The organism is Bradyrhizobium sp. USDA 336 (assembly GCF_044908355.1).
Lineage (GTDB): Bacteria > Pseudomonadota > Alphaproteobacteria > Rhizobiales > Xanthobacteraceae > Bradyrhizobium > Bradyrhizobium yuanmingense.
In genome coordinates this window covers 6,513,829-6,627,432 of the sequence record NZ_JBIYDC010000002.1, presented here as the reverse complement: position 1 = coordinate 6,627,432, position 113,604 = coordinate 6,513,829, and the positions used below count along the sequence as shown (strand labels likewise).

The 113,604-nt window shown below is 64.7% G+C and carries 104 protein-coding genes, 1 tRNA gene and 1 pseudogene (2 of these 106 cut by a window edge); 55 read left to right on the top strand and 51 right to left on the bottom strand.

What is annotated here, in order from left to right; translation table 11 throughout:
* The 4 genes from ABIA45_RS32055 to ABIA45_RS32040 form a co-directional block, all read left to right on the top strand.
* Positions 1-710, top strand: partial view of a serine hydrolase gene (locus tag ABIA45_RS32055; protein WP_404654775.1) — the final stretch only. 796 nt of this gene lie to the left of the window's left edge; only the last 710 of its 1,506 coding nucleotides appear in the window; the start codon falls outside the window, past its left edge; the stop codon is at positions 708-710.
* 190 nt (positions 711-900) lie between these two features.
* Positions 901-2,586: a long-chain fatty acid--CoA ligase gene (locus ABIA45_RS32050; RefSeq protein WP_157283050.1), complete on the top strand. Its 1,686-nt coding sequence runs from the start codon at positions 901-903 to the stop codon at positions 2,584-2,586.
* 15 nt (positions 2,587-2,601) lie between these two features.
* On the top strand, positions 2,602-3,156 hold the full coding sequence (locus tag ABIA45_RS32045) for a DUF924 family protein (RefSeq protein WP_404654774.1): 555 nt from the start codon (positions 2,602-2,604) through the stop codon (positions 3,154-3,156).
* A gap of 108 nt (positions 3,157-3,264) precedes the next feature.
* Entirely contained in the window at positions 3,265-3,750 is a 486-nt protein-coding gene (locus ABIA45_RS32040) for a peroxiredoxin (RefSeq protein ID WP_028180275.1), read from the top strand.
* Positions 3,751-3,903: 153 nt separating this feature from the next.
* On the opposite strand, the gene rnhA is transcribed toward ABIA45_RS32040, so the two are convergent.
* From rnhA to ispH, 3 genes are read right to left on the bottom strand one after another with little or no spacing between them, the layout of a single operon-like run.
* A complete protein-coding gene (rnhA, locus tag ABIA45_RS32035) occupies positions 3,904-4,368 on the bottom strand; it encodes a ribonuclease HI (RefSeq protein ID WP_275497773.1) in 465 nt (154 codons plus the stop codon).
* On the bottom strand, positions 4,365-5,348 hold the full coding sequence (locus ABIA45_RS32030) for a homoserine kinase (protein ID WP_275497772.1): 984 nt from the start codon (positions 5,346-5,348) through the stop codon (positions 4,365-4,367). Before ABIA45_RS32030 ends, rnhA begins: the two co-directional genes overlap by 4 nt.
* A gap of 6 nt (positions 5,349-5,354) precedes the next feature.
* Positions 5,355-6,323 (bottom strand): 4-hydroxy-3-methylbut-2-enyl diphosphate reductase, encoded by a 969-nt coding sequence (gene ispH, locus ABIA45_RS32025; protein WP_157283056.1) that lies wholly within the window; start codon positions 6,321-6,323, stop codon positions 5,355-5,357.
* A gap of 263 nt (positions 6,324-6,586) precedes the next feature.
* Between ispH and ABIA45_RS32020 the strand changes: the two genes are divergently transcribed.
* Positions 6,587-7,282, top strand: a complete 696-nt coding sequence (locus ABIA45_RS32020) for a DUF1013 domain-containing protein (RefSeq protein ID WP_035997500.1) — start codon at positions 6,587-6,589, stop codon at positions 7,280-7,282.
* 149 nt (positions 7,283-7,431) lie between these two features.
* On the opposite strand, the gene ABIA45_RS32015 is transcribed toward ABIA45_RS32020, so the two are convergent.
* The 4 genes from ABIA45_RS32015 to ABIA45_RS32000 form a co-directional block, all read right to left on the bottom strand.
* Entirely contained in the window at positions 7,432-7,701 is a 270-nt protein-coding gene (locus tag ABIA45_RS32015; protein ID WP_225126530.1) for a hypothetical protein, read from the bottom strand.
* Between the two features lie 157 nt (positions 7,702-7,858).
* A complete protein-coding gene (locus ABIA45_RS32010) occupies positions 7,859-9,769 on the bottom strand; it encodes a propionyl-CoA synthetase (protein ID WP_404654773.1) in 1,911 nt (636 codons plus the stop codon).
* Between the two features lie 370 nt (positions 9,770-10,139).
* On the bottom strand, positions 10,140-11,531 hold the full coding sequence (locus tag ABIA45_RS32005) for a tetratricopeptide repeat protein (protein ID WP_271545850.1): 1,392 nt from the start codon (positions 11,529-11,531) through the stop codon (positions 10,140-10,142).
* Between the two features lie 306 nt (positions 11,532-11,837).
* Positions 11,838-12,596 carry a tetratricopeptide repeat protein gene (locus ABIA45_RS32000; protein WP_404654772.1) on the bottom strand — a complete coding sequence of 253 codons (759 nt, stop codon included), beginning with the start codon at positions 12,594-12,596 and terminating at the stop codon, positions 11,838-11,840.
* Positions 12,597-12,681: 85 nt separating this feature from the next.
* Here ABIA45_RS32000 and ABIA45_RS31995 point away from each other — a divergent pair, with 85 nt between their 5' ends.
* Together ABIA45_RS31995 and ABIA45_RS31990 are read left to right on the top strand one after the other, a co-directional pair.
* Positions 12,682-14,259 carry a sodium:proton antiporter gene (locus tag ABIA45_RS31995; RefSeq protein WP_085968676.1) on the top strand — a complete coding sequence of 526 codons (1,578 nt, stop codon included), beginning with the start codon at positions 12,682-12,684 and terminating at the stop codon, positions 14,257-14,259.
* A 220-nt stretch (positions 14,260-14,479) separates the two neighbouring features.
* On the top strand, positions 14,480-15,250 hold the full coding sequence (locus tag ABIA45_RS31990; RefSeq protein ID WP_404654771.1) for a hypothetical protein: 771 nt from the start codon (positions 14,480-14,482) through the stop codon (positions 15,248-15,250).
* Between the two features lie 5 nt (positions 15,251-15,255).
* Here ABIA45_RS31990 and ABIA45_RS31985 read toward each other — a convergent pair whose 3' ends face one another.
* On the bottom strand, positions 15,256-16,749 hold the full coding sequence (locus tag ABIA45_RS31985) for an FAD-linked oxidase C-terminal domain-containing protein (protein ID WP_157283068.1): 1,494 nt from the start codon (positions 16,747-16,749) through the stop codon (positions 15,256-15,258).
* Between the two features lie 228 nt (positions 16,750-16,977).
* Between ABIA45_RS31985 and cycA the strand changes: the two genes are divergently transcribed.
* On the top strand, positions 16,978-17,373 hold the full coding sequence (cycA, locus tag ABIA45_RS31980) for a cytochrome c-550 CycA (RefSeq protein ID WP_157283070.1): 396 nt from the start codon (positions 16,978-16,980) through the stop codon (positions 17,371-17,373).
* Between the two features lie 116 nt (positions 17,374-17,489).
* On the opposite strand, the gene ABIA45_RS31975 is transcribed toward cycA, so the two are convergent.
* Positions 17,490-18,446 (bottom strand): alpha/beta fold hydrolase, encoded by a 957-nt coding sequence (locus ABIA45_RS31975; RefSeq protein ID WP_404654770.1) that lies wholly within the window; start codon positions 18,444-18,446, stop codon positions 17,490-17,492.
* A 328-nt stretch (positions 18,447-18,774) separates the two neighbouring features.
* Between ABIA45_RS31975 and ABIA45_RS31970 the strand changes: the two genes are divergently transcribed.
* Positions 18,775-18,957 carry a hypothetical protein gene (locus tag ABIA45_RS31970; protein WP_028180446.1) on the top strand — a complete coding sequence of 61 codons (183 nt, stop codon included), beginning with the start codon at positions 18,775-18,777 and terminating at the stop codon, positions 18,955-18,957.
* A gap of 7 nt (positions 18,958-18,964) precedes the next feature.
* On the opposite strand, the gene ABIA45_RS31965 is transcribed toward ABIA45_RS31970, so the two are convergent.
* From ABIA45_RS31965 to ykgO, 3 genes are all read right to left on the bottom strand, one after another.
* The gene (locus tag ABIA45_RS31965; RefSeq protein ID WP_157283074.1) at positions 18,965-19,225 is read right to left on the bottom strand and encodes a hypothetical protein; all 261 of its coding nucleotides are present in this window, start codon (positions 19,223-19,225) and stop codon (positions 18,965-18,967) included.
* A 124-nt stretch (positions 19,226-19,349) separates the two neighbouring features.
* On the bottom strand, positions 19,350-19,985 hold the full coding sequence (locus tag ABIA45_RS31960) for a tetratricopeptide repeat protein (RefSeq protein ID WP_157283076.1): 636 nt from the start codon (positions 19,983-19,985) through the stop codon (positions 19,350-19,352).
* 120 nt (positions 19,986-20,105) lie between these two features.
* On the bottom strand, positions 20,106-20,231 hold the full coding sequence (gene ykgO / locus ABIA45_RS31955; protein ID WP_006611362.1) for a type B 50S ribosomal protein L36: 126 nt from the start codon (positions 20,229-20,231) through the stop codon (positions 20,106-20,108).
* Positions 20,232-20,543: 312 nt separating this feature from the next.
* Between ykgO and ABIA45_RS31950 the strand changes: the two genes are divergently transcribed.
* On the top strand, positions 20,544-21,428 hold the full coding sequence (locus ABIA45_RS31950) for an amidohydrolase family protein (RefSeq protein WP_036021159.1): 885 nt from the start codon (positions 20,544-20,546) through the stop codon (positions 21,426-21,428).
* Between the two features lie 133 nt (positions 21,429-21,561).
* Here ABIA45_RS31950 and ABIA45_RS31945 read toward each other — a convergent pair whose 3' ends face one another.
* Complete coding sequence (locus ABIA45_RS31945) at positions 21,562-22,296, bottom strand: SDR family NAD(P)-dependent oxidoreductase (protein ID WP_275510733.1); 735 nt, start codon at positions 22,294-22,296, stop codon at positions 21,562-21,564.
* Positions 22,297-22,456: 160 nt separating this feature from the next.
* Between ABIA45_RS31945 and ABIA45_RS31940 the strand changes: the two genes are divergently transcribed.
* From ABIA45_RS31940 to ABIA45_RS31925, 4 genes are all read left to right on the top strand, one after another.
* Positions 22,457-22,828 carry a helix-turn-helix domain-containing protein gene (locus ABIA45_RS31940; protein WP_275498095.1) on the top strand — a complete coding sequence of 124 codons (372 nt, stop codon included), beginning with the start codon at positions 22,457-22,459 and terminating at the stop codon, positions 22,826-22,828.
* Positions 22,829-23,516: 688 nt separating this feature from the next.
* On the top strand, positions 23,517-23,831 hold the full coding sequence (locus ABIA45_RS31935) for a hypothetical protein (protein WP_275497763.1): 315 nt from the start codon (positions 23,517-23,519) through the stop codon (positions 23,829-23,831).
* A 125-nt stretch (positions 23,832-23,956) separates the two neighbouring features.
* Positions 23,957-24,688 (top strand): haloacid dehalogenase type II, encoded by a 732-nt coding sequence (locus ABIA45_RS31930; protein ID WP_404654769.1) that lies wholly within the window; start codon positions 23,957-23,959, stop codon positions 24,686-24,688.
* Between the two features lie 41 nt (positions 24,689-24,729).
* Positions 24,730-25,197, top strand: coding sequence for a YbaK/EbsC family protein (locus ABIA45_RS31925; protein WP_404654768.1), 468 nt, complete (start codon positions 24,730-24,732; stop codon positions 25,195-25,197).
* Between the two features lie 6 nt (positions 25,198-25,203).
* Here the strand turns inward: ABIA45_RS31925 and ABIA45_RS31920 are convergent, their stop codons facing one another.
* Complete coding sequence (locus ABIA45_RS31920; protein WP_157283186.1) at positions 25,204-25,542, bottom strand: hypothetical protein; 339 nt, start codon at positions 25,540-25,542, stop codon at positions 25,204-25,206.
* Positions 25,543-25,792: 250 nt separating this feature from the next.
* Between ABIA45_RS31920 and ABIA45_RS31915 the strand changes: the two genes are divergently transcribed.
* Entirely contained in the window at positions 25,793-28,408 is a 2,616-nt protein-coding gene (locus tag ABIA45_RS31915) for an autotransporter domain-containing protein (protein WP_404654767.1), read from the top strand.
* A gap of 8 nt (positions 28,409-28,416) precedes the next feature.
* Here the strand turns inward: ABIA45_RS31915 and ABIA45_RS31910 are convergent, their stop codons facing one another.
* On the bottom strand, positions 28,417-29,403 hold the full coding sequence (locus ABIA45_RS31910; protein WP_404654766.1) for a tripartite tricarboxylate transporter substrate binding protein: 987 nt from the start codon (positions 29,401-29,403) through the stop codon (positions 28,417-28,419).
* Positions 29,404-29,545: 142 nt separating this feature from the next.
* Here ABIA45_RS31910 and ABIA45_RS31905 point away from each other — a divergent pair, with 142 nt between their 5' ends.
* The gene (locus ABIA45_RS31905; protein WP_404545699.1) at positions 29,546-29,803 is read left to right on the top strand and encodes a hypothetical protein; all 258 of its coding nucleotides are present in this window, start codon (positions 29,546-29,548) and stop codon (positions 29,801-29,803) included.
* A 112-nt stretch (positions 29,804-29,915) separates the two neighbouring features.
* On the opposite strand, the gene ABIA45_RS31900 is transcribed toward ABIA45_RS31905, so the two are convergent.
* Both ABIA45_RS31900 and ABIA45_RS31895 read right to left on the bottom strand, forming a co-directional pair.
* A complete protein-coding gene (locus tag ABIA45_RS31900; RefSeq protein ID WP_404654765.1) occupies positions 29,916-30,437 on the bottom strand; it encodes an REP-associated tyrosine transposase in 522 nt (173 codons plus the stop codon).
* 137 nt (positions 30,438-30,574) lie between these two features.
* Positions 30,575-31,510, bottom strand: coding sequence for a LysR family transcriptional regulator (locus ABIA45_RS31895; protein WP_404654764.1), 936 nt, complete (start codon positions 31,508-31,510; stop codon positions 30,575-30,577).
* A gap of 116 nt (positions 31,511-31,626) precedes the next feature.
* Here ABIA45_RS31895 and ABIA45_RS31890 point away from each other — a divergent pair, with 116 nt between their 5' ends.
* Positions 31,627-32,325 carry a pirin family protein gene (locus ABIA45_RS31890; protein WP_404654763.1) on the top strand — a complete coding sequence of 233 codons (699 nt, stop codon included), beginning with the start codon at positions 31,627-31,629 and terminating at the stop codon, positions 32,323-32,325.
* Positions 32,326-32,464: 139 nt separating this feature from the next.
* Positions 32,465-33,064, top strand: coding sequence for an NAD(P)H:quinone oxidoreductase (gene wrbA, locus ABIA45_RS31885; protein WP_404654762.1), 600 nt, complete (start codon positions 32,465-32,467; stop codon positions 33,062-33,064).
* Positions 33,065-33,129: 65 nt separating this feature from the next.
* Here the strand turns inward: wrbA and ABIA45_RS31880 are convergent, their stop codons facing one another.
* Together ABIA45_RS31880 and ABIA45_RS31875 are read right to left on the bottom strand one after the other, a co-directional pair.
* On the bottom strand, positions 33,130-34,014 hold the full coding sequence (locus ABIA45_RS31880; protein WP_404654761.1) for a protein-L-isoaspartate O-methyltransferase: 885 nt from the start codon (positions 34,012-34,014) through the stop codon (positions 33,130-33,132).
* Between the two features lie 103 nt (positions 34,015-34,117).
* Complete coding sequence (locus ABIA45_RS31875) at positions 34,118-34,594, bottom strand: Lrp/AsnC family transcriptional regulator (RefSeq protein ID WP_404654760.1); 477 nt, start codon at positions 34,592-34,594, stop codon at positions 34,118-34,120.
* Positions 34,595-34,716: 122 nt separating this feature from the next.
* On the opposite strand from ABIA45_RS31875, the gene ABIA45_RS31870 reads away from it, so the two are divergent.
* Complete coding sequence (locus ABIA45_RS31870; RefSeq protein ID WP_404654759.1) at positions 34,717-35,256, top strand: RBBP9/YdeN family alpha/beta hydrolase; 540 nt, start codon at positions 34,717-34,719, stop codon at positions 35,254-35,256.
* A gap of 21 nt (positions 35,257-35,277) precedes the next feature.
* Here ABIA45_RS31870 and ABIA45_RS31865 read toward each other — a convergent pair whose 3' ends face one another.
* From ABIA45_RS31865 to ABIA45_RS31855, 3 genes are read right to left on the bottom strand one after another with little or no spacing between them, the layout of a single operon-like run.
* Positions 35,278-36,423 carry a GNAT family N-acetyltransferase gene (locus tag ABIA45_RS31865; protein WP_404654758.1) on the bottom strand — a complete coding sequence of 382 codons (1,146 nt, stop codon included), beginning with the start codon at positions 36,421-36,423 and terminating at the stop codon, positions 35,278-35,280.
* Complete coding sequence (locus ABIA45_RS31860; protein ID WP_404654757.1) at positions 36,420-37,772, bottom strand: O-antigen ligase family protein; 1,353 nt, start codon at positions 37,770-37,772, stop codon at positions 36,420-36,422. The genes ABIA45_RS31865 and ABIA45_RS31860 overlap by 4 nt, the downstream gene beginning before the upstream one ends.
* A gap of 3 nt (positions 37,773-37,775) precedes the next feature.
* Positions 37,776-38,879, bottom strand: coding sequence for a glycosyltransferase (locus tag ABIA45_RS31855; protein WP_404654756.1), 1,104 nt, complete (start codon positions 38,877-38,879; stop codon positions 37,776-37,778).
* 249 nt (positions 38,880-39,128) lie between these two features.
* Between ABIA45_RS31855 and ABIA45_RS31850 the strand changes: the two genes are divergently transcribed.
* Positions 39,129-40,115, top strand: a complete 987-nt coding sequence (locus ABIA45_RS31850; RefSeq protein WP_404654755.1) for a glycosyltransferase — start codon at positions 39,129-39,131, stop codon at positions 40,113-40,115.
* A 221-nt stretch (positions 40,116-40,336) separates the two neighbouring features.
* Here the strand turns inward: ABIA45_RS31850 and ABIA45_RS31845 are convergent, their stop codons facing one another.
* Positions 40,337-41,365 (bottom strand): glycosyltransferase family 2 protein, encoded by a 1,029-nt coding sequence (locus ABIA45_RS31845; RefSeq protein WP_404654754.1) that lies wholly within the window; start codon positions 41,363-41,365, stop codon positions 40,337-40,339.
* Between the two features lie 322 nt (positions 41,366-41,687).
* Here ABIA45_RS31845 and ABIA45_RS31840 point away from each other — a divergent pair, with 322 nt between their 5' ends.
* The 5 genes from ABIA45_RS31840 (at position 41,688) to ABIA45_RS31820 (ending at position 47,516) form a co-directional block, all read left to right on the top strand.
* Positions 41,688-42,488, top strand: a complete 801-nt coding sequence (locus ABIA45_RS31840; RefSeq protein WP_157283098.1) for a bifunctional 2-polyprenyl-6-hydroxyphenol methylase/3-demethylubiquinol 3-O-methyltransferase UbiG — start codon at positions 41,688-41,690, stop codon at positions 42,486-42,488.
* A gap of 282 nt (positions 42,489-42,770) precedes the next feature.
* Positions 42,771-45,146 carry a Wzz/FepE/Etk N-terminal domain-containing protein gene (locus ABIA45_RS31835; RefSeq protein ID WP_404654753.1) on the top strand — a complete coding sequence of 792 codons (2,376 nt, stop codon included), beginning with the start codon at positions 42,771-42,773 and terminating at the stop codon, positions 45,144-45,146.
* Positions 45,139-45,942 carry a WecB/TagA/CpsF family glycosyltransferase gene (locus ABIA45_RS31830; protein ID WP_271545900.1) on the top strand — a complete coding sequence of 268 codons (804 nt, stop codon included), beginning with the start codon at positions 45,139-45,141 and terminating at the stop codon, positions 45,940-45,942. Before ABIA45_RS31835 ends, ABIA45_RS31830 begins: the two co-directional genes overlap by 8 nt.
* Before the next feature lie 19 nt (positions 45,943-45,961).
* Positions 45,962-46,954, top strand: a complete 993-nt coding sequence (galE, locus tag ABIA45_RS31825) for a UDP-glucose 4-epimerase GalE (protein WP_035997363.1) — start codon at positions 45,962-45,964, stop codon at positions 46,952-46,954.
* A gap of 220 nt (positions 46,955-47,174) precedes the next feature.
* Complete coding sequence (locus ABIA45_RS31820; protein WP_404654752.1) at positions 47,175-47,516, top strand: hypothetical protein; 342 nt, start codon at positions 47,175-47,177, stop codon at positions 47,514-47,516.
* On the opposite strand, the gene ABIA45_RS31815 is transcribed toward ABIA45_RS31820, so the two are convergent.
* Both ABIA45_RS31815 and ABIA45_RS31810 read right to left on the bottom strand, forming a co-directional pair.
* Complete coding sequence (locus ABIA45_RS31815) at positions 47,490-51,605, bottom strand: GAF domain-containing protein (RefSeq protein WP_404654751.1); 4,116 nt, start codon at positions 51,603-51,605, stop codon at positions 47,490-47,492. The genes ABIA45_RS31820 and ABIA45_RS31815 overlap by 27 nt on opposite strands.
* Before the next feature lie 245 nt (positions 51,606-51,850).
* Positions 51,851-52,306, bottom strand: coding sequence for an Lrp/AsnC family transcriptional regulator (locus ABIA45_RS31810; protein WP_109145613.1), 456 nt, complete (start codon positions 52,304-52,306; stop codon positions 51,851-51,853).
* Positions 52,307-52,458: 152 nt separating this feature from the next.
* On the opposite strand from ABIA45_RS31810, the gene ABIA45_RS31805 reads away from it, so the two are divergent.
* Both ABIA45_RS31805 and iaaH read left to right on the top strand, forming a co-directional pair.
* Positions 52,459-55,908: an indolepyruvate ferredoxin oxidoreductase family protein gene (locus tag ABIA45_RS31805; RefSeq protein WP_404654750.1), complete on the top strand. Its 3,450-nt coding sequence runs from the start codon at positions 52,459-52,461 to the stop codon at positions 55,906-55,908.
* 75 nt (positions 55,909-55,983) lie between these two features.
* On the top strand, positions 55,984-57,405 hold the full coding sequence (gene iaaH / locus ABIA45_RS31800; protein WP_404654749.1) for an indoleacetamide hydrolase: 1,422 nt from the start codon (positions 55,984-55,986) through the stop codon (positions 57,403-57,405).
* 81 nt (positions 57,406-57,486) lie between these two features.
* On the opposite strand, the gene ABIA45_RS31795 is transcribed toward iaaH, so the two are convergent.
* Positions 57,487-58,506: a DUF3616 domain-containing protein gene (locus tag ABIA45_RS31795; RefSeq protein ID WP_404545665.1), complete on the bottom strand. Its 1,020-nt coding sequence runs from the start codon at positions 58,504-58,506 to the stop codon at positions 57,487-57,489.
* Between the two features lie 320 nt (positions 58,507-58,826).
* Positions 58,827-59,738, bottom strand: coding sequence for a LysR family transcriptional regulator (locus tag ABIA45_RS31790; protein ID WP_275497738.1), 912 nt, complete (start codon positions 59,736-59,738; stop codon positions 58,827-58,829).
* A 190-nt stretch (positions 59,739-59,928) separates the two neighbouring features.
* Between ABIA45_RS31790 and ABIA45_RS31785 the strand changes: the two genes are divergently transcribed.
* The 3 genes from ABIA45_RS31785 to ABIA45_RS31775 are packed head-to-tail and all read left to right on the top strand — an operon-like array spanning position 59,929 to position 63,216.
* Positions 59,929-61,113 (top strand): HlyD family secretion protein, encoded by a 1,185-nt coding sequence (locus ABIA45_RS31785; RefSeq protein WP_404654748.1) that lies wholly within the window; start codon positions 59,929-59,931, stop codon positions 61,111-61,113.
* A 4-nt stretch (positions 61,114-61,117) separates the two neighbouring features.
* Positions 61,118-62,728 (top strand): MDR family MFS transporter, encoded by a 1,611-nt coding sequence (locus ABIA45_RS31780; protein WP_404654747.1) that lies wholly within the window; start codon positions 61,118-61,120, stop codon positions 62,726-62,728.
* 26 nt (positions 62,729-62,754) lie between these two features.
* Entirely contained in the window at positions 62,755-63,216 is a 462-nt protein-coding gene (locus tag ABIA45_RS31775) for a carboxymuconolactone decarboxylase family protein (protein ID WP_404654746.1), read from the top strand.
* Between the two features lie 136 nt (positions 63,217-63,352).
* Here the strand turns inward: ABIA45_RS31775 and ABIA45_RS31770 are convergent, their stop codons facing one another.
* The 6 genes from ABIA45_RS31770 to ABIA45_RS31745 all read right to left on the bottom strand — a co-directional run bounded on the left by ABIA45_RS31770 (position 63,353) and on the right by ABIA45_RS31745 (position 69,111).
* Positions 63,353-64,213, bottom strand: a complete 861-nt coding sequence (locus ABIA45_RS31770) for a D-amino-acid transaminase (protein ID WP_157283109.1) — start codon at positions 64,211-64,213, stop codon at positions 63,353-63,355.
* A gap of 185 nt (positions 64,214-64,398) precedes the next feature.
* On the bottom strand, positions 64,399-65,130 hold the full coding sequence (locus tag ABIA45_RS31765; RefSeq protein WP_128266202.1) for an amino acid ABC transporter ATP-binding protein: 732 nt from the start codon (positions 65,128-65,130) through the stop codon (positions 64,399-64,401).
* A gap of 12 nt (positions 65,131-65,142) precedes the next feature.
* On the bottom strand, positions 65,143-65,835 hold the full coding sequence (locus ABIA45_RS31760) for an amino acid ABC transporter permease (protein ID WP_271545918.1): 693 nt from the start codon (positions 65,833-65,835) through the stop codon (positions 65,143-65,145).
* A gap of 3 nt (positions 65,836-65,838) precedes the next feature.
* Positions 65,839-66,570 carry an amino acid ABC transporter permease gene (locus ABIA45_RS31755; protein WP_126259516.1) on the bottom strand — a complete coding sequence of 244 codons (732 nt, stop codon included), beginning with the start codon at positions 66,568-66,570 and terminating at the stop codon, positions 65,839-65,841.
* Positions 66,571-66,715: 145 nt separating this feature from the next.
* Positions 66,716-67,627, bottom strand: a complete 912-nt coding sequence (locus ABIA45_RS31750; RefSeq protein ID WP_271545923.1) for an amino acid ABC transporter substrate-binding protein — start codon at positions 67,625-67,627, stop codon at positions 66,716-66,718.
* Between the two features lie 86 nt (positions 67,628-67,713).
* Positions 67,714-69,111 carry a M20 family metallopeptidase gene (locus tag ABIA45_RS31745; RefSeq protein WP_404654745.1) on the bottom strand — a complete coding sequence of 466 codons (1,398 nt, stop codon included), beginning with the start codon at positions 69,109-69,111 and terminating at the stop codon, positions 67,714-67,716.
* Between the two features lie 296 nt (positions 69,112-69,407).
* Between ABIA45_RS31745 and ABIA45_RS31740 the strand changes: the two genes are divergently transcribed.
* A complete protein-coding gene (locus ABIA45_RS31740) occupies positions 69,408-70,787 on the top strand; it encodes an LLM class flavin-dependent oxidoreductase (protein WP_404545654.1) in 1,380 nt (459 codons plus the stop codon).
* Positions 70,788-70,948: 161 nt separating this feature from the next.
* Here the strand turns inward: ABIA45_RS31740 and ABIA45_RS31735 are convergent, their stop codons facing one another.
* From ABIA45_RS31735 to ABIA45_RS31720, 4 genes are all read right to left on the bottom strand, one after another.
* Entirely contained in the window at positions 70,949-72,610 is a 1,662-nt protein-coding gene (locus ABIA45_RS31735; RefSeq protein ID WP_404654744.1) for a thiamine pyrophosphate-binding protein, read from the bottom strand.
* Positions 72,611-72,864: 254 nt separating this feature from the next.
* On the bottom strand, positions 72,865-73,368 hold the full coding sequence (locus tag ABIA45_RS31730) for a GFA family protein (RefSeq protein WP_404654743.1): 504 nt from the start codon (positions 73,366-73,368) through the stop codon (positions 72,865-72,867).
* Between the two features lie 239 nt (positions 73,369-73,607).
* Positions 73,608-74,735, bottom strand: a complete 1,128-nt coding sequence (locus ABIA45_RS31725) for an alkene reductase (RefSeq protein WP_404654742.1) — start codon at positions 74,733-74,735, stop codon at positions 73,608-73,610.
* A 235-nt stretch (positions 74,736-74,970) separates the two neighbouring features.
* Entirely contained in the window at positions 74,971-76,467 is a 1,497-nt protein-coding gene (locus tag ABIA45_RS31720) for an aldehyde dehydrogenase family protein (protein WP_275515073.1), read from the bottom strand.
* Between the two features lie 181 nt (positions 76,468-76,648).
* On the opposite strand from ABIA45_RS31720, the gene ABIA45_RS31715 reads away from it, so the two are divergent.
* From ABIA45_RS31715 to ABIA45_RS31690, 6 genes are all read left to right on the top strand, one after another.
* Positions 76,649-77,494 (top strand): SDR family NAD(P)-dependent oxidoreductase, encoded by an 846-nt coding sequence (locus ABIA45_RS31715; protein ID WP_404545642.1) that lies wholly within the window; start codon positions 76,649-76,651, stop codon positions 77,492-77,494.
* 127 nt (positions 77,495-77,621) lie between these two features.
* Positions 77,622-78,431 (top strand): crotonase/enoyl-CoA hydratase family protein, encoded by an 810-nt coding sequence (locus tag ABIA45_RS31710; RefSeq protein WP_404545640.1) that lies wholly within the window; start codon positions 77,622-77,624, stop codon positions 78,429-78,431.
* A gap of 10 nt (positions 78,432-78,441) precedes the next feature.
* A complete protein-coding gene (locus tag ABIA45_RS31705; RefSeq protein WP_404654741.1) occupies positions 78,442-80,325 on the top strand; it encodes a feruloyl-CoA synthase in 1,884 nt (627 codons plus the stop codon).
* Positions 80,326-80,555: 230 nt separating this feature from the next.
* The gene (locus tag ABIA45_RS31700) at positions 80,556-81,317 is read left to right on the top strand and encodes an SDR family NAD(P)-dependent oxidoreductase (protein WP_271545940.1); all 762 of its coding nucleotides are present in this window, start codon (positions 80,556-80,558) and stop codon (positions 81,315-81,317) included.
* Positions 81,318-81,327: 10 nt separating this feature from the next.
* Positions 81,328-81,747: a thioesterase family protein gene (locus ABIA45_RS31695; RefSeq protein WP_271545942.1), complete on the top strand. Its 420-nt coding sequence runs from the start codon at positions 81,328-81,330 to the stop codon at positions 81,745-81,747.
* 90 nt (positions 81,748-81,837) lie between these two features.
* Entirely contained in the window at positions 81,838-82,989 is a 1,152-nt protein-coding gene (locus ABIA45_RS31690) for an ABC transporter substrate-binding protein (protein ID WP_404654740.1), read from the top strand.
* A gap of 264 nt (positions 82,990-83,253) precedes the next feature.
* On the opposite strand, the gene ABIA45_RS31685 is transcribed toward ABIA45_RS31690, so the two are convergent.
* Together ABIA45_RS31685 and ABIA45_RS31680 are read right to left on the bottom strand one after the other, a co-directional pair.
* Positions 83,254-83,982, bottom strand: a complete 729-nt coding sequence (locus tag ABIA45_RS31685) for a glutathione S-transferase family protein (RefSeq protein ID WP_271545944.1) — start codon at positions 83,980-83,982, stop codon at positions 83,254-83,256.
* 38 nt (positions 83,983-84,020) lie between these two features.
* Complete coding sequence (locus ABIA45_RS31680) at positions 84,021-84,296, bottom strand: hypothetical protein (RefSeq protein ID WP_157283123.1); 276 nt, start codon at positions 84,294-84,296, stop codon at positions 84,021-84,023.
* Positions 84,297-84,409: 113 nt separating this feature from the next.
* On the opposite strand from ABIA45_RS31680, the gene ABIA45_RS31675 reads away from it, so the two are divergent.
* Positions 84,410-85,108: a YafY family protein gene (locus tag ABIA45_RS31675; protein ID WP_025033709.1), complete on the top strand. Its 699-nt coding sequence runs from the start codon at positions 84,410-84,412 to the stop codon at positions 85,106-85,108.
* Between the two features lie 5 nt (positions 85,109-85,113).
* Positions 85,114-85,428 carry a YkgJ family cysteine cluster protein gene (locus ABIA45_RS31670; protein WP_198399697.1) on the top strand — a complete coding sequence of 105 codons (315 nt, stop codon included), beginning with the start codon at positions 85,114-85,116 and terminating at the stop codon, positions 85,426-85,428.
* Here the strand turns inward: ABIA45_RS31670 and ABIA45_RS31665 are convergent.
* The gene (locus ABIA45_RS31665; protein ID WP_035997226.1) at positions 85,425-85,823 is read right to left on the bottom strand and encodes a hypothetical protein; all 399 of its coding nucleotides are present in this window, start codon (positions 85,821-85,823) and stop codon (positions 85,425-85,427) included. The genes ABIA45_RS31670 and ABIA45_RS31665 overlap by 4 nt on opposite strands.
* A 308-nt stretch (positions 85,824-86,131) precedes the next feature.
* Complete coding sequence (locus ABIA45_RS31660) at positions 86,132-86,479, bottom strand: DUF3307 domain-containing protein (RefSeq protein ID WP_050991738.1); 348 nt, start codon at positions 86,477-86,479, stop codon at positions 86,132-86,134.
* Between the two features lie 404 nt (positions 86,480-86,883).
* Here ABIA45_RS31660 and ABIA45_RS31655 point away from each other — a divergent pair, with 404 nt between their 5' ends.
* From ABIA45_RS31655 to ABIA45_RS31645, 3 genes are all read left to right on the top strand, one after another.
* Positions 86,884-88,329, top strand: coding sequence for a TAXI family TRAP transporter solute-binding subunit (locus tag ABIA45_RS31655; RefSeq protein ID WP_157283126.1), 1,446 nt, complete (start codon positions 86,884-86,886; stop codon positions 88,327-88,329).
* A gap of 256 nt (positions 88,330-88,585) precedes the next feature.
* Positions 88,586-88,804 (top strand): hypothetical protein, encoded by a 219-nt coding sequence (locus tag ABIA45_RS31650; RefSeq protein WP_404654739.1) that lies wholly within the window; start codon positions 88,586-88,588, stop codon positions 88,802-88,804.
* Between the two features lie 123 nt (positions 88,805-88,927).
* Positions 88,928-89,713 carry an enoyl-CoA hydratase/isomerase family protein gene (locus tag ABIA45_RS31645; RefSeq protein ID WP_404654738.1) on the top strand — a complete coding sequence of 262 codons (786 nt, stop codon included), beginning with the start codon at positions 88,928-88,930 and terminating at the stop codon, positions 89,711-89,713.
* Between the two features lie 7 nt (positions 89,714-89,720).
* On the opposite strand, the gene ABIA45_RS31640 is transcribed toward ABIA45_RS31645, so the two are convergent.
* Positions 89,721-90,365: a glutathione S-transferase family protein gene (locus tag ABIA45_RS31640; protein WP_271545955.1), complete on the bottom strand. Its 645-nt coding sequence runs from the start codon at positions 90,363-90,365 to the stop codon at positions 89,721-89,723.
* A gap of 86 nt (positions 90,366-90,451) precedes the next feature.
* Between ABIA45_RS31640 and ABIA45_RS31635 the strand changes: the two genes are divergently transcribed.
* Complete coding sequence (locus ABIA45_RS31635; RefSeq protein WP_404654737.1) at positions 90,452-91,432, top strand: helix-turn-helix transcriptional regulator; 981 nt, start codon at positions 90,452-90,454, stop codon at positions 91,430-91,432.
* A 137-nt stretch (positions 91,433-91,569) separates the two neighbouring features.
* On the top strand, positions 91,570-91,818 hold the full coding sequence (locus tag ABIA45_RS31630; protein ID WP_028138614.1) for a hypothetical protein: 249 nt from the start codon (positions 91,570-91,572) through the stop codon (positions 91,816-91,818).
* A gap of 56 nt (positions 91,819-91,874) precedes the next feature.
* On the opposite strand, the gene ABIA45_RS31625 is transcribed toward ABIA45_RS31630, so the two are convergent.
* The 3 genes from ABIA45_RS31625 to ABIA45_RS31615 form a co-directional block, all read right to left on the bottom strand.
* Entirely contained in the window at positions 91,875-92,816 is a 942-nt protein-coding gene (locus ABIA45_RS31625; protein WP_404654736.1) for a fatty acid desaturase, read from the bottom strand.
* Between the two features lie 15 nt (positions 92,817-92,831).
* Positions 92,832-93,848, bottom strand: a complete 1,017-nt coding sequence (locus ABIA45_RS31620; RefSeq protein WP_275497718.1) for an alpha/beta fold hydrolase — start codon at positions 93,846-93,848, stop codon at positions 92,832-92,834.
* Between the two features lie 140 nt (positions 93,849-93,988).
* The gene (locus ABIA45_RS31615; protein WP_404654735.1) at positions 93,989-94,792 is read right to left on the bottom strand and encodes an MBL fold metallo-hydrolase; all 804 of its coding nucleotides are present in this window, start codon (positions 94,790-94,792) and stop codon (positions 93,989-93,991) included.
* 186 nt (positions 94,793-94,978) lie between these two features.
* Between ABIA45_RS31615 and ABIA45_RS31610 the strand changes: the two genes are divergently transcribed.
* Together ABIA45_RS31610 and ABIA45_RS31605 are read left to right on the top strand one after the other, a co-directional pair.
* On the top strand, positions 94,979-96,178 hold the full coding sequence (locus tag ABIA45_RS31610; protein ID WP_404654734.1) for an MFS transporter: 1,200 nt from the start codon (positions 94,979-94,981) through the stop codon (positions 96,176-96,178).
* Positions 96,179-96,381: 203 nt separating this feature from the next.
* A complete protein-coding gene (locus ABIA45_RS31605; RefSeq protein ID WP_404654733.1) occupies positions 96,382-97,332 on the top strand; it encodes an AraC family transcriptional regulator in 951 nt (316 codons plus the stop codon).
* Positions 97,333-97,367: 35 nt separating this feature from the next.
* Here the strand turns inward: ABIA45_RS31605 and ABIA45_RS31600 are convergent.
* The 3 genes and pseudogenes from ABIA45_RS31600 to ABIA45_RS31590 form a co-directional block, all read right to left on the bottom strand.
* A pseudogene (locus ABIA45_RS31600) lies at positions 97,368-98,982 on the bottom strand (acyl-CoA synthetase).
* A 371-nt stretch (positions 98,983-99,353) separates the two neighbouring features.
* Positions 99,354-100,580 carry an ABC transporter substrate-binding protein gene (locus tag ABIA45_RS31595; protein ID WP_404654732.1) on the bottom strand — a complete coding sequence of 409 codons (1,227 nt, stop codon included), beginning with the start codon at positions 100,578-100,580 and terminating at the stop codon, positions 99,354-99,356.
* Positions 100,581-100,635: 55 nt separating this feature from the next.
* Complete coding sequence (locus tag ABIA45_RS31590; RefSeq protein ID WP_157283137.1) at positions 100,636-101,340, bottom strand: DJ-1/PfpI family protein; 705 nt, start codon at positions 101,338-101,340, stop codon at positions 100,636-100,638.
* Between the two features lie 25 nt (positions 101,341-101,365).
* Between ABIA45_RS31590 and ABIA45_RS31585 the strand changes: the two genes are divergently transcribed.
* Positions 101,366-102,424 (top strand): GlxA family transcriptional regulator, encoded by a 1,059-nt coding sequence (locus ABIA45_RS31585; protein ID WP_271545969.1) that lies wholly within the window; start codon positions 101,366-101,368, stop codon positions 102,422-102,424.
* Between the two features lie 100 nt (positions 102,425-102,524).
* On the opposite strand, the gene ABIA45_RS31580 is transcribed toward ABIA45_RS31585, so the two are convergent.
* Entirely contained in the window at positions 102,525-103,301 is a 777-nt protein-coding gene (locus ABIA45_RS31580; RefSeq protein WP_271545971.1) for a cyclase family protein, read from the bottom strand.
* 59 nt (positions 103,302-103,360) lie between these two features.
* Entirely contained in the window at positions 103,361-104,350 is a 990-nt protein-coding gene (locus ABIA45_RS31575; protein WP_271546514.1) for a fumarylacetoacetate hydrolase family protein, read from the bottom strand.
* A gap of 129 nt (positions 104,351-104,479) precedes the next feature.
* On the opposite strand from ABIA45_RS31575, the gene ABIA45_RS31570 reads away from it, so the two are divergent.
* From ABIA45_RS31570 to ABIA45_RS31540, 7 genes are all read left to right on the top strand, one after another.
* Positions 104,480-105,388: an ABC transporter substrate-binding protein gene (locus ABIA45_RS31570; RefSeq protein WP_333919954.1), complete on the top strand. Its 909-nt coding sequence runs from the start codon at positions 104,480-104,482 to the stop codon at positions 105,386-105,388.
* Positions 105,389-105,400: 12 nt separating this feature from the next.
* Positions 105,401-106,105 (top strand): GntR family transcriptional regulator, encoded by a 705-nt coding sequence (locus ABIA45_RS31565; protein WP_271545975.1) that lies wholly within the window; start codon positions 105,401-105,403, stop codon positions 106,103-106,105.
* Entirely contained in the window at positions 106,102-106,908 is an 807-nt protein-coding gene (locus ABIA45_RS31560; protein WP_404545614.1) for an ABC transporter ATP-binding protein, read from the top strand. The genes ABIA45_RS31565 and ABIA45_RS31560 overlap by 4 nt, the downstream gene beginning before the upstream one ends.
* Positions 106,905-107,669, top strand: a complete 765-nt coding sequence (locus tag ABIA45_RS31555; protein ID WP_404545612.1) for an ABC transporter permease — start codon at positions 106,905-106,907, stop codon at positions 107,667-107,669. The genes ABIA45_RS31560 and ABIA45_RS31555 overlap by 4 nt, the downstream gene beginning before the upstream one ends.
* Positions 107,666-108,433: an ABC transporter permease gene (locus tag ABIA45_RS31550; RefSeq protein ID WP_404654731.1), complete on the top strand. Its 768-nt coding sequence runs from the start codon at positions 107,666-107,668 to the stop codon at positions 108,431-108,433. Before ABIA45_RS31555 ends, ABIA45_RS31550 begins: the two co-directional genes overlap by 4 nt.
* Before the next feature lie 543 nt (positions 108,434-108,976).
* On the top strand, positions 108,977-110,806 hold the full coding sequence (locus ABIA45_RS31545; protein WP_404654730.1) for a peroxidase family protein: 1,830 nt from the start codon (positions 108,977-108,979) through the stop codon (positions 110,804-110,806).
* Positions 110,807-110,916: 110 nt separating this feature from the next.
* Positions 110,917-111,402 (top strand): biphenyl 2,3-dioxygenase, encoded by a 486-nt coding sequence (locus tag ABIA45_RS31540; RefSeq protein ID WP_193760727.1) that lies wholly within the window; start codon positions 110,917-110,919, stop codon positions 111,400-111,402.
* A gap of 248 nt (positions 111,403-111,650) precedes the next feature.
* Here the strand turns inward: ABIA45_RS31540 and ABIA45_RS31535 are convergent.
* Positions 111,651-111,727, bottom strand: a tRNA-Met gene (locus ABIA45_RS31535).
* A gap of 423 nt (positions 111,728-112,150) precedes the next feature.
* On the opposite strand from ABIA45_RS31535, the gene ABIA45_RS31530 reads away from it, so the two are divergent.
* Positions 112,151-113,604 carry the 5' portion of a GMC family oxidoreductase gene (locus ABIA45_RS31530; RefSeq protein WP_404654729.1) on the top strand. 139 nt of this gene lie beyond the right edge of the window, so only the first 1,454 of its 1,593 coding nucleotides appear in the window; its start codon is at positions 112,151-112,153; its stop codon lies off the right edge, out of view.

The window sequence follows — 113,604 nt, the reverse complement described above, 5'->3', positions numbered from 1 at the left end:
AGCGTGGCTTCGCTCCGGACAACCTCACCTGGCTGCGCCCCTCGCTCGGCACGGTCGACAATCTCGTGCCGGTCGATGCCACGCCGCCGAACCTGCGCGACGAGATGTGCGGACCCAACCGCAAGCGGCCGGCCAGCGACGACGACGATGCGCTGATTGCGGCCAGTGGCGGCGCGACCGGATCGGGCTCCGCCACCGGCGGCGCGGCCCAGTTCACCTTCTTCACGGCAGGCCTGCAGCCGCCGCTGATGAAAGCTTCCGAGCTGATGGCCTCGGCTGCGGCGCCGACCGAGCCCGTGCTGGTCTATACCGGCCCGACCCGCACCGGCACCGCCCTGATTGCTGCTGTGGCAGCCGATGCCGACCAGCAGGCCGCGTCCAAGCCGCGCGCCAAGAAGCCGCGCGTCGCCAAGAAGCCAGACGCCGCCGACAAGCCGGCCGATAAGCCCAAGGACACCAAGACCGCGGCGGCCAAGCCGGATGCCAAGCCGACTGACGGCAAGGCGGCCAAGCCGGCCACGCCCCAACCGGCCGCAACCAAGCCGGCTGGCGCCAAGCATGCCGCGACCAAGCCGGATGCGGTGGCGAAGCCCGCCGAGAAGCCTTCGGCCGGCGGCGATCAGGCGGCGAAGCCCGCCAAGCCCAAGGCAGCGACGACCCCCGCCGCGACGAAGCCTCCCGCCGCGGCCAAGCCGGCCAACAACAGTTAACGCCGCTCGGCACGAAACCGCAGCCCCGCTTCGCACCTGCGGCAGCACCGTTTTGCGACGATTCCAGTAGCGACGCTGCGACCTTTGCCCTAAGCCACGACGGCTTGCCACCCGTTCCGGCAAGCTGGATACTGGCGACAACGAGGCAAGCCCGAGAACAACGGGCCCTGGTCAATGAGGGGAGTCTTCCATGGAGCGCATCTGGCTCAAGCAATATCCGCCCGGCGTGCCTGCCGATATCGAGCCGACGCAATACGCATCGCTGGTCGACCTGCTGGAGGAGAGCTTCACCAAGTTCGCCGACCGCAAGGCATTCATCTGCATGGACAAGTCGATCAGCTATCGCGACCTCGACCAGATGTCGGTCGCGCTTGCCGCTTACTTGCAGGGCCGCGGGCTGCAGCGCGGCGCGCGTATCGCCATCATGATGCCGAACGTGCTGCAATACCCGGTCGCGACAGCCGCCGTGCTGCGCGCCGGTTTCGCGGTGGTCAACGTCAACCCGCTCTATACGCCGCGCGAGCTCGAGCACCAGTTGAAGGATTCGGGCGCCGAAGCCATCATCGTGCTGGAGAACTTCGCTCATACGGTCGAGCAGGTGATCGCGAGGACGCAGGTGAAGCACGTCATCGTCGCCAGCATGGGCGACCTGCTCGGCTTCAAGGGCGTGATCGTCAACCTCGTCGTCCGCCGGGTCAAGAAGATGGTACCGGCCTGGTCGCTGCCAGGCTCGGTCTCCTTCAACGACGCACTATCCGCCGGCCGTGGCATGACGTTCAACAAGCCGAAGCTGTCGCCGGGCGACGTCGCCTTCCTGCAATATACCGGCGGCACCACCGGCGTCTCCAAGGGCGCCACCCTGCTCCACCGCAACATCGTCGCCAACGTCTTGCAGAACGATGCGTGGCTGCAGCCGGCGCTCGCCGCGCCGCCACATGTCGAGCAGCTGATGATCGTCTGCGCGCTGCCGCTCTATCACATCTTCGCGCTGACGGCCTGTTATCTGCTCGCAGTGCGCGCCGGCGGCTGCAACCTGCTGATCCCGAACCCGCGCGACATTCCCGGCTTCATTAAGGAGCTGGCGAAATACCAGGTCAACACCTTCCCGGCGGTGAATACGCTCTACAACGCCTTGATGAACCATCCCGACTTCAAGAAGCTCGACTTCTCCAAGCTGAAGATCTCGAACGGCGGCGGCATGGCGGTGCAGCGCCCCGTTGCCGAGCAATGGAAGAACATCACGGGCTGCAGCATCGCCGAGGGCTACGGTCTGTCGGAGACCTCGCCTGTCCTGACCTGCAATCCGCCGACGGCGACCGAGTTCGCCGGCTCGATCGGCATCCCCGTGCCGTCGACTTACATCTCGATCCGGGACGACGAGGGCAACGAGGTCCCGCTCGGACAGGCGGGCGAGATCTGCGCCAAGGGTCCGCAGGTGATGTCGGGCTACTGGAACAGGCCGGAGGAGACCGCCAAGGTGATGACCGCGGACGGCTATTTCCGCACCGGCGACATCGGCGTGATGGACGAGAGGGGCTATATCAAGATCGTCGACCGCAAGAAGGACATGATCCTGGTCTCCGGCTTCAACGTCTATCCGAACGAGGTCGAGGAAGTCATCGCGAGCCATCCGGGCGTGCTCGAATGCGCCGTGATCGGCATCCCCGATTCCAAGTCGGGCGAAGCGGTGAAGGCCTTCGTGGTGAAGAAGGACCCGAACCTCACGGCGGATGCCGTGATCAAGTTCTGTCACGACCAGCTCACCGGCTACAAGGTGCCCAAGCACGTCGAATTCCGCAACGACCTGCCGAAGACCAATGTCGGCAAGATCCTGCGTCGGCAGCTGCGCGACGAGAAGAAGGCGGAGGCGGCGTAAGGCGCGCCTCCGTTCATGGCTGGCGCCCGCGACATCACGCCATCAGGCGTTCTCGCCTTCTGGCGAGAGGCCGGGCGCGAACGCTGGTACGAGCGCAGCGATGCTTTCGATGCGGAGATACGACGCCGCTTTCCCTCGCTGTGGCAGAGGGCGGCCGCTGGCGAGCTGGCGTCATGGGAGGCGAGCGACGACGGCGCGCTCGCACTCGTCATCTTGCTCGACCAGTTTCCCCGCAACATGTTTCGCGGCACACCGCAGGCCTTTGCCAGCGACGCACAGGCGCGCGACGTCGCCCGCCGCGCCATCGCGCGCGGCGTCGATCGCAGGGTCGATCCCCTCCTGCTCGAATTCCTCTATTTGCCCTTCATGCATTCCGAGCACCTGGCCGACCAGTTGCACTGCGTCGCGCTGTTTCAAAACACCGACAATGCCGAAAGCCTGAAATACGCGCGCGACCACGCCGATATCATCGCGCGGTTCGGCCGCTTTCCCCACCGCAACCGTCTCCTCGGCCGCGACACCACCGAGGAGGAGCAGGCCTTCCTCGACGGCGGCGGTTTTGCCGGCTGATGACATCACGGTGAACGGCCGCCATCCTCGCCGCTTCCGCCGCCGGCAATATTGTGCAGGCCCGCCGCCCGGTCTAAAAAGCGGGACCGATTTTCAGGGAGACTGACGATGGCGATCCAGATTGGCGACAAGCTGCCCGAGGCGAAATTCCGCGTGATGACGGCGGAAGGCCCGCAGGTGAAGACCACCGATGACATCTTCAAGGGCAAGAAGGTGGCGCTGTTCGCGGTGCCCGGCGCCTATACCGGCACCTGCCACAAGATGCATCTGCCGAGCATCTTTCTCAACGCCTATGCCATGAAGGACAAGGGTGTCGACACCATCGCCATCGTCTCCGTCAACGACGCCTTCGTCATGAACGCCTGGAAGCGCGACACCGACCAGCGCGACGAGGCCGTCTTCCTCGCCGACGGCAACGCCGACTTCACCAAGGCGATCGGCATGGAGCTGGACGCCTCCGCCAACGGCCTCGGCATCCGCTCCAAGCGCTATTCGATGCTGATCGAGGACGGCGTGGTCAAGAAGCTGAACCTCGAGGCGATGCCCGGCAAGGTCGAGGTCTCCGGCGGCGATACGCTGCTTGGGCAGCTGTAAGCTCTTCGCGACAACAGACGCTGTCATGCCCCGGCTTGACCGGGGCATCCAGTACGCCGCGGCCTCTCGGCTCAATCACAACCGCCTCTGGAATACTGGATCACCCGCCTTCGCGGGTGATGACAGTTCGGGGCGGAGCGACGACGCCGTCCCCTACTCCCTCACCCGCTGCTGCAACCGCGCCATGACGATCCCATCGCGCGCCAGTTGGTCGGCGCGCTCGTTCTCGGGGTGGCCGGCGTGGCCCTTGACCCAGTGCCAGCGGACCTCGTGCTGCTTCAGCGCGGCGTCGAGGCGCTGCCATAGCTCGACATTCTTCACCGGCTTCTTGTCGGCGGTGCGCCAGCCGTTGCGCTTCCAGCCGAAGATCCAGCCGGTGATGCCTTGCCGGACATACTGGCTGTCGGTGTAGAGATCGACCGTGCACGGTCTCTTCAGCGCTTCGAGCGCCGAAATCGCCGCCATCAATTCCATCTGGTTGTTGGTGGTGTGCGGCTGGCCGCCGTTCAGCTCCTTCTCCTTGTCGCCGAACTTCAGGATCGCGCCCCAGCCGCCCGGCCCGGGATTTCCCGAGCAGGCGCCGTCGGTGTAGATCGTCACCTTGGGAAGCTCGCTCACGCCACCAGTCCCGACGGCATAAGCCCGTAGTCACGCACGCTCGTCACGCTTTGGTGGAAGCGCAGCTTACGGAAATACTCCAAGGGATCCTTCGGCTTGACCAGCGCGCCTGCGGGCACGTTGAGCCAGTCGACCAGCCGCGTCAGCAGGAAGCGGATCGCAGCCCCGCGGGCCAGCAGCGGCAGCGCGGCTTCTTCGGCTTCGCTCAGCTTGCGCACCCGGCCATAGGCGTTGAGGAAGGCACGCGCCTTGGTGACGTTGAAGGAATGATCCGGCTCGAAGCACCAGGCGTTGAGGCAGATCGCGACGTCATAGGCCAGCATGTCGTTGCAGGCGAAGGTGAAGTCGATGATCCCCGAGAGCTTGTCGCCGAGGAAAAAGACGTTGTCGTTGAAAAGGTCGGCGTGGATCACGCCTTCGGGCAGGTTGCTCGGCCAGACCCCGCTGGAGAGATAGTCGAGCTCGGCGGCGAGGAAGGCGCGCAGCCCCGGCTGCACCTCGTCCGCACGATCCGAAGCCGCATCGAACAGCGGCCGCCAGCCGGCGACCGAGAGTGCATTGGCGCGCCGAACCGCAAAATTGGCGCCGGCCAGATGCATCCGGGCCAGCCCCTCGCCGACGCCGGCGCAATGGGTCGCGTTCGGCTTGCGCGGCCAGATGCCTTCGAGAAAGGTGATGATCGCGGCGGGCCGGCCTGCGAGCTCGCGCAACGCCTCGCCGTCGCGTCCCCTCACGGGCAGCGGACAATCGACGCCGTGCTCGGCGAGGTGCGTCATCAGTCCGAGAAAGAACGGCAGATCGTTCTTCGCCACGCGCTTTTCGTACAGCGTGAGGATGAACGAGCCTTTGCTCGTGTGCAGCAGGAAGTTGGAATTTTCGACTCCCTCGGCGATGCCCTTGTAGGAGAGCAATTCGCCGAGATCGTATTGCTTCAGGAAATCCGCAAGCTCGTCGGCGGCGACGTCGGTGTAGACCGCCATCAAGGTCTACTCGGCGGCAGCTTCGGGGCGCACCTGACGCGGCAACGGGAAGAACTCGTTCTCTTCCGCGGCCGAGACCGTCTCCACGTGCAGCGTATAGCGCTCGGCGAAGGCGTCCATGATCTCCTCGACGATCACCTCCGGCGCGGACGCGCCCGCGGTGATGCCGAGGCTCTTGATGTTGCCGAACCTGCCCCAGTCGATGTCGGTGGCGCGCTGCGCCAGCACCGCGATCTTGCAGCCCTCGCGCTCGGCAACCTCGCGCAGACGCTGCGAGTTCGACGAATTGGGAGCACCGACCACGATGAGCGCGTCCACCACCGGCGCCACCTTCTTCACCGCGAGCTGGCGGTTGGTGGTGGCGTAGCAGATGTCTTCCTTGTGCGGCCCGTTGATGTTGGGGAAGCGTTCCTTGAGCAGCGCGACGATCTCCGCGGTGTCGTCGATCGACAGTGTGGTCTGCGTCACGAAGGCGAGGTTGTTGGGGTCCTTCGGCGTGATGGTCTTGGCATCCTCGGCGGTCTCGATCAGGGTCACTGCGCCGGGCGGCAGCTGGCCGAGCGTGCCGACTACCTCGGGATGGTGGGAATGGCCGATCAGGAAGATCTCGCGGCCGCGCTTGAAATGGATCGCGGCCTCGCGATGCACCTTGGTCACCAGCGGGCAAGTCGCATCCAGCGAGAACAAATTGCGGGACTGGGCGTCGGCCGGAACCGACTTCGGCACGCCGTGGGCCGAGAACACCACCGGGGCGGTGGTATTCTCCGGGATTTCTGCGAGCTCCTCGACGAAGATGGCGCCCTTCTTCTTCAACCCATCGACGACGTACTTGTTGTGCACAATCTCATGGCGAACATAGACGGGGGCGCCGTACTTATCGAGCGCCCGTTCGACGGTGTCGATCGCCCGGACCACCCCGGCACAGAAGCCGCGGGGAGAACAAAGCACGATCTTGAGGTCTGGTTTGGCTGACATTGAGCGATCTCGGGACCGAATCACCCGTTCGCGTTCTGCCGGGGCGGTCGATGGATGGGAATTTGGCTTAAAACTGTCGGCTTGAACCTTACAGCGGTTCAAAGGGAATTGGGCCCCCTTTCGGGCGGTGTCAAGGCACTATCTATAGCAGAACCATTGCATGGCTACCCCCTCCGGGCTTATATAGCGCGAATTCCCTGTCATCGCTGATGACCACCGGTTTCGCCTCCAGAGGGGTGGGCGAAGCACAAAGGAGATTTGCCATGAGCAACGCACCTCTGATGCCCAAGGCGACCGCCGTTTGGCTGCTCGACAACACCGCGCTGACCTTCGACCAGGTCGCCGATTTCACCAAGATGCATCCCCTCGAGGTGCGTGCCATCGCCGACGGCGACGCGGCCCAGGGCATCAAGGGCATGGATCCCCTCTCCAATGGCCAGCTGACCCGCGAGGAGATCGAGAAGGGCGAGAAGAACCCGGACTACCGGCTCCGCCTCCAGGAGAGCAAGGTGGTGCTGCCGCCCCAACCCAAGCGCAAGGGCCCGCGTTATACCCCGGTCTCGCGCCGCCACGAGCGCCCCAGCGCCATCCTCTGGCTGCTGCGCAACCATGCGGAGCTCAAGGACGCCCAGATCATGCGCCTGGTCGGCACCACCAAGAGCACGATCGCGAGCGTGCGCGACCGTACCCACTGGAACACCTCGGCGCTGACCCCGATCGACCCGGTCACGCTCGGCCTGTGCTCGCAGATCGAGCTCGATTTCGAGGTGCAGCGCGCGGCGAAGGAGAAGCCGATCGACGCAGCCTATGGCGGCGCCACCCTGCTGCCGGCCTCCGAGACCACCCGCAAGGACGAGTACGAGCCCGCCGAGAAGTCCAGCGACGACCTCAACGTCGACGCCGTGTTCGCCAAGCTGAAGACGCTCGGCGGCAAGAAGCACGAGGACGAGGAGGAGTAAGGCTCCGCACTTCGTTCGCGATTATGCATCAGGCAAGACGCGGCAGGAAAAACTGCCGCGTTTTTTGCTCGATTGTCGCGAGAGAACTTCAGCCATCCCGTCACTGCAAGCGCAGCGCGCAATGACGTAGAAGGCGGGGAGCGCTATCCTTACGGCCGCACGGGGTTGTTCAGCATGTACTCGCCGAGATCGCGCTGGCGGCGGTCGGCGCGCGCGGTGGCGGCATTGCGCTGGACGTCGCGGTCCTTGCGGCAGGCCACGTATTCCGGCGAGCCCTGCGCATATCCCCGGCTCTGGCAGACCGCATCGTCGTCGTCGCCGCCCGCCGCCACCGGATTCTGGTAGCGCGCCGAGCACGCGGAAAGAGCGACGGCGAGAGCTAAGGCGGTCAGCAGGCGTGGCGCGGCGGCAAGTGGCATACGAGGTTCCCTATCGGCCGGCCCTGTTTAGCGCGGAATGCGGAGATTGTAAGTCCCTGGACGCCGTTCCACGCTCGCTGTCGTTCCCCGCACAGGCAGCGATGACAGTGGAGAGCGGTGAAGCAACGCCCTTCCCGCCCCGGGATGACGCTTCGCCTCACATCCGTCCCTTCAGCGCCTCTCCGATCTCCTCGAGTGCCTTGGGATCCTCGATCGTCGCCGGCATTGTCCAGGATTCGCCGTCGGCGATCTTCTTGATGGTGCCGCGCAGGATCTTTCCGGAGCGCGTCTTGGGCAGGCGGCCGACGGTGATGGCGAGCTTGAACGCGGCGACCGGGCCGAGCTTGTCGCGCACCAGCGCGATGATCTCCTTCTCGATCTCGGCCGGCGGGCGCTTCACGCCTGCCTTCAGCACCAGGAAGCCGCAGGGCACCTCGCCCTTGATCGCATCCTTGACGCCGAGCACGGCGCATTCGGCGACATCGGGATGCGAGGCCAGGATTTCCTCCATGCCGCCGGTGGAGAGGCGATGGCCGGCGACGTTGATGATGTCGTCGGTGCGGCCCATCACGAAGACATAGCCGTCCTCGTCCTTGTAGCCGGCGTCGGAGGTTTTGTAATAGCCGGGGAATTCGCTCAGGTACGCCTCCTTGAAGCGCGCGTCCTGGTTCCACAGCGTGGGCAGGCAGCCCGGCGGCATCGGCAGCTTGATGACGATCGAGCCCATGGTGTTGGGGCCGACCGGCTTTGTCGCTTCGTCGACGACATCGACTTGATAGCCCGGCATCGGCACCGTCGGCGAGCCGTGCTTCACCGGCAACATGCCGAGGCCGACCGGGTTGCCGGCGATGCACCAGCCGGTCTCGGTCTGCCACCAATGGTCGATCACCGGGACCTTCAGCTGCTGCTCCGCCCATTCCACGGTCGGCGGATCGGCACGCTCGCCGGCGAGGAACAGCGTGCGGAATTTGGAGAGGTCGTACTGCCGGATGAATTTCCCTTCCGGGTCTTCCTTGCGGATGGCGCGAAAGGCCGTCGGCGCGGTGAAGAAGGCCACCGCCTTGTGCTCGGAAATCACGCGCCAGAACGCGCCGGCGTCGGGCGTGCCGACCGGCTTGCCCTCGTACATGATCGTGGTCGCGCCGTGCAGCAGCGGGCCGTAGACGATGTAGCTGTGGCCGACCACCCAGCCGATGTCGGAACCGCACCACCAGACCTCGCCCGGCTTGACGCCGTAGAGGTTGAACATCGACCATTTCACCGCGACGAGATGCCCGCCGTTGTCGCGCACGACGCCCTTCGGCACGCCTGTTGTGCCCGAGGTATAGAGGATGTAGAGCGGGTCTGTCGCGGCGACAGGCACGCAAGCCGCGCGCTTGCCGTCGTTCAGCGCCTTGCGCCGCAGGCTGGCCCAGTCGTAATCGCGGCTCGGCGTCATCTCGCAGGTGAGCTGCGGACGCTGCAGCACGATGCAGGCTTTCGGCTTGCTGCTGGCAAGCTTGATCGCCTCGTCGAGCAGCGGCTTGTACTGCACGATGCGGCCGGGCTCGATGCCGCAGCTGGCGGACAGGATCAGCTTGGGCTGCGCATCGTCGATGCGGGTGGCAAGCTCTTTCGCGGCAAAGCCGCCGAACACCACCGAGTGCACCGCACCGAGCCGCGCGCAGGCGAGCATCGCGACCACCGCCTCCGGCACCATCGGCATATAGAGGATGACACGATCGCCTTTGGCGACACCGAAATCCTGCATGATTGCGGCGAGCGCCTGGACCTCGTTCAGCAGTTCGGCATAGGTGAGCTTGGTGACCGAGCCCGTCAGCGGCGAATCATGGATCAGTGCGACCTGGTCGGCGCGGCCGCGTTCGACGTGGCGGTCAAGGGCGTTGTAGCAGGTGTTGACGACGCCGCCGGCAAACCAGCGGCCGTAGGTTCCTTGCGAGGGATCGAAGATCTTCGTTGCAGGTTCGATCCAGTCGATCTCTTTGGCCGCCTCGGCCCAGAACCCTTCCGGATCCGCCAGCGAACGCGCGTGGACCTCGTGATAACGGCTTTTGCCCTGGATATTCATTCCCGCGCTCCCGTTCCCTTTATTCGCCCGGCTCCGACCCTTGTGGCAGGACAGGCGCCCCGCCATGACCAGGATCAATTGCCGGCCTTGTTTGGAGCTATTTTCCCGGGAACGGGCCGCGGTTCAAGTTGAAAAGGATGGGTTTTTTTGGCGGAGAGGTGTGAAGCTTGCGCGGCATCGGCAGTCGGCTCCCTCTCCCGCTTGCGGGGGGAGGTTGGGGTTGGGGGTGTCTCCGCGTTGGGATCGTGCAAGATTCATGAGGTCCCCAAGAGGAGAGAGCCCTCACCCGCCGCGCTCTCCGAGCGCGTCGACCTCTCCCGCAGGCGGGAGAGGTTACGAGCCAGCCGCAAGGCTTCAGCTCCTTCGCCTTTCAGCTCTCCATCGCGTTCAGCCGCTGCAAGCGGTCCTGCATGATCTTCTTCAGATCGTATCCGGGGCGGCGGAAGCTCGCATTGCGCGTCGTGAGGAACTCGCGCTGGGTCTTGCGCAGGTCGCTAGCGGAACGTCCTTTGGAAGCCCTCAGCACACGTTCATAGGTCTCGGCGATCTGACGGTCGAGCACGCCGAGCTGCGGATCGGCGCAGATCACTTTCTCGACCTCGCGCTTGGCGGTGGCGCAATTGAACGAAGGACCGCTATCGTCGGCCGAGCGCGCATGCATTGGGCCCGGCGACGCCGCGCCGAACCTGGCGATCTCGGCAATCATGCTGCGGCGGCCGTTCGCTGCATTCTCGTTGCCAGGATCCAGCTTCAGCGCCGTCTCATAATCGGCCAGCGCCTTCTTGCGCTCGCCCATCTTCTTGTGGAGCACCGCGCGGTTATTGTAGGTCTTCGCGAAATTCGGATCGAGCTTGAGCGCAGCCTCGTAGTCGCTCAGCGCCGCCCCGAGCTCGCCCTTGAACTGGTAGGAATCGCCGCGGTTGGTCAGGAAGTTGGCGCGCTGCTCCCGCCGGATCGCCTGGTCGTAATCGGCAATCGCCTTGTCGTACTCGCCCATCGCAGCATAGGTCAGGCCGCGGTTGTCGTAATATTCCGGCACCTTCGGGTCGAGCCTGATCGCCTCGCCGTCGTCGGCGACCGCCTTGTCGAGCTGGCCGAGCTTCTTGTAGGCCGCGCCGCGATTGGTGTAGGTACGCGCGCGGTTGGGATCGAGCCGCAGCGCCTCGTCGAAATTTCTGATCGCCTTCTCGTTGTCGCCGCCGAGATAATAGGCCACACCGCGGTCGGACCAGGCTTGCGCATCGTCTGGCTTCAGCTTGATCGCCTGGTCGTAATCGGCGAGCGCGCGGTCGAGGCGGCGCTGATTGGTGTAGACGACGCCGCGCAGCTCGTAAGCTTCGGCATCCTGCGGGTCGAGCTCGATCGCCTTGGTCAGATCCGCCGCGGCGCGATTGAGGTCGCCGCCGGCCTCGCGCAGGAGGTCGCCACGCACGCGCCAGGCCTTCGCGTTCTTGCCGTCGAGCGCGATGGCGCGGTCGAGATCCCGCAGCGCCTGCGACTGGCCTCCAAGGGTCTGCGCATTGGCTTCGGCGCGGACGACGAGGGCCGCGCTGCGTTCGGCGGCCGAATTGGCGGTCTGGTCGATGATGGCGCTGCACGCGGAGATCAACTCGGCCGGGGTGGCCTTGCTTCCCAGCACGCACTCGGTGCTCGCCGCGGCGGGAGCCGCGAGAACGAAACTCATGGCCGCGCCGAGAAAGAGGGCGCGAAGCGAGATTTTGGCAGGCGAAAGCGCTTGCGCGGAGGCGTGAGTGCCGCACATGACATAGGGCTCCGTGACGTCGGGTTCTCACCGTTGTCGCAGCTGGCAAGCGATGGGTTCAAACCGGGCCTGGGAGGGACGGAGCGCTGCCGGCTCTCCCTCGCCCTGCTTGGGCAGGACTATCGCATATGAGATGTGGCTATGGGCACCGGCTGTCTCCACAGCGTCATGGCCGGGCTTGTCCCGGCCATCCACGCCTTTCCACACGGCGCAAAGAACGTGGATACCCGGGACAAGCCCGGGCATGACGACCCCCGCAATATTCAAATGCGATTGCCCTGCCGCTTGCGGGGAGAGGCGAAAGTCTCAATATCCATCCACACCGTTCAGCCGCTGCAAGCGCTGCTGCATCGCCTTCTTCAGATCGTATCCCGGCCGGCCGAAATCGGCATTGCGGCGCGCGATGAACTCGTCCTGCTCGCGCTGGAGCGCTTTGGCCTCGGCCGCATTGCGCGCCTCCCGGATCGCACGGGCATTGGAGGCAAAGACCTCGCGATCGAGATCGGCGAGTTCGCGATTGCCGCAGATCGCCCGTTCCACCGCCCGACGCGCTCGCCCGCAATTGAAGCTGGGCTTGCCGGCGACCGCCATCTGCGCGCCGATCCGCTCGATCTCGCGCGCCATCGCCTTGTGATTGGCTTTGGCCTTCTCGTGGTTCGGATCGATCCTGAGCGCTGCGCCGAAATCCTGCACCGCCTTCGGCTTGTCACCCTTCTTCAGCCAGAGTTCGCCGCGCGCATTGAAGACGTCGGCAAGGCCGGGATCGAGCAGAAGAGCACGGCTGTCGTCGGCGATGGCATGGTCGACCTGATCGTGCCGCGCATAGAGCGCACCGCGCGCGATCAGGGCCTTGATCAGATCGCCCTTCGTCGTCTTCTCGTTGTCGATCACTTCGGCGCAGGCCGTGGCGGCCTTGTCCATGTCATCGGCTGCGGCCGCGGCGAGGCAGGGCGCGACATCGACCTGCGTCACAGCCACCGGCTCGCCGCCGGTCACGGCATCGGCCGGGGCGAACGAGAGCGCATAGAGCAGTCCGGCGCCGATCAGTTGAATGAGAAAACGCATGCGTTGCAGTCGAGCCTTGTCGTCGATGTTAAGCTCTGGCCTTGAAGCCGCACTATCCATCATACGGCCGGATTGGTGCTAGCTTGTGGCGCCGCTGAAATCGGCTTCGGGGATCATCGTGTCGACATTCGAATGGATCATTGTGTTGCTGCTCGGCGCGGTCGGCTTATCGGCGCTGGCGCGGCGGATCAAGGTGCCCTACCCGACCTTTCTCGCCATCGGCGGCGCGCTGATCGCCTTCGTGCCGTCGAGCCCGTCCTGGACGCTGGAGCCGGACCTCGCCCTTGCCCTTTTTGTCGCGCCGGTCCTGCTCGATGCCGCCTTCGACACGTCGCTGCGCGACCTTCGCAAGAACTGGGTTCCGGTCTCGACCCTGGTGGTGGCCGCGGTCGGCCTGACCACGGCCGCCGTGGCCTATGTCGCGCACCGGCTGATGCCCGACATGCCCTGGGCCGCCGCGGTCGCGCTCGGCGCCATCGTGGCGCCGCCGGATGCGGCCGCTGCGGTTGCGATCCTGAGCCAGGTCAAGCTGCCCCACCGCATGGTCAAGGTGCTGGAGGGCGAAAGCCTGCTCAACGATGCCAGTGCGCTGCTGATCTATCGCATCGCCGTCGGCGCGGTCGCCACCGAGCATCTGACCTGGAGCCAGGTCGCTCCGACCATGGCGTTGGCGCTGGTCGGCAGCGTCATCGCGGGTCTGGCCGCAGGCCGCATCATTCCGCTGTTCATGGAGCGGGTGACGGAGGCGCCGAGCGCCATCATCGTGCAGTTCGCCACCACCTTCATGGTCTGGATCGCCGCCGAGCATCTCGGTCTCTCCGGCATCCTCACCATCGTGGTCTACGCCATCACGGTCGCGCGCACCGCGCCGGCGCGCATCCCGGCGCGGCTGCGGGTGCCGTCCTATGCGGTATGGGAGACGACCGTGTTCGTGCTCAACGTGCTCGCCTTCATGCTGATCGGCATGCAGATGCGGCCGATCTGGACGCGGCTGGATGCGGACGTGCGCTGGGAATATTGCGTGGCCGCCGCCTGGATCCTGCTTACGGTGATCCTGGTACGCCTGTTCTGGGTGACGTTCTATCGCACGAGCCTGCGGGTGCTGATCGCGCAGGGGCTCTATCATCCCAAGGATCCGCAGCAGGTGGCCTCGCCCAAGGGCGGGCTCATCATCTCCTGGTGCGGCATGCGCGGCCTCGTCACGCTCGCCACCGCCTTTGCCCTGCCGGAAAACTTTCCCTATCGTGACTTCATCGTCTTCATAGCGTTTGCGGTGGTGCTGGGATCGCTGGTGATCCAGGGCCTGACGCTGCGGCCGCTGATCCTCGCTTTCAACCTCAAGGACGACGATCCCGTCGGCATCGAGGTCGCCCGCGGCCGCGCCGTGGCCTATCGTGCCGCGCTCGATGCGATCGAGAGCGATCCGTCGGAGGAGGCGGAGATCCTGCGGCTCGAATATCGCGCCATCCTGATGCAGGCTGAGACCGATCCCAACGGCGGCATCAGCAACGGCGAACTGCCCGCCGATCCCCTGCGCCGCCGCGCTATCGAGGCCGCGCGCAAGGCGATCTTCGACCTGCGCGCCACCGAGGTGATCGGCGACGATGCGTTTCATCGGCTCGAGGAGGAGCTCGATCGCGCAGAATTGAGCGCGGGGGGTTAACCTCCGCTGTCGTCCCGGACAAGCGCGCCCAAAGCGCGCGCAGATCCGGGACCCATAGCCACGAAATTCTGTTTGGCGAAGACTCGGAGTTGCCGGCGAGTGATACTACTACATCTTATGGTTATGGGTCCCGGATCTGCGCTTACGCTTGTCCGGGACGACACCGGAGGGTGGACGGGGAGACGTTGAACCAAACGCCGCCTTTCCAGACTCACCCCTGATGACGACCCTGATTGACGACCGTCGTGTACGCGCGCGTGATGCCTCGCCTGCACGATATTTTTATCTCCACATGGCGCTCGCCTGCGCCGCCACTGCCTTTCTCGGCTTCGCACCGACCTATTGGGTGCCGCTCGCTCACCGGACATTGTCCGCAAGCCCGGTGATCCATTTTCACGGACTCTTGTTCTTCACCTGGTCGCTTTACTTCGTGCTCCAGACCTGGCTCGCGGCCTCCGGCCGCGTGGTCAATCACCACTCGTTCGGCATCGTCGGCGTCTCGCTTGCGACCGCGATGGTCATTTCTGGCTTTTTCGCGTCCGTGACGTCGATGAAGAACGCCGCGGCGCTCGGACAGGTCGATGCCGGCATCGCCTTCTCGATCGTGCCGCTGAGCGGCATCGCGTTCTTTGCCGTGGTGTTCGTGCTCGCCATCATGAACACGCGCAGGCTCGAGGTTCACAAGCGCCTGATGCTGCTCGCGGCGGTCTCGATCCTCGACGCCGCGATCGCGCGTTGGTTCCTGACCTTCCTCGCACCATCAGGACCGCCCGGCCCGCCGCCGGTGCCTGTGACGATCGCGCCTGCTGTCGTCGCCTCCCTTCTGCTCGTCGTCGCCATGGTGCGCGACTGGCGCGCCGAGGGCCGCGTGCATCCGGTGTACATCACGGGCACGCTCGCGCTTCTGGCGGTGAAGGTGCTCAACTGGCCGGTCAGCGAAACGGCGGCGTGGCACGCATTTGCCGGCGGCATCCTGGCGCTCGCGCAGTAGGCGGCCTAGAACCGCGGCAAATCCGGGAACGCCAGCTTGCCCGCGTGGACGTGCATGCGGCCGAGCTCGGCGCAGCGGTGCAGGGTCGGAAATACCTTTCCGGGATTGAGCAGGCCCTGCGCGTCGAAGGCGCATTTCAGGCGCTGCTGCTGGTTGAGGTCGATCTCGCTGAACATGTCGGGCATGAGGTCGCGTTTCTCGATGCCGACGCCGTGCTCGCCGGTGAGCACGCCGCCGAACTCAACGCAGGCGCGCAAGATGTCGGCGCCGAAGGCTTCGGCGCGCTCGATCTCGCCGGGCTTGTTGGCATCGTAGAGGATCAGGGGGTGCAGATTGCCGTCGCCGGCATGGAACACGTTGGCGCAGCCGAGCTGGTACTTTTCCGAGAGCTCGCGGATGCGCGCCAGCGCCTTCGGCAGCGCGCCGCGCGGGATGGTACCGTCCATGCAGAGATAATCGGGCGAGATGCGGCCCACGGCGGGGAATGCGGCCTTGCGGCCGGCCCAGAACAGGTTGCGCTCGGCCTCGGAAGTCGAGATCTGGCAGGTGGTCGAGCCGCAAGCGTTCGCAATAGCCTCGACGCGCGTGATCAGCTCGTCGACCTCGATCTTGGGCCCGTCGAGCTCGATGATGAGCAGCGCTTCGACATCGAGCGGGTAGCCGGCATGGACGAAGGCCTCCGCGGCGTGGATCGCGGGCTTGTCCATCATCTCCATGCCGCCGGGGATGATGCCAGCGCCGATGATGCGTGCCACGCATTCGCCGGCCGCCTCGACCTGCGCGAAGCCAACCATCAGCGCGCGCGCCGTTTCCGGCTTCTGCAGGATGCGCACCGTGATCTCCGTGATGACGCCGAGCAGGCCCTCGGAACCAGTGATGACGCCCATCAGGTCATAGCCGGGATTCTCGCAGCCCTTGCCGCCGATGCGCAGGATCTCGCCGCTCATCAGCACGATCTCGCAGCCGAGCACGTTGTTGGTGGTCATGCCGTATTTCAGGCAGTGCACGCCGCCGGAATTTTCCGCCACGTTGCCGCCGATCGAGCAGGCGATCTGCGAGGACGGATCGGGCGCGTAGTAGAAGCCGGCATGGGCGACCGCCTGGCTGATTGCGAGATTGGTGACGCCGGGCTCGGTGACGACGACGCGGTTGTCGAAATCGATCTCGCGGATGCGCTTGAACTTGCCGAGGCCGAGCAGCACGCCGTCCTCCAGCGGCAGCGCGCCGCCGGACAGTGAAGTGCCGGAGCCGCGCGGCACCACCTTGATGTTCTGCGCCGCACAATATTTCAGGACGAGCGAGACCTGCTCGGTCGTATCCGGCAGCACCACGACCATCGGCGGCTGCCGATACGCGGTCAGCCCGTCGGATTCATAGGCCCGCATCTCGGCGAGGCTGTCGATCACGCCCTCGCCCGGCACGATTGCGCGCAAGGCGGCGACGATTTCGCTGCGACGCGCCAGCACGGCCTGGTCGCTTGCGGGCATCATGATGGCCATTTTAAGAAGCCTTCGTCCGACGGATGGAATTATCTCGGCAAATCAATCATGTCTTGTCGTCTTTGGGTAGGTCCTCCGAAGGTCGCATTGCTTTGTTGCAGCGCAAGTTCTCTCTGGGGCAAGTCTGCTAGCAGGAAACCTGTCAAAGTTTCGCGGCTTGTCCACTTGCATCGGACCTGCCAAAACCACGACCCTCCATCTGACCCGGGAAGAGACGAAGAGCACACTATGACAAAACTGACTTTGGGCGCGCTGACGATCCTCACCGTCATTGCCACCGCACCCGCCGCGATGGCGCAGGATGTCGCGGCCGGCAAGACATCGTTCAACAAGTGCCTGGCCTGCCACGCGATCGGCGAAGGCGCCAAGAACAAGGTCGGCCCGGAGCTCAACGGCCTCAACGGCCGCAAGTCGGGCACGGCTGAGGGCTATAGCTACACGGACGCCAACAAGAATTCCGGCATCACCTGGGACGAGGCCACATTCAAGGAATACATCAAGGACCCCAAGGCCAAGATCCCCGGCACCAAGATGGCGTTCGCCGGCATCAAGAACGAGACAGAGATCACCAATCTCTGGGCCTTCCTTGCCCAATACGACAAGGATGGGAAGATCAAGCAGTAAGCGCACGAGGCGGACGCTAGAGCTTTGGTTCCGATCGGACCAGAATCGAAGCTCTGGCTTTCTTGTTCTGACAGGTTTCTTCGCGCGAACCGGTTTCCACTTCGCTCGAAAACGCTTTAGTCGGCGACCGCCTGCGCCGGGGCGATGTGTCCGATCATCGTCTCGATCTCCGCCTTCACGAGATCCGGCACGGCGTTCTGCACCATGTGGCCGAGATCGGGCAGCACGATCAGCTTTGCATTCGACACCGCCGCGGCGAACGGACGCGCGTGGATATTGGTTCTCACCGTTTTGTCGGGCTCGCCGGCAATGATCGTAACAGGCGCCGTGATCTCGCCATAACGCGCGACTTGCGCGGCGACCGACTCCTTCAGCGTCACCAGATCATAGGCATTGGCGATGAACTCGCGCGGGCGCAGCAAGAGCGGCGTCGCGGAGTCCTGCACGAAACCATCCGGCATGGTCTGCGGCAGGAACACGTTGCGGGCCCCGGCTTCGGTGATGAAATAGCCGAGCGGCAGCGTGATCGTGTAGGCGAGCAGCGGGCCGATCACGGGCGTTGCGATGATCTCGTTGTAGCGCCCGACACCGCCGCGCCAGGGATGCGTGACGGGCGCGAGCATCACGAGGCCCGCCACGCGGCGCGGGTGATCGAGCGCGATCCGCGCGCCGAGGGCGCCGCTCCAGGAATGCACCACGAAGACCGCGCGATCGATCCCGAGCTTGCCGAGCGCCTCGTCGATCATGCGCGCCTGGATCTGCGGCGTCGAATCCTGCCGGCTTGCGCGCGTGCTCCAGCCATTGCCGGGGCGGTCGATCAGAATCACGCGATGATCCCTCGCGAGGAGATCGCCGAGCGGCCGCCGCATCGCTTCGAGGTTGGAGCTCGCGCCGTGCAGCATCACGATCGGCGGGGCGGCCTCGCGCGGGCCGATCTCGACGACGTGAAGCGCGGCGCCCTCGACCTCGATCATGCGCCCCTGCGGCGGAAAGGCCCGCTGCACGGCGACGACTCCGGCCTGCGTGAGCAGCGCCAGCAGGACCAGCGCCGTCACGACTGACATCACGATCATGGAGAGAATCCGGGTGATCCTGGGCACGGGGCAGTTACGGGTCTGCTCGGCCGGCAGTTTCGCCGCCGGCGGTGCGCGCTTCCACTGAAAATGCAGGGGCTGTGGATATGTGCATAATTGCCGATCGAGAAAACTCAATGAAATCAGGGATGTTCAAAGCCGCACGCAAGCTTGGGACCAGCTTCATGCGGGCGTCATCGCAGCTTCCATATAATCGCCATGGTCGGTTCCGCCATCTAGGCGCGGGTGGGCGCCGATCCTCCTCGCAACATCAGGGGATGCGGGAAAGACCGGCAGGATTGTCCTGGTTTGAACCGGAGAATTTTCGATGAGCTTCAGATCGAACGATACTGCAATCGACGAAATCGTCGCGAGCTGCAACGGCGACCTGCGCGGTGCCGTGCGGGCGCTGCTCCTGATCAACGAGCATCTCGAGACCGAGCTGGCAAAGGCCTACGCCGCAGCCGCCGACCGCGGCCTGGTCGAGCGCGGCAGCAGCGTGCTGCATTAAGCGCAGCCTAGTTCGCCCCCTCCTCCTGCTTTTCTTCCTCGGGCGTGACCGGGGGACAGGCGCGGATCGTCGAGCGCGCAAGCTTGGCATCGGCCCTGGACTTGTAGGGACCGTCGCCGAACCAGATGTCGCCGTAAATGACTGGATTGCTGGTCACGATGGTGCATTTGCCGGTGGCACGATTGCCGACCACCCAGAACAGTCCGTCGGCGAAGCTCACCGTCCCCGACGCGAGCAGCAATGTCGCTGCGACCATCAAACGCTTCATGGCTTTCGCTCCTGCCATGCAGGTAGGCCTGCAACAGGCCCCGCAATAGTCCTTGCGACGCCCCGGCTCGGATCGTGGTTAATCCGCGGCGGCCGCGATCGCTCAAGAAATGATCGAGTTATAGCTAGATGTCGCGGCCTTCGACCTTCTCGGTCAGCGCCTTGACCTGGTCGGGGATCTTTTCCAGGTGCGGATTGACGGCGAGCGCCTTGCGGTAGGCATCGAGCGCGCGCTTCTCGTCCCCGACCTCCTGCATGATCATGCCGAGGCCGGCGAGCGCGCCGAAATGGCGGGGCTCCCGAATCAGCACTTGCTGAATGTCCGCGAGCGAGCGGCCATAATCGTTCTGCATATAATAGAGCGTCGCACGCCGGTTCCAGGCCTCGATGTAATCGGGCCTGAGCTTGATGATCGAATCCAGCAGCTTGATCGCGACGTCGATCTTCTTCGCATCGACCGCGGTCTTGGCGCGAGACATCAGGAGCGCGGCGGTGTCGCTCGGGGTCTGCAGCCAGATCGCCCAGATCCGCGCCTCGACATGCTTGGCGCTGGCCTCATCGGGCGCCGCCTTCAGCGCGCCGAACAGGAAATCGAGATTCTTACTGCGGTCGACCTTCGGCAGCTTTGACGGCGCCTCGGGCAACTTCTTCTGCTTGCCGGGCGGCTCGACCTGCTGGGCCAGGGCGGCCGGCGCAAGGCCGGCGGTCCCCAGCACGAGGGCCAGACACAGGGTGCGCGCGAAACGGAATCTCACTGCCATGGTGCAAGTCTAAACGCGCAAAGCCGCCCTTGCAAAGCAAAGGCGGCGTCAAACTCGTGTGAGACCGTGGTCTTGCGGAGCGCGCGAAAGCGCCCGGCCGGGCGTGGTCAGCCGCTCAGATCAGCCTTGGCGCGCCTTGAAGCGGCGCTGCACCTTGTTGATCACATAGACCCGGCCCTTGCGGCGGACCAGGCGGTTGGCGCGATGGCGACCGCGCAGCGATTTCAGCGAGTTACGGACCTTCATGGCAGAATCCTGAACGTTCGAAAGGCCGTGTTCGGCACTACCGTTTCGGCACGCGCGAATGTGGCAAAATGAGATTTTTCCCGCTGGCGGACCGACCGCCCGGGACGGAGCGGTTCTTAAGGCATGGCGGGAGGTCATGTCAATGTTAACTGCCCGGCTTCCTATGAGCAAAACCGTGAAAACAACCCCATGCACAGTAGAAGCGGCCGGATCGGCCCGATTTTCTCGCAACGACTTCAAGGGCCGCCACCAGCGCCTTGCCAAATTCGTTATATCCTATAATCAATTCGGCAACCCGTTGGGAGGACACCCATGCCAAAGCTGAAGCTGCCTGATATCGACAAAGTCGTCGCCATCGACATCCACACCCATGCCGAGGAGCCCTGCGGCACCCATCCCGACGACGGCTATGACGATTTCCAGGCGCAGATGGCGGAGTATTTCAAGTCGCCGCATAAGCATCCGCCGACCGTGCCCGAGACCGCGGCCTATTACCGCTCCAAGAACATCGCCGCGGTGATCTTCCCTGTTGATGCCGAGCGCGAGACCGGCTTCCGCCGCTACAAGAACGAGGAGATGCTGGAGATCGCCTCCGAGCATCTCGACGTGCTCATCCCCTTCGTCTCGATCGACCCGCACAAGGGCAAGCTCGGGGCCCGCGAGGCGCGCAAGCTGATCGAGGAATACGGCGTGCGCGGCTTCAAATTCCACCCGACCATGCAGGGCTTCTACGCCAACGACCGCATGGCCTATCCGCTCTACGAAGAGATCAACAATGGCGGCGCGATCGCGCTGTTCCACACCGGCCAGACCGGCGTCGGCTCCGGCATGCCCGGCGGCATGGGGATGCGGCTGAAATATTCCAACCCGATGTACATGGACGACGTCGCGGCCGATTTCCCCGACCTCAAGATCATCCTCGCCCACCCGTCCTTCCCTTGGCAGGAAGAGGCGCTCTCGGTCGCGACCCACAAGCCGAACGTCTACATCGACCTCTCGGGTTGGTCGCCAAAGTATTTCCCGCCGATCCTGGTGCGCTACATCAACTCGATTCTCCAGGACAAGATGCTGTTCGGCTCGGACTGGCCGGTGATCACGCCGGACCGCTGGCTGTCCGATTTCGCCAAGATCGAGATCCGCGACGAGATCCGGCCGAAGGTGCTGAAGGCGAACGCAAGGAAGCTGTTAGGGATCTAGTAACCCTCTCCCGCTTGCGGGAGAGGGTCGGGGAGAGGGTGCTTTCCGCAGTGGGACAGTCACCGAGAGGAGAAAGCCCTCACCCGGCGCTTCGCGCCGACCTCTCCCGCAAGCGGGAGAGGTGAACGAGACATCAGACCTGCGCCAGGCCTCCATCGACGAACACCTCGCCGCCAGTCATGTAGCTGCTGTCCGAGGACGCCAGGAATGCGGCCACCGCGCCGGTCTCGCTGGGGTCGCCGACGCGCCCGATGGGCGTGGCGCTGCCGAGTGCATCGAAGGCTTCCTCGCCCACGACCTCCAGCGCCAGCTCGGTCTTGGTCGGTCCCGGCGACAGCACGTTGACGCGGATGCCCGTGCCGCGCAGGTCCAGCGCCCAGCTGCGCGCCAGATTGCGGATTGCGGCCTTGGTCGCGCTGTAGATGCTGAACTGCGGCGTCCCCATCACGCCCGTGCTCGAGCCGGTCAGGATGATCGACGATCCCCTGCGCATCAACGGCAGGGCTTTTTGCACGGTGAACACCAGCCCCCTCACATTGACATCGAAGATCTGATCGTAGTGCTCGGGGGTGATCTGGCCGAGCGGCGCAAACGCGCCGGTCCCGGCATTGGCGAACAGGACGTCGACATTGCCGCGTTCGGCCTTCACCGTCGCATACAGCCGGTCGAGGTCGGACAGATCGGTGACCGATCCCCTGACCGCGCGCGCCGAGGACCCCAGCTGCGCGATCGCAGCGTCGAGCGGCTCCTGCCGCCGCCCGAAGAGATAGACGAACGCGCCTTCATCGACGAACCGTTTGGCGGCTCCGAGCCCGATGCCCGTTCCACCGCCCGTCACCACCGCCGTCTTGCCTTTTAGTCTGCTCATGATGTGCTCCTTCATTGAGGTTGCACTGAGCTGGCGGCCTACCTACCTAACCACAAGTATGCACCTTTTGGTAAGTACCCAAAAAATGTCGTCAGATCGTTCAGACCTCATCTCCCCACCGGCGCAAGCCCAAGCAGACGTCCAACGTTGCACGCCGAACCTGCCCGGCTTCACCTGCGGCCTGGATGCGACCTTGCGGGTCGTCTCGGGCAAGTGGAAGCCGTTGATCCTGTACTTTGTCGCCCAGGACGGACCGACCCGTTACGGCGAGCTTCGGCGCGCCATACGCGACGTCAGCGACAAGGTGTTGATCCAGCAGCTCAAGGAGCTGGAGGCCGATGGCCTGGTGAAGCGGACCGACTACAAGGAGGTGCCGCCGCGGGTGGACTACAGTCTCACGCCTCTGGGCCAGAGCCTCGCCGAAGCGCTGGTGCCGCTCTGCACATGGGGCACCGAGCACATGGCGGAGGTCAGCCGGGTGTTCGCCGAAAGGGCGACCTGGCCGCGGCCAGGACGTCAGCCGACCGTTTGATTTGCGCAAGACTCCGTCCGAGGTCTGCTCTGCCCTTCAGCAGCGCTGGCGTGACTGGCTCTGAGACCGGCTGGGATCACAAGCTCACCTACCAAACATTACAGGCGAAGCGGTATCGCTTCCTATCGGGACGAGGTCGTTCAAATAATGCGACCCGGATTAAATCACCCACTTGACCGGCAAACGAAATGCAACCGCCAAGATTGACCTCGATGATTGCCGGAAGATCCCGGGCTTTCGCATCATCAATCCGCATCGAGAGGATTTCGTTCGAGCATTCTCTTGAGACCGCGATCACATGCGCCGAAACGACCGTAGCTCCCTCCCGCGGCCTATCGCAGGTTAGAAAATGGGCATGTCCGCGGCAGCGAATTCCGAGACAGCTCTGTTCTTGCGCAGACGTGACGAGCGGATGAAGGGCTGCTGCCAGCACAAGCAGAAGCGTGAATGAATTAGTCCGAGTCATTCGTTGGCCGACCTGTGGGTCACAGATTACTACCTGCTCCGTTGGTGCCCGCAATACTCTCGGTAGCCGGTCCTCTCGCGGAAGCGCAGCACGTTCCTGCTGGGCCCAAGCGGAAGTTGGCGCAATAGCCATGAAAGTGGCAAGATGAGATTATTGCTTCGGGCGTGGTGAGACTTTGTAGCCACCTTGGTGTATCAGAAACGCGCGGCGGACGACATCGAAATGACTATTGTCACTATAGAACTCGATGCTAGCAGCTGGAATACAGCATCCGATTTTCGGTCCGCACTTAAGGTTGCGATAGGAGCACCGGAGTGGCATGGCGACACGGCCGGTGCCTTCCTGGACTCAATTTTTGGAGGAGGCATGAATGCGCTCAAGCCTCCATACATCATTAAAGTCGTGAATACCGCACAGCTTGCGCCGGCGCTAAAGGAGCTGGTCCACGACCTTTCCTCTGCCATGGAAGCAACACGAAAGCGTCGGCTCACCCGAACAGGCGAGAACGTTGCGGCTAGTCTTGAAATCACAAACTGAGCTCGGGTCCGCAGCCACCGGTCACGCTTGCATGACACACACATCCGCTTTGCTCTGGTAAGCTGACGAACTATACGCACGCCCCAATCGGAGTTCCTGTGACCACAACCCCGGGAGGACAGCCAATGCCCATCAAAGCCGTCGTCTTCGACGCCTATGGCACGCTCTACGACTTCCAGTCGGTCGCTGACGTCACCGAGGATGCGTTTCCGGGCTATGGCGAGATCATCACGCAGGTCTGGCGCATCAAGCAGCTCGAATACACCTGGCTGCGCTCGCTGATGCAAGCTTACCAGGATTTTGACGCGGTCACGCGCGACTCGCTCGCCTATACGCTGCGTGTGCTCGGGCTCGCCTATGAGAGCGAGGCATTCGAGCGCGTCATCGAAAAATATCTGCATCTCGATCTCTATCCGGATGCGGCGGAAACGCTTGCGGCCCTGAGACCGCGCAAGCTCGCCATCCTCTCCAACGGCAGCCCGGACATGCTCAATGCGCTGGTGCGCAATTCCGGTCTCGACCGTCTGCTCGATGCAACCATCAGCGTGGACGCGAAGAAGATCTTCAAGCCGAGCCCACAGGCCTATGAGTTGATCGGCGAGGTGCTCGGCACCGCGCCTGATGAGGTTCTGTTCGTCTCCTCCAATCCCTGGGACGCCGCCGGGGCAAAATCGTTCGGACTGAAGGTTGCCTGGATCGAGCGGGTGACGCCCGAAGCGATGGCGCTGGCTTGCGTCGAGAACGAACTCGTGGCACCGCTCACCATGTTCAAGGCGATCCGCACCCAGATGGATGAGCTCGGCTTTGCGCCGGATCATCGTGTCCGCGCCCTCTCCGAGCTGCCGGGAATCGCTTAGGGGTCGTCGCCCGCCTGTAAGATTGGAATGAGCTGCCCGGAATGAGCCTGGAATCCGTTCGCGCCTTCTTCGCCGAGAAAGCCCCCGACATCTCCGTCATCGAATCCCCGATCAGCTCCGCGACCGTGGCGCTGGCGGCCGAAGCCTATGGCGTCGAGCCGGGGCGGATCGCCAAGACGCTGTCGCTGCGGATCGGCGAGCGCGTGATCCTGATCGTCGCGAGCGGCACCTCGCGCATGGACAACAAGAAGGTGAAGGCGCAGTTCGGCGGCAAGCCGAAGATGCTGGGTCTGGAGGAAGTCGCCGAGATCACCGGACACGAGGTCGGTGGCGTCTGCCCTTTCGGCCTGAAGTCACCGCTGCCGATCTATTGCGACGTCTCGCTGAAGGCCTTCGATGTCGTGGTGCCGGCTGCCGGCTCGACCCATAGCGCGGTGCGCATCACACCGGAGCGGATGGCCGAGCTGACCGCGGCTGAATGGGTCGACGTCTGCGAGCACAGGCCTTGAGCGGCGCTATTCGTCCTCGTCGTAAGGCCGCTGTGGAGGCGGCGGAGCAATGTAGCGTGGTGGCGGAGCGGCGCGACCGCGCGGAACCTGTTGCTGCGGCGGCATCTGATTGTTGGATTGGAATACCGCGCGGCAGCCGCTCGAAAGCTGCGGCGTATTCTGCTGCAAGCAGGCCACGATGCGGTTAACATCGGGAATCTGATCGCTGCAGAGACGCCAGACATCCGGCGTGCAGGCCATCTGCTGCTCCATGGTCCCGCGATATTCTTGGGCGAATGCTGCGCCCGGCGCGACGATGCCGCCGATCGCGAGCACGACACCCAGCGCTATCCGCTCTGTCCGCATGTCAGATCCTTCCCGATTCCCGTCGATTTTCATCAATCAATGAGGCGGGAGCCGGTTCTGGACCAACAACAAATTGTGAAAGCGGGTCAGGAACCATGGCAGCTCTCGCTGACGCTTTGGTCCGTGGCGCCTCAGCAACAGGGCCGAGGCAAACCGGCGTCTTGCGCCTTTCGCCATAAGGCATTTCGCCTGACGCCAAGAAGGATGAGGGCGCTCCCGCTAGCAATGTGCTGCAATGAGGGGAACGTCGATGCCGACTGCACAACCGGTCTATGCGCAAAACGCCAGCACGGCCGCAATCTTTCGCCGCAAGCTGCTGGTCACCACCGCGCTGGCGCCCATCGTGCTCGCCTTCCCCGTCCTGACGTCCAGCCCGGCGCGCGCCGCCTGCACCGTGGCCGGCACGGGCACGATCGGCGCGCTCAATTCGGGCGACGTCGCGACCTGCACCGGCCTCGGCAACACCGATCACATCAACGCCACCGGCGGCAGCAACGTCACCGTGAATGTCGGTGACGGCACCACGACGTCGCTGCTGCCGGGCGCAGGCATACCTGCGGTCGTTTTCGACAGCACCATCGCCTCGCACATTACCGTCAACAATCAGGCGACAGCCTCGACCTACAGCGGAGCGGTTCTGCTCTCCAACGGATCGATCCACAACAATGTGACGATCGCGGCCGGTGGGATCGCGGAGGGTACGGGCAATGCCGAAGCAGCCATAGTCATCGACAATTCGAACGACAATCTCGTCAACATTCGCGGGACGGCGGTCGGCACCGGGGCAAACACGACGGGGCTCCGGATCAGCGGGACGTCGAGCGGCAATGTTGTCCTCGTCTATGACAGCGGATCGATCGGCGGCGGCCATACCGGCGTGCAATTCATCGCCGGCGGCAATTCGCTCGTCAATGGCGGCACGATCTCCGGCGGCTTCTTCCTCGCCATCCAGGGCTCTTCCGGCAGCGACACCATCTTCAACGCCGGCACCATCTCGGGCGGCGGCAGCGGAGCGATCGAGCTGAATGGCGGCGATGATCAGCTCGGCCTCGCGCCGGGCGCGACGATCACCGGGAATGTTCGCGGCGGGAGCGGTACCGATACGCTGAACTTCGGCAGCATTGGCAGCGCCACGTTCGACCTCGGCAATCTCGGCCCCGGCCTGCAACATGACGAGTTCGAGCAACTGAAGAAGAACGGCAACTCCGTCTGGACGCTGACCGGCACCACCGCCTTCAACGGCGCGACGACAGTGGACGCGGGCGGCCTGATCGTGAACGGCACATTGCCCTCGGTCGTCACGATCAATGGCGGCTATCTCGGCGGCACCGGCACAGTCGGCGGAATCGTCGTCAGCAATGGCGGCACGGTTGCGCCCGGCAATTCGATCGGGACGCTCAACGTCAACGGCAACGTCGCCTTCAATGCCGGCTCGACCTTCCAGGTCGAGATCAACCCCGCCGGCCAGTCCGACAGAATCGCGGCAACGGGCACCGCGACGCTCAACGGCGGGACGGTGCAGATCGTGCCGCTCGGCGCAGGCTTTATCGCCAATACGCAATACACCATTCTCTCGGCGGCCGGCGGCGTCAGCGGCACGTTCGCGGCGCTCACGAGCTCCGGCAGCCCGCTGGTCACGGGGCAGCTCAGCTACGATGCCAACAACGTCTATTTCCTGCTGCAGCAGATCGGCGGCTTCGGAACGTTGTCGGGCCTGACGCCGAACCAGGCTGCGGTGGCCGGCGCACTCGATCAGGCACAGCTCGGCGGCGCATCGGGACTGCTGGCCACTGCGATCAACACGCTCGCCGCGCTCAATACGCCTGTTATCAAGGCCGGCCTCGACGACCTGGCCGGTCAAATCCACGCGGATGGACGCCGCTTCGTCGCAGATCAGGCCGACATGTTCCAGAGCTTCATGTGGAGCGCCGGAACGCAGTCGCGCGGCGAGACCGTTCGGATGACCGCGTCCGCTTATGCGCCGGAGCCCACGGACCCGATCGGCAAGGCGCTGAACCGCCGCCGCGCGGCGCCGATGCAGAGCGTCTGGTTTGGCGGCTATGGCAATTGGGACAAGGTGGCCGCGAGCGACATTGCCTTCGGAACCAATACGACCATCGCCGGCGCCGCGCTCGGTGCCGATCTCTGGCACAGGCCGGGCTTTACGGCAGGCCTCGCGATCGGCGCATCGAGCGGCCAGCTGCGCATGGCCGGCCGCGCCGACCGCATCGAGGCCAATGCCGGGCATGCCGGCGTCTACGCGCGCGGCGAAGCCGGCGGATTCAATCTCGCATCGGCGATCAGCTATTCCTTCGCGGCGCTCGACTCCTCACGCACGATCGCGTTCCTCGGCGAGACGGCAACTGCCGCTTCGCGCGCAAACACCTTTGCCGCTTCGCTGGGCATCTCGCGGCCGTTCCAGACCGGATGGGGTCTTGTCGCCGAGCCCTTTGCCAAGGCCGATTGGTACGCGACACGCCAGGGCAGTCTTTTAGAGGCCGGTGCGCCGGGGGTAAATCAGCTGGTGCGAGGCGGCAGTTTCGACCTCGGCTATGGCACGGCTGGCCTGCGCGGCAGCCAGCGCATGATGATGCCGAATGGCCACGCGGCACAGTTCGGCGCGACCATTGCCGTTCGTCATGAGTTTACCGGCAGCGCGGCAACCACGACGGCGGCTCTGGAAGGCGCACCCGGCATTCCGTTCGCGATCACCGGCGTCGAGCGCGCGCGCACGGTGGCGCTTGCCGGCGCCGAAATCCGGTGGGATCTGACGACCGCGACATCGTTCAAGGCCTCGTACGAGGGCGCGTTCGCGCCGGGATACGACCGTCACACGCTGCGCGGCCTGGTCCGCAGCGAATTCTGAACCTCGCCCTACTCCACCTTGCCGATCTTCTTCACCGCCGCGATCAGCCGCTTGCTGTCGGTCGCGACGAACTCAGAGAAGGCCGGCGCGTCCTGATAGGCGACGAGGCTGCCCGAGGTCTCGAACGCCTTGAGGACGTCGGGGCTCGTCATCACCTGCGCCATCGCCTCGCGCAGGCGGGTCGCGATCGGCGCAGGCAGAGCGCTCTGCGCGAACAGCCCGGCCCAGATGTAAAACTCGACGTCCTTGTAGCCGAGCTCCTGGAAGGTCGGCACATCAGGGAAGCTCGCGATGCGCTGCGCGCCGCAATTGCCAAGCACGCGCAGCTTGCCGTCGTCGACCTGCGGTTTCAGCGTGCCGGGTGCAGCGGTGATCGCCTGCACGGTGCCGCCGAGGATCGCGGTCAGCGCGGGGCCTGCACCGCGGAACGGCACGTGCAGCAGTTTGATGCCGGCGCTGCTCGCGAACATCTCCATCGCCACATGCAGGGTGCCGTACGGTCCGGACGAGCCATAGGTGATCTGGTCCGGCCGCTTCTTCGCGTCCTCGACGAAATCCTGTGCGGTTCTCCAGGGCGCCGAGGCCGGCACCGCGAGCAGCGTGGGATCGGCGAGCACGCGCGCGATCGGCATGAACTGCGAGACCTCGTAGGCGACGGGTCGGTCGAACAGCCGGTCGGCCTCGGGGAGCACCGCGAGCGAAGACAGCGTCATCAGCAGCGTGTAACCGTCGGGCTCGGCACGCGCGGCCGCGGCATTGCCGACCGATCCGCCGCCGCCTCCCGCCCGGTTGTCGACGATCACGGGCTTGCCGAGAATTCGCTCCAACGCCGTCGCGACCGGTCGCGCAGCGAGATCGGCCTGTCCGCCGGCCGGAAACGGAACGATCATGGTGATGTTGCGCGCCGGATAGGCTTGCGCAGCGGCCTTGTCCGGCCAAGCAGCCCGCAGCAACGGCAATGCCGCAGCGGCGCGCAGGAGATCGCGTCGATCCATGGTGGTCCCTCCCCTGATTTTCTTGTTTCGCCAGCCTAGCGTGGCGACCGGCAAGGACAAGTCGTTTACCAAACGTTAGCCATGTCCGGGGTGGCCAGGAACGCCGGCCTGAAGCCGCCGTTGGCCTTCCAGGGAGTGAGTGATGCACAATCTTGGAACCATCGACGTCGCCTTGGACGAGATGCTGGTGAATCTCGCGGCGATCGTGTTGCGGCTTTCGACGCCCGAATTGACGCGAACGCCGGAAGCGCGGCGCGCGCTGGCGCGATCCGTCCATCAATATGGTGTGTGCGCGGCGCGGTCGAGCGACCCACGTGTTCACGAATTGAAGGCGCAATTGGAGGGGACGCTGAAGCCGAACCTGCGCGTCGTCGCGATCCATGGCGTGAAGGTGTCGTAGCGAGATGGTGGGGACGCCGCTTTGCGTCACGCTACGGTAGCCGCACCTAGATTCGACCAGCGAGATCTCGTAGGGTGGGCAAAGGCGCGCTCTTCGCGCGCCGTGCCCACGATCACTCTCCAAAACGACCCGCGATGTCTCGCATATCCCCGCCCCAATCCAGGGGAAGGTCACCCTGTTGCACGTAGCGATGGAAGCTGCTGAGAGACCAATCGCGCACGCGCTCGACGAGGCCGTGCTTCACTGGATTGAAATGGATGTAGTCAACGTGACGCTCCAGGTCCGCATCGTCGCGAATGGCATGCTCCCAGTAGCGGCGCTGCCAGATGCCCTTCTCGCGCTTGAGCAGTTTGCTTACCGAGCGCTCCCGCGGTTCTATCCCGCGCGAAAAGCCGCCCTTGATCAGATTCCACCGCGACGAAAAATTGACGTCGTGGTCCGGAAGCGACCAAATGGCATGGAGATGATCGGGCAGGATACAGATCGCGATCGTTTCGAACGGGCGGCGTTGCTGGACCGTCTGGTAAATTCGCCTCAGGCGATCAACATGATCCACGAGCAACGTGCTTGAACGATCGGCGAGCACGACCGTGAAGAAGAACGTGCTGCCCTGCGCGCGCCGATATCGAGACACTTGCAATAACCTCGGGCAAAGACGTGGGCACGCTTCGCTTTGCCCACCCTACGATAGCTGCGTTTAGGATAGACTAGCGAGATTCCGCAGGGTGGGCAAAGGCGCGCTCCTCGCGCGCCGTGCCCGCCGACCAAATATCACGGCACTCTCACACCCTTCTTCGGCCGCCGCTTGCATGTGCCCGGCAGCTTGGCTGCGAGGAAATCGGCGAGCGCTTCGACGCGCGCGGGGCGGGGGCCGCCGGGCGGGGTCACGAGGTGCACGGCGCCTTCGGCCTGCTTCCAGTCCTTCAGGATGACTTCGACCTCGCCCGACGAGATCGCCTCGCCGACGATGAATTCCGGCAGCTCGGCGATGCCGAGGCCTGCGATCAACGCCGGCATCACCGCTTCGCCGTTGTTGACGCGAAGCTGGCCGCCCGGGCGGACGCTGGCCTGCTCGCCGGCCGAATTGGTGTAGTGCCAGGCATTGGGCGTGGAGAGATAGGCGTAGCTGAAGCATTTGTGTGCGGCGAGATGCATCGGGTGCGTCGGCCGGCCGTGCTTCTTGAGATAAGACGGCGCGGCGACCGTGTAGCGCGGCATGGTGAAGAGCCGCCGCGCGATCAGCGAAGAGTCCGGCAGGCGCGCGATCCGCACCGCCATGTCGAAACCTTCGCCGATCAGGTCGACGGTCGCATCGCTCAAATGCAGATCGACGGAGACTTCCGGATAGGCCTGGAAGAACTCGGGCAGCAGCGGCGCCACGGCCTTGATGCCGAACGTCATGGGGACGGCGAGCCGCACCAAGCCGCGCGGCGCCACCGACTGCGCCAACGCCTCGTTCTCGGCGGCCTCGCCGTCGGCCAAGAGGCGCGTCGCGCGTTCGGCCAGCTTGTGGCCGGCATCGGTCAGCGCGAGCCGGCGCGAGGTGCGGTTGAACAGCCGCGCGCCGAGCCGCTCCTCCAATCGCGTGACCGCCTTGGACACCGTGGCCTTTGACATCCCGAGCTCGCTCGCAGCCCCCGCAAATGATCGCAGCTCCACGACTTTGGCGAAGATCGCGAGCGCTTCGAAATCTGGAAGTTTTGCCATGGCAGCCGGTCCCTGGTGGAGCATTTAAGGAAACAATGCGTTTCGACAGTTTCTATTTCTATACCACAGGCGAAGGCTTATCCAACAGGTCAATCCGACATCAAGGAATTGCACAGATGATCGAACTCAGACCTTTCGCGAAGCTCGGCGGCGCCGATCACGGCTGGCTCAAGGCCAAGCATCATTTCTCGTTCGCTGGCCATTACGGCCCGAACAACATGGGCCACGGCGCCTTGCGGGTGTGGAATGACGACGAGATCGCGCCGAACACCGGCTTTCCCGCCCATCCCCACGCCAACATGGAAATCATCACCTATGTGCGCGAAGGCGCGATCACCCATCAGGACAGCCTCGGCAATCAGGGCCGCACTGAAGCGGGCGACGTGCAGGTGATGAGCGCCGGCAGCGGCATCCGCCACTCCGAGTACAATTTCGAGCCGACCAGGACGCGGATCTTTCAGATCTGGATCGAGCCGGCGATGCGCGGCGGACAGCCGACCTGGGGCTCGAAGCCGTTCCCGAAGGCAGACCGCTCCGGCAGGCTCGTTACCATCGCCAGCGGCTTTGCGGGCGACACGGGCGCACTGCCGATCCGCGCCGATGCCCGAGTGCTCGCCACCACGCTGAAGGCGGGCGAGAGCGCGGAGTATGAGCCGCAGACGTCGCGGCATCTCTACCTGGTGCCGGCGGCAGGCGCCGTCGAGGTCAACGGCGTCCGCATCAATGCCCGCGACGGCGCCGCGATCAGCGACGAGGCCAAGCTGAAGATCACCGCGCTCGAAGATTCCGAGCTCGTGCTCGTCGACGCGGCCTAAACCGTTCTCTCCGTCATGGCCGGGCTCGTCCCGGCCATCCACGCCTCTCCACGCGCCGACAACAACCTGGATGCCCGGGACAAGCCCGGGCATGACGACCTCAACAATTAGACCAACACTAGTCCCAACGGAGACCACCATGACCAAAGTTCTCGTCCTCTATTATTCCGCCTATGGCCACATCGAGGCGATGGCCAATGCCGTCGCCGAAGGCGCGCGCGAGGCCGGCGCCATTGTCGACATCAAGCGCGTGCCCGAGCTGGTGCCGCCCGAGGTCGCGAAAGCCTCTCATTACAAGCTCGACCAGGCCGCGCCGATCGCCAAGATCGAGGACCTCGCCAATTACGACGCGATCATCGTCGGCACCGGCACCCGCTTCGGCCGCATGGCCTCGCAGATGGCGAACTTCCTCGACCAGGCCGGCGGCCTCTGGGCCAAGGGCGCACTGCACGGCAAGGTCGGCGGCGCCTTCACGGCCACCGCGACCCAGCACGGCGGCCAGGAGACCACGCTGTTCTCGATCATCACCAACTTGCTGCATTTCGGCATGGTCGTGGTCGGCATGAACTACGGCTTTGCCGGCCAGATGAAGCTCGACGAGGTCACCGGCGGTGCGCCCTATGGCGCCACCACGATCACCGGCGGCGACGGCAGCCGCCAGCCCAGCGCCAACGAGCTCGCCGGCGCGCGTTATCAGGGCCGCCAGATCGCGGAGACCGCCAAGAAGCTGCATGGCTGATGCGACCCGGGCGGCATTCTCACTTGGGAATGCCGCCCCAATCCGGGATTGGGATAGGGTCACCGTTAAATCAGCGTGATGTCGGCGTGAGGCCGAACCGGCTCCGTCGGTTGAGGTGCGGGCGCCGTCGAAAGCCACCAGCCCTCGCTGGCAAACCAGCATGTCTGGTCGGGGGCGCCCTCTCTCCGCAACGACTGCACCCCTTCCCAACCTTTCGCGAACGCCTCGCCCAATCGCCGGCCGGCCTCGACATCCTGCAATCCCGCGCAGCCGATGAATTGGGCGCGGCTGAGGAATTTCGCCGGCCAGATCGCACCGTGATCCGGCCGGGTGATCATCAACATGCCGCCGAGCATGCCTTCGGGCGCGAGCGGAAACACCAGCCGCCCGCCGGGCCGCAGCGCCTCGAGCCATTCCGCCGCCGGCTGTGCCGCGCCCGCGCAGACATAGATCACGTCGGCCGCCGGCAGATCGGAAGCGATGCCCGAGCGTCCGCGCACGTCCACATGGGCGATGTCCTTCAGATTGTCGCGCGCAAGTCCCGCCAGACGCTCGTCAATCTCATAGGCGTGAACGCGACCGCCGGGACCGACGAGATGCGCGAGAATCGCGGTGTAATAGCCGCTGCCGGCGCCGATCTGGACCACGGTCTCGCCCTCCTTCACGGCGCAGCCGTTGAGCCAGTAAGCGTGCGCTCCGGGCATGCCGATGTTGAGACCGCGCGCCGGGTCCAGCGCCAACAGCGCGTTCTGATAGAGGAAGGCGGGATCATCGTCAGGCGTGACCACATAGGGATGACCGCCGAGACAGATCGACCACGGCCCGGGCCCGGCGAACGGCTCGCGCCTGATGGTCCGAAAGGCCTGTTCGAGGCGAGGGTCTGCAGCCTTCGCAGCAGCGCAAATCAACTGCGCATAGAATGCACGATATTTTGCCGAACGGTCTTCCATGTCGCCTCCGCGGAATGGAAGCGACGATAACACAACGAGGACGATCATCGGAAGGCTTGCGCAATCGCGGGCCTTTGTGACGGCGCGGTGACGTGGCCACGCCTCAACTCCGTTCTGTTTTCTTCCTGACGAGGTCCTTGCCGATCGGCCGCACGGGTTCGCTCCGCAGCACCAGTGAGGTCGTCACAGCGCCAAAACCGGCGATGCGATCCACGATGGTCTCGAGATCCTCCGGCGCCGGAACGAGCACCTTGAGCACGAAACAGTCATCGCCCGTGACGCGATGGACTTCGATGATGTGAGGGATTTCGCTGAACCGCTTGAGGCAGGTCTTGATATGCTCGTGCGAGGTGCGCAGGCGCACCAGCGCCATCAGGCCGAGCCCGAGGGCGCGCGGGTTGATGCGGGCGCCGTAGCCCTCGATGATGCCGGCTTCCTCGAGCCGCTTGACGCGTTCGGACACGGCCGGCTGGGACAGCCCGACGGAACGGCCGAGCTCGGACAACGGCACGCGCGCATTGGCCTGCAGCGCCTCGATGATCTTCAAATCCTTGGCATCGATGCTCCCGAAGCGATCCAACTCAATTCTCCGTTCCACCTTGAGATCATCGGCAGATGGTCGATTTCGCCGATGACTTGCCATGTGATGCAGGACTGCGATCGGTCACACTGCGGCGTCACCTCAGATATCACGGGACGTTCATGCACGACATCATCACATTGCCCGGGCTCGGCGGCTCCGGAGATACCCACTGGCAGACGCTATGGGAGCGCGCCGACGCGCGCATCACGCGATTCCAGCCGGCGAGCTGGGACCAGCCGGAGCTCGACGACTGGGAGCAAGCCCTGGAGCACGCGGTCGCGGGCTGCGCCAGGCCGCCCGTCCTGGTCGCACACAGCCTCGCCTGCCTATTGGTGGCGCACTGGGCCGCACGCTTCCCTTCCGCGATTGCGGGCGCCTTTCTGGTCGCCGTGCCCGATCCCGATGGTGGCCATTTTCCCGCGGAGGCCGCAGCGTTCAAGCCGGTCCCCGGCGGCGCGTTGCGTTTTCCCGCGCTGATCATCGCGAGCACGAATGATCCATATGGAGCGCTCGAGGTGACACGGCGGCGGGCGCAGGACTGGCAGTCCGGCCTGATCGTGCCGGGCGCGCTCGGCCACATCAATGCCGCGAGCGGGCTCGGCGACTGGCCGCACGGACGCGCGTTGCTGGATGCTTTCCGGGCGGGCCTTCCGAGGTGATGGCGAAACAGAGGGCGCCCGTCAGCGGGCTCCCTTGCCCATCGCCCTCGCCGCGAGGGAGGCGAGCTTCGGATAGCGCCGAAGGCCCTGCGCGGCGTGATCGCGCCAGGCGAAGGGCAGGCCGCGCCAGGACAGCGCGACGCTGACATCGGTCAGCGGCACCCTCTCGGCGCCGAGGCGCCGCTTGTAGTCCTGATTGCCGATGCTGAGGTCGAAACGGCGCAGGCCTTGCGCATGCAGCGCCGCCATGGTGCGCTCGATGACGAGCAGACCCGGCGAGCAATTCGACCATTGATCGCCGCCATGGCTGATGCGCAGCAGGACATAGGTCGCGCCATGCTTGACGCCAAGCGCGGTGGCGACAATGCCTTCCTCGCACACCAGTGCCGAGACCATGGCATGACCTCCCGCGAGGCCCTCTCGGACGACCTCGCGATAGAACCGCGCATGGGTCTCGTCGTTGAGAACGAACCGCGAGCCGAGCTTTTTCATGCGTGCCTGCTGCTGGAGATCCATCACGTCCAACAGCTCGTGCGCACGCCCGACATCGGCGGCGATCTCGAACCGCGCACCGGCATGACGGCTGAAGACGCGCCAGCAGCGCGGCATCTGCAGGCGCTTGATCGCGGCCTGATAGCCGCCATAGTCGTCGCCCATCAACACGAGATTGCCGTTGAGCGAGGAGGATCCGATCCGGCCGAGCGATACCAGCGGATTCGGCTTGCCGCCGACCTCTGCCGGCATCTTCTTCAGGCGGAGCAGATCAAAACGATCGGGCAGCGCGCGCAACGTGCCGATCAGCGCCGTGTTGATCGCATCCGCCGTTCCCGCATCCAACGAGGCATCGAGCGCCAGGATCGGTGCGTTGTTGTCGGAGACGCCGAGGTCCGCGAACTCGACGATGCGGATGCCGCGCCGGACATGGCTGATCATCGGCACGACCGCGATGTCCTTGCCGGTGGCAGCATCGGAGATCACGGCGATCAACGGAGCGACGTCGTGAAACGACTCGTACCAGGCGCCGAGCCAGCCAGCATGCTGGAAAGCGGTGCGGTGCCCGGCGTTCAGGCGCGAGGCCGCATGCCGCCAGTCACGCAGGAAATCGACCGCGATGGCCGACGCGCTGGACGCAAAATCGTCGGGCTGATCAACGCTGAGGAAGGTCATGCGCGGGGCTCGGTCTGCTCGATGCATTGGAACCTTGCCAGGAAGTGCAGGCCGGCCACCGCCAGCGCGAACATGAACCAGATCGGATTCTGTCGTTCGAGCAGGAAGGTCTCGGTGGCACCGAAGTACAGGCCGAACAGCCACACGGTCAGGAACAGCTTGGCCAGTGCGCCACTGCGGCTGCGAGCCTGCGCCGTCTGGAAATTGCGGAGCGGAGCGAGCACGAAGATGAGGATCACCAGCAGCAGCCCCGGCAGACCGATCGTGACCGCGAGATCGAGGTAGCTATTGTGGCTGTGCGCCGCCGATGTTGCCCATTCGGCTCCTTCCGCGGTGGCCCGCGCACTCACGTCGTCCCAGAACGCAGAATAGCCGTGGCCGATGATCGGCTTCTCGGCGACGGCCGCGAGCGCGAAATCCCAGATCGCGGAGCGTCCGGTGAAGGTCGGATCGAGCGGAAGCAGCCGCGTCATCGCCGCCAGCGCCGGGCTGACGACACTGCCGACGGTCAACAGGTTCATCGCAATCAGCGGCACGAAGCAGATGAGCCGCTTCAGCCACAGGCTAGGCGTGACATAGACCAGTGACGCGAGCACGTAGACCGCAAGGCACAGCACCGAGGACGTCTTGCCGCCGGTGAAGATCAGGAAGGTGCCGGCCAGCACGGCGATCACAGGCCCCATCACGAACGAGCCCACGGCGGACAGGTAGATGCCGACATAGACCAGGATGGTCATCACGGCCGAGGCGATGTTCTTGTGGCCGAAGCTGCCGCGCCAATCGCCGGCGAGCTGCGGCTCGGTGACGTCGAGCGCCGTGTGGATCGAATATTGCGGCGCGAGAAAGACGCCGAGATAGCACAGCGCGAGCAGCACGAGTGCGGCGGCACCGAGGCAAGAATTGAAGCTGCGCCGCGTCGGCGGCAGCAACGGCAACACGATGGCGAGCGACGTCGCGCTGACCGTGAGCACGAATCGCTGCATCGAAACGCCGCGGCTCTCTGAGAAGGCGATGTTGATCACAAGCCAGCCCAGCAGGCAGAGATGCAGCGGCGTCACCAGGCTCTTCAGCGCGGGCGCATCGGTGGCAGCGACACACAGGATAGCGACCGCAGCCAGCAGGCCCCAGGCGACATAGGTCAGCGCCATTCGTCCGCCGACGATCATGGTGACGTTGGGATTGCGCAGGTCCGGGAACGGATCGAGTGTCACGAGCACCAGCAGCAGCGCCCCGACCGCGACGAGGCAGCGCGCCACCTGCACGGCATCGAGTCCTGCGAGGCGATCACGCAGGATATGGCCGAACGGTCGGGGCTCGACGTCGGTCATGTTGGCGGCGCTGCGGTCCATGGCTCAAGACATTTGGTAACGCCGGTGAAGCTTCGGGTCGCGGCTCAACCCTTCCGAGGCTTCGTCAACGGGCCTTGCGGAGGTCTGCGACACCACGGGCTGCCGCAGGATGCTCCGCGCGATCTCGTAATATTGCAGCGCTCTTTGTTCCAGCGTGAGATTGTCCAGGATGTAGCCGCGCGGATCGAACTCGCCAGCGCTGCACCCGGCCCAGAAATTGTCCCAGCCCGCCTCGAAGCCGGCGATGTCGGTGAACCTGACGCCGCAGCGTTCGTCCCAATACGGCACCGACGACACCGGCGCGAACTGCACGCGATGCGGATAATAGTCGGGGTCGCGCCACGGCCCGCCCGGATCCCAGGCAAACACCGGCACGCCGCAGGACAAGGCCTGTTGATAGGCGATGCCCTGGCTCTCGCTCTGGCACAGGAAGATCATCGCGCGCGAACGCGCGAGCGCAGCCTGATAATCTGCCTCCTTGTAGCTGCCGTAGCGCAGCTCCGTGAACGAGCGGCCTTCCTTGATGAGCCGGGCGCGCACGGGCTCGATCATCTCCAGCGCGTAACGCTCGCGATCCCAGTGCACCTTGTCGTAGATCAGGACATCGATGGTCTTTTGGGCTCGAGCCGACGGCGCCCAGAGACTCGTGTCGATGCCGACAGGCCAGGCCTCGGTCTCGGGCCAATATGGCCGGTACATATCGACGTACCAGGGACCGGGCACCACGACCTTCTTCACCGGCAGACGCTTGAATAGATCAGGGTCGTCGAGCGGATGATTGTGGGCGGCAGCGCCGAGCAGGATCGGGTTCTTCCATGGGAACTTGTCGAGCAGGAACGTGCGCCCGACGATGCAGGCAAGTTCGTCGGGATGTTGCGCGATGTAACCGTAATCGTTGACGCGGTAGCGGATGCCGAGCCGGTCGAGCCCCGCACAGAGATTGAGGAACACGCGCAGCTGGCCACTCATGCGCGGCTCGCCGAGCAACAACCGCCGGGCGATGCGACGCAGATGCCGGTCACCCGGAAACCAGCGGTCGTCCTTGTCCTCATAAAAGAGGTTCAGGATCATCGCATTGTGATCGTGGTCGAACGTGTTTGCGGGCACGGGATTCCATCCGCGGTGGTCCGATGCGCATTCTCGCACGAGGCAGTCCGCCGCACTCTTCCAAATTTGCCACAGGCTTAATGCCAGCGGCTTAACGTTATTCTACGAAAACCGGCGGCACACGGCCCTTCTCGGCACCGGTTGGAGCGCAATGCGAGTATCATGCGCGCACGCTGGACTTGTAGATCGCCCGCGTTACCAGCGCGGCACATGGTCCTGGTTAACAGATCATTAAGGGCGAGCCGTCGCTTGATCACCGCTGAAGAGGTTCTCGAACTGCCAGCCGCCTCACGCGCGGCAACGCCAGCACGCTTGCCGCTTCAGGTCGGCTCGACCACATCAGTATCGGTCGTCATTCCCGCCAAAAACGTTGCGGCCTATGTCGGCGAAACGCTCGCCAGCGCACTGGCGCAGCGCGAGGTGACCGAGGTGATCGTCGTGGACGACGGCTCGGACGACGAAACCGTTGCGATCGTCCGCGGCATGCGTGACCCGCGGCTGCACTTGTTCCACAACGATTCCGCGGGCGTATCGGCCGCACGCAATCTCGGCGCAAGACAGGCAAGCGGCGAGTGGTTGCTCTTCCTCGATGCCGACGACCGCCTGCGCCCCGGCGCGGTGGCGGCGCTGCTCGCTGCAGCGCGTGGCGCGCCGCGCGCCGTTCTCGTCTATGGCGACTACAACATCATCGACAGCGAAGGCCGCCAGATCGGCCGGCGCGGCCTCCTAAAGGGGCGCCGGAAGCCGTCCGGAGACGTGCTGACGCGGCTCGCCGCCGGCAATTTCATCGTCAATGGCGGCATCGCGCTCGCACGCGCGGAAGCTTTCCGCGCCATCGGCGGCTTCGATACGTCCCTCAAATATTGCGAGGACTGGCATTGCTGGTGCCGCCTCGCTGCGATCGGGGAGTTCGCGTTCGCGCCGGAGCTGCTGCTCGATTATCGTCTTCACACGGCCAACACCATGAACGCCGCGGTCCGGACGCCGAAGGACTTCTTCCCGGCCATCGCGCGGGTGTTCGATGACGGATTGATCCTGGCGAGATTGCCCGAGCACATGACAGCCGGGCTGCGCCTTGCCGCCGAGATTCATCTCGTCACCTACTCGGCGATGCAGGCGGTCCGCTTCGGCAGGTATCGCCAGGCGTTCGCTTATCTCGCGATGATCGGCCGGCAGTCGCTCAAATCGCTGCCACGCTCGGCAATCCGGGTCGCCTTCGCCCGTTTCGGTATCTAAAGCGGAATGGCTTTAAGTCGAATCGCTTGCCACGGGCTCGTTGCAACCTCTCCCGCTTGCGGGAGAGGTCGCGCCGAAGGCGCGGGTGAGGGCTTTCTCCTCTAGGGGGCTATCCCATTGCGGAAACACCCTCTCCCCGGCCCTCTCCCGCAAGCGGGAGAGGGAGTGCACTGTCCTTGTAGCAATCAACCCGATCTCATCACGCTCTAGTCGTCGCCGCGTCAGGACGCGATCTTCGAGGCCTCGTAAGGCTTCGGCTCAAGGCCGAGAGCCGCCAGCGCGGCGCCAGACGCAACCATCACCGGATGCATCGCGACGACGGCTTTCGACGACGGCAACAAGGCGGCGGCGCGAAGCAGCGACAGCGGCAAACGGCCCAGCATCTGCGCAAAGACCCGCGCCCGCGCTGCTGCGCTCGGGGCGGCTTTGTACTGCACACGATAATTGATCGCGCCGATGCGCAAGCCGCGCTTTGCGATCCAGCCGAGGCTGGTGCGGCTACGCGGCACGGTCTCGGTGATGACGGCCTCCGCCGTCCAGTGGAACAGCATGCCGGCGTCACGGCACCGCACGAAGAAATCACAATCGCCGCCGCCAAGAAAATTGAAGCGCAGGTCGAACGCGGGACGGTCGAACCGCTCGAAGGCGGCCCGCGTGATCAGGCAATTGCCGCAGCCGTAGATCAGCGGCACCGCACCGCTGTAGTCGTAGGCTGGACAGAAGGCGGGATGACGCGAAAGCCAGGGCTTGCTGTCGTCGTCGAAGACCGGCAGCACCGGCCCGCCAACCACGTCGGCGCCGGTCGCCTCCGCGGTGCGGACCATCAGCTCGAGCCAGTCGCTTGATGCGATCTCGTCGTCGTCGATCATCAGGAAACGGGTCGCGGCGGGAAACAGCCGTTGCGCCGTCTCGAAGGCAGCATTGATCGCCTGGCAGTTCCCCTGCCGCTTCTCGATGAGGCAGACGCCCTGGAGCCTTCCAGCGGCCAGAAACTCCGCGGCAACCGGCGCGCTTTCGCGCCGCACCGCATCGTTCTCGACCATGACGACGGCAAAGGAGCGCGGGGTGCGCTGGTTCGCCAACGACTCCAGCGTCAGGCGCAGGTGTTGCGGACGACGGAAGCACGGGACACAGACGACGATGCCGACCGAGAGGTCGATGACGCGAGAGCTCGCCACGATCTCCCGGTTGGAATCGCGCACGGCATCCGGGATGCGTGCTGCAGACAGGTCTGTCGGGATCAATGTCATGAGGTCTAGATGTCCGAGATGTATTGAAGAATCCCTGCTTCGATCGCGCGTCCCACGACGGCACATTGCCGCGGGACAGATGCGTCTCAAAATGAACGGCTGCCGCGCGGTACATAGCCACCAAGTTCGCCGCGCGTCATGCTGCAATTGGCGGTCCACGCGCCGGCAACGCTCCAACATGAACAATACCGTAGTTAATGCGCTTGCGCATTAACCGGGCCGTAAGCACTGCGACCGGTGAGACGGTGCGGCATCGGATTTGCTCTTCGGGCAGGCGCATTTTTTCCTGTAAATTTGAATAGAACAAGCGCGGTCAGAATCCATGAACAAGCCAGCACCGATCGATTTCGCGACAGCCACGGCGATCCAATTCCCCGCGGCTGCACCATATGCCGAGGCGCTCCATGATCTCGTTCCCGGCGAAGCCCGCGACAGCCTGCTCGCCGTCCACGACGTGCTGTGTCGCGAGCTGCCGCAGGGCCGGCTCGCGATCTATGAGGCGGGCGGCGGCTCGTGCAGCGTTCTGCCACCGGACTTGCTGAGCCGCAGCAAGGTCACCGTGGTCGACATCGACGAGGACCAGGTCCGCAACAACACCTACGCCGACGAGGCGATCCTCGGCGACGTCCAGACCTACAGCTTCGCCCGCGAGACCTTCGATCTCGTGATATGCTACAACGTCATCGAGCACTTGCCCCATGTCGACGCCGCGCTCTTGAACTTCCGCGATGCGCTGAGGCGGGGCGGGATGATCCTGATCGGCGCACCGAATCCGCGCTCGCTCTCCGGGTTCGTCACCAAATATTCGCCGCACTGGTTTCACGTCTGGTTCTACCGGCATATCCGCGGCATCAAGGACGCCGGCCTGCCCGGCGAGCCGCCGTTCCCGACGTTCTTCCATCCGCTGGTGACGCTGCCCCGGCTGGAAGCATTCGCAGCCGCCAACGGCCTCGAGATGATCTATCGTCGTGAAGTCGAAAGTCCGCGCTATCCCGAGATGCGCCGGCGCAAGCCGCTGTTTGCGGCCCTGGTCGACGCCGGCGCCGCGGTGCTCAACGCCGTGCTGCCGCGCGGCACCGACGTCCGCCGCGGCGACTATCACGTCATCCTTCGGAGGATCTGACGGCGATGGCACGTGCGCGGCCCATCAACGGACGAGCGACGGCTCGCGGCCATGCTGCGCGCGGTAACGAACCGTTAAGGAGCGGGTATCGCGAGATTCACAGGAAGGCGCCGAGGGATGGCATGCGCTTAAACGCTTTGTTTGCCATTTCGGTGAATAGTCCCTCAATGAGTATGGTTAATTTTCCCTGTTGCGTTGATCGGACACCTATATCCCGGGTGCGTGGCGTAAAGCGAAGAGTAACCCCTCAGCCCGCGGCACTTGGAATGAAAGCTGGGGATCATGCTTGATTATAACCAGCCGATCGATCGAGCCGGACCGGAGGCCGCGCAACGGAAGCCTCAGGCCGGCTTCAACGTGCTGGAGCTCGCCAATCTGCTCTGGCGGCGGAAGGTCGCGATCGCCGCGGCCGCCCTGCTCGGTGCGGCGCTTGCCGTCACGATCGGCAAGAGCGTGACGCCCCGCTACACCGCCACCGCTCAGCTCTATGTCGACCCGCGCGAGCTTCAGCTCGTCGACCGCGAGCTCACGCCCCGGGCCCAGGACGTCACCGGCATGGCCATGGTGGTGGAGAGCCAGGCGCGCTTGATCACCTCCAACAGCGTGCTGCTCCAGGTGATCCAGCAGGCGGGCCTCGACAAGGATCCGGAATTCGGAGGCGGTGAGGCTGGGAGCCTGATGTCGTCGCTGCTCGGCCTGATCGGCCTGCAACCGCGCGCGCCCTCCGCTGCGGAGAAGAGGGAAGTGGAGCTCGCGGCGCTCGATGCGTTGAACAAGCACATCGCGATCCGCAAAACCGAGAAGAGCTTCATCGTCGACATCGAGGTCTGGTCGACGGATCCCGCCAAGGCGGCGATGCTCGCCAACACGCTGACCAATGCCTATCTCGCCGAGTCCCGCAAGTCGCAGGCTTCGGCGGCACGGCGCGCCACCAACGATCTCTCCAGCCGCCTGAAGGAGCTGCGCGACCGGCTGCGTAACGCCGAGACTGCGCTGGCGACCTACAAGGCCCAGAACAATTTCGTCGGCACCCAGGATGCGTTGATTAGCGATCAGCAGCTCTCCGCCAGCAATCAGCGGCTTTCCGCGGCCCGCGCAGCGACGATGGACGCGCAGGCGCGGCTCGACCAGATCGAGGCGAGCCGCCGCACCGCTGCCGATGCCGGCGCGATTCCGGAGGCGCTGCAATCGCCGACGATTGCGAATTTGCGCGCGCAATATGCCGATGCGCGCAAGAAATATGCGGAGCAGGCCGGTGAGCTCGGCCCGCGCCACCCGGCGCTGCGTCAGACCGAGAAGCAGGTCGAGGATCTCAAGCGCACCATCAACGAGGAGATCGACCGCTTCGCCCAGTCCGCCAAGAACGATCTGACGCGCGCCCGCGATTTCGAGGCCTCGCTCAACCGCGCGCTGGAAGCGCAGAAGCGGCAGAGCGTCCAGCTCAGCCAGGCCGCCGTGCGCCTGCGCGAGCTCGAGCGCGAAGCCGATGCCAGCCGCGAGGTCTATCAGTCCTTTCTCAAGCGCTCCCGCGAGACCGAGGAGCAGGAGAGCCTGAACACCTCGGCCGCCCGCGTCATCGGCGAGGCGACGGTGCCGCAGCGGCGCTCGTTCCCGCCGGCCATGAGCCTGTTCGCCATGATCGGCTTCATCTTCGGGGCGATCGCGGCGTCGAGCTGGTTCGTTGTGGCAGATTTGCTTTTCGCCGGTGCAGCCGCGCCCGGGACGCCGACACCCGCCCGGCGTGAGCGCTCGCCGGCGCCGCAGACGTCCCGAGCTCCGGAGCTGCCGCGCGCTGCGGAGGTTGCTCCGCCGCGGCAGGCCCCGCGCGTTCCTGAAGCAGCGCCATCGACGCCGGAACTTGCCGCGCCCCCGCTGCAGCCTTCGATGGTCGAGCAGCCAGTGATCGAGAAGCCGCTGATCGCACGCTTCCAGGAGGCCGACGTCATCCATACGCTCGGCGCCATCCTTCCCACCGGCGGCGGCGTCGATCTCACGCGGCTGGGTTGGCCGACGCTGCGCCCCGGCTTTCCCATGACGAGCTTGCTCAACGCCTGGCGCGACATGCGCGCCGCGGTGACGCGCCGCGCCGGCGGCAAGGCGATGCCGGTCGTCGCGCTCGTCGGCACCGGCATGACCAGCGGCCGCAGCGTGGCCGCGCTGAACTTCGCGCTGGCGGCCGCACGCGACGGCGCCCGCGTGCTGATGATCGATGCCGACCATCAGGCGCGCTCGCTCACGAACAGGGTCATCCGTCCCGGCAAGAGCGAGCCGAGCAGGCTCGGCTGGCTCTCGATCGGCAGCAAGGACGCGCGCGAGATCAAGACGGTCAATGGCATCTCGGTGCTGCCGGCCGCCGATGGCGACGCCGGCAAAGCCGCCGATGCCATCCACAAGGCGATTGTGCAGGCCCATTCCGCGGGCGGCTATGATCTCGTGATCCTCGACGGCCCAGCCATTCCGCTCGCGGCCGGCGGCCGCAAGCTGCTCGAGGACATCGACTCGCTGGTGGCCGTGCTGCCGACCAGCCTCGACGTCAACGACAGCCTGGAAGAGATCCTAGCCGCGCTCGGCCCGGCCGAGCGCAAGCTCGTCGGCGTCGTGCTCGACGAGCTCACCCCTGCAATGCAAACGCGCCAGCGAGGCAGACAATATGCTTGAGCGCCGCGTCAACCTCGACGGACGGGCAGCAACTGCCGAGGTGCCGAGAATTACCGTCGGCGGACTTCGCATGGCCGCGATCGACCTGGAAGCCACCGCCGATTTCATGATCGAGGCGACGAATCCCGACCATCGCATCGGCCGTCCGCTGTTCCTGACCTCGGCCAATGGCGAGGTGCTGGCGCGCTGCTCGACCGAGCCGCAGACCGAGCACCTGTTCCGTGCCGCCGATCTGATCAACGCCGACGGTCAGCCGCTGGTCGCCGCTTCGAAGCTGCAATCCTGGTTCCCGCTGCCGGAGCGCGTCGCAACCACGGACCTGTTCCACGTCGTTGCGCGCAAGGCCGAAGCCGCCGGCCGCACCTTCTACATGTTCGGCGCAAGCGAGGCCGAGAACGCCGCGGCGGTCGCGAACGTCCAGAAAATGTATCCACGTCTCAAGATCGTCGGGCACAGCCACGGCTATCTGCGCGGCGAGGCGCTGCGTGCCAAGGTCGAGGAGATCAACGCCCTGGCGCCGGACTATCTGTGGGTCGCGCTCGGTGTGCCCAACGAACAGGCATTCGTGAAGGAATTCACGCCGCATCTGACCAATGTTGGCGTCATCAAGACATCCGGCGGATTGTTCAACTTCTTGTCAGGCAGCCGTTCCCGCGCGCCGCAATGGATGCAGAAAATCGGGCTCGAATGGGCCTGGCGCACCTTGCTCGAGCCGCGCCGTCTGCTCTGGCGTTATTTGACCACCAACCCCCGCGCGCTCTATCTTCTCTTCAGCCGCAACCGGCCCCTCCGTTAAGAGAAGAGCAGAATACGACATGACCGACCGACCGACCGTCCTCGTCACCGGGGGCGCTGGCTATATTGGCTCGCATGCCTGCCGTGCATTGTCCGCCGCCGGCTATCAGCCCGTCGTTTATGACAATCTCTCGACAGGTCATCGCAGCTTCGTATCGGGCCCGCTGGTGACGGGCGATCTGCTCGACGGCGCGGCCCTGGCGCGCGCCTTCGCCGACCACAAGATCGCGGCGGTGATGCATTTCGCGGCGGCGAGCCTCGTCGGGGAATCCATGACCGACCCGCAGAAATATTACATCAACAACGTCCAGGGCACGCTGTCGCTGCTGCAGGCGATGCGCAACGCGGGCTGCCATCGCATCGTGTTCTCCTCGACCGGCGCCGTCTACGGCAACGCGGATTCCAAGGCGCTGCCGGAAGACTTTCCTTGCGCGCCGATCAATCCTTACGGCGCGTCGAAATTGATGATCGAGCGCATGCTCGCCGACTACCGCACGGCCTACGGCTTCGGCGCGTTCTGCCTGCGCTATTTCAACGCCAGCGGCGCCGATCCGGCCGGCGGCATCGGCGAGCTGCGCGACAACGAAACCCACCTCATCCCCCGCGCGATGATGGCGCTTCAGGGCCATGTCGAGTTCGCGGTGTTCGGCGACGATTACGACACGCCCGACGGCACCGCGATCCGCGACTACATCCACGTCACGGACCTTGCGGCGGCGCATGTGGCGGCCTTGAGGCTTCTGGAGCAAGGCCATGCCGGCGGCAGCTTCAATCTCGGCACCGGCTCCGGCTTTTCCGTGCGCGAGATCCTCGATGCCATCAGGCAGGAGACCGGGCGCGAGGTGCCACACACGATCAAGCCGCGCCGCGCCGGCGATCCCACCTTTCTGGTCGCCGATCCCTCTGCTGCAAGAAAGGTGCTGAACTTCGTGCCGCGTCACTCCGACCTGCCGACGATCGTCCGCACGGCCTGGGCCTGGCACCAGAAGGCGCATCCGTTCAGGCCACGTTAGGCAGCATATTGCTCCTTGCCGGTGGGCACCTTCAACCGCTAAAGAGAATGAAGAGACTATGACAGCCGCGCCGGCCTCTTTTCCGGCCGTCGCTTGCTTGTGGTATGGCCCCGATGGGCCGGCATACGGCCTCCGAGAGACGCCGTTCTTCAAAACTTCACGACCACGACCGAGTGCGCGCATCGGCCTGGTTTCAGGCGCGACAAGGAGCACCGAGCGAATGCATCAGGCCGCAAGCCTGCAATTCGAGCGCGTGGTGAACGAGTTCGCCCGCTGGCTCGCCGTGCCCGAGGACGAGCGCTCGCCGGCGCCGGCCTGGTGGTGGGGACCCGCGATCGCGGTGCTCGACGTGCGCCAGCCGATGCCCGGTGCGTGGTCGCATGCGCTCGGCCTCGAAGACGGATCGACCTTTGCAGAGGGCGCGTGTCTGCTCCTCGCTCTGTTCGAGGATCAGACCTCGGTGTCTTGGCCGGAGGATTTTCCGCGCAAGGCAGACACCAAGGATGACGAGATTCGCAAGCTGCAGCCGCAGCCGTCAGACGACAGTGCGTTTCAGCCGTGAGGCCGCAGCTTCCGTGACTGCAGCGTCCTGCTCCGGCTGCAGCGGCGGCGCGACGGGCAGCGCCATGGGCCGCAGCAGCTCGCCCATCTGCCGCGCCGGCAGCGGCTTGGAGATCAGGAAGCCCTGCATCTCGTCGCAGCCATGGGCGCGCAGGAATGCCTCCTGCTCGGCGTTCTCGACGCCTTCGGCGACGACGGTCATGCCGAGGGCCTTGCCCATGCTGATGATCGCCTGCGCGATGGCCTGATCCTCCGAATCCTGCGGCAGATCGCGCACGAAGGAGCGGTCGATCTTGATGGTGTCGATCGGGAAGTGCTTCATCAGCGACATCGACGAATAGCCGGTGCCGAAATCGTCGATGGCGAGACGGATGCCGCGGCTCTGGATGGAGTCGAGCACCTTCAGCGCGCGGCCGACATTGCGCATCATCATGCTCTCGGTGACCTCGAGCTGGAGCAGCACGGGCGACATGCCGGAGGCCGCCAGCGCCTCGTCGACGTCCTGCAACAAATGCTCGTCGGCAAACTGCCGCGGCGACAGGTTGACCGCCATCGACAGCGGCAGCAGGCCGCGGCGCTGCCAGGCCATGGCCTGCGCGCAGGCCTCTTTCAGCACCCAGCGGCCGATCGGCACGATCAGCCCGGTTTCCTCCGCGAGCGGAATGAACTGTGCCGGCGAGACGTTGCCGAGATCGGGATGCGTCCAGCGCAGCAGCGCCTCGACGCCCGTGATCTGCCCCGTCGCCATGTCCACCTTGGGCTGGTAGTTGAGCGAGAACTGCTCGCGCTCCAGCGCGCGGCGCAGCGCGCTCTCCAGCGACAGCCGCTCGATCGACTGCGTCTTCACCTCGTTGGAGAAGAAGCGATAGCCGTTCTTGCCGTCCTCCTTGGCGAGGTACATCGCCATGTCGGCGTTCTTGGTCAGCGTCTGGGCGTCGGAGCCGTTGGCCGGATACATCGCGATGCCGATCGAGGCGGTGGAATGGCACTCGTGGCCGGCCAGCTGCATGGGCTCGGCGAGCGCGGCGAGCAGCCCGGTGGCGATGCGCTGGACGTCCTCGATCTCGCCGCACTGGTCGAGGATCACCACGAACTCGTCGCCGCCGAGGCGCGCGACCACGTCGCTCGCTCGCAGAGCGCCGCGCAGGCGGTTCGCCACCTCGAGCAGGAGCAGGTCGCCGGCCTCGTGACCCAGCGAATCGTTGATGACCTTGAAGCGGTCGAGGTCGATGAACAGCACCGCAAAGCGGTGATCGTGGCGTTGCGCCGCATCGATCGCCTCGCGCAGCAGGGCGTTGAAGGTCTCGCGGTTCGGCAGGTCGGTCAGGCTGTCGTGCGAGGCGAGGTATTCGATGCGCTCGTCGGCCTTGTTCTTCTCGTCGGCGCGATCGAAGTTCTCCATCGCGAAAGCGACGTTGTCGGCGAGGCGCTGCAACAGCTCGACGAATTCGGGCGTGAAGGTCGCCGGTTCGGTCGACATGTAGATCATGACGCCAACCGCCTGGTCGTGCACGATGAGCGGAAACGCGGCGCCCGACCGCGCGCCGTCCCCGCGCACGATGGGGTGGAAGACACGGACGCGGTCGTCGTTGAGATAATCGTTGCTGATGCAGGGCTGGCGCGTGCGGAACGCCGTGCCGCTCATGCCGCGCCCTTCCGGCCGATCCGGATCGATGGAGAGACGGACATTGCGCGTGGTGCCGGCGGAGGGACCTGCGGCGGCGACGATCTCGAGCTGGTCCGTGCCGGATCTGGCTAGGGCAATCGTGGTCGAGGTGAACTTGGCGCCGTTCGATGCCGCAAGGCAGACGAGGTCGAACAGCTCGGCGCGCGACTTCGCGCGCATGATCGCCTCGTTGGTCGCACTCAGCGCCGCGAACATGCGCGTCAGGCGCTCCTTCTGCGCTTCGGTGCGGGCCTTCTCCTCGGCGCGTTCGAAATTGTCGAGTGCGAAGGAGACGTTCTCCGCGAGGCGTCCGAGCAGCTCGACCAGATCGGGCGTGAACGTATTCTCTTCCGGTGCGAGGAAAAGCAGAATGCCGACCGGTTCCCGTCCCGCTCTGAGAAGCGGGAAGCTCGCCGCAGCCCGCGTTCCATCCTCGATGGCCTTTGCGCGCCAATATGCGGAGCGCGGCTCGTTCAGATAATCGTTCATCACACTGGGTCGGCACGTCCGCAGCGAAGTGCCGATGATGCCCTGGCCTTCGGGATGATCGGCGGAAATGATGCAGGTGCGCCCGGTCATACGCTCCTGCAGGCGTCCCTTGACGGCAACGACGCGGACGAGCTCCCGTGCGTCGTCGATGATGCCGATCGTCGCCGAGGCGAACAGGTCGCCGAGCACGGCCGCCTGGCAGGCCGCCTCGAACAACTCCTCGCGCGTCTTGGCGCGCATGATGGCTTCGTTGGTCGCGCTCAGCGCCTCGAACATTCCGCTCAGACGATTGCGCTGCTTGTCCGCCCGCGCCTTCTCGTCGGCGCGGTCGAAACTTTCGAGCGCGAAGGCGACGTTGGCCTGAAGCTTGCGCAGTAGCTCGACAAGCTCCGGGGTGAAGGTGCCGCGCTCCGGGGAGTTGAACAGAAAGACGCCCTCGACCCGGTCGCCGTTGAACAGCGGCAAGGCCGCGGAGGACGCGATGCCGTTGCGGCGGTCACTGGCCTGCCACGGCGCAATGCGCTCGTCGGCGAGCACGTCGTTGCTGACGGCGGGCTGGCGCGTGCGAAACGCGGTGCCGGTCAAGCCGCGCCCTTCGGGCACCTGGTCGGAGGTCGAGAACGTGAAGTTGCGAACCTGATCCGCATTCGGCCCGTAGCAGGCGACGACGCGCAGCAGCCCGGTCTGATGGTCGACCAGCGCGACGGTGGCCGAGGTGAACTTTGCTCCCGTTGCGGTCGCCTCGCAGACGAGGTCGAACAGCTCAGCCCGCGACCGTGCCCGCAGGATCGCCTCGTTGGTGGCGCTGAGCGCCGCATACATGCGCGCCAGGCACTCTTCTTCGGCGGAGATCCGGGCTTTCTCGGCCTCGCGGCCGAAATTCTCGATCGCGAAGGAGACGTTCTCGGCCATGCGCAGCAGCAGCGCGACGATCTCCTCGTCCTTGGCCCAGGACCGGCTGATAAAGAACAGCAGCACGCCGACGCTCTCGCCGTGCCTGATCAACGGCGCGACCACGCACGCGGCGACGCCGGTGTTGACGTTGGCCTGCTCCCACGGCGTGCCCCTTGTGCGGCTGGCGAGATCGTCCTCGACGATGGCTTTCTGCGTCCGGAACACCTCGCCCGAGATACCCTTGCCGTAAGGATTGTCCGGATCGACCGAATAGCGCGCCTGGGTGACGAGATCGAGGTTCTGCCCGGTGGCGGCGACAGGCTTCATCCAGTGCGAGTCCGGCTCGCGAAGCAGCACGATGGTCGCCAGCGACTTGCCGCTGTGGACCGAAGCGTCGCACACGAGCTGGTATAGCTCCCGCTCGGTCTTGGCGCGCAGGATGGCCTCGTTGGTGGCGCTGATGGCGCCGAACATGCGGTTGAGCCGCCGCGTCGCCCGCTCGCTGGTCTGCCGCGCGGTCTCACGGGCGAAATTGTCCAGCGCGTAGGAAACGTTCGCCGACATGCGCTCGAACAGTGACACCATCTGCTCGTTCAGCGAGTTGGCCTCGCTCCGCGTCACATACAATACGCCGACGCTCTTGCCATTGCAGAGCAGCGGCAGCGCCGCGGCCGCACCGATATGCGCCTTGGCGGCGCCTTCGCGCCACGCCAGCGAGCGCGGATCGTTCAGATAGTCGTTGCTGACGCACAGCTTCTGATCGCGAAACGCCTCGCCGCCGACGCCGGATCCCTCTGGCGTGCCGGCTTCCGTCGTGATCACGATCGAGCGGAGCCGCGCAATGTCATCGCCACAACCGGCCGCGTAGCGCAGCCTTCGGCCGTCCGGCTCGACCAGGAAAACGGCAACGGCCAGAAAATCCCCGCTCGAGAACCCGGCGTCGCAGACCTTCTGGTACAGCTCCTCCGGCGATCTCGCGTACAGGATCGCTTCATTGATGGCGCTCAACGCCGCAAAGGTGCGCGCGAGTGTCGTCGGCACGATCTCAGCTCCCGGGCATTTCTGCCTATTTATCCCGGGGCCTTTATGCGCGGCGATCGCCTAAGTGGTCGTTATTGCGCGGCGCAAACCGTCGATCAAAGTGAACGAGCTGCGAACGAGCGCGACAAAACTGACCGGAATACCGCTGCGAGGTCGAACCGCCCACGAATGGCATGTTCCGTCTACCAGTTTGCAGCCTGTGATGATTTACGGGAGGTTGATATCGCGGTGCCGTAGCACCTCCTTCAAAACGGCAGCGCCACGCTGGTCTTGATCTCCTTCAGCACCACGTTGCTACGGACGTAACGGATGCCGGGGATGCGGAACATGAACTCGTCGAGGAAGCGGTTGTAGGCCGCGATGTCCTGGACGACGACGCGGAGGTGATAATCGGCGTCCCCGGTGGTCGCAAAACACTCCAGCACCTCGCGGCGTTTGGTGACCCTCGCCACGAATTCATCGACGAACTTTGCATCGTGCCGCTCCAGCGAGACGTGGAGGATGGCGGACATCGCAAAGCCTGCCCGTTCGCGCGCGACCAGCGCCGCATAGCCCTGGATGACGCCGCTCTCCTCCAGCGCCCGCACCCGCCGCCAGCAGGCCGAGGTGGACATGCCCACCCCGTCGGCGAGTTGCTGGTTGGTGGCGCGGCCATCTCGCTGGAGATGGGCAAGAATGCGGGTGTCCTGCTCTTCGATCATGGGAGGCTCCAGTTCGAGCAGATCTACCAGATTCGACGTCTGCATGCAAAATTCTACCGAATTTCTATAGCAGCAGGGATAAATAGGTAAGACCTACCAGCGGCCCAGGCATAACCTTCCATCACTGGGCAGGATGCCGCGCGAGGTCCGCCATGGACGCCATTCCGTCACTCGACACGTACGAGCTCTCCGATCGCTACGAGCGCGAGGAGGGCCGCGTCTTCCTCACGGGCACGCAGGCCATCGTCCGCATCGCGCTCGACCAGGCGCGACGAGACCGTGCGGCCGGGCTCAACACCGCCGGCTTCATCTCCGGCTATCGCGGCTCGCCGCTCGGTGGCATCGATCTCGAGCTCTGGCGCATCCAGCAGCGGCTCAAGCAGGACCGCATCGAATTCCTCCCCGCCGTGAACGAGGACCTCGCGGCAACCGCTGTGCTCGGCTCGCAGCAGGTCGAGACGCAAGGCGACCGCGAGGTCGATGGCGTATTCGGGCTCTGGTACGGCAAGGGCCCGGGCGTCGATCGTTCCGGCGATGCGCTCAAGCACGGCAATGCCTATGGCTCCTCGCCGCATGGCGGCGTGCTGGTGGTCGCCGGCGACGACCATGGCTGCGTCTCCTCCTCGATGCCGCACCAGTCCGACGTCGCCTTCATGAGCTGGTTCATGCCGACGCTGCACCCCTCGGACGTCGGCGAATATCTGGCGTTCGGCGAATATGGCTACGCGCTGAGCCGCTTCTCCGGGATGTGGGTCGGCTTCAAGGCGATCTCCGAGATCGTGGAATCAGGCGCATCCGTCGCGCTGCGCCCGCCGCGCGTGTTCCGCACGAGCGACTTCACGCCGCCGCCCGGCGGCCTGCACTATCGTTGGCCCGATTTGCCGGGCCCGCAGATCGAGGAACGGCTGGAAGCCAAGAAGCACGCCGTCTACGCCTTCGCCAAGGCCAATCCGATCGACCGCCACATCTACGATATCCCCAGCGCCACCTACGGCATCGTCACCACCGGCAAGGCGCATCTCGACCTGATGGAAGCGCTGCGGCTGATGGGCCTCGATGAAGCGGCCTGTCGCCGCATCGGCATCGACGTCTACAAGGTCGGCATGGTCTGGCCGCTGGCGCTGCACGACGCGATGGAGTTCGTGAAGGGCAAGCGCGAGATCCTGGTGGTCGAGGAGAAGCGCGGCATCATCGAGAGCCAGTTCAAGGAATATTTTTACGATTATCCCGGCAGCAAGCCCGAGCGCATGGTCGGCAAGCACGACGAAACCGGCGCACGGCTGATCTCCTGGATCGGCGAATTGTCGCCTCGCGCGCTCGCGAACGTGCTCGCGCGCCGGCTCGATCCGATGTTTCCGGGTCTCAATCTCGCCGCGCGCGCGGCCGCCCTGATGCCGGAGGCCGCGCGCACGATCAATGTCAGCGGCGCGACCCGCACGCCCTATTTCTGCTCGGGATGTCCGCACAACACCTCGACCAAAGTGCCGGAAGGATCGAAGGCGCTCGCCGGCATCGGCTGTCACTTCATGGCAAGCTGGATGGACCGCGAGACTTCCTCACTGATCCAAATGGGCGGCGAGGGCGTGAACTGGGCTGCTTCATCGCGATTCACCGGCCGCAAGCACGTGTTCCAGAATCTCGGCGAAGGCACCTACTACCATTCCGGCTCGATGGCGATCCGGCAGGCGATCGCGGCCAAGGCCAACATCACCTACAAGATCCTGTTCAACGACGCGGTCGCCATGACCGGCGGCCAGCCGGTCGACGGGCCCGTCAGCGTCCATGCCATCGCCCAGAGCGTCCGCGCCGAGGGTGTCGAGCGCATCGCCCTGGTGTCGGACGATCCCGCGCAATTCAGGCCGGCCGACCTGCCATCCGGCGTGACCATCCATCCGCGTGAGGAGATGGATGCCGTGCAGCGCGAGCTGCGCGAGGTTCCCGACGTCTCGGTGCTGATCTACCAGCAGACCTGCGCCACCGAGAAGCGGCGCCGGCGCAAGCGCGGGCAGATGGCCGATCCCAAGCGCTTCGCTTACATCAACGACCTCGTCTGCGAAGGCTGCGGCGACTGCTCGGTCGAATCCAACTGCCTCAGCGTCGAGCCGAAGGAGACGCCGTTCGGCCGCAAGCGGCAGATCAATCTGTCGTCCTGCAACAAGGATTTTTCCTGCCTCAACGGCTTCTGCCCGAGCTTTGTCACGATCGAAGGCGCGACGCGGCGGAAGAAGAGCGCGAGCCGAATCGATGCGGCCGGCCGCGCCGCCACGCTACCCCTGCCCGCCCCCGCAACGCTCGAGCGGCCCTACGATCTCTTGGTGACCGGCGTCGGCGGCACCGGCGTGATCACCGTCGGCGCGCTGATCGGCATGGCCGCGCATCTGGAACGCCGCGGCGTTTCGGTGCTCGACTTCACCGGCTTTGCGCAGAAATTCGGGCCTGTGCTGAGCTACATTCGCCTGGCCGCGAGCCCCGAGGCGCTGCACCAGGTTCGCGTCGACCAGGGCGCGGCCGATGCGCTGATCGGCTGCGACCTCGTCGTCAGCTCCTCGCCCAAGGCATCAGGCACATATCGCCGCGGCACCCGTGCCGCCGTCAACACCGCGGAAATGCCGACCGGCGACGTGGTCCGCTTCCGCGATGCCGATCTCGCTGCATCAAGCCGCCTGCGCGCGATCGGTCAGGTCATCGGCGAGCACAATCTCGACACGGTCAATGCCAATGCGCTGGCCGAGCGCCTGCTCGGCGATGCCGTCTACGCCAACATCATCATGCTGGGTTTTGCCTGGCAGCGCGGTCTCGTCCCTGTCTCGTTGCAGGCGCTGCTCCGCGCGATCGAGCTCAACGGCGTCGCGGTCGAACGCAACAAGCAGGCCTTTGCCTGGGGCCAGATCGCCGCGGCCGATCCGGATTTTCTGCCGACCTCGGACAAGGCACCTGAAGCCGAGACGCTCGACCAGCTCATTGCCCGGCGCGCCGAGTTCCTCACGGCCTATCAGAACGACGCCTACGCGGCGCGCTACCGGGCGATGGTCGGAAAGGTCCGCAATGCCGAGGCCAAGCTGAACAGTGAGGCGCTGACCGAGGCGGTCGCTCGCGGCCTGTTCAAGCTGATGGCCTACAAGGACGAGTACGAGGTGGCGCGGCTGCACATGCGAAGCGGCTTTCTCGACGAGCTGAAGCGTGAATTCGAGGACGGCTTCAGCATCCAGTACCACCTCGCCCCGCCGTTCCTGAAGTCGCGGCGCGATGCACGGGGACGTCCGCGCAAACGCGCCTTCGGCCAGTGGATTCAGGTGCCTCTGGCCATGCTCGCGTGCTTGAAAGCACTGCGTGGCACGCCGTTCGATCCGTTCGGCTACACCGCGGAACGGCGCGCCGAGCGTGAACTGATCGCCTGGTATGAAGGCCTGATCGAGCGGATGCTGGGCGAGCTCGATGCGGCGCATCTGCCAAATCTCGTGGCGATCGCCAAAGGCCCGATGGATATCCGCGGCTATGGCCCGGTGAAGGACATCGCGGTTGTGAAGGTGAAGGCCGACGTCGAGCGGCTACTCGCCGAACTGGACACGCCAACGCCGGCAAGGATGCTCGCCACCGGTTGACGCGGCGCCGCGGACGCTTCAGCCTCTGCTCCTTAAGGGGCGCTCTGATGGCCTCCTGCAATCGGGTGATGCATCATGGATTTCGACCAGTTGACACTGACCGAGGCCGCGGCCGGCCTCGCCGCCGGGACATTCACGAGCACCGCACTCACCCGGGAAGCCCTGGCCCGCGCCAAGGCCAACGCCGAACTCAATGCCTTTGTCACCCTGGACGAAGCTGGCGCCTTGAAGGCCGCGGCCGCGTTCGACGCGGCAGGCGACAAGACAAAGCCGCTCGGCGGCGTACCTATCGTGATCAAGGACAATATCGAGGTCGCGGGACTGCCCTGCAGCGCCGGCACACCGGCGCTGAAGGATTACATTCCGAAGGCCGACGCGCCTGTCGTGACAAAGCTGCGCGATGCCGGAGCGGTCATCATCGGCAAGACCAGCATGCACGAGCTCGCCTTCGGTATCTCCGGCTACAACACCGCGTTCAAGACCGGCGCCGAGTATGGCGTGCGCAACGCCTATGATCGCACATTGATCGCCGGCGGCTCCTCGTCAGGCACGGGCGCGGCGATCGGCGCGCGGATCGTCGCCGGCGGGCTCGGCACGGACACCGGCGGATCGGTGCGGGTGCCTGCCGCCCTGAACGGATGCGCCTCGCTGCGCCCGACCGTCGGTCGCTACCCGCAAGACGGCATCGCGCCGATCTCGCACACCCGCGATACCGCAGGCCCGATGGCTGCGACCATGGCAGATGTCGCGCTGCTCGACCGCGTCATCGCCGGTGGCGATGCGCTTGCGCCGGCGGATCTGACTCAGGTCCGAGTCGGCCTCGCGAGATCGATGCTGGCCAATCTCGATGCCGACACCGAGGCCGCGTTCCAGGAAGCCGTCGCGAAAATGAAGGTGCAAGGCGTCACGGTCGTCGAGATCGAGATGTCGCAACTGGCAGAGCTCGACGCCCAGGTCAGCTTTCCCGTCGCGCTGTACGAGGCCTATGACGATCTGGTCGCCTATCTCAGGCACACCGGCACCGGCCTCTCCATCGCGGCACTAGCGGAGCAGATCGCCAGCGCCGATGTGAAGGGCACCTATGACGGCTTGGTGATCCCGCGCAAGCTGCCTGGTCCCGACGGCACCCTGGTCGACGCCAAGCCGATCTACGACGCCGCGATCGAGATTGCGCACCCCGCGCTGCAGGCGCTGTACGCCAGGAGCTTTGCCGACAACCGGCTCGATGCGATCGCCTTCCCGACCACGCCGCGCGTTGCCATCCCCTCCAATCCGGAGTCCAGCAGCCTCGAGAATTTCGGCCTGTTCATTCAGAACACGGACCCCGGCAGCAATGCCGGGATTCCCGGCATCCAGATCCCGATCGCGCTCGGTGCCAGCAGCAGATTGCCGATCGGGCTTGAGCTCGATGGCCCCGCTGGTAGCGATCGCCGCCTGCTCGCGATCGGCATGGCGCTCGAGGCTGCGTTCGGGCGCTTGCCGCCACCGGCTCGCTGACGGACTCCCGCCGGAAATGATCGAAGGTGGCGCCTCGTTCGTTCGGCCGGCCGGACAAGGCGAGGGGAGGTCCGATCCCGTTCATCGTGGTATTTCGATGGGGGTGGGCGTACCTTCCTTATCGCTGTCGAATACGATCAGGACGCGCAGTCCGGCGGAAGTCGCGCCCAACGGCAGTAGTCCCTCCGGCTTTCGCTTTGGATCGAACGGGAGTTCCTTCAATAGCCGTACGGTCTCGGACGCTCCGTCCCAAGAATATATTGCGTAGGCTCCCGGCCCGTCCGCACCAGGACCGGCCAGGATGAGGATGCGATCGCCGAACGCGGCGAGATCGCGTACACCCCTGTTGTCACCGAGCGGAAGTCGGAACAGCCGGTGAGTCGTGCTTTTTCGATCACCGAACAGCGCGTCTATCTCTACCGACAGGACGACGGCGCGATTGTCGTTCAAGACGGGCCCCCGGAATCCCGCGAGCAACGTCCGATCGTCCTTGATCGCCACGCCCTCGATGGTCAAGCCGTTCTTCTCCAGCCTGATATCCATGAACTCGAGAAGCGCAGGTTCGGCCGCGATGACCTCTCGCAATTGCCCCGTACGCTCGATGCCCGATGCATTGCCATCTGCCCCCGTCGTGCGGAACCGAACGATCTGGCTGCTTGCGGCAATCCTCGCTCGAATCTTATCGGCATCTTTCTTGGGGTCGAGCTTGTGGTCCTTGTCCCGCGGATGGCCATGCGAGCCGATGACGTAATACTGCCGTTTGGAGAAGGCGACGCCCTCGCCATCAAGTTCGAGCGCCTTGCCATTGAACGTGTTGTCGATCAACTTCACGGGGCTGCCGGCGACGAGCTTGCCGTCGGTCAATTCGATGAATTGAGCGCCTTGGAGATTGTCGTCGATAACGAGGCACGAACGGGGAAACCCATCAGCGGTCGTGCAGGCGATGCCGCTGACATCCTTCGACGTGCCTCCGTCCTTGCCGATCAGCTTGTTCTTGACCGGCCACGCATCGTCGGCCGCAGCAGGAGAAGGCTGCACGCCACTCGCCATCACGAGGCCGAGTAGCAAAGTCGCAATCCATCCTGTTCTGGCAATGGTCATCGAAGCCTCCCTAGAGCGGCAGTCGGGCCAGACCAAGCCATCCAGCTCCATCACAGGGATGATGCCGCCGATCCCTTGCGAAGCTCACGCAAGCGAACGTTGACCGGCTTGCCGCCCGTCGATCCGTCAAACATGGAAGAGCAACAGATGGAAGAGGAGAAGCTAGAAAGCTGGCCCGGACGAAACGTCGTATCAAAAAAGGATCGAACCGATTGCCTCGGTCCCAAATACATCATTCATATCTCAGGTTGTATTGTTGCAGATAACTCGGTGATGTCAACACGCTTCCTGCCGCACGTGGAGCCCGCCTGTGAAAGGTCTCATGAATACGGGTTGATCAGCTTCTGCTGCTCGGCGCTGTGGTGCACGAGCAGGTCGATGAAGGTCCTCACCTTCGCCGACAGATGATGACGGTGCGGATAGACCGCGTTCATGGAGAGCTCGACCGTCCGATATTCCGGCAACAGGCGCACGAGGCGGCCGGCTTCGAGATCATCCTGAATGAGGAACCCCGCCATCAGGCAGATCGCGGCGCCCTCCAGCGCGACCTTGCGCAGCGCTTCTCCGCTATTGGTGACGAAGCTGCCGGAGACGCGCACCGAGGCCGGCGTGCCCTTGCGATCGAGGAAGCGCCATTCGTCGCCGAACGGATAGTTCAAGTGCCGACCACAATTGTGCCCGGCGAGTTCGTCGAGCTTTTGCACCCGGCCGTGCTTCTCGATGTAATCGTGGGAGCAACACAGCACGTGGCGCCAGGTGGCAAGGCTCCGCACGATCAGGCTCGAGTCCGGTGGCTGTGTCATGCGCAGGGCAACGTCATAACCTTCCTCGATGAGGTCGACCTCGGCCTCGCCCATGCGCAGATCGATCTTGAGCTCCGGATAGGTCGACAGCAGTTTGGCCGCAATCGGCGCGACGAACGGCACCATGTGCGTGGCGACGTGAATGCGCAGCGTGCCGCGCGGCACCGACTGCAATTCGCTCGCGATGTCGTCGGCCTGTTCGATGTCGGCGAGAATCTGGACGCAGCGGTCGTAATAGGCCTTCCCGATCTCGGTTAGATTGACCTTGCGCGTGGTGCGGTGAAGCAGCCGCACCCCCAGCCGGTCTTCCAACGCCTGCACGTGATTGCTCACCATGGTGGTCGACATGTTGAGCTTGCGGGCTGCTGCGGAGAAGCCGCCGGTCTCGACCACCCGGCTGAACACTTCGAGGCTGGTCAATCGGTCCATGGCTTTCCTTGCACTGGGATGTGCGCCTCAGCAGCAATCGCGCTGGCGTAGCCGCGCGCCTGGGAGACATCACGAGCCAGGGGTGACCGCTCGGATTATCCACCCTGAATGGATAATCCTTCCAGAATCTAGCCGATTATCATCCGCGCCAGCAAGACCGATAGTCTCAGCGAGCCGACAGGAGACTGCAATGTCCGAAATGCCCCGCACCGAGACCTTCCAGCAAGCCACTGAAATCACGCGCGATTACGCCAAGGCGCCGCCCGCTATGCCGGCCCGGCGGAACAGGGTCCGGCGGGCGGCCTTGGTGCTCGCACTGCTCGCAACCACTGCGACCATGGGCTACTACGGACACGACTACTGGGCCAACGGCCGCTACCTCGAATCCACCGACGACGCCTATGTGAAGGCGGACTCCACGATCGTTGCGCCGAAGGTCTCTGGCTACATCGCCAAGGTGCTGGTCGGGGACAATGAGAAGGTTCGGGCGGGCCAGCTGCTGGCCAAGATCGACGACCGCGATTTCAAGGCGGCGCTCGACCAGGCGAAAGCCGACGTCGCTGCCGGCGAAGCCTCGGTCCGCAACATCGACGCCCAGCTCGAACTGCAGCAGCCGATCATCGAACAGAGCACCGCCGACGTCGCAGCTGCAGAAGCCAATCTGAAATTCGCGCAGGAGGAGCGCGCCCGCTACGACGACCTCATGAAGTCGGGCTCCGGCACGATCCAGCGCGCGCAGCAGACCGACGCGGCGCTGCGCGCCAGCAGCGCACAATTGCAGCATGCCAAGTCCGGCCTCGTCGCCGCGCAGCGCAAGGTCGACGTGCTCACCACCCAGCGCGCTCAGGCCACCGCCCAGCTCGAACGCGCCCGCGCGGTCGCGCAGCAGGCGGCGCTGAACCTGTCCTATACCGAGATCACCGCGCCGGTGGACGGCACGGTCGGCGCCCGCAGCTTGCGTGTCGGCCAATACGTGCAGGCCGGCACGCAATTGATGGCGGTGGTGCCGCTCAACGCCGTCTACGTCGTCGCCAATTTCAAGGAGACCCAGCTCACGCATGTGCGGCCGGGCCAGCCGGTCGAGTTGCACGTCGACAGCTTCCGCAACACCACCCTGCGCGGCCATGTCGACAGCCTGTCGCCGGCGAGCGGGCTCGAATTCGCACTGCTGCCGCCCGACAACGCCACCGGCAACTTCACCAAGATCGTGCAGCGCGTTCCGGTGAAGATCGTCCTCGACGACCACAGCCTCACCGGCTTGCTGCGGCCCGGCATGTCCGCGGTGCCGACCGTCGACACCAAACAGGCGGTGCTGGCCGAGCGGGAGACGGCCAAGCGTCTCGCCGGCAGTACGTCCCGCGGGAATGGCGGTTGAAACCATGAGCACGCTCCAACCGACGGTCGACGCCGCTGCCGGCCTCCCCGCCCCCGCTGCCCCCCTCGCGCCCGCGGTGTCGACAAAAACCTGGATCGCGGTGATCGGCGCCACGCTCGGCGCCTTCATGGCAGTTCTGAACATCCAGATCGTCAACGCCTCGCTCGCGGACATTCAGGGCGCGATCGGCGCCGGCATCGACGACGGCGGCTGGATCTCGACCTCCTATTTGATCGCCGAGATCGTGGTGATCCCGCTGTCCGGCTGGCTGGCGCAGGTGTTCTCGATCCGCATCTATCTCCTCACCAACGCGATCCTGTTCCTGGTTCTGTCCGCGGCCTGCGCGCTGGCGCAGGATCTGTCGCAGATGATCGTGCTGCGCGCCATCCAGGGCTTCACCGGCGGCGTGCTGATCCCGATGGCCTTCACGCTGATCATCATGCTGCTGCCGCGCGCCAAGCAGCCGGTCGGCCTTGCGCTGTTCGCGCTGTCGGCGACTTTCGCGCCGGCGATCGGCCCGACCATCGGCGGCTATCTCACCGAGAATTTCGGCTGGCAATACATCTTCTACGTCAACCTGGTGCCCGGCGCGATCATGGTCGGCATGCTCTGGTACGCGCTCGAGCCCAAGCCGATGAAGCTGGCGCTGCTTCGCGAGGGCGACTGGGCCGGCATCATCACCATGGCGATCGGCCTGTCCGCGCTCCAGACCGTGCTGGAGGAAGGCAACAAGGACGACTGGTTCGGCTCGCCGTTCATCGTCAAGCTCTCGATCATCGCCGCTGTTGCGCTGACGGCATTCCTGATCATCGAGCTCACGGTGAAGAAGCCGCTGCTCAATCTGCGTCTGCTCGTGCGTCGCAACTTCGGCTTCGGCATGCTCGCGAACTTCCTGCTCGGCATTGCACTCTACGGCTCCGTGTTCATCCTGCCGCAATATCTGTCACGCATCCAGGGCTACAATGCCGAGCAGATCGGCATGGTGCTGGCCTGGACCGGGCTGCCGCAACTCGTGCTGATCCCGCTGGTGCCGCGCCTGATGCAGAAGTTCGATGCGCGGATCATCATCGGCGTCGGCTTCGTTCTGTTCGCAGCATCAAATTTCATGAACATTTACATGACCAACGACTATGCCGCCGACCAGCTGCTGTGGCCCAATGTCGTGCGCGCCATCGGCCAGGCGCTGGTGATGGCGCCGTTGTCGGCGGTGGCGACGGCAGGCATCGAAGCGGAGAATGCGGGCTCGGCCTCCGGCCTGTTCAACATGATGCGCAATCTCGGCGGCGCCGTCGGCATCGCGCTGTTGCAAACCGTGCTGTCCAAGCGCGAGCAATATCACTCCAACGTGCTGATGCAGTCGGTCTCTGTTTTCGAGGAGGCCACGCGCACGCGGCTCGAGCAGCTCACGCAATATTTCGTCAATCACGGCGTTCTCGACCGTGCGGACGCCGCGCATCGCGCCTATGTCGCGATCGGCCATACCGTACAGAAGCAGGCCTTCATCTTCGCCTTCAGCGACACGTTCTACTTGCTCGGCATGGCGCTGATCGTTGCCCTCGTCGCCGTATTCTTTCTGAAGAAGCCCGGCCAAGTCTCGGCCGGCGGAGCCCACTAACCCAACCAAAGAAAAGGAGAACGACCATGAAGCCCCGCATGAACTACTACCAGGCCGCGCCCGATACGATCAAAGCGCTGATGGCGCTTGAGCAGCAGATCCAGTCGACGGGCCTTGAGAAATCGCTGATCGAGCTGGTCAAGATCCGGGCCTCGCAGATCAACGGCTGCGCCTTCTGCATCAACATGCACACCGAGGACGCCCGCAAGCGCGGCGAGACCGAGCAGCGCATCTACCTGCTCAACGCCTGGCGCGAATCCCCGCTCTATTCCGACCGCGAGCGCGCCGCGCTGGCCTGGACCGAAGCGGTGACGCTGATCGCCGAGACGCACGCGCCCGACGAGACTTACGAACAGGTTCGCGCGCAGTTCTCCGAGGAGGAGACGGTGAACCTGACCATGCTGATCGGTGCCATCAATGCCTGGAACAGGATCGCGATCGCGTTCCGCGCCGTGCATCCGGTGAAGGTGAAGGCGTCGGTGGCGTAGGCTACAGCGCCGCCTCGGGCGCAGTATTGTAGGGTGGGCAAAGGCGCACTTGCGCCGTGCCCACCATCTCTCCATGAACTCAAGAAAAGGTGGGCACGCTTCGCTTTGCCCACCCTACGGCAGCCGAGTGTGTGGCTCAGACCGCCGTCGCCTTGGCGAAGTCCACGTAGATCTCGCGCAGGCGCGTCGCCATCGGGCCGGGCTTGCCGTCGCCGATCGTCTTGCCGTCGATGGCGACCACTGGCTGCACGAACGAGGATGCGCTGGTGATGAACGCTTCCTTGGCGGCGAGCGCTTCGGCGACCGTGAAGGAGCGTTCCTCGACGCGCAGCTGGCGCTCCTCGGCAAGCGCAATCACGGCCTTGCGGGTGCAGCCGGGCAGGATCGCGTTGGAGTTCTGGCGGGTGACGATGACGTCGTCCTTGGTCAGGATGAACGCCGTGGACGAGCCGCCCTCGGTGACGTAGCCATCCTGCAGCATCCAGGCTTCGCCCGCGCCGGCTTCGGCCGCGGCCTGCTTCGCCAGCACCTGCGCCAGCAGCGCCACGCTCTTGATGTCGCGGCGCTCCCAGCGGATGTCGGGCACCGTGATGACATTGATGCCGGTCTTGGCCACCGCGGCGTTGATGATGTCCTTCTCGGACGTGAACATCACCAGGCTCGACTTGACGTCGGCCTTGGGAAACGGGAAGTCGCGCCCCTTGTCGGCGCCGCGCGTCACCTGGAGATAGACGAGGCCGTTCACGAGCTTGTTGCGCGCGATCAGCTCCTTCTGCAACTCGGTGATGCGCTCGATGGTCTCCGGCAGCTTCAACTTGATCTCGCCGACGGACCGCTCCAGCCGCCCCAGATGCGAAGCATTGTCGACCAGCTTGCCGTCGAGCACGGCCGAGACCTCGTAGATGCCGTCGGCGAACAGGAAGCCGCGATCGAGCACCGAGATCTTGGCTTCCGAGAGCGGGACGAATGAGCCGTTGACGTAGGCGATCGAGTCCAAGGCAGGTCTCCTGGGGAGGGAAGGGATTTGGCCACGGGTATAGGAGATTTGGCGGGCTCGATAAACCCACGATCCGTCATTCCGGGGCATTCGCAAGGCGAATGAGCCCGGAATCCATCTCACCGCGGTACTGCCGCATGATGGATCCCGGGCTCGCGCTATGCGCGCCCCGGGATGACGACCGGTTAATGCGACAAAATCTTCGACAAGAACTTCTGTGCGCGGTCGCTGCGGGGCTTGCCGAAGAAGTCTTCCTTCGCCGCGTCCTCGACGATCTCGCCACGGTCCATGAAGATCACGCGATTGGCCACTTTGCGGGCAAAGCCCATCTCGTGGGTGACAACCATCATGGTCATGCCCTCATGAGCGAGGTCCACCATGACGTCGAGCACCTCACTGACCATTTCCGGATCGAGCGCCGAGGTCGGCTCGTCGAACAGCATGACGATCGGATCCATGGCGAGCGCACGGGCGATCGCAACGCGCTGCTGCTGGCCGCCGGACAGATTCGCGGGATACTTTTGCGCCTGTTCCTTGAGGCCCACGCGCTCCAGCAGCTGCATGCCTTTCGCCATCGCCTTGTCGCGCGACCGGTCGAGCACCTTCTCCTGCGCGAGACAGAGATTGTCGATGATCTTCAGGTGAGGAAACAGCTCGAAGTGCTGGAACACCATGCCGACGCGCGAACGCAGCTTCGGCAGGTTGGTCTTGGGATCGTTCACCTTGATGCCGTCGACCAGGATGTCCCCGCTCTGGAACGGCTCCAGCGCGTTGACGCATTTGATCAGCGTCGACTTGCCCGAGCCTGAGGGGCCGCAGACCACGACCACCTCGCCCTTGGTGACATTGGTGGTGCAGTCGGTCAGCACCTGGAAGGTGGGGCTGTACCATTTGTTGACATGGCTGATTTCGATCATGATCGACACACTCTATCGAATGATGGCGATGCGCGCCTGCAGGCGGCGGACGCCGTAGGACGCGATACAGGAAATGGTGAAGTAGACGACCGCAGCGAACAGATACATCTCGACCAGGCGGCCGTCGCGTTGCGCCACCTTGCTCGCCGCGCCCAGGAAGTCGGTGATCGACAGGACGTAGACCAGCGAGGTGTCCTGGAACAGCACGATGGTCTGCGTGATGAGCACCGGCAGCATGTTGCGGAAGGCCTGCGGCAGCACGACGTAGCGCATGGTCTGCGCGTAGGTCAGCCCCAGCGCGCTGGCCGCGGCCGGCTGGCCGCGCGAGATCGACTGGATGCCGGCTCGCATGATCTCGGAGAAATACGCGGCCTCGAACATGATGAAGGTAATCAGCGAGGATGCGAAGGCGCCGACGCTGATCGGACGCGAGGCACCGGTCACCCACTGCCCGATATAGGGCACCAGGAAGTAGAACCAGAAGATCACCAGCACCAACGGCAGCGAGCGCATGAAGTCGACATAGATGCCGGCGATGCGCCCGAGAATCTTGAAGCCGGACAGCCGCATCAGGGCGAGCGCCGTGCCGAAGATGAGACCGCCGAGAGCTGCAAGGAAGGTCAGCGTCAGGGTGAACGTCATGCCCTCGTAGAACAGATAGGGCAGCGCGCGGCGGATGACATCGAAATCGAGATTGCCGAACATCGCTTATTTCCCCGTGATGTAGCCGGGGATCGCGACCCAGCGCTCGAGGAAGCGCATCGCGGTCACGACGACGGCGTTGACGAGGAGATAGAGGATGGTCGCGGCGGTGAAGGCCTCGAACACCTGGAACGAGAATTCCTGCATCGAGCGCGCCTGTCCGGTCAGCTCGAGCAGGCCGATGGTGATCGCGACCGCGGTGTTCTTGATGGTGTTGAGGAATTCAGACGTCAGCGGCGGCAGGATGATGCGGAAGGCCATCGGCAGCAGCACGTAACGATAGCCCTGCGCGGTGGTGAGGCCCAGCGCCGTTGCCGCCATCTTCTGCCCACGCGGCAGCGAGCCGATGCCGGCCTGCAGCTGCACGGCCACGCGCGCCGACATGAAGAAGCCGACGCCGATCGCCGCCGTCCAGAACGGCGCGTTCGGCAGTTGCTTCAGCCAAGTGCCGGCGCCTTTTGGCAACAGCTCCGGGAGTACGAAGTACCACAGGAAGAGCTGCACGAGCAGGGGCATGTTGCGGAAGAATTCGACGTAGGCGAAGCCGAACCAGTTCGCTCCCTTCGACGGCAGCGTGCGCATCACGCCGACGAGCGAGCCGGTGATCAGTGCAATGACCCAAGCCAGCGCCGCGGTCTTGAGGGTCAGCACCAGGCCCGACAGCAGCATGTCGAGGTAGGTGCCGGTCCCCATCGGGTTCGGCTGGAAGAAGATTCCCCAGTTCCAGTTATAGTTCACGTGTCCCCCGCGCGAACGCGCCCGTCATTGGACGTCTTCAGAGAAGTCTTGTTCAGAGCAGTCCTGGGCGCCTATGCAAATGTCCGGCCACCCTGGTGTCAAGAGTGGCCGGACATGATCCCAATCGAAAGATCGAGGTTTTACCTTACTTGTAATCGTCCGGGTTCGGCGAGTCCGTCGGCTTGGCGAACTCGTTCTTCAGCTCGGCCGAGATCGGCGTGTTGAGGTTCAGGCCCTTCGGCGGGATCTTCTGGGTGAACCATTTGTTGTAGATCTTCTCGGCCTCGCCCGAGGTGTAGAGCGCCGCGGTCGCGGCATCGACCACCTTCTTGAAGGCGGGATCGTCCTTGCGCAGCATGATGCCGTAGGGCTCGGGCTTGGAGAACGCATCCTTGGAGATGACATAGTCGTCCGGGTTCTTCGAGCCGGCGACGAGGCTCGCCAGCAGGATGTCGTCCATGACGAAGGCGACCGCGCGGTCGGTCTCGACCATCAGGAAGGCTTCGGCGTGATCCTTGGCCGGGATGATATTGGCGCCGAGGCCTTTGGCGACATTGGCCTCGGTGAGCTGCTTGATGTTGGTGGTGCCGGCGGTCGAGACCACGGTCTTGCCCTTGAGATCGTCGATCGATTTCAGGCCGCTCGACTTCTTGAAGACATAGCGGCTGGCCGTCAGGTAGTGGGTGTTGGTGAAGGCGACCTGCTTCTGACGCTCGGCATTGTTAGTGGTCGAGCCGCATTCGAGGTCGATGGTGCCATTGGCCATCAGCGGGATACGGGTCGCTGAGGTCACCGGGTTGAGCTTAACCTCGAGCTTGTCGAGCTTGAGCTCCTTCTTCACGGCGTCGACGATCTTGTAGCAGATGTCCATCGCGAACCCGACGGGCTTCTGGTTGTCGTCGAGATAGGAGAACGGGATCGAGGAGTCGCGGAAGCCGAGCGTGATCGCGCCGGTGTCCTTGATGTTCTTCAGCGTGCCGGTCAGCTCCTGGGCCCCGGCCTGGCTGACGACGAAGGTCGCGGCAAGCGCGAGCCCGATGTGACGGAAATGTTTCACTTTTTCTTCCCCTTTCGGATGATGCGGCCCGGATGCAAGCACAAATCGAGCCGGATTAGAATGTAACTTTCGGCTGGATCAAGGGCTCAGGTTAACGGGCCTGTCAGTGGCTTTGGCAACTCGCCGAGATCCCAGAACAGCCCGGCCATCACCGTCAAGGCCTCTTCGGTTAATGGCAGCAGGATGTGCTCATTGGGCGCATGCTGGGAGCAGCCGGGATAGGAATGCGGCACCCAGATTGTCGGCAGGCCCAGGATCTCGGAAAACACGTCATTGGGCAGCGAACCGCCGAAATTCGGCAGCACGGCCGGTGCCTTGCCGGTGGTCTCACGCACCGAATTTGCGGCCCATTTGATCCACGGGCTGTCGAAATCGGTGCGCGATGCAGCAAAACTCTGCGCCGCCCGCACCTCGACCATCGGAAAGCCCTTTGCGACCAGATGCGCACGGATCGCCTCGATCAACCCTTCAACCTTCGTCCCGACCACGAAACGCAGCTGCAGCACGGCATTGGCCTGGCCCGGGATAGCGTTGGCCGGCTTCTCGATATTGCCTGAGGACATCGCCAGCACCTCCAGCGTGTTCCAGGCGTAGAGCCGTTCGGCGGCCGAAAGACCCTCCTCGCCCCAGTTTTCGGCCAGCGCCGGCTCGTCGGCCGTCGGCACCACCTCGACGTCGGCGAGATAGGAGCGGATCTGGTTGGTCAGCCGCGGCGGCTTCAAGGCGTCGAGCTGAAGGCGGCCATGGCCATCGACCAGGGTGGAGATCGCGTTGACCAGGATGGTCGCGGGGTTGGCGAGCACGCCACCCCAATTGCCGGAATGGTGACCGCCGTCGCGCAAGTTCACGTCGAGATGGATGCGGATGCCGCCCCGGCAGCCGAGAAAGAGCGTCGGCCGATCGGCCGAGAGGCGCGGCCCGTCGGAGGCCATGAACAGGTCGGCCTTGAGCGCGTCGCGATGCAGATCGCACACCTTGCCGAGATCGGGCGAGCCGATCTCCTCGCCCATCTCGATGATGAATTTGGCGTTGAAGCCGAGCTTGCCGCCACGCGCCTCGCGCACTGCACGCAGCGCGGCCATGTTGATGCTGTGCTGGCCCTTGTTGTCGGCGGTGCCGCGGCCATAGAGGCGCGTGCCGGAAGCATTGGTGCGCCAGGGATCCCGGCCCTCACGCCACTCGCCTTCCATACCGTCGACGACGTCGCCATGGCCGTAGACCAGCACGGTCGGCGCAGACGCGCTCTCGTGATGCTCGGCGAACAGGAACGGCGCCTTGCCGCTCGGGGATTCGACGATGCGGCTGGAAAAATCGAGCGCGGCGAAAGCCGGCTGCATCTCCTGCTCCAGATAGGCACGCAGCTCGGGGCCGCGCTGCGGATTCTGGCTCTCGGTCTTGTAGGCGACGCGGCGGTCGAGTTCGGCGAGGAACGCGCCGGACTTGAAATCCTCACGGGCGCGGGCGATGGCGTCGGCTCTGGTCATACTTGCTTTTCGAGATGTGAGACGAAGGACCTTACCTGAGGCGGGTTGGCCTTCGAAAGTGGCGGGGACTGGATAGTTCTTGTAGTTCTCTTCTCGTGGTTCTCTTGGGATTTTCGTTCTTGCTTCCTTGAGACTGGCTTGCCAAGCGCAGCTGCGACGCTGACTTTGGCCTTGCCAAGCGCAAGCCTTCTATTCTTGGCCCTTGCCAAGGGCCAATTATATGCAAGAAGTTCGCCAAGTTGGGGCGCACGTCTATCATTCGAAGAGCGCTCAGTACAGAGCGCCGAGGGACCAGCATGGCCAAAGAGATCAGGCTCAACGCCTTTGCGATGAATTGCGTGGCACACCAATCACCGGGCCTGTGGACCCATCCGCGCGACCGCACCGCCGAGTATAACCGCCTGCCCTACTGGATCGATCTCGCCAAGACGCTGGAGCGCGGCCGTTTCGACGGGCTGTTCCTGGCCGACGTGCTTGGCGTCTACGACGTCTATGGCAACAGCCCTGACGCAGCCTTGCGCAATGCAGCGCAGACGCCGTCGAACGAGCCGCTGCTGTTGCTCTCGGCGATGGCGGCGGTGACGCAAAATCTCGGCTTCGGCGTCACCAGCAACCTGTCCTTCGAGCCGCCCTATCCGTTCGCACGGCGGATGTCGACGCTCGATCACCTCACCGAGGGGCGGATCGGCTGGAACGTCGTCACGGGCTATCTCGACAGCGCCGCGCGCGGTGCGGGCAGGGACAAGCAGACCGGGCATGACGACCGCTACGACATCGCCGACGAATATATGGAGGTCGTCTACAAGCTCTGGGAAGGAAGCTGGGAGGACGATGCCGTGCTGCGCGACCGCAAGCGCGGCATCTTCACCGACCCGGCAAAAGTTCATCGCGTCAATCATGAGGGCGCGAACTACCGCATCAACAACACCATTCACCTCAGCGAGCCCTCGCCGCAGCGCACGCCGGTGCTGTACCAGGCCGGCACCTCGCCGCGCGGCCGGCAATTCGCGGCCAGGCACGCCGAGTGCGTGTTCATGTCGGGACCGTCAGCCAAGGTGATCGCGCCGCGCGTCTCCGCGATCCGGCAGGAGGCTGCCGCGCTCGGCCGCAACCCCGCCGAAATCCTGATGTTCTCGATGATGACGATCATCCTCGGCCGGACGGAGGCCGAGGCGAAGGAAAAATACGCCGACTACCGCCGCCACATCAGCCCCGAAGGCGCGCTGGCGCTGATGTCGGGATGGACCGGTGTCGACTTCTCCGGCTACGACCTCGACCAGCAGGTGCGCCACGTCCAGAACGATGCCGGCCGCAGCGCCATGGACAACGTCACCCGCGCCGACCCCGACCGCGTCTGGAGCGTGCGCGACGTCATCGAGCATGTCGGCATCGGCGGCGCCGGTCCGGTCGTGGTCGGCACATCGGAAAGTGTCACCGACAAGATCGAAGACTGGTTCGAGAAGACCGACGTCGACGGCCTCAACGTCGCGTTCGCGATCTCGCCCGGCGATTTCGAGGACATCGCCGACATGCTGGTGCCGGAGCTGACACGGCGCGGGCGGTACAAGCGCGAATACGCCAAGGGCACGTTGCGGGAGAAGCTGTTCGGTGGGGGCCGCGCGCGGTTAAGTGCGCCGCATCCGGCCGCGGGGTATCGCGTGGGGAAGAAGGGGTAGGCGGAAAATCGCGCCACAGGCAGGCTGTCGTCCCCGCGAAGGCGGGGACCCATAACCACAGGGAGTGGTTTGGCGAAGACTCGGGAGTTCGGTACGCCTACCAGCCGCAGTCGATAGATCACGCGGTATGGGTCCCCGCCTTCGCGGGGACGACAGCGGGGCTACACCTTCCCGTCCACCATCACCTCGATCAGCTTCGTCCCCGGCCGGCCAAACGCCGACGCCAGCGTTGCCTTCAGCTCGCTGACATCGCTGACCTTGATCGCCTCACAGCCAAGTGCCTTGGCGACGCCGGCGAAATCGACCGGCGGGTCGACGAAATCCATGCCGACGTAATTGTCGTCGCCGTGGAAGGCGAGCAGGCGCTGCTTGATGATGCGATAGCCGCCGTTGTTGGCGATGACGACGTTGAGCGGCAGCTTGTGATGCGCCGCGGTCCAGAGCGACTGGATCGAGTACATCGCGCTGCCATCGCCGGAGAAGCACACGACGGGGCGATCGGGATTGGCAATGCTGGCGCCGACCGAGGCCGGCAGGCCCCAGCCGATGCCGCCGGAGGCGAGCCCGTGATAGCCGTAGCGGTCGCGATGCGGATACAGGGCCGTGATCTGGCGGCTGGAGGTGAGACCCTCATCGACCAGGATGGCGTTATCGGGCATGGCCTCGACCATTTGCAGCACGAGGAAGTCCGGATCGATCGGTGTGCGGCCGGCGCTCTTGCCGATCTGCTCGACCAAAGCGGCGCGGCGCGCGGTCCAGTTCTTCGGCGCGAGTTCGGCAAGACGCTGCTTGGCGCGGCTCGCGAGTGTCGCGCCGCCCATCTCCTTGAGCACCGGGATTAGCGCGCGCAGGGTTTCCTTCAGATCGGCCTTCAGTGCGATCTCGGCCCCGTAATTCTTGGCGATCTCCCAATCGACGAGGCCGATCTGCACGATGCCGAGGCCCTCAGGCAGCGCATCGACCTCGCTATAGACCGACATCCGCAAGGGATCACCGCCAAGCGCGATCAGCAGATCATATGGCGCGAGCGTATCGCGGGCGACCTTCTGTACGCGCGCGAGCGTTCCGACGAAGCTCGGGCTTTCGGACAGAAAGTGCGAGCCGTACGGCGTCGAGGACTGATAGGCCGCAGCGCCGAGCAGCTCGGCGAGTTCAGCGGCCTCCTTCAGCGCATCGCTCTTGACCACCTCGTCCATGGTGACGATCACGGGACGCTCGGCCTTGAGCAGGCGTGCGGCAAAGGCCTTCAGCGCCTCGTCCGACGGTTTCGTGCGCGCATCGATGCGGGTCGAGCGACCGAGATCGATCCCCGCTTCGCTGTTGAGGATGTCGCCGGGCAGCGAGATGAACACTGGCCCGGTCGGCGGCGTCATCGCCACCTTGGCGGCACGGCGCACGATGCGCGGCAGGTCCTCCAGCCGTGTCACCTCGACCGCCCATTTCACCAGCGGCTCGGCCATGCGCACCAGCGGACCATAGAGCACCGGCTCCATCAGACCGTGGCCCTGCTCCTGCTGGCCTGCGGTCAGGATCATCGGCGTGCCCGTGAACTGGGCGTTGTAGAGCGAGCCCATGGCATTGCCAAGGCCGGGCGCGACGTGAACGTTGCAGGCGACGAGCTTGCCCGAAGCGCGGCTGTAGCCGTCGGCGATCGCGACCACCAGGCTCTCCTGCATCGCCATCACGTAAGTGAGATCGGGATGGTCCTTCAGCGCATGCATGATCGGCAGCTCGGTGGTGCCGGGATTGCCGAACAGATGCGTGATGCCCTCGTCCTTGAGCAGCGCGAGAAAGGCGGAGCGGCCGGTAATCTTGTTCTTCATGTTTCCTCCAGGAGCGGACCGTTGCCGCAAGGACCGAAAGCATGATGGCCGAGATGTTGGCAGAGGCGCAAGGAAGCGCGGTCATGGCTGCGTTGCGCTCGGCGGTTTCGTGTCCCGGACGCGTCGCAACGTGCAACGTTGCGGCGCTGAGCCGGGACCCAGTTGCTCACCCCATTCTCCGCTGCATGGGCGCCCCGGCTCAGCAGCGCACCACCGAAGAGGTGCTGCGCTGCTTCCGGGGCACGAGAGTTGAGCTACATCTCCTCCCGCTCCAGCTCGAACGGATCCTCGCCGCCTGGGCGCTTCTTCTTTTTCGAGCGCTGCCAGACGACGCCGGGAAAGCCTTTCAGCGGCACCAGGGACTCGCCGGTATAGGCCCATTCCTGCAGCTCCTCGATGGCGATGTGATAGAGCGGCTGGCGGCCGGTGCGCTCGTTGAACAGGGCGCGGGGGATGTTGACCATGTGCGGCCCGCGCGGGCGCTCGTACGTGATCGGCGTGCCGCAATGCGAGCAGAAGCTGCGCGCGGTCTTCGTCGCCTTGTCCTCGTAGCGGGTCAGCGCGGTCTTGCCCGAGGTGATGCGGAAGCGCTTCTTCCAGCTTCCGACATAGGTGGCGTAGGCCGCACCATGGGCGCGGCGGCTGGCGGCGGAATGATCGTGCCAGGCCCAGCGCGCGGGAACGTCGATCTCGATGACGACCTTGCCGCAGAGGCATTGGCCGGTGGCGATCCCTGCGGCGGCTGCGGCTTTGGCCATGGACGTCTCTCCGTCGTCATTGCGAGCGCAGCGAATCAATCCAGAATGTTTCCGCAGAGACAGTCTGGATTGCTTCGCTGCGCTCGCAATGACGGAATTTGTGGTGGCGGTCGCGCAACAAATCAAGCTCGTCATTCCGGGGCGATGCGAAGCATCGAGCCCGGAATCCATCCCACGTCAAGGCAATGCGGCCCGATGGATTCCGGGTTCGCGACTTCGTCGCGCCCCGGAATGACAGATCAAGCCGGCGTCAGTTCGTCATACGCCGGATAATCCGTGTACCCCTTCTCCTCGCCGCCGTAGAACGTCGAGCGATTATACGGCGTGATCGGGTAGCCGCGCTCAAGACGACGCGGCAGATCCGGATTGGAGATGAAGATGCGGCCGAAGGCGATGATGTCGGCGTGGCCTTCCGCGATCGCCGCATTCGCGGTCTCGCCGGTGAAGCCGCCGGCCGTCATCAAGACGCCGCTGTAGAGCGGGCGGAACAGCACCATGGCGGACGGCACGTTCTGCCAATTGACCTCGGCGCGGCCGGCGCCGCTCGAGCGCGGCTCGATGAGATGCAGATAGGCGAGACCGAGCTTGTCAAGCGTCTTCACCACGTGCGTGTAGAGCGGCATCGGATCCGGCTCGCCGGAATCATTGGCGATGCCGTGGGGCGACAACCGCACCGCGACGCGGTTTGCGCCCCAGACGTCGATCGCGGCCTGCGTGACCTCGAGCAGAAGGCGCGCGCGGTTCTCGATGCCGCCGCCATATTGATCGGTGCGCTGGTTGCTGCGCGATTGCAGGAATTGCTCGAGCAGATAACCGTTGGCGCCGTGGATCTCGACACCGTCGAAGCCGGCGGCGAGCGCGTTCTTGGCACCCTGCCGGAACGCCTCGACGATGCCCTTGACCTCATCGGTCTCCAGCGCACGCGGCGTCTCGTAGTCGGCGATCTTGCCGTCGGCCGTCATCGCCTTCATGCCTTCGGCCTTGATCGGAATTGCCGAGGCCGAAACCGGCAGCTCGCCGCCGTGGAAGGAGGAATGAGAGACGCGGCCGACATGCCAGAGCTGGAGGAAGATGATGCCGCCCTTGGCGTGCACGGCATCCGTCACCTTGCGCCAGCCTGCGACCTGCGCCTCCGAATAGATACCGGGTGTCGCCGGATTGCCGCGGCCGTGCGAGAGCACCGGCGAGGCCTCGGCGATGATCAGGCCGCCCTTCGTCGCACGCTGGCCGTAATATTCGGCATTGAGCGGCCGCGGTGCAAAAGTGTCGCGCTCGGCCCGCATGCGCGTCAGCGGCGCCATCGCAACGCGATGCGCGAGCTGGTAGGGACCGACCTGCAACGGCTTGAACAATGCTTCGAATTTCATGTGGTCCCCGGATGTCTTTGAAAGGATGCAGATGATTGTGAGGGAGACTGACCGCCTGAAGGCGGTGGTTGTTCTCCCTCTCCCCGTTCTTACGGGGAGAGGGTTGGGGTGAGGGGCTGCCTCGGCAATTGCGGTGAGAGTTGGACTCGCGGAGAGTCCCTCTCACCCGGAGTCCGCGCGTTGCGCGAATTCCGGCCTCTCCCCGCAAGCGGGGAGAGGCGAAGGAGAGCCGGCCTTACGCCGTCTTGATCCAGACGGCCTTCACGTTGAGATATTCCTCGACGTGCTGCTTGCCGGATTCGCGGCCGTAGCCGCTCATCTTGTAGCCGCCGAACGGCACCGCCGGGTCCATCGCCTGATAGCAATTGACCCACACCGAGCCGGCACGCAAGCGTTTCGCCACCGCATGGGCCTTGCTGACGTCACGCGTCCACAGGCCGGAGCCGAGGCCGAACGTGGTGTTGTTGGCGCGCTTGACCAGCTCGTCCATGTCCTTGAACGCGATCGCGGAAATGACGGGGCCAAAAATCTCCTCCTGCGCGATGCGCATGTTGTCCTCGACACCCGCGAACACCGTCGGCGAGACGAAGAAGCCCTTCGACAGCGCGCCTTCGGTGACACGGCCGCCGCCGGCAAGCGCCTTCGCGCCTTCCTTCTGGCCGATGTCGAGATAGCCGGTGACGCGCTCGAGCTGCTGCTCGGAGACGAGCGGGCCGATCTGCACGTTGGGATCGAGGCCGTTGCCGACCTGCAGCTTCTTGCCGAACTCGGCGACGCGGCCGACGAACTCGTCGTAGATCGACTGCTCGACGAACAGGCGCGTGCCGGCGCTGCAGATCTGCCCCGAATTGGCGAACACCGCCATCGCCGCGCCCGGCACGGCGGCGTCGAGATCGGCATCGGCGAACACGATGTCCGGCGACTTGCCGCCGAGCTCGAGCGAGACGCGCTTGAGGTTGCCGGCGGAGGCACGGATGATCGACTGGCCCGTCACATGCGAGCCGGTGAACGCGACCTTGTCGACGTCGTGGTGCGAGGCGAGCGCCGCGCCCGCGGTCTCGCCATAGCCGGGAACGACGTTGATGACACCGGGCGGCACGCCCGCTTCCAGCGCGAGCTCAGCGATGCGCAGCGAGGTCAGCGGCGCTTCTTCGGCCGGCTTGAGCACCACGGTGCAGCCGGTCGCGATCGCCGGGCCGATCTTCCAGATCGTCGCGGTCAGCGGCCCGTTCCAGGGAATGATGGCGCCGACGACACCGACCGGCTCCTTCAGCGTGTAGGAGAAGATTTCGCCGGGCAGCGAGTTCTCGATGGTCTCGCCATGAATCGCGGTGGTCTGGCCGGCGTAATAGCGCAGCATGCCGACGGCGCGCAGGCGGTAGGCACGGGTGCGGCTCAGCGGCGCGCCCATGTCGAGCGTGTCGAGCTGCGACAATTCGTCGAAATTCTTCTCGACGAGATCGGCGAGCCTCAGGAGCAGGTTCTGCCGCTCGAACGGCTTGACCTTGCTCCACGGACCTTCGAAGGCGCGGCGCGCGGCCGCGACCGCACGATCGATGTCTTCCTTGTCGCCTTCGGCGACGGTTGCGAGCAGCTCGCCCGTGGCGGGATTGCGGGTCTCGAAGCGCTTGCCCGAGGCTGCATCGACCCACTTGCCGTCGATCAGCATCTGCTTGTAGGACCCGTTGGCGAACGGATGGCGCGTGATCGGAATAGCCTGCGACACAGCCATGGCTGCACTCCCTGTCAGCTGATTGATTGGTTCGATCTGGGCGGGATCGTTCGGCCGAGGATACAGCCGCGCCTGATAGGCGTAAAGGCAGCGCGGAACGAAGACCTCCCATGCCGACTTGTGCAGGGTCGCACGGCTGCCATGCTATAGCTCGGCTGAAGGCTTTCCACGGAGACGCTCGATGTCGCATCCCGCCATCGTCAAGGACAATGTTGCCGTGATCACGGGTGGCGCAGCCGGCATCGGATTTGCCGCCGCCGCGGCATTTGCGCGCGCTGGAATGAAGGTGTGTATCGCGGATGTCGACGAGACACGGTTGGCAGAAGCTGCAACAAGATTGTCATCCGTAACATCGGCCGCAAACGTCATGACCTCGGCCGTCGATGTCAGCAGGATCGAGAGCGTGACGGAACTCGAGCGCGCCGTCCACGCGCGGTTCGGCGGCACCGATGTCCTCATGAACAATGCCGGCATTCAGCCCGGCAGCACCTTGTTCGACGCGCCGGACAATTGGCAGCGCATCATCGCCGTCAACATGTGGGGCATCATCAACGGCTCGCGCATCTTCGCACCCAACATGATCGCCCGTGGCAGGCGCGGCCTCATCATCAATACCGGTTCCAAGCAGGGCATCACCACGCCGCCCGGCGATCCCGCCTACAACGTCTCCAAGGCCGGCGTGAAGGCGTTCACCGAGGCGCTCCAGCACGAGTTGCGCAACACGAAAGACTGTCGCGTCACGGCGCACCTCTTGATCCCCGGCTTCGTCTTCACCGGCCTGACCGCAAAGGGCCGCACCGAGAAGCCGGCCGGCGCCTGGACGCCGGAGCAGACGGTCGATTTCATGCTGGCGCGGCTGGAGGTCGGCGACTTCTACATTCTCTGCCCGGATAATGACGTGCCGCGCGCGCTCGACGAGAAGCGCATGCTCTGGGCGGCCGGCGATATCGTCGAGAACCGCCCGCCATTGTCGCGCTGGCATCCGGATTACGCCGATGCGTTCGCGAAGTTTGTGGCGCGTGAGTAGGCCTGCACCGCTCTCTCGCTCGTCCCCGGGTCTCACGGAGAGGGTGGGGTCACGGCCGCCTGGCCTTGCCCCACCTTGACTCCCCCAAAATTCGTTATACAACATAACTATTCTGACAAGGACGCAAATGACACAAGGAAACGCCGAGACCGCGAATGCGGGTCCCTCCGGGCTTTTGAGGATCGAGCGGGCGGACCGGGTTCTGACCGTGGGTCTGAACCGGCCGGCCAAGCGCAATGCGCTCAATGACGGCATCATCCTGGAAATCGGCGAGTGTTTTGCGAACCTGCCCGAGGATATCGGCGCGGTCGTCATCCACGGTATCGGCGACCATTTCTCCAGTGGTCTCGACCTCTCCGAGCTGACCGAGCACGACGCCACCGGCGGGCTCCTGCACTCCCAGATGTGGCACCGGGTGTTCGACCGCATCCAGTACAGCCGCGTGCCCGTGATCGCAGCGCTCCGGGGCGCCGTGATCGGCGGCGGGCTGGAGCTTGCCTGCGCGGCCCATATACGCGTCGCCGAGCCCTCGACCTATTTCGCGCTGCCTGAGGGGCAGCGCGGCATTTTCGTCGGCGGCGGCGGCTCGGTGCGGCTGCCGCGGCTGATCGGCGTTGCCCGGATGATGGACATGATGCTGACGGGACGCGTCTACAGCGCGACCGAGGGCGCGTCCTACGGCTTTGCGCAATATCTGACGGAGGCCGGCAACGGGCTCGGCAAAGCACTGGAGCTTGCGACCAAGGTGGCGTCCAACGCCCCGCTGACGAATTTCGCCGTGCTCCAGGCGCTGCCGATGATCGCAGAAACCAATCCGCAGACCGGCCTGTTGATGGAGTCGCTGATGGCCACCGTCGCGCAGAGCGACAAGGAGGCCAAGCGGCGGATCCGCGAATTCCTCGAGCACAAGACCGCGAAGGTGAAGCCCAAATCATGAGCGTAAAGTCATGAGCGCCCAGCCGTCCTCTTCCGGCATCGAGCGCGGCGCGAGCAATTTCCCGCTGCGGCCCATCTCGTTCGGTGATCCCGTCGTCAACATCGAGCGGCGCGACGACGGCACGATTTACCTGCGGCCAAAGCAGCCGCTCGGCGAATATCCGGTCCGCATCACCGACCGCCTGCATCATTGGGCCACGACGACGCCGGACCGCGTCTTCATGGCCGAGCGCGAAGGCGGCCGCGGCTGGCGCAAGATCACCTATGCCGAGCTGCTCACCGCGAGCCGGCACATCGCCTCCGCATTGATCCAGCGCGGCCTGTCGGCGGAGCGGCCGGTCGTCATCCTCTCGGGCAATTCGATCGACCACGCGCTCCTGGCGTTCGGCGCGTTCTATGCCGGCGTTCCGTTCTGCCCGGTGTCGCCGGCCTATTCGCTGGTGTCGAAGGATTACGGCAAGCTGTCCTATCTGATGAAGCTGCTGACGCCGGGCCTCGTCTTCGCCGACGATGCCGACAAGTTCGCCGATGCGCTCGCCGCCAACGTCTCGCTCGGCACCGAGATCGCCGCGTCCTATGGCCAAGTGCCGGGCCGCGACGTCACCCTGCTGGCCGACCTGATGGCGACGCCGATCCGTGGCGACCTCGACGATGTCCACGGCCGGATCGGCCCCGACACGATCGCAAAATTCCTGCTGACCTCGGGCTCGACCGGCAATCCCAAGGCCGTCATCAACACCCAGCGCATGATCTGCGCCAATCAGGTGATGCTGCGCGAGACGCTCGCCTTCCTGAAGGACGAGCCGCCGGTCATCATCGATTGGCTGCCGTGGAACCACACCTTCGGCGGCAATCACAACATCGGCCTGACGCTCTACAACGGCGGCTCGATGTATCTGGACGCCGGCAAGCCGGTGCCCGGCGGCATCGAGGAGACCGTGCGCAATCTCCGGGAAATTTCGCCGACGGTCTATTTCAACGTGCCCAAGGGCTACGAATCGCTGCTGCCCTATCTGCGCGACGACCAGGGCTTGCGCGCCAAGTTCTTCGACCGGCTGCATGCGATGTTCTTCTCCGGCGCGGCGCTGTCGCCGTTCGTCTGGGACAGCCTCGACGAGCTCGCCGCGAAGGAGAAGGGCTATCGCGTGCCGATGCTGACCGGTCTCGGCGCGACCGAGACCGCGCCGTTCTTCATGTCGGTCAATCCGCGCACCAGCCGCTCCGGCCATGTCGGCCTGCCGGTCTCCGGCAACGACGCCAAGCTGGTGCCGAACAACGGCAAGCTGGAAGTGCGCGCCAAGGGGCCGAACGTGATGCCCGGCTACTGGCGCCAACCCGACATCACCGCAAAATCCTTCGACGAGGAGGGATTTTACAAGATGGGCGATGCGCTCAAGCCCGCCGATCCCGATGATTTCAACGCCGGCTTCGATTTCGACGGCCGCGTCAGCGAGGACTTCAAGCTCGCGAGCGGCACCTGGGTCAGCGTCGGCCCCTTGCGCGCGCGCCTCACCGCGGCCTGCGCGCCCCTGGTGCGCGACGTCGTCATCGCCGGCATCAACCGCGACGAGATCTCCGCGCTGGTCGTGCTCGATCTCGACGGCTGCCGGCTGATCAACCCGACACTGCCGCCCGACGATCTCGTCGTCGCGACGCGCGACCGCCTGGTGCGCGAGGCGTTCCGCGAGCGCCTGACCCGTTTCCTCGGCCAGGCCACGGGATCCTCGACACGGATCACGCGCGCGATCCTGATGGACACGCCGCTCTCGATCGACAAGGGCGAAGTGACCGACAAGGGCTCGATCAACCAGCGCGCGGTGCTGGAGCATCGCGGCGAGCTGATCGAGGAGCTCTACGCTGCCAATCCGTCGAACCGTGTGATATCGGTCGGCTAACATGACAATGGGAGTGAACCAGTCGGCGCTTCCTTCACCTCGCCCCGCTTGCGGGGAGAGGTCGAATTTGCGCAACGCGCAAATTCGGGTGAGGGGGAGCCGCCGCGAGTCCCACTGCCACCGCATTCGCGGAAGCAAGCCCCTCACCCCAACCCTCTCCCCGTAAGAACGGGGAGAGGGAGCAGACCGGCCGATCCGGTCGCACCCAAGAACGATCAAAGGAGAACGCCATGTTGTTGAAGGATCAGGCAGCCATCGTCACCGGCGGCGCATCGGGACTTGGCGCGGCCACCGCAAGAAAGCTGGCGGCACAGGGCGCCAAGGTCGCTGTGTGCGACCTCAACACCAAGCTGGCCGAAACGGTCGCGGCAGAGATCAAGGGCGTGGCCGTCACCTGCGACGTCTCCGATGCCGCCTCCGCTGAAGCCGCGATCGCGCAGGCGACCAAGGCCCACGGCCCGGCGCGCGTGCTGGTCAATTGCGCCGGCATCGGCGTTGCCAAGCGCGTGGTCGGCCGCGACGGCCCGATGGCGCTTTCGGATTTCGACAAGGTGATCAAGGTCAACCTGATCGGCACCTTCAACATGCTGCGCCTCGCCGCCACCGAAATGTCCAAGCTGGAGCCGCAGACGACCGGCGAGCGCGGCGTCATCATCAACACCGCCTCCGTTGCCGCCTATGACGGCCAGATCGGCCAATCCGCCTATTCGGCCTCCAAGGGCGGCATCGTCGGCATGACGCTGCCGATCGCGCGCGAGCTCGCGCAGTTCGGCGTCCGCGTGCTGACGATCGCCCCCGGCCTGTTCCTGACGCCGCTGCTGGCGAACCTGCCGCAGGAGGCCCAGGACTCGCTCGCCGCCGCGATCCCCTTCCCGCGCCGGCTCGGCCAGGCCGACGAGTTCGCCGCGCTCGCGCTGCACATGGTCGAGAATGCCTACCTGAACGGCGAGGTGGTGCGCCTCGACGGTTCGCTGCGCATGGCGCCCAAGTAAGGCAGCGCTCATGTTCGTGAACCGGCGCGAGGTCCAGATCCAGTGGGGCGATTGCGACCCCGCGAACATCGTCTACTACCCGCGCTATTTCGCGATGTTCGACGATTCGACCTCGACCCTGTTCGAAGCCGCCGGCTTCTCCAAGCAGGACCTGGTCCGCAAATACGGCCTGGTGGGCATCCCCATGGTCGACACGCGGGCCAAGTTCTACATCCCCTCGACCTATGGCGACTGGATCACCATCGAGACCAGAATCGAGAGCATCAAGCGCTCGAGCTTCGAGGTGAAGCACAACGTCTACAAGGGCGAGGCGCTCGCGATTGAGGGTTTCGAGACCCGCGTCCTGGTCGGCCGCGATCCTGGTAACCCTGACAAGCTGAAATCCGCACCATTCCCGGCGGAAATGATAGCCAAATTCACGGGGAGTTAAGTCCGGAGCTAAATCGCCGCATCACCAAAAGACGGGGCTGAATTACCCCGCGATTTCTGCTTTCAAATGAACACGTCAAGGGAGGAATAGATGAAACGCTTTTATTTGACCGCTGCCATCACTGCGGCTGCGCTGGCCCTGCCGGCATTGCCCGCGCTGGCCCAGACCAGCGAAGTCACCATCGGCATCACCACCACCACGACCGGCCCGGGTGCGGCACTCGGCATTCCCGAGCGCAACGCGCTGGAATTCGTGCCGAAGGAGATCGGCGGCGTGCCGCTGAAGGTGATCGTGCTCGACGACGGCGGCGATCCCACCACCGCCACCACCAACGCCCGTCGCTTCGTCACCGAATCCAAGGCCGACATCATCATGGGCTCGGCGCTGACGCCGCCGACCATCGCGGTCTCCAATGTCGCCAACGAAGCCGGTATCCCGCACTTCGGTCTGGCACCCTTCCCGATCACGCCGGAGCGCATGAAGTGGTCGGTGGCGATGCCGCAGCCGATTCCGATCGTCGGCAAGGTGCTGTACGACCACATGAAGGCCAAGGGCGTGAAGACGCTCGGTTACATCGGCTATTCCGACTCCTACGGCGACCTCTGGTTCAACGATTTGAAGGCGCAGGCCGTGCCGATGGGGATGACCATCGTCGACGAGGAGCGGTTCGCTCGTCCCGACACTTCGGTGACCGGCCAGGTGCTGAAGCTCGTCGCCGCCAATCCCGACGCGATCCTGGTAGGCGCCTCCGGCACCGCGGCCGCACTGCCCCAGACCGAGCTGCGCGAACGCGGCTACAAGGGCCTGATCTACCAGACCCACGGCGCGGCCAGCATGGACTTCATCCGCATTGCCGGCAAAGCAGCGGAAGGCGTGCTGATGGCCTCGGGTCCCGTCATGGCCCCCGAGGAACAGCCGGACAACGCGCTGACCAAGAAGCCGGGCCTCGCGCTGAACTCCGCCTACGAGGCAAAGTACGGCCCCAACAGCCGCAGCCAGTTCGCCGGCCATTCCTTTGATGCGTTCGAGATCCTCAAGCGCGTCATTCCGGCGGCGTTGAAGACGGCCAAGCCCGGCACGCCGGAATTCCGCGAAGCCATCCGCCAGGCGCTGCTGACGGAGAAGGAGCTGGCGGCGAGCCAGGGCGTCTACAACTTCACCGAAAAGGACCGCTACGGCCTCGACGAGCGCTCGCGCATCCTGCTCACGGTGAAGGACGGCAAGTACACGCTGGTGAAGTAGGCGTCGCCAAGATTCGAAACGACGAGAGCCGGCCCGATGGGCCGGCTCTTTTGTTTGGTCAATGGGGCAAGCTGCGGCACCGGCCCAGGTGCGCCCCCTCTCTCGCAAGCGGGAGAGGGTTGGGGAGAGGGTGCCTCCGCGTTGGGACTGTCCGAGGCCTGCAGTGACAATCCCCTAGAGGAGAGAGCCCCCACCCGGCGCTTCGCGCCGACCTCCCCCGCAAGCGGGAGAGGTTGCACCGAACCCGCGGACGCGCCGGTGGCCCTACGCCGCCTGCCGTAGCGGCGTCCAGGCGAACTCGGGATAATAGTCGTCCATCATGCGGTCGACATAAGCGGTGAGGTTCGGAAATCCCTCTGCCCGCTCGCGCAAGGCGGATTCGAAGAACGGCGAGAGAACGCCGGCGAGCATGCCGAACGCAGTGGCATCGACGCCGCAGGGCCTGTTGCCCAACAGGTAGGCTTTGTCGCCGAGCTGCACCGAGAGCGCGAACAGCGAACGCACGGCAAGATCGACGTCGTCATCCGGCGCATGGCGGCCGAGTCCGGAGAGCAGGTAGTTCTCGGCGACGCGGAACTGCGCATCCTCGCGCAGCTTCTCGCGATTGTGCTCCGGCGCGCCGTCGAAGAAATGCGCGGGCCCCTTGGCGAAATTGACCGGATCGACCCAGCGCGCGCCCACCAGCGCCCAATAGACATGGTGCTCGATCATGCGCTCGAACGCCCAGGCCTGCGCACGCTCGGCCAAAGTGAGGCCGGCATCGAAATCGAAGCCATAGCGGCGCTCGATATGGGCCCGGATGAAGGTGGAATCGGCCACCGCCTCGCCGCCGTCGTCGATGAAGGGCAGCTGCCCCTTGGGCGAGGCCGGCGGCATCGCCCGCTCTTTCCGATAAGGCAGTCCCGCCATCTTGAGCTGCACCTCGGTCTTGGTGACGAAGGGGCTGATTTCCGGCAGGCCGAAGCCGGCGCCAAAACCGTAAAGCGTGATCATGCAAGCTCTCCTGAACCTGTCGAACGAGTGGAAGGAACCTAGCGGCCGGCTGCTGCCACCATGGTGGCAGCAGCCGTGATATCTTCTGCGAAGCGGGCCCCGCGCCAGGCGCGGCCCATCAGATGGCGGACCAGCGCATCCGCGGCATGGTTCAGCGAGCGTGTCACCACGCTTGCGAGCGCAAATCGGAGATCAACGGCCATGAAATCGAGCGGAACGAGGCGGCCAAACGCCCAAGCCCGCAACATTTGGCCGTGCCACAGCTGCGCCCGCCACAGTGGACCGGCCTGGCCGAAATGGGTTGGAATGATCATGGACAAATCCTCTTCAGTCGATGTGTTGTCCCGGTATAGAACCCCCCTGCTGCCAACATCCTGTCAGCAGCCGCGCGCCGATTTCTGATCCGTCGTTCGAGAAGAGAATTGTCATGAGACGCGCCGACCGGCTGTTTCAAATCATCCAGGTGCTGAGGCGCACGCGTAAGCCGCTGACGGCAGACGCGATCGCGGCCGAGCTCGAGACTTCGAAGCGCACCATCTACCGCGACATCGCAACACTGATCGGCCAGCGCGTGCCGATCCGCGGCGAAGCCGGCATGGGTTACATCCTGGAAAAGGGTTTCGACCTGCCGCCCCTGATGCTGACGCCGGACGAGATCGAGGCGGCCGTGCTGGGCGCGCAATGGGTCGCGGGCCACGCCGATTCAGCGCTGGCGCGCGCGGCCGAAGACTTGATGGCCAAGATCGCCGACACCGTGCCGGAGCGCCTGCGCCCCTTCGTGCTGGAGCCGGCGAGCCGGGCGCGTCCGAGCTGGAACCGGGAACCGGACCGCCTGGACATGGCGCGCACCCGCACCCAGATCCATGAAGGCAAGAAGATCATGCTGCGCTATCGCGACGAACAGGGCCGCCCCAGCGAGCGCATGATCTGGCCGATCTCGGTCGGCTATCTCGAAGCGGTGCGGCTGCTGGCGGCCTGGTGCGAGCTGCGCGGCGACTTCCGCAGCTTCCGCACCGACCGCGTGGTCGAGGCGACCTATCTCGACGAGAAATATCCTGAAAGGCGCGACGTGCTGCGCGCGAGATGGCGGCAAAGCCTGGTCTGGGGTCCGCCGAAGGACACGTGAGGACGATGGACGAGACCGAGCTGTCGAGCTGTTGCCAGGGCTGCGGCGCCTGCTGCGGCTATTCGCAGAACTGGCCGCGCTTCTCGATCGAGAGCGACGAGGAGCTTGCGCTGATCCCGGAGGCGCTCGTCAACGACCGGCAATCGGGCATGCGCTGCGAGGGCGATCGCTGCGCGGCGTTGCAAGGCGAGATCGGAAAGATGACGGCCTGTGGCATCTATGACGTGCGGCCGGAGGTGTGCCGCACCTGCATGCCTGGTGACGCCGAATGCGCGATGGCGCGGCGGAAGTTCGGCCTGCCCGTTATCGAGGCCGCTTAGGCGGGGACGGCTTCGCCGATCTCGTCGTCGAGCTCGTCATCGAGCGGTGCGAGCACCGAGAGCGGCTTGGTCGACAGCGTGATCGGCTTGCGCCCACCCGTCAGCGACGTCGAAGCTTTCGCGGTGCCTTCGCGCGACAGCGCGAAGAGCGTCGAGCCGACGCGGCCGCCATTCTCGATCAGGTCGCGCTCGCTGCAGCTCGCTGCGATCGCGACCGCCAGCGAGTGCAAATGGCTACGGCGGTAGCAGAACAGCGCCAGCCTGGCGCGCACGTCAGGGGAAACACTCTCAACCAGCCTCGGCAGGCCACTCTCGCTGGCGCGATACATCTCGCCAAGGAGCTCGTCGCGGACCGGGCAGAAATCGCTTTCAAAGGCGTCGCGGCTTGAAAACATTGCAGTTCTCCCTCGTGTGAGGAAGATGCAGCGCAATTCTCTAACGAAAGGTTAACCACGCTGCCCGGTAGTCACCCGGGGTAGTTGCGCGTCGGCCGCGAATCGGTGGGGCGCAGTGGGGACTCGGGGACTACCGCGCCGGCTGGGATAGCGGGGCGCCAGCGTCTCCACTGCGTCATGGCCGGGCTTGTCCCGGCCATCCACGGACAGCCCAGATGCACGAAGAACGTGGATGCCCGGGACAAGCCCGGGCATGACGACCCCTAGTGCCGATGAAAAGTTGCCTCGCTCAAAAGGGCAGCCCGCCCTCAGTTCGCCGCCATGAAGATCGCGAGGCCGAAGCCGGTCAGGTGGTGCAGCGCCTGGTCGACGCCGATCAGGGTCCAGAACCAGGGATGGGCGAGGTCGACGCCGAAATTGGCGGAGACGTATCCCTTGGCGCGGTCGATCGTGATGTGGATCAGGAAGTCGATGAAGGCCACGAACCAGAATCGCGGCGCCACGATCACGATCAGCGGCAGCGCGACGGCAAGGTGGACCAGGCAGTGCACCAGAAGCGGCAGGGCCCAGCCATGCTTCTGGTCCTTGCCGTGCGCCATCCAGGCGGTTTGAAGAACGAAATCGGCGATGACGTGCTTGAAGGTGAGCAGCAACATCCAGCCAATGAGCGCTTCAACCGGAATCGCCGATGACATGGGTGGAAACGACAAAGCTGACGCCCTCATTGACGTGACGAGAAGAATTGGAGCGTTCAGCGCAACTTCTTCTTGGACCGGTCAAATCGCCGGGACGCGCAATTTATGACATCTCCCGCGGCGGAATGCAGCCGGGTGGAACCGGAAAATCGCCAAGTGTGGCTAACCGGTGATAGGATGGCCAATCGCCGCGGACATATCGAGTAAGGTTACCTCCGGCTCGAAATTTGCATTCCGCCGCCTTCGCGCTATCATCGGCGATCGGGAATATCGTTCTTTTTTCAGGCGTTTACGAATTACCGGGGCCCGCCGCGCTTCCAAGCCACGCGCCGCCGCCAGCCAAACGATAAGGCCAGAGTGCTGCCATGAGTACCGAAGGCCCCATCGCATCGCCGACCATGCCGCCGCCCCGGCGCCCCAAGGTGATCAAGACCAACCAGCAGCAGGTTCTCCTCTACGTCGTGCTGACCCTGCTGCTGTCGTTCGCCACCGTCTGGGCCGGCCGCACGCTGGTGCACAATTCGGAGACGCTGACCTTTGCCGTCGGCGGCCCCAACAGCGATGAGGCGCTGTTCGCGGCCAAGCTCGCCGCCCTCCTGAAGAACAACGCGTCGCGCTTGCGGATCAACATCGTCAACAACGCCGACAATGCCAAGGCGCTCGCGCAGTTCGACCGCAGGCAGGCCGACCTCGCCGTGCTGCGCACCGACGCCAAGGTGCCGCTGCGGGCGCGCACGCTCGCGATCCTCGAGCACGATCTCGTGCTCCTGCTCGGTCCCGGCAACAAGAAGATCAAGTCGCTGGCCGAATTGAAGAAGAAGAAAGTCGCGGTCGTCGCCGAGAACGAATCCTCGCTCGCCTTCGTCCGCAGCATCCTCGACGTCCCCGATGGCCCTGAGGCTGCGAAGATCCAGATGGCGCCGCAGGGCGCGACGCTCGACAAGCTGTTCGCCCCGGCCAACGGCTTCAGCGCGGTGATCGCGATCGTCCACGCCTCGAAGGCGGTCCGGGACAAATCCTATGAGCAAGCCGCCAAGCGCGGCGGCTTCACACTGAACACCATCGAAGAAGCCAAGACGCTGGCGCGCAAATTTCCCGGCATTTCCGACGAGACCGTGACAGCCGGCTCGGTGTCGACATCCCCGCAGATTCCCGACGACGATCTCGACACGATCGGTCTCGAATGGCTGCTGGTCGCGCAATCCCGGATGTCCCCAAGCACGGCCGGCGAGCTCGCCCGCACCGTCTACGAGAACAAGTCGGCGCTCGGGCTCGACAACGGCTTTGCCACCAGGATCGAACCGGCCTCCGTCGAGAAGGACGCCTTCGTGATCGCGCATCGGGGCGCCGCCGACTACATCAACGACGACACCAAGTCGTTCCTGGATAAGTACAGTGACGTGATGTATCTGGGCGTCGCCGCGCTCAGCATCATCGGCTCGATCTTCGCGGCGATCTACGCCAAGATCACCCGCATCGCGCCGGAGAAGGCCAGCGAGCTCTCGACCGCCATCCTCGACATCGGCGAGCGGATCGAGCACGCCCACTCGCTGGATCAGCTCGAATGTCTCCAGGATGAGCTCGAGACCATCTTGCGCGGTGCCGTCATCGGCCTCAGGGACGGCACGATCAGTACCGACGGGCTCGACACCTTCAAGCTCGGCTACGAATTCGTCCGTGACGAGATCGGCATGCGCCGCGACTATCTGAAACGTCATGCCGGCGAAGCCGACAAGACGGTACGCGATGCCGGCCCGGCTCCGTCGGACGACAGCAATGTCGTGGTGGTGAAGACCGCCCAGAGCGCCTGACCCGCCGGATTGGGCAACCCACCCACCACGCTCGTGTTCCGGACAAGCCGCAATGCCGAAGGCGTTGCAGCGCTGAGCCTGGACCCAGGAGCCGCAGTTTCCGCTGGTCGAGCCCCGGCTCTGCAGCGCATCACTCCGTGCTGCGCTGCGTCCGGGGCACGAGAGTGAGGCTATGCTCCCGACCGATCGCTGCCGGCCGTCTGGAACCCTGCCCATCCGCAACCGTTGGTTTCCGGTTGCAACCGGAGAACGCGGCATGCGTGCCCTCCTCATCATCCTCCTTCTGGCAATGCTGGCGGCGGCCGGCCACTTCGCCTATTCCGCAATGGCGGTCGAAGGTGAGCCGATCCCGACGGAAGGCTATGTGGCGCTGGCGCTGGGCGCGGGGTTCTCCGTCATCGTCGGCGTCGGGCTGATGGTGCTGCTGTTCTTCAGCAGCCGCCGCGGCTACGACGAACCGCCACATTTCAGGTAGGGCACCTCGCCAGGGACAGCGGCGTGGACGGCAGGCCCGGTGCAGCGGCGCGGCAAACGACCGGCGCCGTCGTTGACGGCCTCCGCCCGAGCGGGCACTTTGGCGCCGACAACGGAGACGAGAATGTCGGACACAGCCGACGCAGCTTCCAGCCCCCTGCTCGAAATCATCGGCGCCCGCGCCACCATCCGCCTCAACCGGCCCAAGCATCTCAACCGGCTCCAGGCCGAGGATCTCGACGCGCTGACGAGATTGTTCGGCCGGGTCGAGGCCGACCCTGATATTCGCGTGCTGGTGCTGACGGGCACCGGGCGAGCCTTCTCCGCCGGCTACGATCTCAATTCAGTCGCGGAACGCGCGGTCAGCGCGAGCGAGCAGCAGAGCGCGGGCTCGGCCTTCGAGGCGGTGGTCAACCGGCTCGAGGATCTCGGCGTGCCGACGATCTGCCGGCTCAATGGCGGCGTCTATGGCGGCTCGACCGACCTCGCGCTCGCCTGCGATTTCCGCATCGGCGTCGATACCGCGGAAATGTTCATGCCGGCGGCGCGACTTGGGCTGCACTACTACCCGAGCGGCATCAAACGCTACGTGACTCGCCTCGGCATGGACAATGCGAAAAAGCTGTTCCTCACCGCGCAGAAGATCGACGCTCCGGAGATGCTGCGTATCGGCTATCTCACCGCGATGGTGCCGGTGGACTTGCTGGATCAGGAGGTCGACAAGCTCGCTGCGATCCTCGCCGGCAACGCCCCGGAGGCGATGCGCGGCATGAAGCGGGCGATCAACGAATTCGCCCGCGGCGAGCTCGACGAAGGCGCCGCCGACCGGCGCCACCGCGACAGCATGCGCGGCGACGAGATCAAGGAAGGCATCAAGGCGTTCGCCGAGAAGCGGGCACCGCGATTTTGACGCCCTCTCATCCACCCGCCGCGGCGGCATGCTGCGCCGCCATCTCCGCATCTGCGGCATTGATGCGCTGGAACGCCGGCCGCGCCGTCATGCGCTCCGCATAGCGGACGAAGACATCCTTCTTCGGCACGATGCCGAACATCATGGTCCAGCTGAAGGCGACGCCCCACAATACGTCGGCCGCCGTCATGCGCTCGCCGAGCAGATAGGGCCCGTTCGCCAGCTGGGCCTCGAGCGCACCCAGCATCGTATCGTAATCGGCATAGGGCGATTGCGTGATCGGCGCCGGCTCTCGCTGCATGAACTTGTCGATCAAGGCCGGTTCGAACGACGACCCATAATAGGCGATCCAGCGCAGATAAGGCCCGCGCAGCGGATCGTTCAGGGCGGGGGTCAGCCCCGCTTGCGGGAACAGGTCGGCGAGATAGATGGTGATCGCGACCTGCTCGGTCACCAGCGCCTCGCCGTGGCGAATCGCCGGCACCTTGCCCAGCGGGTTGACGGCGAGATAGGCGGGCTTGCGCTGCTCGCCGGCCTTCATGTTGAGGACATGGAGATCGTAAGGAGCCCCCAGCTCCTCCAGCAGCATCCGCGTGCCGGTGGCCCGCGACTGCGGCGAATAGAACAGGGTGATGCGGTTCGGATCGGTCATGGCAATCTCCATCTGGCCGGCTGGCGATGGCGCCGCTTGTAGCGGACCATACCTGACATCCTCTGTCAGGTATGGTCTAAGGGATCATGCGCGCGAGCCGAATGATGTCGATTCTCACCACCCTTCAGGCCAGGGGGATGGTTACCGCTCCCGAGCTCGCGGCGGCCTGTGAGGTCTCGGTGCGCACGATCTATCGCGACATCGACGCGCTCGCGGCGTCCGGCGTTCCCGTTTACGCCGACCGCGGCGCGGAAGGCGGCTATCGCCTGCTCGACGGCTATCGCGTGCGACTGAACGGGCTGTCGCAGAGCGAGGCGGGCGCGTTGTTCCTGGCAGGATTGCCGGGCCCGGCCGCCGCGCTCGGGCTCGATGCCGCGATGATCGCCGCCCAAAACAAGCTGATGGCGGCACTGCCTCCGAATTTGCGCGAGGATGCCGGGCGGATGCAGGAGCGTTTCCACCTGGACGCGCCCGGCTGGTTCGGCGAAGCGGAAGACCCGAAGCACCTGCGCACCATCGCCGGCGCCGTACTGCGCGGGACGCTGATCAGGATTCGGTACCAGAGCTGGCGTGCTGAGAAGCAGCGCCGCGTCGCGCCGCTCGGCCTCGTGCTGAAGGGCGGCAGCTGGTATCTCGCAGGACAAGTCGACGGCAGCGTGCGCACCTATCGCGTCGCACGCGTGCTCGACTGCACAGCCCTCGGCGACCGCTTCGATCGTCCCGCCGGCTTCGACCTCGCCGCCCATTGGCGGGCCGCGACGCTGCGGCTCGAAGCGGAGATGCATCCCAATGTCGCGATCGTCCGGCTGTCGCCGTTCGGCGTGAAGCTGCTCGGCGCGCTGAGCCAGCCCTATGTCAAGGCACGCACGCAGCTCGAGGAGTCAACCGATGCAGACGGCTGGCGCATTGCGCGCGTGCCGGTCGGAAAGACATCGTGGCATGCCGCGGCCGAACTCCTGCGGCTCGGCCCGGAAGCCGAAGTCCTTGAACCGGCCGATCTCCGCGACAAGATGGCCGAGCTGACGCAGGCGATGGCCGCGCGGTATCGCGCGGCGCAGAAAGCCTGATCGCGGCGCATTCTGCCGCAGCCGACGAAACATTCCTGAAACACGATTCTTCCCGCTTGCCATGAACGCGATCGCGTCTCGTCTCGACGGAAATGCAGGGACGCAACAATGGCCCTAGCGCCGAATGGAGAATGAAGATGTTTCGTAAGCTTGCACTTGGTCTGATCGCCGCCGGCTCGCTCGGCGTTGCCGCTCTCGCCCCCACCGCGGCCTCGGCCGGCGGCTTCCATCACCATCATGGTCATCACCACTGGGGTCCCGGCTGGGGCTTTGGCGGTATCTACCTCAACACCGGCGTCAGCAATTGCTATCAGGAGCGCCTGGTCCGGACCCGTCACGGCCTGCGCGTGCGCGTCGTGAACGTCTGCGCCTACGGGATCTACTGATATCTCGATATCCCGACAAAGCTCCGGTCGCATCGCGGCCGGAGTTTTGCGTTGAGCTAGCCGGCCTGCCGCTGCCGGCGAAACCAAGCCCAGGTCTCGCGCGTCGTTCTGATGTAACCGCGGCCGCGATGGACGATCTCGCCGTCGACAATCGCGTTCAGCTTCGGCAGGGCGTGAAAGGGGATCGAGGGATAAGCGTGGTGCTCGACATGATACGGCATGTTCCACGCGAACCATTTGACGATAGCACCGGTGTAAGTCGTGCGGGTGTTCTGAAAGGCGCTGCGGGTGCGGTCGCAACCGGTATGCTCGGCGTAAAGATAGGGCCGCAGGAAGAACTGCCCGATCACGAGCGGCACGATCCAGACCCAGAGCAGCAGCGCTGAAGAGAACCACAGCGACAGCGCGAACAGCAGGGCGTAGAGCGCGACATAGGCGCGCGCCTCGGCAACGATGGTGCTGCGCTTGCTCTCGGGAATCCATGGCACGACGACCTTGCCGGTGATCGCGTGGCCGAGCATCAGCCGCAGACGGCCGGCGACCTGGAGCAGGCCGCTATAGGCGAGCGCAAGCTGGGTGTCGGACGTCGGCTTCACGCCAACGATCAGCTCGGGATCCCTTTCCGGGTCCTGCGTGTAGCGATGATGGTCCCAGTGAAACAGACAGTAATATTCGTAAGGCAGCCCGATGATGAACGCCGAGAGATAGCCGACGCCGAGATTGAGGCCCCGGCTCCTGAACGCCGTCTTGTGCGCGGTCTCGTGCACCGCCATGAACAGGAAGGCGACGACATAGCCCTGCACCACCATCAGCGGCAGCGCCCAGAGCGCGCCCCAGCTCGACGAAACCTTCCAGATCAGCGCGCCCACCAGCACAATCACGCCGTAATGGCCGAGGCTCTGCACCGCACCTCTGATGTTGGAGCGAACCGACAATTCGCGCAGCGTGGTGGGCGTCAGGGGCTTCAGGCGATGGCCGGCGTCCGTTGCGTCGCTCATGATCGATTGCGTGCCCTACTTGCGGAGAAGCTCGGCGATCTCGGCCTTGATGAAGGCCTGGTCGCGGGGATTGTTGATGGGGTTGCCGGCGCGGTGGCCATGCAGCGATGGGATCGGATGCAGCACCGCCGATCTCGCGTTGACGAGCTTGCCGAGCTCGTCCTCGTTGTCGTGCACGTCGAAATAGCGGTCGGTCGCGCCCGGCATCAGCAGCATGTGTGCCTTGATCGCCGCCAGCGCGCGATCGAGATCACCGGCGAATGCCACACACCGACTAATGTCGCCACGCTGCCAGATACCGATCTGCGCCAGAAGATCGTTGGCATCGCGCCGCGCGAAGGTCGCATCCCAGGCGCGGACGAGATAATCCTCGAGTGAAGTGAAGCCGGCCTCGCGCCAGAGCTCGTCGCGATAGAAGCCGTGCGACATCGCCCAGCCGGCATAGACGCGTCCCATGGCGCGGTGGCCGGCGACGGGTTTTTCGACGAAACGGCCATCGCGGAAGGCGGGATCGGCCGTGAGCGCGGCCTTCACGCCTTCGAGGAAGACGTAATTATAGGGTGCGCAGCGGGCGCTGCCGCAGACGACCGCGGCGCGCTCGACCATGTCGGGATGCAGCGCCGCCCAGTGATAGGCCTGCATGCCGCCCATCGACCAGCCATAGACCAGAGCAAGCTTCGAGATGCCGAAGCGTTCGGTGAGCAGGCGGTGCTGGACCGCGATGGCATCGTGATAGGTCACCTCGGGGAAGGGCGCGGGCGTGTTCGAGGGCGAAGACGATAGGCCGTTGCCGAACAGGTTCGGGATGATGATGAAGTAGCGCGTGGGATCGAGCACGCCGTCGGGGCCGATCAGCCATTCAATGTCGGTATGCTGCGCGCTGAACGAGGTCGGATAGAGGATGACGTTGTCCCTGGCCGGGCTCAGCGTGCCGTAGGTCTTGTAGGCGAGCTTCAGGGAGGGAAAGACGGTCCCGGATTGGAGCGCGACGTCGCTAGCCTCGAAGATCTCGTCATCGCGCTGCACCGTCATGCACTCAGCTCCCGCTCACCTTCCCGGCGTCCGCGATGCATCGATCATGCCGGCTTTCACCGGACGTGTCGCTTTCCTTATAGTGTACTTTTAGTACAGTTATTAGAGGCCGGCAAGATAAATCCGATCCGCAACCCGTCTCAGGCGATGGCCGCGAGATAGCGCGCGACCGACGCAGCAAACGCCGCCTTGGCACCGCCGGCGATGTTGCGGCCCCACCAAGCGCCGTAGATCCGGTCGAAGGCGAGCGGCTCGACAGCCGACGCGATCCGCCGTACCGCAGCGGCGTTGAGCGGCATGTAGTTCGGGTAGGAATACATGAAGCTGACGAAGCGCCGGTCCATCGTCACCTGCGCGATATCTCCCGTGAGCAGCGCGCCCTTGCCGTCCGCACCACGCGCATAATGCAGCACGGTGGCGCCGGCGAAGTGGCCGCCGGTGCGCAGCAGCAGCACGTCGTCGGAGAGTCGATGGCTTTCGCCGGTCCAGTGCACGATCGCCGGGTGAGGTCGCGTGACGAAGGCGCGATCGTCGGCATGCAGATAGACCGGCACGCCACCGAACCTGTCGCTCCAGTCGGCGGCCGCGCCATAATAATGCGGATGCGAGATCGCAATGGCCTTGAGGCCGCCGAGCGCCGCGATGTGGTGGATGGCCTCGTCGCTCGCGAGTGGAATGCAGTCCCACATCACGCAGCCGCCGCCGTCGGGCACCAGCAGCGCGCGCTGCCCGATGGCGAAGCTCGGCTCCATGCCGATCCCGGTCAGGCCGAGATCGTCGCGCCCCACCAGTCGGTGCTTGCGCGCGAGCTCCTCGCGCGTGAGGAAGGCTTGACCGTCCCAGCCGACGAACTGGCGCTCGTCCTCGCAGATCGGACAGGCCGCAGGGGGATTCCCGCTATCCGGGAATTGAGCGCCGCAGGTTGCGCAGGTCCAGAGGGGCATCGCGCTGATCCATCGTGAGTCCATTCTTGCAAGACATGACGTCGCGCGCGCCGGATCGCAAGAGCAACCGGAACCAACGCCATGAGAGCAGGTTAAGTTCTGGTCCGCCCCGGGCGCCCGCAGCGCCCGCCGAGCCCGTCTCATGCGAGATCCGATTCGATCGGCAGCATCAAGTTCAGCGTCTCGATGACATCGCGCCCTTCAACGTCTCGCATCTGGCCCCTGTTCGCGCTCAATTTCTTCATGGCCGACATGCAGTCGGGCATCGGGCCGTTCGTCGGGGTCTTCCTTCAGGAACGCGGCTGGGCGACCGGCCTGATCGGCACGGCAATGACGATCGGCAACGTCGCGGGCATGCTGGTCACGACTCCGATCGGCGGCTTCATCGATTCCAGCCGCAACAAGCGGCTGTGGGTGATCATTCCCGGCATCTGCGTCGTTTCGGCGTCCGCAATCATCCTGATCTCGCAAAACTTCTGGGCGGTGACGTTCTCGCAAGTCGCGCAATCGCTGGCGAGCGCCGCAATCGTGCCGGCCGTCACGGGCATCACGCTCGGTATCGCCAAGCAGAAGGGCTTCAATGCGCTCAATGGCCGTAACCAGGCCTACAACCACGCCGGCAACATGGTCGGAGCCGCGCTCTCAGGCTATCTCGGCTACAAGTATGGCTATTTTGCCGTGTTCGCGCTGGCGGCCCTGTTCGGCGCCATCGCGATCGCTTGCGTGCTGATGATTCCAGCCAAGGCGATCGACGACCGCGCCGCGCGCGGCAGCAAGGAGGAGGATTCCAAGGCGCCGCCGGATGCGATGACGATGCTGCTGAAGCACAAGGCGTTGCTCGTGCTTGCTCTCGCCCTCGCGCTGTTCCACCTCGGCAATGCCGCGATCGTGCCGCTGTACGGACTTGCCGCGGTCGCCGAGGGACAGGCCAACGGCCCGAGCTTCGTCGCAACCACCGTGGTGATCGCACAGGGCGTGATGATCGTCACGTCGCTGATCGCGATGAAGGCCGCGAGCAAGCGCAATTACTGGCCGGTGATCCTGGTGTCTTTCATGTTCTTGCCGGTCCGCGGCGTGCTCGCGTTCTTCGTCACGGGATGGTGGGGCGTGGTGCCGATGCAGGTGCTCGACGGCATCGGCACCGGACTGCAAACGGTCGCCGTCCCCGGCATGGTCGCGCGCTCGCTCAACGGCACCGGCCGCATCAATCTCGGCCAGGGCGCCGTGATCACCGTGCAGGGTATCGGCGCGAGCCTCAGTCCCGCTCTCGGCGGCTGGATCGCGCAATGGATCGGCTATGGGCCGACCTTCCTGCTGCTCGGCGGCTTTGGCCTGGCGTCGATCGCGCTGTGGCTGGCCTTCAGTGCGGCGGTGAAGAAATATTGAGCGACAGCGCCGTATGGCGGTCGCGGCGCAACGTGCCCGCCTTCGATCTGCCCAATAAGCAGGCTGCGGCACCTCGTCGCTGGCTCAGCGCGTAGGTGCGAGTGGTTTTTCGCGCAATCTGGCGCTTTTCCAGTTGCCGCATCCCCGGCGCGCCGACGAAAGTGCGGACCGCAATGAATCGGCAATAGGCGTTCCGGCGATCGATGACCCAGCCGCAGCTCTCATTCGATGGCGACCCGAACGGTGCGGCCTATGAGCAATGGCGCGAGCAGTTTTGCCGTCAGGTAGCGAACGTCGATTTCGTGCCGGTTGGTGAAGGGCGCGTTCACCGAACCATTGCGCCTGCCATTCTTCCCCGCCTCAGACTCTCGGCCTCGTTCGGCACGCCGATGTCCTTCGTGTCATTGGGAACGAACGACGAGTTGGTGATCACGACGTCGCCCAATTCGGCATTGCGTGGGGCCATGGGGAAACGGCCACTGGAGGTCGCCGCCGGCGACATCACGATCGGCGATCCCTCGATCAAGGGGGCCCAAATCACGCAACTGGCGTATGGTAATTTCCAGACCGCGCTGCTGCCGCGGAAAGCTCTGCTGCGCGCCTGCCCGAATGCCGAGGACCTAATCGCGGGGTCGATCTCCGGCGCCAACCCGATCACATCGATGTTCCTGCGATATTACGACCTCGCACACGCGCACGCGGACAAGCTCGCGCCGGCGGAGCTCGATGCGGTCTCGCAGCACCTGTTCGACCTCGCCGTCCTGATGCTCGGCGCACGCGGCGATGCCGCCGAAGAGGCTCAATTGCGCGGCCTTGCGGCGGCGCGCTTCGAAGCGCTCAAGTCCGACATCCTGGCGCAGCTGGACAGCCCCGCATTGTCGCTGTCCGACCTCGCAGCCACGCACCGCATCAGCGCGCGCACGATCCAGCTACTGTTCGAGAAGGCCGGCATCACCTATAGCGGCTTCGTGTTGGAGCAACGATTACTGCGCGCCGAGCGGCTGCTGCGAAATCCTGCAATGCGCGGCCGCAAGATCATCGAGATCGCGCATCTCGCGGGATTTCACGACGTCTCCTACTTCCATCGCGCATTTCGCCGCCGTTTCGGAGCGACGCCCGACGATGTCAGGAAGCTGGCTGGCGAGGCCGAATAGGCGAATTCGCCGTGACGGCGCCGGAACGGCGCCTGCTAGGTCCCAAAACTCTTCTGCACCGCCTTGTCGAGCGTCTCGCCGCCGACGAAGCGCTGGCGCAGCTCGCGCTTGAGCAGCTTGCCGCTCGGATTCTTCGGCAGGGCGTCCACGAAGATCACGCGCTTGGGCACCTTGAAATGGGCCATGTGGCCGGCGCAATGCCTGATGACGGCGTCTTCGTCGAGCTTCGCCCCGGTCTTGACCACGACGATGGCGGTCACGGCCTCGATCCAGCGCGGATCGGGCAGGCCGACCACCGCGACCTCGGAGACCTCCGGAATGCGATAGACCATCTCCTCGACCTCGCGGCTCGCGACGTTCTCGCCGCCGGTCTTGATCATGTCCTTGACGCGGTCGACCACGGTGATGTGGCCTTCCTCGTCGACGGTGGCGAGATCGCCGGAGTGAAACCAGCCGCCGGCAAATGCCGCCGCAGTCTTGACCGGATCGTTGTAATAGCCGGAGAGCAGATGCGGCGAGCGATGCACGATCTCGCCGACTTCGCCGACCTTGACATCCTCCATCGCCGTGTTGACGACGCGCGGTCTCGACATTGAGCACGGGCTTGCCGGCGGAGCCGGCCTTGCGGAGCTGATCCTCCGGTCGCAGCACGGTCGCGAGCGGCGCGATCTCGGTCTGGCCGTAGAAATTCCAGAACTTGACCGCGGGCAGACGGCGCTGCAATTCGAGCAGCACCTCCACCGGCATGATCGAGGCGCCGTAATAGCCCTTCTGCAAGGTCGACAGATCGGTCTTGTCGAAGTTCGGCGAGCGCAGCATCGCGATCCAGATCGTCGGCGGCGCGAAGAACGAGGTGATCCTGTGCGCCTGGATCAGCGCCAGGATGTTGTCGGCGGTCGGCTTGCCGGTAATTACGCCGGAGGCGCCGAGATACACCTGCGGGCCCAGGAACACATCCAGCTGCGCGCAATGATACAGCGGCAAAGCGTGCAGGAACTTGTCCTCCACGCTCATGCCGCCGTCGATGATGCAGCTGACATACTGCCACATCACGGCTTCATGGGTCAGCATCGCACCCTTCGGCAGCGATTCCGTGCCCGAGGTGTAGACGATCTGCGCGAGATCGCGGCCGTCGACCGAGGCATCCAGGAACGAGCCGTCGGGATGCAGGAGATCGTCGAAGCTGGTGAGGTCTGCAGGCGGCACGGCCGGATCCTCGCCCGGCAGCCAGATCATCTTCTCGACCGCGCAATCCTTTGCGCTCGCCGCGCGTGCCGGACCGACGAAATCCGGTCCGGTCGCCAGCAGCTTTGCGCCGGAGCTCTTCAGGATGAAATTGATCTCGTCCGGATTGAGCATGAAGTTGATCGGCACCAGCACCGCGCCGATCCGCGCCGCCGCGAAGCGTAGCGCCGCAAAGGCGTGCGAGTTGCGGGAGAGCACGGCGAGACGGTCGCCCTTGCCAACGCCGAGGCTGAGCAGGCCGCGGCCGAGCCGGTTGCAGATCGCATCCATCTCGGCAAAGCTCCAGCTGACATCGCCGCAGCTCACCGCGAGCTTTTTCGGCTCGCGGCCTGCGGAGCGGCGCAGGAGATCGCCGATGGAATGCTCGCGCGCTTTCGAGATGGTGGCTGCAATGTCGCCGGTCATTTCTTCCCCGTGGAATTTTCGTTCAGCACAAAGGCCGCGAGCTTTCGTGTTTCGCGGACCGTAGTCGGCGCTGTCAGCGACGTCAAATTACACGCGGGCAAATAAAACCCGCGAAAACAACCCCATGCACAGTAGACGGTGGCTGCAAGATCAATGGGTTAGGTGGGAAGCGGGATTGGGTGTGAGTCGGGCAGGATTTCAGGAGCCAAAAAGCCAAGGGACAGTGGTTCCACTCGCCCGTCCGGCGCGCCTAAGCGAGCCGAGGAGAATTGGCCGCGATGGTTGCTCCCATCCGAATGACGTCTCCCGTGATTTGCTTCGTCGGGCAAAACAGGAGCATAGTGGCATCATCGCGGTTTGGCACTCCAAGCTCAATTACCCCGCCTGACCAGCGGGCATTCACTGTCAGCGAGCGAAGCGTAGACTTCGCCGCTCGGAATTTTCTCGAGCACGTTGTAGTACTCCCAGGGTGCCTTGACCTCGGACGGATCCTTCACCTGCACAAGGTAGAAGTCGTGCACGAGCTTGCCGTCCTCGCGCAACCGCGCGCCGCGTGCGTAAAAATCGTCGACGGACGTCGCGCGCATCTTCTCCAGCACTGGATCCGTTGCATCCGTGCCTACGGCAGCGACTGCTTTCAGATAGTGGCTGACGCCGGAATAGACCGCGGCTTGCGGTGCCGTGGGCATGGCGTTGCGAAGCTTGAAGAAGCGCCGGCCGAACGCCCGGCTCTCGTCATCCAGCGCCCAGTACCATGCCGTCAGCGTGGTCAGGCCCATGGCGATTTTCGGGCCCATGGCATGAACATCGGTGTCGAACATCAGTTCGGCCACGGGCTTCTGGTTTCCCGTGTTCATGCCGAACTCGTTCCACTGCTTCATCAGGTTGACCAGCTGATCGCCGGCATTGGCGAAGGCGATCGCCTTCGCGCCCGACGCCTTCGCCTGCAGGATGAACGAGCTGTAGTCCGCGTTGCCAATCGGGTGATACACCGCGCCGAGCGACTTGCCGCCCGCGGCCGCCAGCACGCGCTGCGATTCCGACACCATGTTCTTGCCGAACGCGTAATCGGCCGCGATGAAGAACCAGGTGTCGTAGCCCTGGCTGACCAGGGTGCGGATCGGTCCCGACACCAGATTGTAGGAATCGTGCAGCCAGGCCAGGCCGCTTCGCGAACATTGCTTGCCCGTCAATTCGGTGGTCGCCACCGCCGAATAGATCGCAATCTTGTTCTTGTCGCGCGCCAGCGACTGGATCGCCAGCCCCACGGCCGAATTGGACACGTCGGCGACCATGTCGACGCCGTCGACGTCGAACCATTTCCGCACAATGCCGACGCCGATATCAGGCTTGTTCTGATGATCGGCGGCCAAGATCTCGACCTTGATCGACGGCACTAATTTCTGAAAATCTTCCGCCGCCATCTTGGCTGCCGCAACGGAGCCCGATCCCGACAGGTCGGACAATGGCCCGGTCTGGTCATTGATGATGCCGATCCGGACCACACTACCGGAGAGTTCGGCGGCGCGAGTGGGCGGACAAGATGCGATGAAAGTCCCAACGACGAGAAGGGTAGCGATGCGGCCGTGCCAGTTCATGCGAACACCTTTCCAATAGTGGCGCTTGTGGCTTTCCTCCCTGTGCCGAACGGGCTTAAGCTGCCGTTGCTTTCGCCTTGAGTTTAGAAACTGCCTTCTGCACCGCGGCTGCGCGCTTTTGCAGCCAAGGTTCGGCCTCGCGGCGCATGCGGGAAATCAGCTCACGCGGCGCATTCTGCACGGTGATGTCGAACGGCGGCTGCGGCTGATATTCCAGCATCAACTGGAGATTTTTCGCAACGTCTTCGCCGCAGAGCTCGGCGGCGACCTGAAAACCGAAATCGATACCGGCGGTGACACCGCCGCCGGAAATGCGGTTGCGGTCAACCACGACGCGTTCGTCGACGGCGATGGCGCCAAAGGCAGCAAGCTGGTCGCTCATCAGCCAATGGCAGGCTGACCTGTATCCGTCGATCAGGCCTGCGGCGCCGAGGATCAGACAGCCGGCGCAAACCGAAGTGATGTAGCGTGCCGATCCACCCTTGTCGCGAACGAAGGCAATCACCTCGTCATCGTCCATGGTGGCGACCTGTCCCGGGCCGCCGCCGATGCAGAACACGTCCAGATCCGGGCAGTCGGCGAACGTCGTGGTTGGCAGCAGCGGAAGACCGACGTCGCTGACGACAGGCTCGATACGCTTCCACAACAGGTGCATGCGGACGTTCGGCAGACGGGCAAACACTTCGAAAGGTCCGGTGACGTCCAGCTGCGTCATCCCGGGATAGTACAGAATTCCGATTTCGATCCGCTTGCCGGACATTGAGCCCTCCTACGTTGGATAACCCATGTTGACAGCGGAGGGCATTTGCCGAAATGTCATTACACACGCAATTCCTGCCAAGCCGTCCCTGCTCAAGGCGCTGCCAATGGCCCGTTCCGTCCGCCGCCGCGTGATCTTCGTGCTGTTCGACGACTGCCTGTTGCTCGACTTCGCCGGACCGCTGCAGGCCTTCGAGTTGGCCTGCGAAACGTCCAAAGCGGGGCAGGCGCCCTATGTCTGGCAGATCTGCTCGTTGAAGGGCGGGCCGGTCAAAACCTCGTCCGGTCTGGAGGTGATCACGACCGCCCTCGCTGATTGCGACCAAAAGAACATCGACACCCTCGTGGTGGGTGGGGGTCCCGGCGTCCATCGCGCCGCTGCAGAAGCCGCGCTGGTCGATTGGTTTCGCCTGGCAGCGCCGAAGGCAAGGCGCGTCTGCTCGGTCTGCACGGGTACATTCGTTCTGGCTGCGGCCGGGCTGCTGCGCGGGCGGCGCGCGGTCACCCATTGGGGTTCCTGTGACCTGCTGCGAGAAAAACATCCCGACGTTTCGGTTCAGGTCGATCCAGTCTTTGTGCATGACGGCGGCATCTGGACATCGGCAGGCGTGACGGCCGGCATCGATCTGGCGCTTACGCTGCTGGAAGATGATCTCGGCCATCGCGAGGCCATGCGCATCGCGCGCCGGCTCGTCGTTTTCCTCAAGCGGCCCGGCGGGCAGGCGCAATTCAGCGTGCCGCTGTCAATGCAGGCCTCGGAAGACCGCGCTTTCGAAACAATTTCGAGCTGGATGCAGGAAAATCTGGGCCGCGATTTGCGCGTCGAAAGTCTCGCCGAACGAGCCGGCATGAGCCCGCGCACCTTCGCGCGCGTGTTTCGCCAGAAGACCGGCCGCACCCCGGCCAAGGCGGTGGAAGAGCTTCGCGTCGAGGCCGCCCGACGCGCGCTGGAAGAGTCCGCCTCCCCTATCAAGGAAATCGCCGCGCGCGCAGGCTTTCAAAGCGAAGAGCATCTGCGCCGCGCGTTCCGCCGCCGCCTGAACGTGTTGCCGCATGACTATCGGACTCGATTCCATCAAGGGTAAAGTCAGCGACAGGCCGGCGGCGGCTCCGCGTTGGGCGTCAATCGCGTCAAATGGACGTCATCGGCAATTGTCGGTCTCGGTGGTCGCGGGCCTCGAGGAGCTAGCCTTCCAAGATCGCGACCGCACGCGTCCATCCGGCCGAGGCGCGCTCGATCTTGACCGGGAAGCATGACACCTTGAAGCCTGACGGCGGCAGCAGTTCGAGATTGTGCAGCTTCTCGAGATGACAATAGCCGATATGGCGTCCGGCCTTGTGGCCTTCCCAGATCAGGCTGGCGTCTTTCGTCTCGGCATATTTCTTCGCGGTGTGAACGAACGGCGCGTCCCAGCTCCAGCCGTCGGTGCCGGTCAGGCGCACGCCGCGCTCGAGCAGGTACATGGTTGCTTCGTAGCCCATGCCACAGCCCGACGTGACGTAGTCCTGCCGGCCATATTTGGCGCCAGCGCTGGTGTTGACCACGACGATCTCGAGCGGCTTCAGCTCGTGGCCGATGCGCTCGAGCTCGGCCTCGACGTCCTTGGCCGTTGCGACATAGCCGTCCGGCAGGTGCCGGAAGTCGAGCTTCACGCCGGGCTGGTAGCACCATTCCAGCGGCACCTCGTCGATGGTCCAGGACCGCTCGCCGCGATTCATGGTCGGGTGAAAATGCCAGGGGGCGTCGAGATGCGTGCCGTTGTGGGTGGAGAGACTGACCTGCTCCACCGCCCAGCCCTGGCCATCAGGCAGATCCTCGGCCTTCAGCCCGTCGAAGAACTGCAGCATGCGCGGCAGGCCCTGCTGATGATCGATATACTGGATCGTCGGATGATTGCCGGGCGGGTCGGCGGGCACGTCGTTCTGGAGAGGGACTGAGATGTCGATCAGCTTGCTCGTCATGGCGCTTCCTCGTCGATTGTTTTCGTTGGCGGCGTCAGCCGCGCCTTCAGACGTCCCCTTCAGGTATCTTGCCGCTCGACGCGGTTCTTCAAGATACCGATCTTCTCGACCTCGAGCTCGATCGTATCGCCATGCTCGAGAAACCAGCCGAGCTCGAGGCCGCAGCCATTGCCGACCGTGCCGGAGCCGATGAATTCACCGGGCATCAGCGTCTCGTCCTGGGAGACGTGCGCGATGATCTCCTCGAACGAAAACAGCATGCCCTCGCTCACGCCTTTCGAGCGGGTCTCGCCGTTGACGCGCGCTTCCATCTTTAGCTTGTAGGGATCACCGATCTCGTCCGGTGTCACGATCCAGGGCCCCATCACGTTGCCGCCGTCAAAACTCTTGCCCTTGGCAGGGCCGAGCCGTCCCTCCATCTCGATGCGCTGGGCGTCGCGCGCCGAGAAATCGTTGAAGATGGTGTAGCCGAAGATGTGATCCCCAGCCTTCGCAGGCGTGATGTTGGCGCCCTTGTTCTTGGTGATGATCCCGAATTCGAGCTCGTAGTCCATCACCTTGCTGTAGCGAGGCCATTTCACCGTGGTGTTGGTGCCGCGGACGCTGAAGCGGTTGGTGATGTAGAAGATCGGCTGCTTGCGATAGACCTCGGGCAATTCGCCGAGCGGCTCGGCGTCGATGCGCGCCAATGCCGCCATGTCGCCCTTGGCACGCGCGGCGAGCTTTTGCTGCCCGCGCGGCGCCTGCAGGATGTGCAGGGGAAACGACATGCCGTCCCGCATTTGCCTGGGCTCCGGGACCGGCGCGAGGATGTCGACGGCGTTGACCGCCGCCGACAGCGTCGCGTCCTGGCCGTGCTTGTCGAGCAGGGCCCGGGCCCGATCGAGCGCGCGGGGCCCGGCGTCGATCAGCGCCAGCATCGAGCCAAAGGCCGGATCGGCCCCGCCGTCCCGTGCGGCCGCGGCGGCGAGGTCGAACACCTGGCTGCTATTGCTGTGGACGGCTCCGATCTTCTCCTGACCGGCCGATCTGAATGTTGCGAGTTTCACCTTGGGCACCCCTTGTTATCGTTCGAAATATATGATCAGATAAAATATCGATAAACAAGATAGAAAAATACAAATCGGGAGAGCGCGGTGAGAGGGACACAGGTCAGGGCGATATTGGCAGGTCTCACGGTGGGCCTTGGGGTGTCCGTTGCTTCCACGGCGCCCGTGCTGGCGCAGGCCAAGATCCAGATCGGCTGCACCGCGACTTCCGACTGCGCCTCGGCCATGGTCGCGGTCGACGAAGGCATTTTTAGAAAGCACGGGCTGAACGTCGAGATGACGCCGATCGCGATCAACTCCAACATCCCGGCGGCGATCCTGTCGAATTCGATTCAGGTCGGCGGACCCACCTCCACCGTCTTCCTGCAAGCCGTCGACGGCGGCCTCGACCTCGTCGCGATTGCCGGCGCCTCGGTCATGAACCCGACCTCCAACACCGCGATCGCGGCCTTCGTCCGCAACGGCATCACAATCAAGGATCCCAAGGACTTCATCGGCAAGAAGGTCGGCGCGCCGGGCCTGAACGCCTTCCTGCACGTGCTGTTCGTGAAATGGCTGGTCGAGAAAGGCGTCGATCCCCGAAGCGTCAATTTCGTCGAGGTCACCTTCCCGACCATGGCCGACATCATCAAATCAGGCGGCGTCGATGCCGTGCTCACCGCCGAGCCGTTCATCACGCGCATGAGCAATGCGGGGCTCGGCTCGGTCGGCGCGCGCTATGGCGCCGAGCTCGGCCGCACCGATCCGATCATCTTCTATGCCGCATCCCGCGACTGGGCGGAGAAGAATGTGGCCACCGTGAAGAAGTTCCGCGAAGCGATCGCGGAGGCCGCCACGATCGTCAACAGCGACCGCGAGAAGGCCTCGGCCTCGATCGCCAAGTTCACCAAGCAGCCGCTCGATCTCGTCAAGGCGACGCCGCCGAACCAGTCCGAGCCGAACCTCAAGCCGCAAAACCTCAGCTGGTGGATCGAGGTGATGTCGTCGCAGAAGATGCTGCAATCGAAGCTCGACACCGCGAAACTGGTGCTGAACTAGGGGATATCGACGATGCCAGCTCCCGAGCGCACTCTCGAACGCCCGCCGACGGAAGCCGGCACCTTGAGCGAGCGTGCCGCAAACCTCATCGAGCAGGACATCCTGGCCGGAGATCTCGCGCCGGGATCGCGGCTCGGCATCGTCGACCTCGTGCAGCGTTACGATATCGGCGCCACGCCGCTGCGTGAAGGCCTGTCGCGGCTGATGTCGCGCGGCCTGATCGTCGGCATCGGCCAGCGCGGCTTCCGCGTCGCCGAGGTCAGCCGCGAAGATCTCGCCGACATCACCTGCATGCGGACCGCGGTCGAGATCGAGGCGGTCAGGCTGGCGATCCTGCACGGCGATGCCGCCTGGGAGGCCGGCATCATCAGCGCGCTGCATCAGATGCGCCGGCATATCGAGCGCACCGGCAACGAATTCCGCGAGGGCGCTGCGGAGTTCGACCGGCTGCACAAGGGCTTCCACACCGCGCTGCTCGCCGCCTGCGGCTCGCGGCGCATGCTGGCCGCCCACTCCGACCTCTACGACCAGGCCTACCGCTACCGCCGCGTGATGATGGGCGCCATCGACAGCGGCGAGAGATTCATCCGCAGTCACCAGATACTCGCCGACCACGTGCTCGCCCGCGACGTGGCCGCCGCGCAAAAAATGCTGGCGGCGCATCTGCACTCGACCATCGACTTCGTCTATCCGCAGGTGGGCGGAGAGCAATCATGAGCGTCGTTGCAAGGCTCAGCGAGGCGCGCGCCGCGCGGCGGCAGAAACCGCTGATCGCGTTCAATGCCGCGACGCTGCGGCTCGGCGGCAAGACCATCATCGAGAACCTCGATCTTCAGGTGCGGCCGGGCGAATTCCTCTGCATCGTCGGCGCCTCCGGCTGCGGCAAGACCACGGCGCTGCGGCTCGCCGCAGGCCTCTATCGCCCCACGAGCGGCGCGGTGACGTTTGAGGGCGAAGAGATCACCGAGCCGCGGCGCGAGGTCGCGATCGTGTTCCAGGATTACGGCAAGGCGCTGTTGCCGTGGCGGACCGCCGCCGGAAACATCTCGCTGGCGCTGGAAGCCTCGCGGGTGCCGGCGCGCGAACGCGGCGCGCGCATCGAGGCGCTGCTGCGCAAGGTCGGGTTGCCCGGCCATGCCGACAAATATCCGACTGAGATGTCAGGAGGTATGCAGCAACGGCTGCAGATCGCGCGCTGCCTTGCGCAGGAGCCGACCACGCTGCTGATGGACGAGCCGTTCGGCGCGCTGGATGCGATGACCCGGCAAGGCTTGCAGGACGAGGTCCTGTCGCTGACGCAGGCGAGCCAGACCACCGTGATCTTCGTGACCCACGATCTTGACGAGGCGATCTATCTCGGCGACCGCGTCATCGGCCTCTTGCCGCATCCCGGCCGGATCGGGATCGAGCTCGACGTCGACCTGCCGCGTCCGCGCGACCAGCTCGCCACCCGCGAACATCCGGAATTCCTGCGGCTGCGCCGGCAATTGTTCGACTTCATCAAGGCGACCGAGCATTGAGCCTCGACCGCACCAAGCCCTTGCTGCTGCCGCTGGCGCTGGTGCTGGCGTTTGAGCTCTGGGCGCGCCTCACCCATCTGCAAAGCGACAGCCTGGCGCCGCCGAGCGCAATCCTCGCGGCGCTGGCCACGGCGCTCGCCGATCTCTCGATTCCGGTCGCGACCCGCGACACGCTGTTCGCCGCCTTTGCGGGGCTTGCCATCGGCAGCGCCATCGGACTTGCGCTCGGCATTGCCTTCGGCATCTCGCGTCCCCTCGACCGGCTGATGGAGGTGACGGTCGAGGCGATCCGCCCGATTCCCTCGATCGCGCTGCTGCCGATTGCGTTGATCGCGCTCGGCTTCGGCTACCGCATGGAGATCGTGATCGTGGCGTTCGCCTGCGTCTGGCCGATGCTGATCATGACGCGCAGCGCGGTGCGCAGCATCGAGCCGCGATTGATGGAGGTATCGCGGGCCTTGCGGCTGAGCGCGCCGCAACGGATCGCGAAGATCGTGATCCCGGCCGCACTGCCGAGGATCTTCGTCGCCTTCCGCCTGTCGGCCGGGATCGCCCTGATCGTCGCCGTCACCGTCGAGATCGCCATCAACCCGATCGGCTTGGGTGCCGGCATCATGCTGGCGCAGCAGGCACTGCGCGCCGACCTGATGCTGGCCTATCTCGTCTGGATCGGCGCGATCGGCTACGCGCTGAACATGCTGTTGATCGGGGCCCAGCGCCGCCTGTTCGGCCGCGCCGCGCTCGCCGGAGACAATCCATGAAGCGCGCGGCGATCCTCTGGCGTGTCGCAAGCGTCCTCGTCGCAGCGGGCTTCATCGCGGCGTGGCAGCTCATCGCCGACCTGCGCCTGGTGTCGCCTGTGTTCCTGCCTGGTCCGGACCGCGCCTGGGCCGCTTTGGTGCGTGGCTTCGCCAGCGGCGATCTCGCGGGCAAGCTCGTCGGCACGCTGGAGCACATGGCCTATGGCTGGTTCGCCGCCTCGATCGCCGGCATTGCTCTCGGCGCGCTGATCGGCTCGTCCAAGACGATGCGCGCCTATGTCGCGCCGTCGCTGGAATTCTTAAGGCCCCTGCCGGTCTCGGCGATCATCCCGGTCGCGATCGCGATGCTCGGGCTGACGCAAGGCATGGCGCTGTTCGTGATCGCCTTCGGCGCGATCTGGCCGATCATGCTCGCCACCATTCACGGCTTTGCCGCAGTCGAGCCGCGGCTGTATGAGGTCGCCCGCTCGCTGCAGATGTCGCGCACCGCCATCATCGCCAAGATCGCCCTGCCCTCGGCATTGCCGGATATCCTCGCGGGCATGCGGCTCAGCCTGACCGTCGCGCTGATCCTCTCGGTGGTCTGCGAGATCCTGGCCGGCCTCGACGGCCTTGGTCACTGGGTCCTGCTCTCGGCACGCGCGTTTCGATCCGCCGACCTCTTCGCCGGCGTCATCCTGCTCGGTGCGACCGGATATTTGACGTCAGTTGCGATGTCACTCGTCGAGCAGCGGCTACTCGCCTGGCAGACCGCGGCGAGGTAGCGCGGCGATCCCATCGCCAAAACAAAAACGGCCCGCTTCGCGCGGGCCGTTGTCGTCTCGGATCCGGTCAATCCGAATTTGACTGCGGGGATAGGCAACCACCGATACCGACACTTGCTTCAAGCCGCAATTTGAGCGGCAGACCTTGGACGCTATCCCAGCAGCAGGTGCATCGCGGCCACGACCTCTCCACAACTCGACATCTGCCGAGCCCGGAGGCCCCTTCCCCTCCCCGGCGCGGACGCTCCCTATCGAATGTATTGCAACTAATTCGCATTTGCACTACAGATGCAAATCATTCTTACTCGCATTACATAAAAAGGGGAGGCACATGATGCGGGGGCTGCGACCGACTTGGCCAAGCGAGTTTCGCCTCAAGCAGAACCCTTTCGACTTTGACGACGGGCCCGGCGCGTCTCTCTGGACTGGTTTCCAAGAGCCGCGCGGCAGTCATTCAGGCGAGTTTCACTGGGCGTTTAACAGGCCATCAGGTTTGGTACGGGTGCCCGCAACCGCCCCCGCCGACGCTCCAGTTCCGCAGCTTTGACGGTTCGGGAAACAATCACGGACCTCGACCTCAACGCCGCCGGTACGGCGGTCGACCGCATTGGCCCCGCCCATTTCAGCGACGGCATTTCCGAGCCGCTCGATGGCCCCAACCCGCGGACCATCAGCAACGTCGTTGTCGGCGAGGGCGACGCGAACGTCCCCAACGAGCAAGGCGTGTCGGCATTCATGTACGCCTGGGGCCAGTTCATCGATCACGATCTGACGCTGACGCGCAGCGACGGCATCAATGACATCAGCATCGCGGTGCCCAACGGCGACCCTGTGTTCGGCGACGGCGCAATCATGCCCATGACCCGAGCGATCACCGATCCGTCGAGCGGAACGAGCCCGGACAACCCGGCCACTCCCCTCAATTTCAGCACCGGCTGGCTCGATGCCTCCATGGTCTACGGCTCCAACTTAGCGACGGCGACGAGCCTGCGCCTGCCCGACGGACACATGAAGGTGTCGGAGGGAGGCAATCTTCCGATCGTCAACGGCATGTTCGCTGCCGGCGATCCGCGCGCCGCAGAGAACTTTGCGCTGACTTCGCTGCACACGCTGTTCGTGCGCGAACACAATTATCAGGTCGACAAGCTGCACAATGCGCACCCGACCTGGAGCGGCGATCAGCTCTACAACTATGCGCGAGCCATCGTCACGGCGGAGATCGCGAACATCACGTATGAGGAATTTCTGCCGAACCTGCTCGGCGACGATGCGATTGCGCCTTACGGCGGTTACGACGCAAGCGTGGACCCGCGCCTTTCGCTTGAGTTCAACATCGCCTTCCGCTTCGGGCATTCGATCGTCTCCGCGGAAACCGAGAGCCTGGCGGAGAACGGCGAGGTGATCGAAGGAACGGAGCGTGAGCTCAAGGATATCTTCTTCGCACCGCCATCGGATTTCGTTGCGTCCGGCGGCGCCGACGGGCAGTTGCGCCATCTGGCGGGCGACCCGTCGCAGGCTATGGATGTTCGCATCGTCGAAGACCTGCGCAATTTCCTCTTCGACCCGCCGGTGAGCATGGATCTCGCCGCGATCAACATCCAGCGTGAGCGCGATTTCGGTGTCGGATCCCTCAACGACGTACGCGAATCGCTCGGCCTCGCCCGGTATACGGAGATCGACCAGATCACCAGCGATCCGGGAACGCGGGCGGCCTTGAAGGAGGCCTTCTCGAACAACGTCGACCTGATCGACCTTTGGACCGGGGGGCTGGCCGAGAATCATGCCGCTGGCGCGCTCGTCGGCGAGACTTTCCAGACCGTCATCGCCATGCAGTTCGGGGCCTTGCGCGATGGCGACCGATTCTGGTTTGAAAATCAGGGCTTCGACGCCAAGACATTGCAGCAGATCGAGCAGACGACGCTCGCCGACATCATCCTCCGCAACACCGATACCCAACACATTCAGGACGATGTCTTCATCGCATACACACGACACACCGGGTTAAAGGGCGGCGTGGAGTCGGAAGATCCCGATGAGCGACAGCTCGTCATCGGTTCGAACGGCAAGGACACGCTTGTCGGCGGCCCACAGGGAGATTTCCTGTTCGCCGGCACTGGAAAGCAAACACTCACGGGACTGGGCGGTGCCGACCATTTCGTCTTCGACAAGGGCGGGACCAGAGCCACGATCACCGACTTCCAGCCCGGCGTCGACAAACTCGAGTTCAAGCACGCAGAAAATCTCGGCTGGAATGATGTCCGCATCTCATCTGTGCAAGGCAATGCCATCGTGTCGGTCGGCGATGACCACATCGAACTGATTGGCGTTCGTCCCTCCGCCATTCACAAATATGATTTCATTTTCGATGTCTGAATGCGGAGCCGCAGATACCACAACGGCCGCGAGCCGTTCATGGACTTCTATCGTTGACGGGATTGAAAACGGATGAAGCGCGAACCAGACGAGCAAGGAGGATGACGATCATGCGCAGATTTTCTTTCACCTCGACACTAGCTGTCGTTGGTCTGTTGTCTATGGCATTCGCGAGCGGCGCGTTTGCCGCGGGTAATCTGGCGGGGCAGGAGCCGATCGAGGTCACAATCGAGCTCGGCAAGCCAGGGCAGCACGTGTTCGTGCCAAACAAGCTGAGGTTCGAGACCGGCAAGCTCTACAAGCTGGTGCTCAAGAACCCGAGCAACGACGCGCATTACTTCACCTCGCAGGGCTTCGCGCAGCTCATTTTCACGCGCAAGGTCCAGGCCATGGGAACGCGCGACGGCAAGTTGGCGGCGCTCGCCGAGTTCAAGGGGGCGATCCGCGAGATTGAGGTCTATCCCGGGCAAACGGCGGAATGGTGGTTCGTGCCGGTGGCGACCGGCCGCGTCACCGACCTGCGCTGCGGCATCGTTGCGGCTGACGGCCGCACGCACGCCGACCACGGCATGATAGGCGAGATCGTCATTGAATAAGCAGTTGCTGCGACGTGCTGCTGGTCCGCGGATTGTGAGCTACGATGACAGCGCCTCAGTTTGCCTCGCCGACCCGGCCAAATTCTGCACGGTTCACAGACGTGCCGTATTGCTGACCGACTCAAGCGGATTGGCACTAGCCGCGGCCTCGTCCCGGCTTTGAGACGGCCCGCGATCCTTCCCCCCAAAAACAAAAATGGCCCGCTTATCGCGGGCCATTTTCGTCTCGGATCCGGTCAATCCGAATTTGGTTGCGGGGATAGGATTTGAACCTATGACCTTCAGGTTATGAGCCTGACGAGCTACCGGGCTGCTCCACCCCGCGTTAAACCTTTGCGCGCCTTCCGTTAAGTCCTGGGGACGGTCTGTTGCGGCCGGCGCTGGTCGCGCTGGCTTTTCGCTTCCGTCCCAAAGGCTTCCTTGGAAGGCGACCCCTGGGCAATGCCCGTCGGGGTGCGGGGGGTATGTATCAAGGCGGGCTGCCTTTGGAAAGGGCTGCGGGAACGTTTTTTTCGACTTTGTGACAGGGGAATGGGCGGATTTTCGCGCCGTTTCGCGCGGTCTTGCCAGAAGTTCCACAAAGGGCCAGCTTGCGGCAACAAGATTAAGGCTGAAACGCCGGAGTGTCATTCCGGGGCGATGCGCAGCATCGAACCCGGAATCCATCTCGCAGCACGTCATGCGGCTGAATGGATTCCGGGTTCGCGCTTCGCGCGCCCCGGAATGACGCTAAATGGGGGAAACAACATTGACCGACACATTCGATTTCGTCGTCGTGGGCGCGGGCTCGGGCGGCTGCACCGCTGCGGGGCGGCTGTCGGAGGATCCGGGGACATCTGTCGCGCTGCTCGATGCGGGCGGACGCAACGACACTTGGCGGATCACGACGCCATTCGGGCTCGCGTTGCCCTACGCCGCCGCCAACTGGGCCTTCGATACCGTGCCGCAGAAGGGACTGAACGGCCGCATCGGCTACCAGCCGCGCGGCAAGGGCCTCGGCGGGTCCTCGGCGATCAACGCCATGGTCTATATCCGCGGCCACAAGTGGGATTACGACCACTGGGCCGCGCTCGGCAATTCCGGCTGGTCGTATGCGGACGTGCTGCCCTACTTCAAGGCTTCCGAAGACAACGCCGATTTCGACGGCGAATATCACGGCAAGGGCGGACCGCTGCACGTCAACCGGCTGCGCTCGGACAATCCGATCCACGACATCTTCCATCAGGCCGCGCGCGAGGCGCAGTTCCGCATCCGCGAGGACTTCAATGCCGAGGACCATGAAGGGCTCGGCAGCTACCAAGTGACCCAGCGGGGCGGCGAGCGCTGGAGCGCGGCGCGGGCTTATGTGACGCCCCATCTGGGCAAGCGGCCGAATCTGCGGCTCGAGACCGGGGCGCAAGCAACGAAAATCATGTTTGAATCAGGGCGTGCGGTCGGCATCGAATATGTGCAGGGCAAGCAGACAAAGCAGTTGCGCGCCCGCCGCGAGGTGATCCTCGCCGCCGGCGCCTTCCAGTCGCCGCAGCTCCTGATGCTGTCGGGACTAGGCGACGCCGACGCACTTGCCGCGCACGGCATCGGCGTCGTGCATCACCTGCCGGGCGTCGGGCGTAATCTGCAGGACCATCCGGACTTCGTATTCGTCTACGCCTCCGATTATCCGCACTTCGTTCACGCCTCGATCAGCCGGCTGCCATCCCTGCTGCGCGGTATCCAGCGCTATCGCCGCGAACGGCGCGGCGTGATGACGACGAATTTCGCCGAGTGCGGTGGCTTTCTGAAAACCCGGCCTGATCTCGACGTGCCTGACATCCAGCTCCACTTCGTCATCGCGATGCTCGACGACCACGGCCGCAAGAAGCACAAGGAGGCGGGCTTCTCATGCCATTTCTGTCTGCTCAGGCCGAAGAGCCGCGGCAGCATTTGGCTGAAGAGCGTCGATCCGCTCGCAGCACCGATGATCCACCCGAACTTCTTGGGCGAGGCGGAGGATCTCGAGGCGATGGTCGCCGGCTTCAAGACGACGCGGCGGCTGATGGAGACGCCTGCGATGCGGGCGCTGCAGAAGAAGGACATGTTCACATCCGAGGTGAAGACGGACGAGGACATCCGCGCAATTCTGCGCGCGCGTGTCGACACCGTCTATCACCCCGTCGGCACCTGCAAGATGGGCACCGACGCGATGGCCGTGGTCGACCCGGC

Coding starts and splice junctions, on each gene's coding strand:
- ABIA45_RS31835 (WP_404654753.1), top strand. CDS start 42,771: ATGCTTGATTATAACCAGCCGATCGATCGAGCCGGACCGGAGGCCGCG.
- ABIA45_RS31960 (WP_157283076.1), bottom strand. CDS start 19,985: ATGGCAGTGAGATTCCGTTTCGCGCGCACCCTGTGTCTGGCCCTCGTG.
- ABIA45_RS31990 (WP_404654771.1), top strand. CDS start 14,480: ATGACGACCCTGATTGACGACCGTCGTGTACGCGCGCGTGATGCCTCG.
- ABIA45_RS31620 (WP_275497718.1), bottom strand. CDS start 93,848: ATGACGGTGCAGCGCGATGACGAGATCTTCGAGGCTAGCGACGTCGCG.
- ABIA45_RS31945 (WP_275510733.1), bottom strand. CDS start 22,296: ATGAGCAGACTAAAAGGCAAGACGGCGGTGGTGACGGGCGGTGGAACG.
- ABIA45_RS31710 (WP_404545640.1), top strand. CDS start 77,622: ATGACACAAGGAAACGCCGAGACCGCGAATGCGGGTCCCTCCGGGCTT.
- ABIA45_RS32045 (WP_404654774.1), top strand. CDS start 2,602: ATGGCTGGCGCCCGCGACATCACGCCATCAGGCGTTCTCGCCTTCTGG.
- ABIA45_RS31925 (WP_404654768.1), top strand. CDS start 24,730: ATGAGCCTGGAATCCGTTCGCGCCTTCTTCGCCGAGAAAGCCCCCGAC.
- ABIA45_RS31860 (WP_404654757.1), bottom strand. CDS start 37,772: ATGGACCGCAGCGCCGCCAACATGACCGACGTCGAGCCCCGACCGTTC.
- ABIA45_RS31840 (WP_157283098.1), top strand. CDS start 41,688: ATGAACAAGCCAGCACCGATCGATTTCGCGACAGCCACGGCGATCCAA.
- ABIA45_RS31700 (WP_271545940.1), top strand. CDS start 80,556: ATGTTGTTGAAGGATCAGGCAGCCATCGTCACCGGCGGCGCATCGGGA.
- ABIA45_RS31810 (WP_109145613.1), bottom strand. CDS start 52,306: ATGATCGAAGAGCAGGACACCCGCATTCTTGCCCATCTCCAGCGAGAT.
- ABIA45_RS32020 (WP_035997500.1), top strand. CDS start 6,587: ATGAGCAACGCACCTCTGATGCCCAAGGCGACCGCCGTTTGGCTGCTC.
- ABIA45_RS31540 (WP_193760727.1), top strand. CDS start 110,917: ATGCGCAGATTTTCTTTCACCTCGACACTAGCTGTCGTTGGTCTGTTG.
- ABIA45_RS31805 (WP_404654750.1), top strand. CDS start 52,459: ATGGACGCCATTCCGTCACTCGACACGTACGAGCTCTCCGATCGCTAC.
- ABIA45_RS31675 (WP_025033709.1), top strand. CDS start 84,410: ATGAGACGCGCCGACCGGCTGTTTCAAATCATCCAGGTGCTGAGGCGC.
- ABIA45_RS31715 (WP_404545642.1), top strand. CDS start 76,649: ATGTCGCATCCCGCCATCGTCAAGGACAATGTTGCCGTGATCACGGGT.
- ABIA45_RS32005 (WP_271545850.1), bottom strand. CDS start 11,531: ATGTGCGGCACTCACGCCTCCGCGCAAGCGCTTTCGCCTGCCAAAATC.
- ABIA45_RS31965 (WP_157283074.1), bottom strand. CDS start 19,225: ATGAAGCGTTTGATGGTCGCAGCGACATTGCTGCTCGCGTCGGGGACG.
- ABIA45_RS31550 (WP_404654731.1), top strand. CDS start 107,666: ATGAAGCGCGCGGCGATCCTCTGGCGTGTCGCAAGCGTCCTCGTCGCA.
- ABIA45_RS31645 (WP_404654738.1), top strand. CDS start 88,928: ATGTCGGACACAGCCGACGCAGCTTCCAGCCCCCTGCTCGAAATCATC.
- ABIA45_RS32030 (WP_275497772.1), bottom strand. CDS start 5,348: ATGGCGGTCTACACCGACGTCGCCGCCGACGAGCTTGCGGATTTCCTG.
- ABIA45_RS31610 (WP_404654734.1), top strand. CDS start 94,979: ATGACATCGCGCCCTTCAACGTCTCGCATCTGGCCCCTGTTCGCGCTC.
- ABIA45_RS31745 (WP_404654745.1), bottom strand. CDS start 69,111: ATGACCAGAGCCGACGCCATCGCCCGCGCCCGTGAGGATTTCAAGTCC.
- ABIA45_RS31660 (WP_050991738.1), bottom strand. CDS start 86,479: ATGTTGCTGCTCACCTTCAAGCACGTCATCGCCGATTTCGTTCTTCAA.
- ABIA45_RS31985 (WP_157283068.1), bottom strand. CDS start 16,749: ATGGCCATCATGATGCCCGCAAGCGACCAGGCCGTGCTGGCGCGTCGC.
- ABIA45_RS31740 (WP_404545654.1), top strand. CDS start 69,408: ATGGCCAAAGAGATCAGGCTCAACGCCTTTGCGATGAATTGCGTGGCA.
- ABIA45_RS31560 (WP_404545614.1), top strand. CDS start 106,102: ATGAGCGTCGTTGCAAGGCTCAGCGAGGCGCGCGCCGCGCGGCGGCAG.
- cycA (WP_157283070.1), top strand. CDS start 16,978: ATGACAAAACTGACTTTGGGCGCGCTGACGATCCTCACCGTCATTGCC.
- ABIA45_RS31565 (WP_271545975.1), top strand. CDS start 105,401: ATGCCAGCTCCCGAGCGCACTCTCGAACGCCCGCCGACGGAAGCCGGC.
- ABIA45_RS31910 (WP_404654766.1), bottom strand. CDS start 29,403: ATGGATCGACGCGATCTCCTGCGCGCCGCTGCGGCATTGCCGTTGCTG.
- ABIA45_RS31685 (WP_271545944.1), bottom strand. CDS start 83,982: ATGATCACGCTTTACGGTTTTGGCGCCGGCTTCGGCCTGCCGGAAATC.
- ABIA45_RS31890 (WP_404654763.1), top strand. CDS start 31,627: ATGATCGAACTCAGACCTTTCGCGAAGCTCGGCGGCGCCGATCACGGC.
- ABIA45_RS31695 (WP_271545942.1), top strand. CDS start 81,328: ATGTTCGTGAACCGGCGCGAGGTCCAGATCCAGTGGGGCGATTGCGAC.
- ABIA45_RS31725 (WP_404654742.1), bottom strand. CDS start 74,735: ATGAAATTCGAAGCATTGTTCAAGCCGTTGCAGGTCGGTCCCTACCAG.
- ABIA45_RS31605 (WP_404654733.1), top strand. CDS start 96,382: ATGACCCAGCCGCAGCTCTCATTCGATGGCGACCCGAACGGTGCGGCC.
- ABIA45_RS31905 (WP_404545699.1), top strand. CDS start 29,546: ATGCACAATCTTGGAACCATCGACGTCGCCTTGGACGAGATGCTGGTG.
- ABIA45_RS31790 (WP_275497738.1), bottom strand. CDS start 59,738: ATGGACCGATTGACCAGCCTCGAAGTGTTCAGCCGGGTGGTCGAGACC.
- ABIA45_RS31915 (WP_404654767.1), top strand. CDS start 25,793: ATGCCGACTGCACAACCGGTCTATGCGCAAAACGCCAGCACGGCCGCA.
- ABIA45_RS31765 (WP_128266202.1), bottom strand. CDS start 65,130: ATGATCGAAATCAGCCATGTCAACAAATGGTACAGCCCCACCTTCCAG.
- ispH (WP_157283056.1), bottom strand. CDS start 6,323: ATGTCAGCCAAACCAGACCTCAAGATCGTGCTTTGTTCTCCCCGCGGC.
- ABIA45_RS31930 (WP_404654769.1), top strand. CDS start 23,957: ATGCCCATCAAAGCCGTCGTCTTCGACGCCTATGGCACGCTCTACGAC.
- ABIA45_RS31580 (WP_271545971.1), bottom strand. CDS start 103,301: ATGACGAGCAAGCTGATCGACATCTCAGTCCCTCTCCAGAACGACGTG.
- ykgO (WP_006611362.1), bottom strand. CDS start 20,231: ATGAAGGTCCGTAACTCGCTGAAATCGCTGCGCGGTCGCCATCGCGCC.
- ABIA45_RS31950 (WP_036021159.1), top strand. CDS start 20,544: ATGCCAAAGCTGAAGCTGCCTGATATCGACAAAGTCGTCGCCATCGAC.
- ABIA45_RS31880 (WP_404654761.1), bottom strand. CDS start 34,014: ATGGAAGACCGTTCGGCAAAATATCGTGCATTCTATGCGCAGTTGATT.
- ABIA45_RS31780 (WP_404654747.1), top strand. CDS start 61,118: ATGAGCACGCTCCAACCGACGGTCGACGCCGCTGCCGGCCTCCCCGCC.
- ABIA45_RS31795 (WP_404545665.1), bottom strand. CDS start 58,506: ATGACCATTGCCAGAACAGGATGGATTGCGACTTTGCTACTCGGCCTC.
- ABIA45_RS31590 (WP_157283137.1), bottom strand. CDS start 101,340: ATGTCCGGCAAGCGGATCGAAATCGGAATTCTGTACTATCCCGGGATG.
- ABIA45_RS31865 (WP_404654758.1), bottom strand. CDS start 36,423: ATGACCTTCCTCAGCGTTGATCAGCCCGACGATTTTGCGTCCAGCGCG.
- wrbA (WP_404654762.1), top strand. CDS start 32,465: ATGACCAAAGTTCTCGTCCTCTATTATTCCGCCTATGGCCACATCGAG.
- ABIA45_RS31785 (WP_404654748.1), top strand. CDS start 59,929: ATGTCCGAAATGCCCCGCACCGAGACCTTCCAGCAAGCCACTGAAATC.
- ABIA45_RS31970 (WP_028180446.1), top strand. CDS start 18,775: ATGAGCTTCAGATCGAACGATACTGCAATCGACGAAATCGTCGCGAGC.
- ABIA45_RS31585 (WP_271545969.1), top strand. CDS start 101,366: ATGTTGACAGCGGAGGGCATTTGCCGAAATGTCATTACACACGCAATT.
- ABIA45_RS31630 (WP_028138614.1), top strand. CDS start 91,570: ATGTTTCGTAAGCTTGCACTTGGTCTGATCGCCGCCGGCTCGCTCGGC.
- ABIA45_RS31935 (WP_275497763.1), top strand. CDS start 23,517: ATGACTATTGTCACTATAGAACTCGATGCTAGCAGCTGGAATACAGCA.
- ABIA45_RS31820 (WP_404654752.1), top strand. CDS start 47,175: ATGCATCAGGCCGCAAGCCTGCAATTCGAGCGCGTGGTGAACGAGTTC.
- ABIA45_RS31640 (WP_271545955.1), bottom strand. CDS start 90,365: ATGACCGATCCGAACCGCATCACCCTGTTCTATTCGCCGCAGTCGCGG.
- ABIA45_RS31595 (WP_404654732.1), bottom strand. CDS start 100,580: ATGAACTGGCACGGCCGCATCGCTACCCTTCTCGTCGTTGGGACTTTC.
- ABIA45_RS32040 (WP_028180275.1), top strand. CDS start 3,265: ATGGCGATCCAGATTGGCGACAAGCTGCCCGAGGCGAAATTCCGCGTG.
- ABIA45_RS31625 (WP_404654736.1), bottom strand. CDS start 92,816: ATGAGCGACGCAACGGACGCCGGCCATCGCCTGAAGCCCCTGACGCCC.
- ABIA45_RS31870 (WP_404654759.1), top strand. CDS start 34,717: ATGCACGACATCATCACATTGCCCGGGCTCGGCGGCTCCGGAGATACC.
- ABIA45_RS31730 (WP_404654743.1), bottom strand. CDS start 73,368: ATGGCCAAAGCCGCAGCCGCCGCAGGGATCGCCACCGGCCAATGCCTC.
- ABIA45_RS31635 (WP_404654737.1), top strand. CDS start 90,452: ATGCGCGCGAGCCGAATGATGTCGATTCTCACCACCCTTCAGGCCAGG.
- ABIA45_RS31615 (WP_404654735.1), bottom strand. CDS start 94,792: ATGCCCCTCTGGACCTGCGCAACCTGCGGCGCTCAATTCCCGGATAGC.
- ABIA45_RS32015 (WP_225126530.1), bottom strand. CDS start 7,701: ATGCCACTTGCCGCCGCGCCACGCCTGCTGACCGCCTTAGCTCTCGCC.
- ABIA45_RS32000 (WP_404654772.1), bottom strand. CDS start 12,596: ATGCGTTTTCTCATTCAACTGATCGGCGCCGGACTGCTCTATGCGCTC.
- ABIA45_RS31690 (WP_404654740.1), top strand. CDS start 81,838: ATGAAACGCTTTTATTTGACCGCTGCCATCACTGCGGCTGCGCTGGCC.
- ABIA45_RS32050 (WP_157283050.1), top strand. CDS start 901: ATGGAGCGCATCTGGCTCAAGCAATATCCGCCCGGCGTGCCTGCCGAT.
- ABIA45_RS31670 (WP_198399697.1), top strand. CDS start 85,114: ATGGACGAGACCGAGCTGTCGAGCTGTTGCCAGGGCTGCGGCGCCTGC.
- ABIA45_RS31720 (WP_275515073.1), bottom strand. CDS start 76,467: ATGGCTGTGTCGCAGGCTATTCCGATCACGCGCCATCCGTTCGCCAAC.
- ABIA45_RS31735 (WP_404654744.1), bottom strand. CDS start 72,610: ATGAAGAACAAGATTACCGGCCGCTCCGCCTTTCTCGCGCTGCTCAAG.
- ABIA45_RS31975 (WP_404654770.1), bottom strand. CDS start 18,446: ATGATCGTGATGTCAGTCGTGACGGCGCTGGTCCTGCTGGCGCTGCTC.
- ABIA45_RS31760 (WP_271545918.1), bottom strand. CDS start 65,835: ATGTTCGGCAATCTCGATTTCGATGTCATCCGCCGCGCGCTGCCCTAT.
- ABIA45_RS31680 (WP_157283123.1), bottom strand. CDS start 84,296: ATGATCATTCCAACCCATTTCGGCCAGGCCGGTCCACTGTGGCGGGCG.
- galE (WP_035997363.1), top strand. CDS start 45,962: ATGACCGACCGACCGACCGTCCTCGTCACCGGGGGCGCTGGCTATATT.
- ABIA45_RS31705 (WP_404654741.1), top strand. CDS start 78,442: ATGAGCGCCCAGCCGTCCTCTTCCGGCATCGAGCGCGGCGCGAGCAAT.
- ABIA45_RS31650 (WP_404654739.1), top strand. CDS start 88,586: ATGCGTGCCCTCCTCATCATCCTCCTTCTGGCAATGCTGGCGGCGGCC.
- ABIA45_RS31665 (WP_035997226.1), bottom strand. CDS start 85,823: ATGTTTTCAAGCCGCGACGCCTTTGAAAGCGATTTCTGCCCGGTCCGC.
- ABIA45_RS31845 (WP_404654754.1), bottom strand. CDS start 41,365: ATGACATTGATCCCGACAGACCTGTCTGCAGCACGCATCCCGGATGCC.
- ABIA45_RS31655 (WP_157283126.1), top strand. CDS start 86,884: ATGAGTACCGAAGGCCCCATCGCATCGCCGACCATGCCGCCGCCCCGG.
- ABIA45_RS31830 (WP_271545900.1), top strand. CDS start 45,139: ATGCTTGAGCGCCGCGTCAACCTCGACGGACGGGCAGCAACTGCCGAG.
- ABIA45_RS31920 (WP_157283186.1), bottom strand. CDS start 25,542: ATGCGGACAGAGCGGATAGCGCTGGGTGTCGTGCTCGCGATCGGCGGC.
- ABIA45_RS31895 (WP_404654764.1), bottom strand. CDS start 31,510: ATGGCAAAACTTCCAGATTTCGAAGCGCTCGCGATCTTCGCCAAAGTC.
- ABIA45_RS31775 (WP_404654746.1), top strand. CDS start 62,755: ATGAAGCCCCGCATGAACTACTACCAGGCCGCGCCCGATACGATCAAA.
- ABIA45_RS32010 (WP_404654773.1), bottom strand. CDS start 9,769: ATGAATATCCAGGGCAAAAGCCGTTATCACGAGGTCCACGCGCGTTCG.
- iaaH (WP_404654749.1), top strand. CDS start 55,984: ATGGATTTCGACCAGTTGACACTGACCGAGGCCGCGGCCGGCCTCGCC.